This is a genomic window from Nocardia sp. CY15 (assembly GCF_009829295.1).
In the GTDB taxonomy this organism is placed as follows: domain Bacteria; phylum Actinomycetota; class Actinomycetes; order Mycobacteriales; family Mycobacteriaceae; genus Nocardia; species Nocardia sputi.
On record NZ_VUOT01000011.1, the window covers coordinates 1 to 115,343 of the forward strand.

The 115,343-nt window shown below is 68.4% G+C and carries 78 protein-coding genes and 1 pseudogene (1 of these 79 running past the window's edge); 41 read left to right on the plus strand and 38 right to left on the minus strand.

The genetic code is table 11. The features are described from left to right. The 3 genes from GVY39_RS15260 to GVY39_RS15270 form a co-directional block, all read right to left on the minus strand. A partial coding sequence (locus tag GVY39_RS15260; protein WP_159989320.1) for a non-ribosomal peptide synthase/polyketide synthase occupies window positions 1–36,357 on the minus strand: 36,357 nt, incomplete at its 3' end. Window positions 36,358–36,785: 428 nt separating this feature from the next. Beyond that, window positions 36,786–37,553, minus strand: a complete 768-nt coding sequence (gene cobM, locus GVY39_RS15265) for a precorrin-4 C(11)-methyltransferase (RefSeq protein ID WP_159924858.1) — start codon at window positions 37,551–37,553, stop codon at window positions 36,786–36,788. Window positions 37,554–37,643: 90 nt separating this feature from the next. Then, window positions 37,644–38,069, minus strand: coding sequence for a PPOX class F420-dependent oxidoreductase (locus tag GVY39_RS15270; protein ID WP_159924860.1), 426 nt, complete (start codon window positions 38,067–38,069; stop codon window positions 37,644–37,646). Between the two features lie 194 nt (window positions 38,070–38,263). On the opposite strand from GVY39_RS15270, the gene GVY39_RS15275 reads away from it, so the two are divergent. Next, on the plus strand, window positions 38,264–38,740 hold the full coding sequence (locus GVY39_RS15275; RefSeq protein WP_159924862.1) for a hypothetical protein: 477 nt from the start codon (window positions 38,264–38,266) through the stop codon (window positions 38,738–38,740). Window positions 38,741–38,749: 9 nt separating this feature from the next. Here the strand turns inward: GVY39_RS15275 and GVY39_RS15280 are convergent, their stop codons facing one another. The 6 genes from GVY39_RS15280 to GVY39_RS15305 all read right to left on the minus strand — a co-directional run bounded on the left by GVY39_RS15280 (window position 38,750) and on the right by GVY39_RS15305 (window position 43,039). After that, complete coding sequence (locus tag GVY39_RS15280; protein WP_159924864.1) at window positions 38,750–39,688, minus strand: hypothetical protein; 939 nt, start codon at window positions 39,686–39,688, stop codon at window positions 38,750–38,752. Between the two features lie 41 nt (window positions 39,689–39,729). Beyond that, window positions 39,730–40,092: a hypothetical protein gene (locus GVY39_RS15285; RefSeq protein WP_159924866.1), complete on the minus strand. Its 363-nt coding sequence runs from the start codon at window positions 40,090–40,092 to the stop codon at window positions 39,730–39,732. A 194-nt stretch (window positions 40,093–40,286) separates the two neighbouring features. Then, on the minus strand, window positions 40,287–40,559 hold the full coding sequence (locus GVY39_RS15290) for a hypothetical protein (protein WP_159924868.1): 273 nt from the start codon (window positions 40,557–40,559) through the stop codon (window positions 40,287–40,289). Window positions 40,560–40,793: 234 nt separating this feature from the next. Continuing rightward, window positions 40,794–41,984, minus strand: coding sequence for an FAD-dependent oxidoreductase (locus GVY39_RS15295; RefSeq protein WP_159925149.1), 1,191 nt, complete (start codon window positions 41,982–41,984; stop codon window positions 40,794–40,796). Window position 41,985: 1 nt separating this feature from the next. Next, window positions 41,986–42,543, minus strand: a complete 558-nt coding sequence (locus GVY39_RS15300; protein WP_159924870.1) for a TetR/AcrR family transcriptional regulator — start codon at window positions 42,541–42,543, stop codon at window positions 41,986–41,988. 139 nt (window positions 42,544–42,682) lie between these two features. Continuing rightward, the gene (locus GVY39_RS15305; RefSeq protein ID WP_159924872.1) at window positions 42,683–43,039 is read right to left on the minus strand and encodes a hypothetical protein; all 357 of its coding nucleotides are present in this window, start codon (window positions 43,037–43,039) and stop codon (window positions 42,683–42,685) included. On the opposite strand from GVY39_RS15305, the gene GVY39_RS15310 reads away from it, so the two are divergent. Then, the gene (locus GVY39_RS15310) at window positions 43,038–44,603 is read left to right on the plus strand and encodes a helix-turn-helix domain-containing protein (RefSeq protein WP_159924874.1); all 1,566 of its coding nucleotides are present in this window, start codon (window positions 43,038–43,040) and stop codon (window positions 44,601–44,603) included. The two genes, GVY39_RS15305 and GVY39_RS15310, sit on opposite strands and share 2 nt — an antisense overlap. Window positions 44,604–44,855: 252 nt before the next feature. After that, window positions 44,856–46,172: a helix-turn-helix domain-containing protein gene (locus tag GVY39_RS15315; RefSeq protein ID WP_159924876.1), complete on the plus strand. Its 1,317-nt coding sequence runs from the start codon at window positions 44,856–44,858 to the stop codon at window positions 46,170–46,172. A 41-nt stretch (window positions 46,173–46,213) separates the two neighbouring features. Here GVY39_RS15315 and GVY39_RS15320 read toward each other — a convergent pair whose 3' ends face one another. Together GVY39_RS15320 and GVY39_RS15325 are read right to left on the minus strand one after the other, a co-directional pair. Then, complete coding sequence (locus GVY39_RS15320; protein ID WP_159924878.1) at window positions 46,214–46,513, minus strand: DUF6506 family protein; 300 nt, start codon at window positions 46,511–46,513, stop codon at window positions 46,214–46,216. Between the two features lie 123 nt (window positions 46,514–46,636). After that, entirely contained in the window at window positions 46,637–47,563 is a 927-nt protein-coding gene (locus tag GVY39_RS15325) for a LysR family transcriptional regulator (protein WP_159924880.1), read from the minus strand. A 418-nt stretch (window positions 47,564–47,981) separates the two neighbouring features. Between GVY39_RS15325 and GVY39_RS15330 the strand changes: the two genes are divergently transcribed. From GVY39_RS15330 to GVY39_RS15340, 3 genes are all read left to right on the plus strand, one after another. Then, a complete protein-coding gene (locus tag GVY39_RS15330) occupies window positions 47,982–49,475 on the plus strand; it encodes a cytosine permease (protein WP_159924882.1) in 1,494 nt (497 codons plus the stop codon). A 272-nt stretch (window positions 49,476–49,747) separates the two neighbouring features. Further along, window positions 49,748–51,133: an MFS transporter gene (locus GVY39_RS15335; protein ID WP_159924884.1), complete on the plus strand. Its 1,386-nt coding sequence runs from the start codon at window positions 49,748–49,750 to the stop codon at window positions 51,131–51,133. After that, window positions 51,130–51,876, plus strand: coding sequence for a 3-hydroxybutyrate dehydrogenase (locus GVY39_RS15340; RefSeq protein ID WP_159924886.1), 747 nt, complete (start codon window positions 51,130–51,132; stop codon window positions 51,874–51,876). The genes GVY39_RS15335 and GVY39_RS15340 overlap by 4 nt, the downstream gene beginning before the upstream one ends. An 8-nt stretch (window positions 51,877–51,884) precedes the next feature. Here GVY39_RS15340 and GVY39_RS15345 read toward each other — a convergent pair whose 3' ends face one another. Beyond that, window positions 51,885–52,478: a TetR/AcrR family transcriptional regulator gene (locus GVY39_RS15345; RefSeq protein ID WP_159924888.1), complete on the minus strand. Its 594-nt coding sequence runs from the start codon at window positions 52,476–52,478 to the stop codon at window positions 51,885–51,887. Between the two features lie 93 nt (window positions 52,479–52,571). On the opposite strand from GVY39_RS15345, the gene GVY39_RS15350 reads away from it, so the two are divergent. The 6 genes from GVY39_RS15350 to GVY39_RS15375 are packed head-to-tail and all read left to right on the plus strand — an operon-like array spanning window position 52,572 to window position 60,704. Then, window positions 52,572–54,197 (plus strand): carboxyl transferase domain-containing protein, encoded by a 1,626-nt coding sequence (locus GVY39_RS15350; RefSeq protein WP_159924890.1) that lies wholly within the window; start codon window positions 52,572–52,574, stop codon window positions 54,195–54,197. 5 nt (window positions 54,198–54,202) lie between these two features. After that, complete coding sequence (locus tag GVY39_RS15355; RefSeq protein WP_159924892.1) at window positions 54,203–56,260, plus strand: biotin carboxylase N-terminal domain-containing protein; 2,058 nt, start codon at window positions 54,203–54,205, stop codon at window positions 56,258–56,260. Continuing rightward, on the plus strand, window positions 56,257–57,417 hold the full coding sequence (locus tag GVY39_RS15360) for an acyl-CoA dehydrogenase family protein (RefSeq protein ID WP_159924894.1): 1,161 nt from the start codon (window positions 56,257–56,259) through the stop codon (window positions 57,415–57,417). The genes GVY39_RS15355 and GVY39_RS15360 overlap by 4 nt, the downstream gene beginning before the upstream one ends. Beyond that, window positions 57,414–57,926 carry a MaoC family dehydratase gene (locus tag GVY39_RS15365; protein WP_159924896.1) on the plus strand — a complete coding sequence of 171 codons (513 nt, stop codon included), beginning with the start codon at window positions 57,414–57,416 and terminating at the stop codon, window positions 57,924–57,926. Before GVY39_RS15360 ends, GVY39_RS15365 begins: the two co-directional genes overlap by 4 nt. Then, window positions 57,923–58,732 carry a CoA ester lyase gene (locus tag GVY39_RS15370; RefSeq protein ID WP_159924898.1) on the plus strand — a complete coding sequence of 270 codons (810 nt, stop codon included), beginning with the start codon at window positions 57,923–57,925 and terminating at the stop codon, window positions 58,730–58,732. Before GVY39_RS15365 ends, GVY39_RS15370 begins: the two co-directional genes overlap by 4 nt. Window positions 58,733–58,763: 31 nt before the next feature. Continuing rightward, window positions 58,764–60,704 (plus strand): acetoacetate--CoA ligase, encoded by a 1,941-nt coding sequence (locus tag GVY39_RS15375; protein ID WP_159924900.1) that lies wholly within the window; start codon window positions 58,764–58,766, stop codon window positions 60,702–60,704. A gap of 22 nt (window positions 60,705–60,726) precedes the next feature. On the opposite strand, the gene GVY39_RS15380 is transcribed toward GVY39_RS15375, so the two are convergent. Genes GVY39_RS15380 through GVY39_RS15390 form a run of 3 tightly spaced genes read right to left on the minus strand, consistent with a single transcriptional unit; the run spans window position 60,727 to window position 61,594 of the window. Beyond that, entirely contained in the window at window positions 60,727–61,161 is a 435-nt protein-coding gene (locus tag GVY39_RS15380) for a PIN domain-containing protein (RefSeq protein WP_236565468.1), read from the minus strand. After that, the gene (locus GVY39_RS35260; protein WP_369412153.1) at window positions 61,158–61,367 is read right to left on the minus strand and encodes a type II toxin-antitoxin system VapB family antitoxin; all 210 of its coding nucleotides are present in this window, start codon (window positions 61,365–61,367) and stop codon (window positions 61,158–61,160) included. Before GVY39_RS35260 ends, GVY39_RS15380 begins: the two co-directional genes overlap by 4 nt. Before the next feature lie 44 nt (window positions 61,368–61,411). After that, entirely contained in the window at window positions 61,412–61,594 is a 183-nt protein-coding gene (locus tag GVY39_RS15390; protein WP_159924904.1) for a hypothetical protein, read from the minus strand. A 295-nt stretch (window positions 61,595–61,889) separates the two neighbouring features. Between GVY39_RS15390 and GVY39_RS15395 the strand changes: the two genes are divergently transcribed. From GVY39_RS15395 to GVY39_RS15415, 5 genes and pseudogenes are all read left to right on the plus strand, one after another. Further along, window positions 61,890–63,395, plus strand: coding sequence for an FAD-dependent monooxygenase (locus GVY39_RS15395; RefSeq protein ID WP_159924906.1), 1,506 nt, complete (start codon window positions 61,890–61,892; stop codon window positions 63,393–63,395). Next, window positions 63,392–64,054: a TetR/AcrR family transcriptional regulator gene (locus tag GVY39_RS15400; protein WP_159924908.1), complete on the plus strand. Its 663-nt coding sequence runs from the start codon at window positions 63,392–63,394 to the stop codon at window positions 64,052–64,054. Before GVY39_RS15395 ends, GVY39_RS15400 begins: the two co-directional genes overlap by 4 nt. 582 nt (window positions 64,055–64,636) lie before the next feature. Next, window positions 64,637–65,878, plus strand: coding sequence for a TetR/AcrR family transcriptional regulator (locus tag GVY39_RS15405; protein ID WP_159924910.1), 1,242 nt, complete (start codon window positions 64,637–64,639; stop codon window positions 65,876–65,878). A 149-nt stretch (window positions 65,879–66,027) separates the two neighbouring features. Continuing rightward, window positions 66,028–67,272 (plus strand): TetR/AcrR family transcriptional regulator, encoded by a 1,245-nt coding sequence (locus tag GVY39_RS15410; protein WP_159924912.1) that lies wholly within the window; start codon window positions 66,028–66,030, stop codon window positions 67,270–67,272. Window positions 67,273–67,523: 251 nt separating this feature from the next. Further along, a pseudogene (locus GVY39_RS15415) lies at window positions 67,524–68,397 on the plus strand (aldo/keto reductase). Between the two features lie 180 nt (window positions 68,398–68,577). Here the strand turns inward: GVY39_RS15415 and GVY39_RS15420 are convergent. Next, a complete protein-coding gene (locus GVY39_RS15420; protein ID WP_159924914.1) occupies window positions 68,578–68,817 on the minus strand; it encodes a hypothetical protein in 240 nt (79 codons plus the stop codon). Next, window positions 68,810–69,292 (minus strand): DNA-directed RNA polymerase subunit beta, encoded by a 483-nt coding sequence (locus GVY39_RS15425; RefSeq protein ID WP_159924916.1) that lies wholly within the window; start codon window positions 69,290–69,292, stop codon window positions 68,810–68,812. The genes GVY39_RS15420 and GVY39_RS15425 overlap by 8 nt, the downstream gene beginning before the upstream one ends. Window positions 69,293–69,513: 221 nt before the next feature. Here GVY39_RS15425 and GVY39_RS15430 point away from each other — a divergent pair, with 221 nt between their 5' ends. Together GVY39_RS15430 and GVY39_RS15435 are read left to right on the plus strand one after the other, a co-directional pair. After that, window positions 69,514–70,401 (plus strand): helix-turn-helix transcriptional regulator, encoded by an 888-nt coding sequence (locus GVY39_RS15430; protein WP_159924918.1) that lies wholly within the window; start codon window positions 69,514–69,516, stop codon window positions 70,399–70,401. Then, window positions 70,391–70,603 (plus strand): DUF397 domain-containing protein, encoded by a 213-nt coding sequence (locus GVY39_RS15435; protein ID WP_159924920.1) that lies wholly within the window; start codon window positions 70,391–70,393, stop codon window positions 70,601–70,603. Before GVY39_RS15430 ends, GVY39_RS15435 begins: the two co-directional genes overlap by 11 nt. 87 nt (window positions 70,604–70,690) lie before the next feature. Here the strand turns inward: GVY39_RS15435 and argS are convergent, their stop codons facing one another. Beyond that, entirely contained in the window at window positions 70,691–72,460 is a 1,770-nt protein-coding gene (gene argS, locus GVY39_RS15440; protein WP_159924922.1) for an arginine--tRNA ligase, read from the minus strand. Between the two features lie 90 nt (window positions 72,461–72,550). Next, window positions 72,551–73,342 carry an SDR family NAD(P)-dependent oxidoreductase gene (locus tag GVY39_RS15445; RefSeq protein WP_236565469.1) on the minus strand — a complete coding sequence of 264 codons (792 nt, stop codon included), beginning with the start codon at window positions 73,340–73,342 and terminating at the stop codon, window positions 72,551–72,553. A gap of 141 nt (window positions 73,343–73,483) precedes the next feature. On the opposite strand from GVY39_RS15445, the gene GVY39_RS15450 reads away from it, so the two are divergent. Next, entirely contained in the window at window positions 73,484–73,942 is a 459-nt protein-coding gene (locus GVY39_RS15450) for a helix-turn-helix domain-containing protein (RefSeq protein ID WP_159924926.1), read from the plus strand. Window positions 73,943–74,078: 136 nt separating this feature from the next. On the opposite strand, the gene GVY39_RS15455 is transcribed toward GVY39_RS15450, so the two are convergent. Then, the gene (locus tag GVY39_RS15455; RefSeq protein ID WP_159924928.1) at window positions 74,079–74,666 is read right to left on the minus strand and encodes a dihydrofolate reductase family protein; all 588 of its coding nucleotides are present in this window, start codon (window positions 74,664–74,666) and stop codon (window positions 74,079–74,081) included. A gap of 148 nt (window positions 74,667–74,814) precedes the next feature. Here GVY39_RS15455 and GVY39_RS15460 point away from each other — a divergent pair, with 148 nt between their 5' ends. Beyond that, on the plus strand, window positions 74,815–75,816 hold the full coding sequence (locus tag GVY39_RS15460; RefSeq protein WP_159925153.1) for a sigma-70 family RNA polymerase sigma factor: 1,002 nt from the start codon (window positions 74,815–74,817) through the stop codon (window positions 75,814–75,816). Window positions 75,817–76,048: 232 nt separating this feature from the next. Here the strand turns inward: GVY39_RS15460 and GVY39_RS15465 are convergent, their stop codons facing one another. After that, entirely contained in the window at window positions 76,049–76,315 is a 267-nt protein-coding gene (locus GVY39_RS15465; protein ID WP_223520499.1) for a hypothetical protein, read from the minus strand. Between the two features lie 72 nt (window positions 76,316–76,387). Between GVY39_RS15465 and GVY39_RS34380 the strand changes: the two genes are divergently transcribed. Beyond that, a complete protein-coding gene (locus tag GVY39_RS34380; RefSeq protein ID WP_159924930.1) occupies window positions 76,388–78,112 on the plus strand; it encodes a DNA-binding transcriptional regulator in 1,725 nt (574 codons plus the stop codon). 73 nt (window positions 78,113–78,185) lie between these two features. Here the strand turns inward: GVY39_RS34380 and GVY39_RS15475 are convergent, their stop codons facing one another. Both GVY39_RS15475 and GVY39_RS15480 read right to left on the minus strand, forming a co-directional pair. After that, window positions 78,186–78,404 (minus strand): MbtH family protein, encoded by a 219-nt coding sequence (locus tag GVY39_RS15475; protein WP_159924941.1) that lies wholly within the window; start codon window positions 78,402–78,404, stop codon window positions 78,186–78,188. A 310-nt stretch (window positions 78,405–78,714) separates the two neighbouring features. Continuing rightward, window positions 78,715–79,458, minus strand: coding sequence for an AMP-binding protein (locus tag GVY39_RS15480; RefSeq protein WP_236565470.1), 744 nt, complete (start codon window positions 79,456–79,458; stop codon window positions 78,715–78,717). A 1,152-nt stretch (window positions 79,459–80,610) separates the two neighbouring features. Here GVY39_RS15480 and GVY39_RS15485 point away from each other — a divergent pair. The 3 genes from GVY39_RS15485 (at window position 80,611) to GVY39_RS15495 (ending at window position 83,454) form a co-directional block, all read left to right on the plus strand. Beyond that, the gene (locus GVY39_RS15485; protein WP_201295229.1) at window positions 80,611–81,876 is read left to right on the plus strand and encodes a hypothetical protein; all 1,266 of its coding nucleotides are present in this window, start codon (window positions 80,611–80,613) and stop codon (window positions 81,874–81,876) included. Between the two features lie 61 nt (window positions 81,877–81,937). Then, the gene (locus GVY39_RS15490; RefSeq protein WP_159924943.1) at window positions 81,938–82,216 is read left to right on the plus strand and encodes a hypothetical protein; all 279 of its coding nucleotides are present in this window, start codon (window positions 81,938–81,940) and stop codon (window positions 82,214–82,216) included. A gap of 374 nt (window positions 82,217–82,590) precedes the next feature. After that, window positions 82,591–83,454, plus strand: coding sequence for an alpha/beta fold hydrolase (locus tag GVY39_RS15495; protein ID WP_236565471.1), 864 nt, complete (start codon window positions 82,591–82,593; stop codon window positions 83,452–83,454). A gap of 240 nt (window positions 83,455–83,694) precedes the next feature. Here the strand turns inward: GVY39_RS15495 and GVY39_RS15500 are convergent, their stop codons facing one another. The 6 genes from GVY39_RS15500 to mftA all read right to left on the minus strand — a co-directional run bounded on the left by GVY39_RS15500 (window position 83,695) and on the right by mftA (window position 89,755). After that, window positions 83,695–83,898 carry a hypothetical protein gene (locus GVY39_RS15500; protein WP_159924945.1) on the minus strand — a complete coding sequence of 68 codons (204 nt, stop codon included), beginning with the start codon at window positions 83,896–83,898 and terminating at the stop codon, window positions 83,695–83,697. Further along, window positions 83,895–84,893, minus strand: coding sequence for a hypothetical protein (locus GVY39_RS15505; RefSeq protein ID WP_159924947.1), 999 nt, complete (start codon window positions 84,891–84,893; stop codon window positions 83,895–83,897). The genes GVY39_RS15500 and GVY39_RS15505 overlap by 4 nt, the downstream gene beginning before the upstream one ends. Before the next feature lie 11 nt (window positions 84,894–84,904). Continuing rightward, complete coding sequence (gene mftG, locus GVY39_RS15510) at window positions 84,905–86,356, minus strand: mycofactocin system GMC family oxidoreductase MftG (RefSeq protein ID WP_159924949.1); 1,452 nt, start codon at window positions 86,354–86,356, stop codon at window positions 84,905–84,907. A gap of 100 nt (window positions 86,357–86,456) precedes the next feature. Then, window positions 86,457–87,857: a mycofactocin biosynthesis glycosyltransferase MftF gene (mftF, locus tag GVY39_RS15515; protein ID WP_159924951.1), complete on the minus strand. Its 1,401-nt coding sequence runs from the start codon at window positions 87,855–87,857 to the stop codon at window positions 86,457–86,459. A gap of 229 nt (window positions 87,858–88,086) precedes the next feature. Next, a complete protein-coding gene (gene mftC, locus GVY39_RS15520) occupies window positions 88,087–89,640 on the minus strand; it encodes a mycofactocin radical SAM maturase (protein ID WP_159924962.1) in 1,554 nt (517 codons plus the stop codon). Between the two features lie 16 nt (window positions 89,641–89,656). Next, window positions 89,657–89,755 carry a mycofactocin precursor MftA gene (mftA, locus tag GVY39_RS15525; protein WP_159925163.1) on the minus strand — a complete coding sequence of 33 codons (99 nt, stop codon included), beginning with the start codon at window positions 89,753–89,755 and terminating at the stop codon, window positions 89,657–89,659. Between the two features lie 399 nt (window positions 89,756–90,154). Between mftA and mftR2 the strand changes: the two genes are divergently transcribed. Beyond that, on the plus strand, window positions 90,155–90,793 hold the full coding sequence (gene mftR2, locus GVY39_RS15530; RefSeq protein WP_159924964.1) for a mycofactocin system transcriptional regulator MftR2: 639 nt from the start codon (window positions 90,155–90,157) through the stop codon (window positions 90,791–90,793). Between the two features lie 61 nt (window positions 90,794–90,854). Continuing rightward, window positions 90,855–91,910 (plus strand): ferredoxin--NADP reductase, encoded by a 1,056-nt coding sequence (locus tag GVY39_RS15535; RefSeq protein WP_159924966.1) that lies wholly within the window; start codon window positions 90,855–90,857, stop codon window positions 91,908–91,910. Window positions 91,911–91,972: 62 nt separating this feature from the next. Here GVY39_RS15535 and GVY39_RS15540 read toward each other — a convergent pair whose 3' ends face one another. From GVY39_RS15540 to GVY39_RS15550, 3 genes are all read right to left on the minus strand, one after another. Then, a complete protein-coding gene (locus tag GVY39_RS15540; RefSeq protein ID WP_159924968.1) occupies window positions 91,973–92,713 on the minus strand; it encodes a DNA alkylation repair protein in 741 nt (246 codons plus the stop codon). 52 nt (window positions 92,714–92,765) lie between these two features. After that, window positions 92,766–93,527 carry a glutamate racemase gene (locus GVY39_RS15545; RefSeq protein ID WP_159924970.1) on the minus strand — a complete coding sequence of 254 codons (762 nt, stop codon included), beginning with the start codon at window positions 93,525–93,527 and terminating at the stop codon, window positions 92,766–92,768. A 229-nt stretch (window positions 93,528–93,756) separates the two neighbouring features. Beyond that, window positions 93,757–94,953, minus strand: a complete 1,197-nt coding sequence (locus tag GVY39_RS15550; protein WP_159924972.1) for an NAD(P)/FAD-dependent oxidoreductase — start codon at window positions 94,951–94,953, stop codon at window positions 93,757–93,759. Between the two features lie 217 nt (window positions 94,954–95,170). Here GVY39_RS15550 and GVY39_RS15555 point away from each other — a divergent pair, with 217 nt between their 5' ends. From GVY39_RS15555 to GVY39_RS15565, 3 genes are all read left to right on the plus strand, one after another. Continuing rightward, window positions 95,171–95,527 (plus strand): SPW repeat protein, encoded by a 357-nt coding sequence (locus GVY39_RS15555; protein ID WP_159924974.1) that lies wholly within the window; start codon window positions 95,171–95,173, stop codon window positions 95,525–95,527. 5 nt (window positions 95,528–95,532) lie between these two features. Continuing rightward, on the plus strand, window positions 95,533–96,156 hold the full coding sequence (locus GVY39_RS15560) for a TetR/AcrR family transcriptional regulator (protein ID WP_370523795.1): 624 nt from the start codon (window positions 95,533–95,535) through the stop codon (window positions 96,154–96,156). Between the two features lie 92 nt (window positions 96,157–96,248). Beyond that, window positions 96,249–97,205, plus strand: a complete 957-nt coding sequence (locus tag GVY39_RS15565; protein ID WP_159924978.1) for a type IV toxin-antitoxin system AbiEi family antitoxin domain-containing protein — start codon at window positions 96,249–96,251, stop codon at window positions 97,203–97,205. A 105-nt stretch (window positions 97,206–97,310) separates the two neighbouring features. Here the strand turns inward: GVY39_RS15565 and GVY39_RS15570 are convergent, their stop codons facing one another. Beyond that, window positions 97,311–98,132, minus strand: a complete 822-nt coding sequence (locus tag GVY39_RS15570) for an alpha/beta fold hydrolase (protein WP_236565472.1) — start codon at window positions 98,130–98,132, stop codon at window positions 97,311–97,313. 177 nt (window positions 98,133–98,309) lie between these two features. Here GVY39_RS15570 and GVY39_RS15575 point away from each other — a divergent pair, with 177 nt between their 5' ends. The 3 genes from GVY39_RS15575 (at window position 98,310) to GVY39_RS15585 (ending at window position 101,625) form a co-directional block, all read left to right on the plus strand. Next, window positions 98,310–99,575 (plus strand): epoxide hydrolase family protein, encoded by a 1,266-nt coding sequence (locus tag GVY39_RS15575; protein WP_159924980.1) that lies wholly within the window; start codon window positions 98,310–98,312, stop codon window positions 99,573–99,575. A 224-nt stretch (window positions 99,576–99,799) separates the two neighbouring features. Beyond that, window positions 99,800–100,810, plus strand: a complete 1,011-nt coding sequence (locus GVY39_RS15580; RefSeq protein ID WP_159925167.1) for an adenylate/guanylate cyclase domain-containing protein — start codon at window positions 99,800–99,802, stop codon at window positions 100,808–100,810. Window positions 100,811–100,857: 47 nt separating this feature from the next. Then, on the plus strand, window positions 100,858–101,625 hold the full coding sequence (locus GVY39_RS15585; protein ID WP_159924982.1) for an RluA family pseudouridine synthase: 768 nt from the start codon (window positions 100,858–100,860) through the stop codon (window positions 101,623–101,625). 148 nt (window positions 101,626–101,773) lie between these two features. Here the strand turns inward: GVY39_RS15585 and GVY39_RS15590 are convergent, their stop codons facing one another. After that, on the minus strand, window positions 101,774–102,373 hold the full coding sequence (locus tag GVY39_RS15590; RefSeq protein ID WP_240679462.1) for a TIGR03086 family metal-binding protein: 600 nt from the start codon (window positions 102,371–102,373) through the stop codon (window positions 101,774–101,776). Window positions 102,374–102,424: 51 nt separating this feature from the next. On the opposite strand from GVY39_RS15590, the gene GVY39_RS15595 reads away from it, so the two are divergent. From GVY39_RS15595 to GVY39_RS15605, 3 genes are all read left to right on the plus strand, one after another. Further along, a complete protein-coding gene (locus GVY39_RS15595; RefSeq protein ID WP_159924984.1) occupies window positions 102,425–102,862 on the plus strand; it encodes a MarR family winged helix-turn-helix transcriptional regulator in 438 nt (145 codons plus the stop codon). A 242-nt stretch (window positions 102,863–103,104) separates the two neighbouring features. Beyond that, on the plus strand, window positions 103,105–103,890 hold the full coding sequence (locus GVY39_RS15600) for a metallophosphoesterase (protein WP_236565473.1): 786 nt from the start codon (window positions 103,105–103,107) through the stop codon (window positions 103,888–103,890). A gap of 66 nt (window positions 103,891–103,956) precedes the next feature. Continuing rightward, window positions 103,957–104,634, plus strand: a complete 678-nt coding sequence (locus GVY39_RS15605; protein WP_159924986.1) for a phosphodiesterase — start codon at window positions 103,957–103,959, stop codon at window positions 104,632–104,634. On the opposite strand, the gene GVY39_RS15610 is transcribed toward GVY39_RS15605, so the two are convergent. Next, window positions 104,631–105,692 carry an AraC family transcriptional regulator gene (locus GVY39_RS15610; protein ID WP_159924988.1) on the minus strand — a complete coding sequence of 354 codons (1,062 nt, stop codon included), beginning with the start codon at window positions 105,690–105,692 and terminating at the stop codon, window positions 104,631–104,633. The two genes, GVY39_RS15605 and GVY39_RS15610, sit on opposite strands and share 4 nt — an antisense overlap. Before the next feature lie 85 nt (window positions 105,693–105,777). Between GVY39_RS15610 and GVY39_RS15615 the strand changes: the two genes are divergently transcribed. The 4 genes from GVY39_RS15615 to GVY39_RS15630 all read left to right on the plus strand — a co-directional run bounded on the left by GVY39_RS15615 (window position 105,778) and on the right by GVY39_RS15630 (window position 111,442). Further along, the gene (locus tag GVY39_RS15615; protein ID WP_159924990.1) at window positions 105,778–107,244 is read left to right on the plus strand and encodes an NAD(P)/FAD-dependent oxidoreductase; all 1,467 of its coding nucleotides are present in this window, start codon (window positions 105,778–105,780) and stop codon (window positions 107,242–107,244) included. Between the two features lie 75 nt (window positions 107,245–107,319). Beyond that, complete coding sequence (locus tag GVY39_RS15620) at window positions 107,320–109,446, plus strand: ABC transporter ATP-binding protein (RefSeq protein WP_236565474.1); 2,127 nt, start codon at window positions 107,320–107,322, stop codon at window positions 109,444–109,446. Beyond that, window positions 109,443–110,180, plus strand: coding sequence for an energy-coupling factor transporter transmembrane protein EcfT (locus GVY39_RS15625; RefSeq protein ID WP_159924992.1), 738 nt, complete (start codon window positions 109,443–109,445; stop codon window positions 110,178–110,180). The genes GVY39_RS15620 and GVY39_RS15625 overlap by 4 nt, the downstream gene beginning before the upstream one ends. 608 nt (window positions 110,181–110,788) lie before the next feature. Continuing rightward, a complete protein-coding gene (locus tag GVY39_RS15630) occupies window positions 110,789–111,442 on the plus strand; it encodes an ammonium transporter (protein ID WP_159924994.1) in 654 nt (217 codons plus the stop codon). 162 nt (window positions 111,443–111,604) lie between these two features. Here GVY39_RS15630 and GVY39_RS15635 read toward each other — a convergent pair whose 3' ends face one another. Beyond that, a complete protein-coding gene (locus GVY39_RS15635; RefSeq protein WP_159924996.1) occupies window positions 111,605–112,801 on the minus strand; it encodes a lipase family protein in 1,197 nt (398 codons plus the stop codon). Window positions 112,802–113,121: 320 nt separating this feature from the next. On the opposite strand from GVY39_RS15635, the gene GVY39_RS15640 reads away from it, so the two are divergent. Further along, window positions 113,122–113,766: a cysteine hydrolase family protein gene (locus tag GVY39_RS15640; protein ID WP_159924998.1), complete on the plus strand. Its 645-nt coding sequence runs from the start codon at window positions 113,122–113,124 to the stop codon at window positions 113,764–113,766. A gap of 48 nt (window positions 113,767–113,814) precedes the next feature. On the opposite strand, the gene GVY39_RS15645 is transcribed toward GVY39_RS15640, so the two are convergent. Continuing rightward, window positions 113,815–113,991, minus strand: coding sequence for an antitoxin (locus GVY39_RS15645; RefSeq protein ID WP_236565475.1), 177 nt, complete (start codon window positions 113,989–113,991; stop codon window positions 113,815–113,817). Window positions 113,992–114,026: 35 nt separating this feature from the next. After that, window positions 114,027–115,343, minus strand: the 3' portion of a protein-coding gene (locus tag GVY39_RS15650; protein ID WP_159925000.1) for an ATP-dependent DNA ligase. Its footprint extends 1,005 nt past the window's final position; the window shows 1,317 of its 2,322 coding nt (coding positions 1,006–2,322); its start codon lies beyond the right edge, outside the window; its stop codon occupies window positions 114,027–114,029.

The window sequence follows — 115,343 nt, forward strand, 5'->3', positions numbered from 1 at the left end:
GATCGACACCGCCGCCTCGGTCGGACCATACAAGTTGAACAACTCAGTACGCGGGTTCTCCCGCAGGAACCGCTGCGCCACCGAACCCGGCAACGCCTCACCGATCGCCAACACCCGCCACAACGAATCCGGCAAACCAGCGCTCAGCAACGCATCCAGCATCGACGGCACCACATGCAACGTGGTGACCCACTCACGCGCCATCAACTCGTTCAAATACGCCGGATCCCGATGACCATCCGGTGAAGCGATCACCAAACGGCCACCACACACCGCCGCCGACCAGAACTCCCACACCGACAAGTCGAACGTCGCCGCCGTCTTCAACAAGATCGCATCAGCGGCGTCCAGGCCGAATTCGACGTTCTTCCACTGCAACTGGTTCGCGATCGCACCATGCGAAACAGCCACACCCTTCGGACGACCCGTCGAACCGGAAGTGAAGATCACATACGCCGTGTTCTCCGGACGCAACGACCCAACCCGATCAACATCCCTCACCGTGGAAGCGTCCACCTCGGACAAATCCAGCTCATCGATCCGCACCACCGGCGCGACATCGGTCTCGAACTCCGCCTCCGCATTCGACAACACACACACCGGAGCCGCCGTCTCCAGAATGTAACTCGTACGCTCGGCAGCCTGATCCGGATCCACCGGCACATACACACCACCGGACTTCGCCACCGCATACATCGCCACAACCAAATCCACCGAACGACGCAACGCCAACGCCACCCGCGACTCCGGACCCACACCCAACGAAACCAAATGCCGCGCAAGACGATTCACCCGAGCATCGAGCGCGCCGTAGGTGATCGACTCGCCGTCCTCGGTGACGAGCGCGACTTCCTTCGGCCCGGCCGCCACGGTCGCGTCCAGCAAGGAGACCAGCGTGGCGGAGGTGTCCACCGCCTGGTCGGTCGCGTTGCGTGCGGTGAGCAGCTGGACCCGCTCGGTGGCGTCGAGCAGTTCGAGGTCGCCGACCGGGGTGCGCGGCGCGGCGACGATCTCGCCGAGCAGGCGGGTGAACCGGTCGACGAAGCCCTGCACCGTCGCGCGATCGAACAAATCGGTCGCGTAGGTGAAGAACCCGGTGATGCCCTCCGGCACCCCTGCGTCGTCGTAGCGGTCGGTCGCGATCAGGTGCAGGTCGAACTGCGACAGCTCGGTGTCGATGTCCAGGCCGGACACGCTCAGGCCGGGCAGCTCCAGCGCGGACTGCGCCAGGTTCTGGAACGACAGACCCACCTGGAACAGCGGGTGGCGTGCGGTCGAACGCACCGGGTTGAGCATCTCGACCAGGCGCTCGAACGGCACGTCGGCGTTGGCGAACGCCTGGATGTCGATCTCGCGCTGGCGGGCCAGCAGATCGGTGAACGCCTCCCCCGTATCGACCCGGGTACGGAACACCAGGGTGTTGACGAACATGCCGATCAGGTCGTCGAGCGCGGCTTCGCCACGACCCGCCATCGGCGTGCCGATCGCGATGTCGTCGGTGCCGGACAACCGGGCCAGCAGCACCGCCAGCGCGGTGTGCACGACCATGAACAGCGTCGCGCCCTCCGCGCGCGCCAGCTCGATCAGCGCCTGATGGGTCTGCGCGTCCACGCCCAGCTCGACCTTGCCGCCCGCGAAGGACTGCACCGCCGGACGCGGCCGGTCCGAGGGCAGGTCCAGCTGGTCGGGCAGGTCGGCCAGCGCCTGCTTCCAGTAGGCGACCTGCTCGGCGGCCAGCGATTGCGGATCGTCCTCGTCACCGAGCAGTTCACGCTGCCAGATGCTGTAGTCGGCGTACTGGACCTCCAGCGGCGCCCAGTTCGGCGCCTCGCCCGCCGCCCGCGCGGCGTAGGCGATCATCAGGTCCCTGGTCAGCGGGCCGACCGAGGAGCCGTCACCGGAGATGTGGTGCACGACCATGGCCAGCACGTAGTCCACCGACCCGTCCGGCCCGCTCCGCGCGTCCTCTCCGGCGATCTGGAACAGCGCGACCTTCACCGGCACCTCGGTGGTGACGTCGAAGATCGTCGAGGTCAGCGCCACGACGGCGGACTCGATCTGCGACGGCGCGACCACCCGCACCTCCAGCCGCGGCACGGCCTGGGCGGGCGGCAGGATGACCTGCACGGGGCCCGCCTCGGTCTGCGGGTAGACGGTGCGCAGGATCTCGTGCCTGCTCACCAGGTCGGCGATGGCGGCACGCAACGCGGCCACGTCCAGCGCGCCGGACAGCCGCACCGCGATCGGCACGTTGTAGGCGGCCGACTGGGTGTCGAACCGGTTGAGGAACCACATGCGCTGCTGCGCCAGCGACAACGGGATGTGCTCCGGCCGCCGGCCCGCGGTCAGCGCGCGACGACCGCCCATGTCGGCGTGCCGCTCCACCCGTACCGCCAGCGCGGCCACCGTGGACGCCTCGAACAGCAGGCGCACCGGCACCCGGGTGTCGAGCGCCTCGCCCAGCCGGGCGGCGACCTGCGTGGCCAGCAGCGAGTTGCCGCCCCAGGCGAAGAAGTCGTCGTCCAGGCCGAGCCGCTTCGATTCGGCGCCCTCGCGATCGGACAGCCGCAGCACCTCGGCGAAGGTGTTCGCCACGATCTGCTCGATCGGAGTGACCGGCGCGCGGAACACCGCCTTCTCGAAGGTGGGCCGCGGCAGCGCCTTGCGGTCCAGCTTGCCGTTGGCGTTGAGCGGCAACGCGTCCAGCTCGATCACCATCGACGGGACCATGTACGACGGCAGCTCGGCCGCCAGCGCGGACTGCAACGCGCGCTTGTCCAGCGTGCCGGTCCGGGGCACCACATAGGCGACCAGCCGGTCACCGATGTTCGGATCGTTGTGCGCGACGACGGCCGCCGCGCTCACCGCGTCCTGCCGCAACAGCGAGGCCTCGATCTCGCCGAGCTCGATGCGGAAACCGCGGATCTTCACCTGGAAGTCGGTGCGCCCCCGGTAGTCCAGCTCGCCGTTGGCGTTCCAGGCCACCAGGTCGCCGGTGCGGTACATCCGCGCTCCGCCTTCACCCCCGGCGAACGGGTCGGCGACGAATCGTTCGGCGGTCAGCTCGGGACGGCCGAAGTAACCGCGCGCCAGCTGCGCGCCGGCCAGGTACAGCTCGCCCGAGACGCCCACCGGCACCGGCCGCAGTCGGGAATCGAGCACGTAGACCCGGCTGTTCCACTCCGGCGCGCCGATCGACACCGACGCCTCGTCGGCATCGGTGACCAGGTGGCTGGTGATCGACACCGCCGCCTCGGTCGGACCGTAGAGGTTGTGCAGTTCGGCGGCGTTGTGCCTGCGCAACCGCTGGGCGGTCGCGGCGGGCAGCGCCTCGCCGATGGCCAGCACGCGCCGCAGCGAAGCCGACAGGCTGCCACCGGATTCGGTGAGCAGCGCGTCCAGCATGGAGGGCACCACGTGCAGCGTGGTGACGCCGGTGGCGCGCATCAGCTCGTTCAGGTAGGCCGGGTCGCGGTGTCCGTCGGCGGCCGCGATCACCAGGCGGCCACCGGAAACCGCGGCCGACCAGAATTCCCAGACCGAGAGGTCGAACGTCGCCGCCGTCTTCAGCAGCACCGCGTCCTCGGCGCCCAGTTCGAAGACGGATGTCTCCCACTGCAACTGGTTGACGATCGCGGCGTGCGGGACCGCGACGCCCTTCGGCTGGCCGGTAGAGCCGGACGTGAAGATCACGTACGCGGTGTTGGCCGGGGTCAGCGCACCGGTGCGCTCGTCGGCGGTCACCGGATCGGTGGCGTACTCCGCGAGGTCGAGCGCGTCGATCGGCACGACGTCGGCCGCCGCGGTGTGGAAGCCGTCCCTGCCGGTGGTCAGCACGCACACCGGCGCGGCGGTGCCCAGGATGTAGTCGGTCCGCTCGGCGGGCTGGTCCGGATCGATCGGTACGTAGGCAGCGCCGGTCTTGGCGACCGCGTACATCGCGACCACGAGCTCGCTGCTGCGGCGGATCGCCAGCGCGACCCGGTCCTCCGGACCGACGCCGCGGCCGATCAGGTACCGGGCCAGGCGGTTGACCCGCGCGTCCAGCTCGGCGTAGGTCAGCTCCCGGCGACCGGTCGGCTCGTCGGCGACCAGAGCCACAGCCGCCGGGGTCGCGGCCACCGTGGCATCCAGCAACGACGTCAGCGTCGCGGTGCGCGTTGAGCCCGCGGAACGCGCCGCGAGCAGGGGGTCGAGATCGTATTCGGTGGCGTTCCAGGCGGTGAGGATGCGCTCGCTCTCCTCCGCCGCGAGCAGATCGATCTCGCCGACCCGCACCGTGGCGTCGGCCAGCACGGCGTCGAGCACCCGCAGGAACCGGTCGGCGAAGCCCTGCACCGTGCCTTCGTCGAACAAATCGGTGGCGTAACCGAATTCGGTGATGATCTCGGCGGGCGTGCCGTCCTCGGCGTACCGGTCGTACAACGTGACGTGCAGGTCGGTCTTGGCCAGCTGCGAGTCGAAGTCGACCGCGCTGACGGTGAGCCCGGGCAGCTCGAACGTGGTTTCGGCCAGGTTCTGGAACGACAGGCCCACCTGGAACAGCGGGTTGCGCGCGGTCGAGCGCACCGGGTTGAGCACCTCGACGAGGCGCTCGAACGGCACGTCGGCGTTGGCGAACGCCTCCAGGTCGCGTTCCTTGACGTCGCCGAGCAGATCGGCGAAGCGTTCGGCGGGCCGCACCGGGGTGCGGAACACCAGGGTGTTGACGAACATGCCGATCAGATCGTCGAGTTCGCGTTCGCCGCGACCGGCGATCGGGGTGCCGACGGCGATGTCGTCGGTGCCCGACAGCCGCGAGAGCAACACCGCGAGCGCCGCGTGCACCACCATGAACAGCGACGCGTTGTGCGCGCGCGCCAGCTCGTGCAGGCGGGCGTGCCGCCGCGGGTCGATCTCGAAGCGGATCGCTTTGCCCTGGAACGACTGCGCGGGCGGGCGCGGCCGGTCGGCGGGCAGCTCCAGCTGATCGGGCAGGTCGGCCAGCGCCTGCTTCCAGTACGCCACCTGCTGCGCGGCCAGCGATTCCGGATTGTCCTCCGACCCGAGCACCGCACGCTGCCACAGCGCGTAGTCGGCGTACTGGACCGGCAGCGGCTGCCACTGCGGCGCCTCGCCCTGCACGCGCGCCACGTAGGCGGCCATCACGTCCCGGGCCAGCGGCCCCATCGACGAGCCGTCGGCCGCGACGTGGTGCACGGTGAACGCGAGCACGTGCTCGGCTGTGTCCGATCCCGCGCTACTCCCGCCCGCGACGATACGGAACAAGGCAACCGCCAACGGCACCTCGACGGTGACGTCGAAGGTGGTCAGCGCGAAACCGATGACGGCGCCGAGCAGGTCCTCCTCGGTGATGTCGATCGGGGTGAGCGCCGCCGCGGACCGGGCCGCGGGACGGATCACCTGGTGTGGCCCCTCCGCCGAGCGCGGGTAGGTGGTGCGCAGCACCTCGTGGCGGGCGAACACGTCGCCGATGGCTTGTTCCAGCGCGGGCACGTCGAGCGTGCCGGACAGCCGGACGGCCAGCGGGATGTTGTCCACCGCCGAGGTGGCGGTGTCGAACTGGTTGAGGAACCAGTACCGCTGCTGCGCGGGCGAGAGCGGGATGCGCGCCGGGCGCTCCCCTGCCTCCAGGCGCGGCCGGTCCCGGCCGGATCCGGCGTTGTACTCCACCCGGGCCGCCAGCGCCACCACGGTGGACGCCTCGAACAGGTCGCGCACCGCCAGCTTGGTGTCCAGCGCGGCGCCCAGCCGCGCGGTCACCTGCGTGGCCAGCAGCGAGTTGCCGCCCAGCTCGAAGAAGTCGTCGTCCAAGCCGACCCGCGCGACGCCGAGCACGTCGCCGAAGGTGCCCGCCACGATCTCCTCGATCGGGGTGGACGGCGCCCGGAACACCTTGGCCTCGAACACGGGCGCGGGCAGCGCCTTGCGGTCCAGCTTGCCGGAGGCGTTCAGCGGGAACGCCTCCAGCACGACGAACGCCGAGGGCACCATGTAGGCGGGCAGCTCGCCGCCGAGTTCGGAGCGCACGCCTTCGATGTCCACCGAACGGCCCGCGGTCGCGATGACGTACGCGACCAGCTGATCGCCCAGTCGATCGTCCGAGCGCACCACGACCACGGCCTGGGCGATCGAGTCCAGCGCCGTGAGCGCCGACTCGATCTCGCCGAGCTCGATGCGCAGACCGCGCAGCTTCACCTGGAAGTCGGTGCGACCCAGGTATTCCAGCTCACCCTTGTCCGTCCAGGACACCAGGTCGCCGGTGCGGTACATCCGCTCGCCCGGCGCACCGTAGGGGTTGGCGACGAACCGATCCGAGGTCAGATCCGGGCGCGCGACGTAGCCGCGGGCCAGTTGCACACCCGCGAGGTACAGCTCACCCGCGACACCCACCGGCACCGGGTGCAGGCGCGAATCCAGCACGTACACCTGCGTGTTGAACACCGGGGCGCCGATCGGCACCGACACCGTGTCGTCCTCGGTCACCTCGTGATAGGTGACGTCGACCGCGGCCTCGGTCGGGCCGTAGAGGTTGTGCAGACGCGCGCCGGTGAGTTCCTGCATTCGCTGCGCGGTGGCGGCGGGCAGCGCCTCACCGGAGGCGAAGACGTTGCGCAGACTGGTGCATTCGTCGGCGCGTTCCTCGGCGGCCGCGTCAGGCCCGGAGGCGGTAGCTCGCGTGACCACGGAGGGCCCCGCGGCCGCCGCATCCAGCACAGCGGCCGCGTCAGGCCCGGAGGCGGTAGCTCGCGTGACCACGGAGGGCCCCGCGGCCGCCGCATCCAGCACAGCGGCCGCGTCAGGCCCGGAGGCGGTAGCTCGCGTGACCACGGAGGGCCCCGCGGCCGCCGCATCCAGCACAGCTACGAACACCGACAGCATGGACGGCACGAAGTGCGCCGTGGTGACCTGCTCGTCGGTGATGACCTGCACGAGGTAGGCCGGGTCGCGATGGCCGTCCGGCTTTGCGACCACAAGCCGCGCGCCGACCTGCAACGGCCAGAAGAACTCCCACACCGACACGTCGAACGTGGCCGGAGTCTTCTGCAACACCACGTCGGTGTCGTCCAGGCCGTACTCGTCCTGCATCCACACCAGACGGTTGACGATCGCGGCGTGCGAGACGGCCACGCCCTTCGGGCGGCCGGTCGAACCGGAGGTGAAGATGACGTACGCGGTGTTCGACGGACGCAGCGGCCCGAGGCGATCCGCGTCGGTCAGCGGCTCGTCGGAGTAGCCCGCGAGGAAAACCCGATCGATCTCGATCGCCTGGGTCGACCCCGCGTCGAACTCGTCGTGCGAAGTAGTGAGCACGCACACCGGGTGAGCGGTGTCGAGCACGTAGCGGGTGCGGTCGGCCGGGTGGTCGGGATCCAGCGGCACGTACGCGCCACCGGCGACGCTCACCGCGTACATGCCGACCACCAGATCGATCGAACGGCGCATGCCGAGCGCGACCATCGAGTCCGGGCCGACGCCCAGTGAGATCAGATGGCGTGCGAGGCGGTTGACCCTGGCGGCGAACTCGGCGTAGGACAGACTCGTCCCCTCGAACGTCACCGCGGTCGCGTCCGGTGTCCGCGCGAGCTGCGCGGCGAACATCGATACCAGCGTGGCGGCCGGGTCGACCGGATGCGCGGTGTCGTTCCACCGCTCGAGCACTTCGGTGCGCTCGACGCTGTCGAGCAGCTCGACGTCGCCGACGGCCACCGACGCGTCCGCGGCGATCGCGCTCAGCATCCGCACCAGGCGCTGGGCCACGCCCGCGATGGTGTCGGCGTCGAACATGTCGGTGGCGTAGAGGAACTCGGCGGTCATGCCGTCGGCCGCGCCCGCGGCGTCGAACCGGTCGGCGAGGTTGAGATGCAGGTCGAACTTGGCGGTCACCACGTCCAGCGGCACACCGGCCACTTCCAGGCCGGGCAGCTCGAAGGTGGCCTCACCGGTGTTCTGGAACGACAGCATCACCTGGAAGAGCGGATGCCGCGCCTGCGAACGCGCCGGGTTCAGGATCTCCACCAGCCGCTCGAACGGCAGGTCCGCGTGCGCGAACGCCGCGAGATCGCTGTCCTTGGTGCGGGCGAGCAATTCGGTGAACGGTATCGCCGGATCCACCGCGCTGCGCAGCACCAGGGTGTTGACGAACATGCCGATGGCGTCGTCGAGCAGCGCCTCACCACGGCCCGCGACCGCGGTGCCGATGGCGATGTCGTCGCTGCCGGACAGCCGCGCCAGCAGCGCGGCGAACGCCGCGTGCACGACCATGAACAGGCTGGCGCCGTTCGCGCGGGCCAGCGCGTTCAACTCGCGCAGCAGCGGCGCGTCGAGCGAGAACTCGTACACGTCACCGCGATTGGACGCCACGGCCGGGCGCGAGCGGTCCGAGGGCAGATCGAGCTGATCGGGCAGGCCGGCCAGGGTCTGCGACCAGAAGGCCACCTGCTGCGCGATCAGCGACTCCGGATCACTCTCCGAGCCGAGCGTCTCACGCTGCCACAGCGCGTAATCGGCGTACTGCACCTGCAATGGTGCCCAGGCGGGCGCCTCGCCGCGCGAACGCGCCGAGTAGGCCACCATCACGTCGCGCGCCAGCGGACGCACCGACCAGCCGTCACCGGAGATGTGGTGCACCACGAACACCAGCACGTGGGTGTCGAGCTGCGAGCCGTCCATCGAGCCCGCGATGCGGAACAGCTGGGCGCGCACCGGGACCTCGGCGGTGACGTCGAAGCCGGCCAGCACCAGTTCGCTGATCCGTTCGGAGATCTCGGCCTCGGATACCTCGATGGGGGTGAGGTCGATGTCGCTGTGCCCGGCGGGCAGCACCACCTGCACACCCTGGCCGTCGGCGGTCTCCGGGTAGACGGTGCGCAGCACCTCGTGCCGGTCGACCACGTCGGCGACGGCCTGGCGCAGCGCCTCGGTGTCCAGGGTTCCGGTGAGCCGGACCGCGAGCGGGATGTTGTTCACCGCGGTCTGGTTGTCGAAGCGGTTCAGGAACCACATCCGCTGCTGGGACAGCGACAGCGGGATCTTCGACGGACGCGGGCCCGCGACCAGCTCGCGGCGACGTCCGCTGCCCTGCTGCGTTTCGGCCCGGGCGGCCAGCGCGGCCACGGTCGGCGCCTCGAACAGCACGCGGACCGGGATCCTGGTGTCCAACGCCGCGCCGAGGCGGGCTACCACCTGGGTGGCGATCAGCGAGTTGCCGCCCAGGTCGAAGAAGTCGTCGTCCAAGCCGACGGGGCGTTCGTCCGCACCGGCCGTCAGGCCGAGTACTTCGGCGAAGACCTCGGCGACGATCTGCTCGACCGGGGTCGAGGGAGCACGGAACTCGCGTGCCTCGAATACCGGATCAGGCAACGCACGCCGATCCAACTTGCCGTTCGGGTTCAACGGCATAGCCTCGAGCACCACGATCGCCGCGGGCACCATGTAGGACGGCAGACGCGCGGCCAAGTGCGCACGCAGCGCCTCGACATCCACCGTCGCACCGCCCGCGGGAACCACGTAGCCGACCAGCTGGTCGCCCGTGCGCGCGTCGGAGCGCACCACCGCCACCGACTGCGCGACCGATTCGTGGGCGGTGAGCGCGGACTCGATCTCACCCAGCTCGATGCGCAAACCACGCAACTTCACCTGGAAATCGGTGCGGCCCAGGTATTCGATAGCACCAGTAGCGTCCCGGGCGACCAGGTCACCCGTGCGGTACATCCGCGCACCGGGCTCGCCGTACGGGTTGGCCACGAAACGATCCGCGGTCAGATCCGCGCGCCCGAAATAACCACGCGCCAGCTGATCACCCGCGAGATACAACTCACCCGCGACGTTCGCCGGCACCGGATGCAGGCGCGCGTCCAGCACGTAGGCCTGCGCATTCCACACCGGCAAACCGATCGGCACCGCACCATCCACCTGCTCGGCCACCCGGCCGTGCGTGGCATGCACAGTGAACTCCGTCGGACCGTACAAGTTGAACAGCGCGGCATCGCTCACCCGCCGGATAGCGACCACCGCATCAGCGGTCAACGCCTCACCGGCGACAAACAAAATCCGCAACGAAGCCAGCGCGTCCGCCTCCGCCGGGTCGATAGAACCCGCGAAAACCGTCAGCATCGACGGCACGAACGAGGTCATCGTCACCCGCTGCGCCGCGATCACCTCAGCCAGATACTGCGGGTCACGGTGCCCATCCGGGCTCGCCACCACGATCCGGCCCCCGGTGCTCAGCGGACCGAACAACTCCCACACCGACACATCGAAGGTGGCGGGCGTCTTGAACAACACGACGTCCTCGACACCGATGCCGTACTCGCCGGTAATCCAACGAATCTGGTTCACAACCGCCGCATGCGGCACCGCCACACCCTTCGGGCGGCCGGTAGAACCAGAAGTGAAGATCACATACGCCGGATGCTGCGGACGCAGCGGCGCGATCCGCTCGGCATCGGTGACCGGCGCGTCCGAGTAACCGGACAGGTCCAGCTCATCAATGCTCAGCGTGGCGCGGCCCGCCCCGTCGAACCCATCAGCCGCAGTGGTCAGCACGCAGACCGGGTCAGCCGAATCCAGCACATACTGCACACGGTCAGCGGGCTGATCCAGATCCAACGGCACATAACCGCCCCCCGCGACATGCACCGCATACGCCGCCACAACCAAATCCACCGACCGGCGCATACCCAAAGCCACCAACGACTCCGGGCCCACACCCGCCTCGATCAAACGACGCGCCAACCGCCGCACACGAGCAGCCAAATCCGCATACGTCAACGACACACCAGCGGCAGGATCCACCACCGCAACCACATCCGGCGTCGCCGCGGCCTGCGCAGCGAACAACTCGACCAACGTGGTCGCCGGGCCGAGATCGCGGGCGGTGTCATTCCAGCCACGCAACGCCTGCACGGTCTCGCCCTCATCCAGCAGCGCGATGTCGCCGATGGGCCGGTCCGGCTCGGCGGCGACCGCCTTCAGCAATCGGCCGAACCGCACGCCGAACTCCGCCATGGTGGCCGGGTCGAACAGGTCGGTGGCGTAGATCAGCTCGGCGGTGATGCCCGCAGCCTCGGCGGCGTCGCGTTCGGACAGCACCAGTTGCAGGTCGAACTTGGCGACGTCGATCGGCAGGTCGACACCGCTCACCGTCAGGCCGGGCAGCTCGAGGCTGTTCTGGCCGGTGTTCTGGAATGCCAGCATCACCTGGAACAGCGGGTTGCGCGCCTGCGAACGCGCCGGATTCAGGATCTCCACCAGCCGCTCGAACGGCAGATCCGCGTGTCCGAAGGCCGCGATGTCGGTCGCGCGCACCGAACGCAGCAGTTCGGTGAACGTCGCACCGCTCTGGATCGGGGTCCGCAGCACCAGGGTGTTGACGAACATGCCGATCAGGTCGTCGAGCGCGCGCTCGCCGCGTCCCGCGATCGGGGTGCCGATCGCGATGTCGTCCTCGCCGGACAGGCGCGACAGCAGCACCGCCAGCGCGGTATGCGCGACCATGAACAGCGTCGCGCCCCTGGTGCGGGCGAGTTCGGTGAGCTGGGCGTGGGTCTCGGCGTCGATCTCGAAGACGTGCGTCGCGCCGCGTCCGGAGGCGACGGCGGGTCGAGGCCGGTCGGCGGGCAGGTCCAGTTGCTCGGGCAGCCCGCGCAGCGTGTCCGACCAGAACGAGATCTGCTCGGAGATCACCGATTTCGGGTCGCCCTCGGCGCCGAGCACCTGGCGCTGCCACAGCGCGAAGTCCGCGTACTGGACCTCGAGCGGACGCCAGGCGGGCTCGCCGCCGTCGACGCGGGCGCCGTAGGCGGTCATCACGTCGCGGGTCAGCGGGCCCATGGAGAAGCCGTCGGCCGAGATGTGGTGCACCACCAGGGCGAGCACGTGCTCGGTGGGGCTGATTTCGAACAGCCGGGCGCGGAAGGGCACCTCGGCGGTGACGTCGAAGGCCGTGCCGATCAGCCGCGCGAGTTGCTCGGGCAGTTCGGTTTCGGTGACGTCGATCGGCGTCAGATCCGGGATCACGTTGGCGGTGGCCACGGTCTGCTGGTAGGCGGTGCCGTCCACCTCGGGGTAGAACGTGCGCAGTGACTCGTGCCTGGCCAGCACGTCGGCGACGGCGATCTGCAACGCCTGCCGGTCGAGCAGGCCCGACAGCCGCACCGCGGCAGGGATGTTGTCCACCGCCGAGTCTGGGTCGAATCGGTTGAGGAACCACATGCGCTGCTGGGCCAGCGACAGCGGGACCAGCTCGGGCCGCTGCTGCGGCACCAGCGCCGCTCGGCCGCCCGCGCCCGCCCTGGTCTCCGCGCGCGCCGCGAGAGCGACCACGGTGGAGGCCTCGAACAGCTCGCGCACGCCGAGGTCGGTGTCCAGCGCGGCAGACAGCCGGGCGGCGACCTGGGTGGCGGACAGTGAGTTGCCGCCGAGAGCGAAGAAGTCGTCGTCCAGACCGACCCGCTCCAAGCCGAGCACGTCGGCGAAGGTGGCGGCGACGATCTCCTCGACCGGCGTGGTCGGGGCGCGGAACACCGCGGCCTCGAACACCGGGGCGGGCAGCGCCTTGCGGTCCAGTTTGCCGGAGGCGTTCAGCGGGAACGCCTCGAGCACGAGCACGACCGAGGGCACCATGTACGCGGGCAGTTGCCGCGCCAGGTCCTCGCGGACCAGGTCGGTTTCCAGGGCAGCGTCCGGCGCGGGGATGACGTAGGCGACGAGCTGGTCGCCCGCGTGCGCGTCGGAGCGCACGACCACGACGGCTTGGGCGACTTCGTCCAGACCCGTCAGCGCCGACTCGATCTCACCCAACTCGATACGCAGACCACGCAACTTCACTTGGAAGTCGGTGCGGCCGAGGTATTCCAGCTCACCGTGCTCGGTCCACGCCACGAGATCGCCCGTGCGGTACATCCGCGCACCGGGCTCCCCGAACGGGTTGGCCACGAAACGATCGCTGGTCAGGTCCGGTCGCGCGACGTAACCACGCGCGAGCTGGATACCGGCGAGATAGAGCTCTCCCGCGACACCCACCGGCACCGGGCGCAACCGCCCATCCAGCACCAACACCTGTGTGTTGAACACCGGAGCGCCGATCGGCACCGTCTCGGTGTCGGCGTCCACGACTTCGTGGAAGGTGACGTCGACCGCGGCCTCGGTCGGACCGTAGAGATTGTGCAGGGCAGCGCCGGTCAGCTCGCGCATCCGATGCGCGGGCTTGGGCGGCAACGCCTCACCCGAAGCGAACACCAAGCGCAGCGAATCACACTGTGCCGCAGCGGCATCCGCGACGAACACAGCCAGCATCGACGGCACGAAGTGCGTGACGCTCACCCGCTCCGCGCTGATGACCTCGGCGAGGTAGGCCGGGTCGCGGTGCCCCTCGGGCTTCGCGACGACCAGGCGAGCGCCGATCTGCAACGGCCAGAAGAACTCCCACACCGACACATCGAACGTCGCGGGCGTCTTCTGCAACACCACGTCATCGGCGGTCAGCTGATAGGCGGTCTGCATCCAGACGAGGCGGTTGACGATCGCCGCGTGCGAGACGGCGACACCCTTCGGACGACCCGTCGAACCCGATGTGAAGATCACATACGCGGTGTTCGACGGACGCAGCGGAGCACGACGATCGGCGTCGGTCACCGGGGCCTCCGACAGACCCTTCAGATCGAGGAGGTCGATACGCACCTGCGCGGTGTCGATGTCCAGGTCGCTGCCGGAGGTGAGTACACACACCGGATCGGCCGTGCCGAGGATGTATTCGGTGCGCTCGGCCGGGTGATCCGGGTCCAGCGGCACATACGAGCCACCGGCCACGGCGACGGCGTACATACCGACCACCAGATCGATAGACCGCCGCATACCCAGCGCCACATACGATTCCGCGCCCACGCCGCGCGCGATCAGCCAGCGCGCCAGCTGGTTCACCCGCCAGGAGAACTCGGCGTAGGACAGACTTGTCCCCTCGAACGTGATGGCGGTCGCGTCGGGGGTGCGTTCGACCTGGTCGTAGAACATCGACACCAAGGTCGCGGGAGCCGAGCGACCCGACAACGCCGCGTCCACATCGAAATCGGTGTCGTTCCAGCCGCGCAATACGAGTTCCCGCTCGGCGCTGTCGAGCAGCTCGATGTCGCCGACCACCGCGTCGGGCGACGCGGTGATCGCGGTGAGCATCCGGATCAGGCGGTCGGCGATGCGGCGCACCGTCGTCTCGTCGAACAGGTCACGTAGGTAGCCCGCGCGCACCCGCAGCCGCGAATCCAGCTGCGCGATCAGCGTCAGCGGGTAGTGCGTGGCGTCGGCCGCGTCCAGGCCGATCACTGCCATGCCGTCGATGTCCGCGGCCTGCGCCTGCAAGCCCGCGGCGTCGACCGGGAAGGACTCGAACACCACCAGCGTGTCGAACAGTCCGCCGATGCCCGCGACCGCCTGGATGTCGGCCAGACCCACGTAGTGGTGGTCGAGCAGATCGGCCTGCTCGCCCTGGGTGCGCACCAGCAGGTCACGCACCGACTCCGACGGATCGAAGCGCACCCGCACCGGCACGGTGTTGATGAACAGGCCGACCATCGACTCCACGCCGGACAGCTGCGGGGGCCGCCCGGAGACGGTGGTGCCGAACAGCACGTCGTCGCGGCTGGTCATGCGGCCGACGAGCATGCCCCACGCGGTCTGCAGCACGGTGTTGGGGGTGACGCCGAGCGAGGCGGCCAGCGCGGTCAGACGCGCGGTGGTCGCTTCGTCCAGGTCGAAGAAGTACTCACCGGCCAGCGAGGTGATCTCGCGAGCGGCGTCCGGCCGCGCGAGCAGGGTCGGCTCGCCGACGCCGCGCAGCGCGTGCGCCCACGCCGCCAGCGACGCCGCGTGGTCCTGCTGCCGGGTCCACTCCAGGAAGTGCCGGTAGGAGCGCACCGCGGGCAGCGCGGAGGTGTCGGCGTGGGCGGCGTAGAGCACCAGCAGATCCCGCATGAGCAGCGGCATGGACCAGCCGTCGAGCAGGATGTGGTGGTTGGCCACCACGAACTGCCAGCGGTCGGGCGCGACTCGGATCAGGGTGAAGCGGATCAGCGGCGGCGCGGTCAGGTCGAACCGCTGCATGCGGTCGGCCTCGATCAGGTCATCCGCCGAACCCGACTCGGTTCGGTCGTGCTCGGCCCACGCCACCCGGACGCTGTCGAGCACGATCTGCACCGGGTTGCCGTCGATGTCGGTGACGAACGCGGTGCGCAGGTTCTCGTAGCGGCCCACCAATGCCTGTGCGGCCGCACGCAACCGGGCCGCGTCCACCCGGCCGGTGAGCGTCAGCACCGCCTGGGCGGTGTACACGTCCACCGAACTCGCGGCCAGTCGGGCGTGGAACAGCAGACCGGCTTGCAGCGCCGACAGCGGCCAGACGTCGGCCAGCGCCGGGAAGCGCCGCTCCCAGGCGTCGATGTCGCGCTGGGTGATCCCCCGCGCCACACCACCTCTGGGGCTGCGCATCAGCGCGAAGTCCGACGGGGTGTGCCCACCCGCGCCGGTCGAATTGGCGTGGCGGGCCACCGCTTCCAGCGCCGCGGTCCACAGCTCACCGAATTCGCGCACGTCGGCGGCGGACAGCAGCGTCGTCGGGTAGCCGATGTTCGCGGTCAACTTGTCGCCGACCACGATCGCGTTCACGTCCAGCGGCGCCATGGCGGGCATGTCGGCGTCGTAGGCGCCGCCCAGCGCGCCGAGTTCCGGCGCGGGGATCCAGCCGAAGCCGCGCAGCGACTCCGGCACGTCGCCTTCGGAGATGCGCCCGAGGTAGTTGAAGCTCACCTGGCCGGGCAGTTCGCGCGGCAGCTCGGCCGCGGTCTCGGCATTCAGGTAACGCAGCAGGCCGTAGCCGAGACCCTTGTCCGGCACGGAGAGCAACTGCTCCTTGACCGCCTTGACGGCCGCTCCGAGCGCGGGTCCGCCGGTGAACGCGGCGTCGATGTCGATGCCGGACAGGTCGAACCGGACCGGGTAGATCGAGGTGAACCAGCCGACGGTGCGCGACAGATCCGCACCCGGCACCACGTCTTCCTCGCGGCCGTGACCCTCCAGTCGGATCAGCAGCGAATCCTCGCCCCTGGCGGCCACCCGCCGCGCCCGCCACTTCGCGATGGCCAGCGCCAGCGCGGTGAGCAGGCCGTCGTTCACGCCGCCGTGGTACAGCGCCGGGACCGTGGTGAGCAGGGCCTTGGTGACTTCGGCGGACACCTCGACCTGAACCTTGGCGATGACGCCGGAGGTGTCGATCTCCGGATCCATCGGACGCTCGGTCAGCAGCGGATCGGCCGCGGCGACCACCGACCGCCAGTAGTCGAGCTCGGCCACCCGCTCGGGGCCGGCCGCCGCGCGCTCCAGCGCGTGCGCCCAGGCGCGCATCGAGGTGGCCGGGGCGACCAACTCGGGGGTCTGCCCCGCGATGCGCTGGCCCCAGGCCGTCACGAAGTCCGGCACCAGGATGCGCCAGGAGACGCCGTCCACCACCAGGTGGTGGGCGGCGACGATCAGGCGTCCGGCGCGCTCGGCGGAATCGGGTTCCAGCCAGACGAACCGGATGACCACGCCCGCCGCGGGATCGAGCCGGTCCAACGACTCGTCCAGTGCGGCCGAGGCGATCTCGACCAATTCGTCGGCGGTGGCGTTCGCGGCGAACTCGGTGCGGTCGATCAGCCCGTCCACATCCACCGTGCCCGGCGCGGCGGTCTCGACGATCCAATCGTCACCGTCCCGGCGCAGGCTCGCGCGCAGCATGTCGTGCCGGTCGATGACCGCCCCGACCGTCGCGGCGATGCCCTCCCGGTCGATGCCGACCGGCAGTTCCAGCGCCAGCGTCTGGTTGAAGCGGCCGAACGAGCCGCGCCGCTCGGCCATGAAGCGCACCACCGGCGTCAACGGCATGACGCCGATGCCGCCGCCCGGCGGCTCGGCCAGCGTCATGGCCGACGCCTCGGCCGCCTCGGTGGTTTCGGCGACGGCGGCCAAGCCGGCCACCGTGCGCTGCTCGAAGACGTGTCGCGGGGTGAACACCACGCCGCGCGCCTTGGCTCGCGACACCAACTGGATGGAGACGATGCTGTCGCCGCCGAGGGCGAAGAACGAGTCGTCCAAGCCGACTCGCTCCACGCCGAGTACTTCGGCGAAGACCTCGGCGACGATCTGCTCGACCGGGGTCGAGGGAGCACGGAACTCGCGTGCCTCGAATACCGGATCAGGCAACGCACGCCGATCCAACTTGCCGTTCGGGTTCAACGGCATAGCCTCGAGCACCACGATCGCCGCGGGCACCATGTAGGACGGCAGACGCGCGGCCAAGTGCGCACGCAGCGCCTCGACATCCACCGTCGCACCGCCCGCGGGAACCACGTAGCCGACCAGCTGGTCGCCCGTGCGCGCGTCGGAGCGCACCACCGCCACCGACTGCGCGACCGATTCGTGGGCGGTGAGCGCGGACTCGATCTCACCCAGCTCGATGCGCAAACCACGCAACTTCACCTGGAAATCGGTGCGGCCCAGGTATTCGATAGCACCAGTAGCGTCCCGGGCGACCAGGTCACCCGTGCGGTACATCCGCGCACCGGGCTCGCCGTACGGGTTGGCCACGAAACGATCCGCGGTCAGATCCGCGCGCCCGAAATAACCACGCGCCAGCTGATCACCCGCGAGATACAACTCACCCGCGACGTTCGCCGGCACCGGATGCAGGCGCGCGTCCAGCACGTAGGCCTGCGCATTCCACACCGGCAAACCGATCGGCACCGCACCATCCACCTGCTCGGCCACCCGGCCGTGCGTGGCATGCACAGTGAACTCCGTCGGACCGTACAAGTTGAACAGCGCGGCATCGCTCACCCGCCGGATAGCGACCACCGCATCAGCGGTCAACGCCTCACCGGCGACAAACAAAATCCGCAACGAAGCCAGCGCGTCCGCCTCCGCCGGGTCGATAGAACCCGCGAAAACCGTCAGCATCGACGGCACGAACGAGGTCATCGTCACCCGCTGCGCCGCGATCACCTCAGCCAGATACTGCGGGTCACGGTGCCCATCCGGGCTCGCCACCACGATCCGGCCCCCGGTGCTCAGCGGACCGAACAACTCCCACACCGACACATCGAAGGTGGCGGGCGTCTTGAACAACACGACGTCCTCGACACCGATGCCGTACTCGCCGGTAATCCAACGAATCTGGTTCACAACCGCCGCATGCGGCACCGCCACACCCTTCGGGCGGCCGGTAGAACCAGAAGTGAAGATCACATACGCCGGATGCTGCGGACGCAGCGGCGCGATCCGCTCGGCATCGGTGACCGGCGCGTCCGAGTAACCGGACAGGTCCAGCTCATCAATGCTCAGCGTGGCGCGGCCCGCCCCGTCGAACCCATCAGCCGCAGTGGTCAGCACGCAGACCGGGTCAGCCGAATCCAGCACATACTGCACACGGTCAGCGGGCTGATCCAGATCCAACGGCACATAACCGCCCCCCGCGACATGCACCGCATACGCCGCCACAACCAAATCCACCGACCGGCGCATACCCAAAGCCACCAACGACTCCGGGCCCACACCCGCCTCGATCAAACGACGCGCCAACCGCCGCACACGAGCAGCCAAATCCGCATACGTCAACGACACACCAGCGGCAGGATCCACCACCGCAACCACATCCGGCGTCGCCGCGGCCTGCGCAGCGAACAACTCGACCAACGTGGTCGCCGGGCCGAGATCGCGGGCGGTGTCATTCCAGCCACGCAACGCCTGCACGGTCTCGCCCTCATCCAGCAGCGCGATATCACCAACAGGACCATCCGGCTCCGCCACGACGGCCGCGAGCACGCGTTCCCAGCGGTCCACGATGCCCGCCGCGGTCGACTCGTCGAACAGGTCGGTGGCGTAGGTGAGCGTCAGAGCCATGGCGCCGGAACCTGCTTCACCACGCTCGGCGAGGGTGAACTGCAGGTCGAAGCGCGCGACGTTCTCGTCCAGGTCCAGCGCGGACACCGACAGGCCGGGCAGTTCCAGGGTGGTGCGCTCCAGGTTCTGGAATGCCAGCATCACCTGGAACAGCGGGTGGCGGGCCTGCGAGCGCTCCGGCGCGAGCAGTTCCACCAACCGCTCGAACGGCACGTCGGCGTTGCCGTAGGCGTCCAGGTCGGTGCGGCGCACCCGGTCGAGCAGATCGGCGAAGCGGTCACCAGCGTCCACTTCGGCCCGCAGCACCAGCGTGTTGACGAACATGCCGACCAGGTCGTCGAGCGCGGCCTCGCCGCGGCCCGCGATCGGGGTGCCGACCGCGACGTCGTCGCTGCCGGACAGGCGCGACAGCAGCACCGCCAGCGCGCCGTGCATCACCATGAACAGCGACGCACCGCGCTGCCGCGCGAGTTCCTCCAGTGCGGCGACCAGGTCGCCGGACAGCTCGCGATGCAGCGTCGCGCCACGGTAGGAGGCGACGGCCGGACGCGGGCGGTCGGTGGGCAGGGTCAGCTCGTCGGGAACGCCGTCGAGCGCGCGCCGCCAGTACGCGACCTGCTTCGCCAGCAGCGAGTCGGGATCGTCCTCGGAGCCGAGGATCTCGCGCTGCCACACCGCGAAGTCGGCGTACTGCACCGCCAGCGGCGCCCAGCCGGGAGCGCTGCCGGTGCTGCGCGCGGTGTAGGCGGCCATCACGTCGCGGGTCAGCGGGCTCATCGAGAAGCCGTCGGCCGCGATGTGGTGCACCACCACGACGAGCACGTGCTCCTCCGGCCCGGCCGTGTACAGCCGGGTGCGCAGCGGAACCTCTTCGGCCACATCGAATCCGGTGGTGACGAACTCGGTCACCGCCTCGACCAGCCGCGCCGGGTCCACCGCCACGGGATGCAGATCCAGGACGATGTCCTCGGCGGGCACGATCACCTGGACCGGGGTGCCGCCGTGCTCGGGGTAGCGGGTGCGCAGTGACTCGTGCCTGCGCACCACATCGGCCAGCGCCAACCGCAGCGCCTCGACGTCCAGCGCGCCGGTGAGCCGTATGGCAATCGGCACGTTGTAGGCCGCCGACGCGGTGTCGTACTTGTTCAGGAACCACATGCGCTGCTGCGCGAACGACAGCGGCACCAGCTCGTCGGCCGCGCGCTCACGCGCGACCAGGCGGGCGCGCGCCGCGCCGTCGGCGTGCGATTCCACCCGCGCGGCGAGCGCTTCCACGGTGGAGGCCTCGAACAGAGTGCGCACCGCGACGGTCGTACCGAGCGCGGCGCCGATGCGGGCGACCACCCTGGTCGCGACCAGCGAGTTGCCGCCGAGGTCGAAGAAGTCGTCGTCCACGCCGACCCGCTCCAGGCCGAGCACGTCGGCGAACACCGCTGCCACGGTTTCCTGCACGGGGGTCACCGGCGCGCGGAAGGCACGCGACTGCGCCGTCGGGGCGGGCAGCGCACGGCGGTCCAGCTTCCCGTTGACGGTCAACGGGATCCATTCCAGCCGCACCACGGCCGAAGGCACCATGTAGGCGGGCAGTTGCTCGGCGGCGCCGTCGCGGACCGCGTCGAGCGCCGGCTCGACGCCCGGCTCGGACACCACGTAGGCGACGATCCGCTGATCGCCGGGCTGGTCCTCGCGCACGATGACCGCGGCCTGGGCGATGCCGGGCTGGGCGAGGATCGCGGATTCGATCTCGCCGAGTTCGATGCGGAAGCCGCGCACCTTCACCTGGTCGTCGGCGCGGCCGAGGTATTCCAGCTCGCCGAAGCGGTTCCAGCGCGCGAGGTCACCGGAGCGATACAGGCGCCCGCCCGGCGCGTCGCCCATCGGATCGGCGACGAAGCGGGTGGCCGACAGATCGGGACGGCCGAGATAGCCACGAGCCAATTGCCGGCCCGCCACGTACATCTCCCCCGCGACGCCGACCGGCACCGGGCGCAGCCTGTTGTCGAGCACATACACCCGCAGACCGGCGATCGCGCGGCCGACCACGCTACCGGAGGCGGCGGCGATGGTCGCGGCGTCCAGGGCGCGGTAGGACACGTGCACCGTGGTCTCGGTGATGCCGTACATGTTGACCAGCAGCGGCCCGTCCCCGGACGTCGCGCCGGTGCCGTCGCCGTGGCGCGCCACCCAATCCGAGAGCCTGCGCAGCTCCAGCGCCTCACCGCCGAACACCACGTAGCGCAGCGCCAGCGGCGCGACATCGGGCGCGGCGTTCCGGTCGGCTTCGGCCAGTTGGTAGAACGCCGACGGGGTCTGGTTGAGCACCGTGACGCGTTCGGCACGCAGCAGTTCCAGGAACTGCTCCGGCGAGCGCGAGGTGTAGTAGTCGACCACGACGAGGGTGCCGCCGAACAGCAGCGGGCCCCACAGTTCCCACACCGAGAAGTCGAAGGCGTAGCTGTGGAACAACGTCCACACATCGTCGGGACCGAAACCGAAGTCGCGGTCGGTATTCGCGAACAACCGCACCACGTTGCGGTGCGCGACCGCGACGCCCTTCGGGCGGCCGGTCGAGCCGGAGGTGTAGATCACATACGCGACATTGTCCGGCGTGAGCGCGGCGTTGCGGTCGGCATCCGTAATCGGGGCGTCGTCGGCGTCCTCGACATTGCCGGCCTCCACCGCGAACCCGTCCAGCACGACAGCGGGCAGCCCAGCGGGCACCTCGACCTGCACCGTGGAGTCGAGCACCACACTCGTGGGCCGGGAATCGGCGAGCACGTAGGCGATGCGCTCAGCCGGATAGGTCGGGTCCACCGGCACATAACCCGCACCGGTCTTCACCACAGCCAGCAACGCGACGACGAGGTCCAGCGACCGCGGCAAAATCACCGCGACCAGCCTCTCCGGTCCCGCGCCGTCACTGATCAACCTGCGCGCCAGTACATTCGCGCGCCGATCCAACTCGGCATAGCTCAGCGTCTCCACGCCGAAGCGGGCCGCGACCCGGTTCGGGTGCGCGGCAACAGCCGCGTCGAACAACCCGACCAGCGTGATGTCCGGATCGGCGAACACACCCGCGACGCTCTCGGCCCCGGAGGACACCCAGCGCTGCGACACATCCAGCCGCTCGCCCTCGCCGAGCAGATCGATGTCGCCGATAGCAACCTGCGGATCGTCGACAACCTCGCACAGAACGCGCACAAAACGATCAGCGAACGCAGCCACCGTCTCCGAATCGAACAGCTCGGTCGCGTAGTTCCACGACAGCGCCAAGCCGCCCTCGGCGGACTCGCCGACGGTGAGCTGCACGTCGAACTTCGCGGTGCCCGGGTCGAATTCGACGGCGGCGACTTCGAGGCCGCCGGGCAGCGCGACCGTGCCGAGCTCGGCCGCCGAAGCGGCCTCGAAGGTCAGCGCGATCTGGAAGAGCGGGTGGTGCGCCTGCGAGCGGGCCGGGCTGAGCACATCGACCAGCCGCTCGAACGGCACGTCGGCGTTGGCGAAGGCGGCCAGATCGGTGCGGCGCACCTGGTCGAGCAGCTCACCGAAGGCGACGGCCGGATCGACTTCGCTGCGCAGCACCAGCGTGTTGACGAACATGCCGACGACATCGTCGAGCGCGCGTTCGCCACGGCCCGCGATCGGCGTGCCGATCGCGACATCGGTGCTGCCCGACAGTCGGCCCGCCCACACGGCCAGCGCTGCGTGCACGACCATGAACAGCGTCACGCCGCGGGCGCGCGCCAGCTCCGACAGCGCCTCGTGCAGTTGCGCGTCGACCGAGAAGTCGTACGTGCCACCGGCATTGGAGGCGATCTCGGGCCGGGGCCGGTCGGCGGGCAGCTCGGTCTGGTCGGGCAGGTCGCGCAGTTGCTCGGTCCAGTAGGCGATCTGCCGGGCCGCGACGGAGTCCGCGTCGTCCTCGGCGCCGAGCACGTCGCGCTGCCACAGCGCGTAGTCGGCGTACTGCACCTTCAGCGGGGCCCAGGACGGGACCTCGCCGCGTGCGCGCTCGGTGTAGGCCAGCACGACATCGCGCAGCAACGGCCGCAGTGAGAAGCCGTCGGCGCTGATGTGGTGCATGACCAGCACCGCCACGTGGTCGGTCGGCGACAGCGCGAGCAGGCTCGCCCGGAACGGGATCTCGGCGGTGACGTCGAACCCGACACCGACCAGCTCCAGGATCCGCGCGGGCAGCTCCTCGGCCGCGACGGATTCGGCGACCAGGTCGAAGGCGACCTCACCCACCGGCAGGACACGCTGGTAACCGGTGCCCTCCACCTCGGGGTAGATCGTGCGCAGCGCCTCGTGCCGCGCGAGCACGTCGCCGATGGCCGCGCCGAGCGCGGCGACGTCCAGCTCACCGGTCAGCCGCAGGGCCACCGGGATGTTGTTCACCGCGGTGCGGTTGTCGAACCGGTTGAGGAACCACATCCGTTGCTGGGCGAGCGAGAGCGGCACCAGCTCGGGACGCTCCTGCGCGACCAGGGGCGTCCGTCCGCCCTGTCCGGCGGCCGATTCCACCTTCGCCGCCAGCGCGACCACGGTGGACGCCTCGAACAGCGTGCGCACCGGGACCTGACTGTTCAGGGCCTCGCCCAGCCGTGCGGCCACCTGAGTGGCGACCAGCGAGTTACCGCCCAGCTCGAAGAAGTCGTCGTCCAGGCCGACCCGCTCCACACCGAGCACCTCGGCGAAGGTCTGGGCCACGATCTCCTGCACCGGCGTCGCGGGTGCGCGGAACACCTTGGCCTCGAAGACCGGCTCCGGCAGCGCCTTGCGGTCCAGCTTGCCGGAGGCGTTCAGCGGGAATTCGTCCAGCACCACGTAGGCGGCGGGCACCATGTACCCGGGCAGCCGCGTGCCGAGCTCGGCCTTGACCGCCTCGACGTCCACCACCCGGTCCGGGTCCGTCACCAGGTAGGCGACCAGCTGGTCCCCGGTCCGCTCGTCGGTGCGCACCACGACCACCGCCTGCGCCACCGATTCCAGCGCGGTCAGCGCCGACTCGATCTCACCCAGTTCGATGCGCAGACCGCGTACCTTGACCTGGAAGTCGGTGCGGCCCAGGTACTCCAGCTCACCGTCTTCGGTCCAGGCCACCAGGTCACCGGTGCGGTACATGCGCGCACCGTCACCGAACGGGCTGGCGACGAACCGCTCGGTGGTCAGGTCGGGCCGGGTGACATACCCGTAGGCCAGCTGCGCGCCGGCCAGATACAGCTCGCCGGGCACACCGACCGGAACCGGCCGCAGGCGCGAATCCAGCACGTACACCTGCGTGTTGAACACCGGGGCACCGATCGGCACGGTCACGGTGTCGGCGTCGTCGACCTCGTGGAAGGTCACCTCGACACCGGCCTCGGTGGGGCCGTACAGGTTGTGCAGGCGCGCGCCGGTGAGTTCGCGCATGCGCTGCGCGGTCACCGCGGGAAGGCCCTCACCGGAAGCGAAGACGTTACGCAGGCCGACACATTCGGCCGCGCGCGGTTCCACCACGAACAGCGACATCATCGACGGCACGAAGTGCGCCGTGGTGATCCGCTCCTCGATGATCAGCTGCGCCAGGTAGGCGGGGTCGCGGTGACCGTCCGGCTTGGCGATCACCAGCCGGGCGCCGACCTGCAAGGGCCAGAAGAACTCCCACACCGACACGTCGAATGTGGCCGGGGTCTTCTGCAGCACTACGTCGTCGACAGCCAGGCCGTACTGGGCATGGCCCCATACCAGGCGGTTGACGATGGCCGCGTGCGAAACCGCCACACCCTTCGGACGACCGGTCGATCCCGACGTGAAGATGACGTACGCGGTGTTGCCGGTGCGCAGCGGCCGGTGCCGGTCCGCGTCGGTGACCGGCTCGGCGGAGTATCCGGACAGATCCAGCTCATCGATGCGCACCTGGCGGGCCAGCGTGACGTCCAGGTCCGCGCCGGAGGTCAGCACGCAGACCGGTCGGGCGGTGTCCAGGATGTGCTCGATGCGCTCGGCCGGGTGATCCGGGTCGAGCGGCACGTAGGCGCCGCCCGCGACGGTCACCGCGTACATGCCGACCAGCAGGTCGAGCGAGCGGCGCATGCCCAGGGCCACATAGGATTCGGGGCCGACACCGTTCTGCTTGAGCCAGCGCGCCAGGCGGTGCACCCGACTCGCGAACTCGGCGTAGGACAGACTCGTCCCCTCGAAGGTGAGCGCGATCGCGTCCGGCGTGCGCGCCACCTGCGCCTCGAACAGCGAGACCAGCGTCGCGGCGGCGTCGCCGACCGGCGAGGTGAGTGCGGCCTCGACCGGGAATTCGGTGTCGTTCCACCGCTCGATCACCAGCGAGCGCTCGGCGTGGTCCAGCAGGTCGATGTCGCCGAGGACGACCGAAGGATCGGCGGCGACGCCGCGCAGCACACGCACGAAGCGCGCGGCGAACGCGTCCGCGAACGCGCCGTCGAACAGATCGGTGGCGTAGACGAGTTCGGCGTCCATCGCCGATGCGGCGCCGGGCACCTCGCTGAGGGTGAGTTGCAGGTCGAACTTCGCCGTCGGCTGGTCGATACCCAGTTCGGAGACGGTGAGGCCGGGCAGCTCCAGCGCGGTCCTGCCGAGGTTCTGGAACGACAGCATCACTTGGAACAGCGGATGGCGTGCCTGCGAGCGGGCCGGGTTGAGTACCTCGACCAGCCGCTCGAACGGGACGTCCGCATGCGCGAACGCCTGGAGGTCACGCTCGCGGACCTGGACGAGCAGGTCGGTGAACGACGTGGCGGTGTCCACCTGGGCACGCAGCACCAGGGTGTTGACGAACATGCCGACCAGATCATCGAGCGCCTGCTCACCGCGACCGGCGACCGGAATGCCGATGGCGATGTCGTCGGAGCCGCTCAACCGCGCCAACAGCGTGGCGAACGCGCTGTGCACCACCATGAACAGCGTGGTGCCGCTCGCGTGCGCGACCCGGTTCAGCTCGTCGATCAGCTCGCCCGGCACGCGGAAGCGGCGGGTGCCCGCCACGTAGGAGGCGACGGCGGGCCGCGGACGACCGGGCAGGCGCAGCTCGTCCGGCAGGCCGGCGAGCGCGCCGCGCCAGTAGTCGAGTTGCTCGGAGAGCAACGAGGTCGGATCGTCCTCCGAACCGAGCGTCTCCCGCTGCCACAGCGCGAAGTCCACGTACTGCACCGCCAGCGGCGGCCACCCCGGCTCGGACGCCGAGGTCCGCGCCATGTAGGCGGCCATGAGGTCACGCACCAACGGACGCATCGAGAAGCCGTCGGCCGCAATGTGGTGCACCACCACGACCAGGACGTGGTCGTCGGGAGCGAGCCGGTAGACGCGCATGCGCGTCGGCCGTTCGGTGGTCACGTCGAAGCCGCGTTCGACGAAGCCGTACAGCAACTCCAGCAACCGGCCCTCGGCCACCTCGACCACGTCCAGCTCAGGGATGGCCTTGGTCGCGGGCAGCACCCGCTGATAGGCGACACCTTCGCGTGACGGGTAGATGGTGCGCAGCGATTCGTGGCGCGCGATCACATCGGCGATCGCGCCGCGCAACGCGTCCACGTCCAAGGCGCCTTCCAACCGCACCGCGGCCGGGATGTTATAGGTCGCCGACGCCGCGCCCGGCGCGGCCGACCCGCTCCCGATGTCGAATCGGTTGAGGAACCATATGCGCTGCTGCGCCAGCGACAGCGGCGGATACTCGGGACGGACCTGTGCCGTGATCGCTTGGCGTGCACCGGTTCCCGCGTGCGACTCGACCCGCGCGGCCAACGCGCCGACGGTGGGCGCTTCGAACAGCGCGCGCACACCGATCTCGGTGTTCAGCGCAGCGCTGAGGCGGGCGGTCACCTGGGTGGCCACCAGCGAGTTGCCACCGAGCTCGAAGAAGTCGTCGTCCACGCCGACGCGCGGCACGCCGAGGAGCTCGGCGAAGACCTCCGCCACGATCTCCTCGATCGGGGTGGACGGGGCGCGGAACACTTTCGCCTCGAACACCGGCGCGGGCAGCGCCTTGCGATCGAGCTTGCCGGAGGCGTTCACCGGGAACGCGTCCAGCACGATCAGTGCGGCGGGGACCATGTAGCCCGGCAACACGGCGTCCAAGGCGGCCTTCACCTCGTCGGTGTCGACCGTCGTCTCCGGTTCCGCGACCAGGTAACCCACCAGTTGGTCACCCGCGTGCGCGTCGGAACGCAGTACCACCACCGATTGGGCGATACCCGGCTGCGCCAGCAGCGCGGCTTCGATCTCACCCAACTCGATACGCAGACCGCGCAGCTTCACCTGGAAGTCGGTGCGGCCCAAGTATTCCAGCTCGCCCTCGCCGGTCCAGGAGACGAGGTCGCCGGTGCGGTACATCCGGTCACCCGGCACGCCGTACGGATTGGCTACGAACCGATCCGCCGTCAGATCCGCACGGCCCAGATAGCCGAGCGCCAGCTGATCGCCCGCGAGATACAGCTCACCCGCGATACCCGGGGCCACCGGGTGCAGACGGCTGTCGAGCACGAAGACGCGGGTGTTCCACACCGGACGTCCGATCGGCACCGTCACCGTGTCCGCTTCCGTCGCTTCGTGATATGTCACGTCGACGGCGGCTTCGGTGGGTCCGTACAGGTTGTGCAGCCGGGCGCCGGTCAATTCACGCAGGCGTTGTGCCGTTTGCGCGGGCAGCGCCTCGCCGGAGGCGAAGACCTGCCGCAGCTGGGGCGCGGGCAGCCCGTCTCCGTTCCCGTTGCCGAGCGTCGAGACGAAGACCGAGAGCATCGACGGCACGAAATGCGCTGTGGTGATGTGCTTCTCGGTGATGATCTGGGACAGATACACCGGGTCGCGATGGCCGTCCGGGCGAGCGACGACCAGCCTGGCGCCGGTCTGCAACGGCCAGAAGAACTCCCACACCGACACGTCGAACGTGGCGGGCGTCTTCTGCAGCACCGCGTCCTGGGGACCGATGGGGTATTCGTGCTGCATCCACAGCAGCCGGTTGACGATCGCGGCGTGGCTGACCGCCACGCCCTTCGGGCGTCCGGTAGAACCGGACGTGAAGATGACGTACGCGATGTTCTCCGGCCGCAGCGGCTGGATGCGCTCCTCGTCGGTGATCGGCGCGCCGCCGGCCGCGGCGAAGCCGGGCAGCCCTTCGATGCCCTCCACGGAAAGCACCGTCACCTGCGGCTGCGGATCGAAGCCGAACCCGTCCGCGGAGCGGTACAGGATCATCCGCGGCCGCGCGGTCTCGATGATGTAGTTGACACGCTCGGCGGGCTGGTCCGGATCCAGCGGGACGTAGGCCGCGCCGGTCTGCACCACCGCGTACATCGCGACGACCAGTTCGGTCGAACGCCGGATCGCCAGCGCCACCAGCGATCCCGGGCCGACGCCCGCGCCGATCAATTGCCTTGCGATGCGGTTGGCCCGCTCGCTCAGCTCGCGGTAGGTCAGTCGCTCGTCTTCGAAGTCCAGCGCGATCGCGTCGGGGGTCGCCGCCACCTGCGCGTCGAACAGCGAGACCAGCGTCTCGGTGGGTACCGGGTGCGCGGTGTCGTTCCAGTCGATGAGCACCTGCGCCCGTTCGGTGGGCGCGATCAGGTCGATATCGCCGATCGGCAGGTTCGGATCGGCGGTCACCGCGGCGAGGACGCGATCGAGCCGCCTGGCGAACGCGGCGACGGTGGACTCGTCGAACAGATCCAGGGCGTAGGAGAACTCGGCCGACATACCCGCCGGGTCGCCCAGTTCGTCCTGGGTCTCCGAGAGGGTCAGCTGAAGGTCGAACTTGGCCAAGCCCGCGTCGTAATCGATGCCGTTGACCGAGAGACCCGGCAGCTCCAAGCTGGCCTGCCGAGTGTTCTGGAAGGTCAGCATCACCTGGAACAGCGGGTGACGCGCCTGCGAGCGGGCCGGGTTGAGCACCTCGACCAGCCGCTCGAACGGCACGTCGGCGTGCGCGAACGCGTGCAGGTCGGTCTCGCGGGCCCGGGCGAGCAGATCAGCGAAACTTGTCGCGCCGTCCACCTCGGTGCGCAACACCAGGGTGTTGACGAACATGCCGACCAGGTCGTCCAACGCTGCCTCACCGCGACCGGCAACCGGGGTACCGATCGCAATGTCGCTGATGCCGCTGGCTCGGGCCAGCAACACCGCCAGCGCGCTGTGCAGCACCATGAACAACGACGCGTTGTGCCTGCGACCCAGCTCGATCAGGGCATGCTGGGTCTCGCCGGCGATCACGAACGGGTAGGTTCCACCGCGGTAGGAGGCAACGGCGGGGCGCGGCCGGTCGGTCGGCAAGGTCAATTCGTCGGGTAGACCGGCCAGTTCGCGCGTCCAGTAGCGGATTTGCTTGGAAATCAGCGAACTCGGATCGTCTTCGGAACCTAGCACCTCGCGCTGCCACAGTGCGTAGTCAGCGTACTGCACTGGCAGCGCCGACCAGGCCGGCGCCTCCCACAATGTGCGGGCGGCGTAGGCCACCATGACGTCGCGGGCCAGTGGGCCCATCGACCAGCCGTCGGCCGAGATGTGGTGCACCACCATGCCGAGCACGTACTCGGTCTCGCTGATCTCGAACAGCCGGGCGTGCAGCGGCACTTCGCTGGTCACGTCGAACGCCATCGAGGCCAGCTCGACCAGGTGGTCGATCAGGTTGTGCTCGGTCACCGGCACCGGGGTCAGATCTGGCACGATCTGCGCGGCGTCCAGCACCACCTGAACTGGGCCGGTCTTGGTCTCCGGGAACACGGTCCGCAGCGACTCGTGCCGGTCGATCACGTCGATGACCGCGACCTGCAACGCGGCGATGTCCAGATCCCCGGACAGCCGGATCGCGATCGGAATATTGTTGACCGCCGATGAGGTGTCGAAGCGGTTGAGGAACCACATACGCTGCTGTGCCAGCGACAGCGGCACCTGCTCCGGACGCTGCCGCGCGATCAGTGCCTTCCTCGCGCCGTCACCGACATGCGACTCCACTCGCGCTGCCAGCGCCGCGACGGTGGAAGCCTCGAACAGCATCCGCACCGGCACCCTGGTGTCCAGCGCGATGCCGAGGCGGGAGGCGACCTGGGTAGCGATCAGCGAGTTGCCGCCGAGGTCGAAGAAGTCGTCGTCCACGCCCACCCGAGAGATGCTCAGCACCTCACCGAAGATCTGCGCGACGATCTCCTCGATCGGGGTGGTTGGAGCGCGGAATTCGCGCACCTCGAACACCGGGGCGGGCAGCGCTTTGCGGTCCAGCTTGCCGTGAACCGTCAGCGGGATTCGCTCTAGCGCGATCAGCACAGAGGGCACCATGTAGGCGGGCAACGAACCCGACAAGCTTTCACGCACCGCGTTGACATCCAGCAGCGTCCCGTCGGGCACGATGTACCCGACGATCCGATTGCCGAGCCGTTCGTCCGTGTACACGCTCACAACCGCGTCCGCGACCGACTTATGCGCAACCAGTGCGGCCTGGATCTCGCCGAGTTCGATGCGGAAGCCGCGCACCTTCACCTGGTCGTCGGCGCGGCCGAGGTATTCCAGCTCGCCGAAGCGGTTCCAGCGCGCGAGGTCACCGGAGCGATACAGGCGCCCGCCCGGCGCGTCGCCCATCGGATCGGCGACGAAGCGGGTGGCCGACAGATCGGGACGGCCGAGATAGCCACGAGCCAATTGCCGGCCCGCCACGTACATCTCCCCCGCGACGCCGACCGGCACCGGGCGCAGCCTGTTGTCGAGCACATACACCCGCAGACCGGCGATCGCGCGGCCGACCACGCTACCGGAGGCGGCGGCGATGGTCGCGGCGTCCAGGGCGCGGTAGGACACGTGCACCGTGGTCTCGGTGATGCCGTACATGTTGACCAGCAGCGGCCCGTCCCCGGACGTCGCGCCGGTGCCGTCGCCGTGGCGCGCCACCCAATCCGAGAGCCTGCGCAGCTCCAGCGCCTCACCGCCGAACACCACGTAGCGCAGCGCCAGCGGCGCGACATCGGGCGCGGCGTTCCGGTCGGCTTCGGCCAGTTGGTAGAACGCCGACGGGGTCTGGTTGAGCACCGTGACGCGTTCGGCACGCAGCAGTTCCAGGAACTGCTCCGGCGAGCGCGAGGTGTAGTAGTCGACCACGACGAGGGTGCCGCCGAACAGCAGCGGGCCCCACAGTTCCCACACCGAGAAGTCGAAGGCGTAGCTGTGGAACAACGTCCACACATCGTCGGGACCGAAACCGAAGTCGCGGTCGGTATTCGCGAACAACCGCACCACGTTGCGGTGCGCGACCGCGACGCCCTTCGGGCGGCCGGTCGAGCCGGAGGTGTAGATCACATACGCGACATTGTCCGGCGTGAGCGCGGCGTTGCGGTCGGCATCCGTAATCGGGGCGTCGTCGGCGTCCTCGACATTGCCGGCCTCCACCGCGAACCCGTCCAGCACGACAGCGGGCAGCCCAGCGGGCACCTCGACCTGCACCGTGGAGTCGAGCACCACACTCGTGGGCCGGGAATCGGCGAGCACGTAGGCGATGCGCTCAGCCGGATAGGTCGGGTCCACCGGCACATAACCCGCACCGGTCTTCACCACAGCCAGCAACGCGACGACGAGGTCCAGCGACCGCGGCAAAATCACCGCGACCAGCCTCTCCGGTCCCGCGCCGTCACTGATCAACCTGCGCGCCAGTACATTCGCGCGCCGATCCAACTCGGCATAGCTCAGCGTCTCCACGCCGAAGCGGGCCGCGACCCGGTTCGGGTGCGCGGCAACAGCCGCGTCGAACAACCCGACCAGCGTGATGTCCGGATCGGCGAACACACCCGCGACGCTCTCGGCCCCGGAGGACACCCAGCGCTGCGACACATCCAGCCGCTCGCCCTCGCCGAGCAGATCGATGTCGCCGATAGCAACCTGCGGATCGTCGACAACCTCGCACAGAACGCGCACAAAACGATCAGCGAACGCAGCCACCGTCTCCGAATCGAACAGCTCGGTCGCGTAGGAGACGACCGCGCCCATGCCCGCGGGCTCGCCGTTCGCGCCACGCTCCTCGGTGACCGTCCACTGCAGGTCGAACTTGGCGATGTCGACCTCGAGCTCGTCGGCGGTGACCGACAGCCCGGGCAGTTCCAGGGTCGCGTGCGACATCTCTTGGAACGACAGCATCACCTGGAACAACGGGTGACGCGCCTGCGAGCGGGTCGGATTGAGCACGTCCACCAGCCGCTCGAACGGCACGTCGGCGAACGCGAACGCGGCCAGATCGGCTTCTCTGGTGCGGTCGAGGAACTCGGCGAACGGCTCGCTGCCGTCCACCTCCGAACGCAGCACGAGAGTGTTGACGAACATGCCGATCAGGTCGTCGAGCGCCTGCTCGCCACGTCCGGCGACGGGGGTACCGATCGCGATGTCGCTGGTGCCGGACAGCCTGGCCAGCAGGACGGCCAGCGAGGCGTGCACGACCATGAACAGGCTGACGCCTCGAGCGCGGGCCAGCGCGGCCAGCCGCCGGTGCAGCTCGGCGTCGATATCGAAGCTCACCCGGCTGCCGTGGAAACTCTGCACCGGCGGGCGCGGACGGTCCGCCGGCAGGTCGAGCTGATCCGGCAGGCCGGCCAGCGCCCTGCGCCAGTAGGCGATCTCGCGCGCCGCCATGGACGCGGGATCGGCCTCCGCGCCGAGCAATTCGCGCTGCCAGACGCTGTAGTCCTGGTACTGCACCGGCAGCGGCGCCCAGCGGGGGGCCTCGCCCGCGGCGCGGGACAGGTAGGCGGCCGAGACGTCGCGCGCCAGCGGGCCGAAGGAGAAGCCGTCGGCCGCGATGTGATGCACGACGAACGCCACCGCGTAGTCGGCGACGCCGTTGCTACTCCCGCCGGTGACCGCGAACACCCGCACGCGAATCGGCAGCTCACGCGAAACATCGAAACCGCGCGAGGCGAATTCAGCGAGCGCGCCGTGCAATTCGGCCTCATCGATGGGCTGCACCGCGATGCCGAGGTCGACCTGGTCGACCGGCAGCACCTGCTGGTAGCCTCCGCCGTCGCCGGATTCGGGGAAGATCGTGCGCAGCGACTGCTGCCGCTGCACCACGTCCAGCAGCGCCGACTGCAACGCCTCCAGGTCCACCTGGCCGCGCAACCGCACCACGAACGGCAGGTTGTAGGTCGGCACGGTCGGGTCGAACTGGTTGATGAACCACATGCGCTGCTGCGCCGGCGACAACGGCACCCGTTCCGGGAGCTGCTGGGCCACCAGCGGCGGACGCGCTTCCCCGACAGGTACGGCGTTCTCCGCGCGCGCCGCGATACCGGCGACGGTCGGGGTCTCGAACAACGCGCGCACCCCGATCTTGGTGCCGAAGGCCGCGCCGATGCGTGCCACCACCTGGGTGGCGACCAACGAGTTCCCGCCCAGGTCGAAGAAGTTGTCGTCGATGCCGACGCGATCCTGACCGAGCACGTCGGCGAAGATCCCCGCCACGATCTGCTCGGCCTGGGTACGCGGCGCACGGAAGCCGCCCGCGTCGGCGGTGAACACCGGCTCGGGCAGGGCCTTGCGGTCCAGCTTGCCGCTGGTGTTGAGCGGGAAGGCGTCCAGCACCATGATCGAGGCGGGCACCATGTAGCTGGGCAGCTTCTCGGCGGCGAACCTGGTCAGCTCCACCGGGTCCACGGTGTGGCCGGGAGCCGGGACGACGTAGGCCACCAGCTGCTGACCGGTCGCCGTGTCGACGACCAGCACCACGGCTTGGCTGACCGCGGGATGGGCGAGCAGATCGGTCTCGATCTCCCCCAGCTCGATGCGCTGGCCGCGGAACTTGACCTGGAAGTCGGTGCGGCCGATGTATTCCAGCGTGCCCGCTTCGTTCCACCGCACCAGGTCGCCGGTGCGGTACATCCGCTCGCCGTCGCTCGACAGCGGGTTGGCGACGAAGCGGTCCGACGTCAGGTCGGGACGGCCTCGGTAGCCGCGGGCGAGCTGGCGTCCGCCGAGGTACAGCTCGCCGGGCGCGCCGATCGCGGCCGGACGCAGCCGCGAATCCAGCACGTAGACCTGAACGTTCCACTCCGGGATGCCGATCGGCACGGTCACCGTGTCGGCGGCCGTGGCCTCCCAGTAGGTCACCGAAACGGCGGCCTCGGTGGGGCCGTACAGGTTGTGCAGCCCGGCGTCGGTGATCGCGCGGAAGCCCGCGGCGGTCTCCGGCGGCAACGCCTCGCCGATCACGAAGACCGCGCGCAGCGTGGCGCATTGGGCCTGCGTGGCGTGCGCGACGAATACCGTGAGCATGGACGGGACGAAGTCGGTCACGGTGACCCCGTGCCGGGAGATCATCTCCGCCACGTACAGCGGGTCGCGGTGCCCGTCCGGCGACGCGATGACCAGTTTCGCGCCCACCAGCAGCGGCAGGAAGTAGCCCCACAGCGACACGTCGAACGTGGTCGCGGTCTTCTGCAGGTACACGTCCGCCGCGGTCAGCCGGTACTCGTCGAGCATCCACAGCTGCTGGTTGACGATCGCGCGGTGGGTGACCGCCACGCCCTTCGGGCGGCCGGTCGATCCCGAGGTGTAGATGACGTAGGCGGTGTTGTCCGGGCGCAGCGGCGCCAGGCGGTCGGCGTCGGTGACCGGGGCGGGCGAGTACGCCGAGGTGTCCAGGGTGTCGATCTCCACCCGGCGCACCGACTCCGGCAGCTCCAACTCGTCGGCCGACAGCGTCAGCACGCACACCGGCGCGGCGCTGTCGAGGATGTAGGCGGTGCGCTCGGCCGGGTGATCCGGATCGATCGGCACGTAGGCGCCACCGGCTTTCAGCACCGCGTGCATGCCGATCACCAGCTCCAGTGAGCGGCGCATGCCCAGCGCGACCAGCGATTCCGGGCCGACGCCGTCGGCGATCAGGAAACGGGCCAGCCGGTTGACCCGCTCGTCGAACTCCGCGTAGGTCAGCGTCGCGCCCTCGAAGTCGAGCGCGATGTTGTCCGGGGTCAGCGGCATCTGCGCGTCCAGCAGCGCCGCGAGCGTGGTATCCGGGACGTCCTGCTCGGAGTCGTTCCACTCCAGCAGCGTGCGGTCGCGTTCGTCGGCGGTGGCGACCGGCAGGTCCCACACCGTGTCGTCCACGCCTGCGGCGAGGAAGCGGTCGAAGAACTCGAGGAAGCGGCTGTGGTGGCGGCGCGCCTCGGCCTCGGTGTAGAGGTTGGGGTTGGTCTCGAAGTCGATGTGCGAGCGGGTGCCCGCGACCGACTGGTAGAAGTTGACGCCCAGGTCCTCGATGCTGCCGGTGGACAGCACACTGAGCCGGCCGACCATCGGGCCCATCACAAGCTCGTTGTGGAACAGCATGATATTGACCCACGGTCCGAAGAACTCCGTGGTCACCACACCGTCACCGGCCGCGTCACGGCGGATGTCCTCGTGCCGGTAGCGCTGGTGGCGCAGTGCGCCGGAGACCTCGACCTGCACCTGCTTGAGCAGCTCGGACACTGTCGTGCCGTGGCCCACGTGCAGCCGCAGCGGCACGATGTTCGACGAGACGCCGCCTGAGCGGCGCATGGCAGCGGTGGTGCGCGCGGTCACCGGCAGGCTGAGGATGACGTCCTCGACGCCGTTCCACTGCGCCAAGTACGCGGCGAAGCCCGCGAGCAACAGACCGGCGGGCGAGGAATCGTACCGTGCGACGGCCGCATCCAGCTGGACGTTCTGCTCGTCCGACAGGGCGGCGCTCACGACGCCGTTGATCGCGGCAGGCGGCGCGGAACGGCCCGTAAGGCTGGTGCCTCCCTCCAGCCCTTTCACACGTTGCGCCCAGTACTCCTTGTCGGTGACGAAGCGGGAGCTTTCGCGGTAGGCGATCTCCTGCTCGTAGAGCGTGCGCAGGTCGGTCGCTTTGGATGGAGCGGGTTCGGTGGCGTTGACATAGGCCGTGTACAGCTCGGCGATCCGGTTCACGTATGTCATCGAGCCGAAGCCGTCGATCGCGATGTGATGCGCCCGCGAATACCAGTACCAGCGGTCGTCGGCCAGGCGCAGCGCGGCGGTCTTGATCAGACGGTCGGCGGTCAGGTCCAGCGGATGGCTGTACTCCGCGCGCATCCATGCCAGCGCAGCCGCGTCCGGATCACCGGCGCCACGGAGGTCGACATACTCGAGCTGACGGGCCTCGGCGATGCTGCTGTCGACGAACTGCAATGGTTCACCATCGCGCTCGGTGATGCGCAAGAAGAGCGAACCCAGTTCGTGTGAGGCCTGGATGATCGCGCGTTCGAGACTATCCAGATCCAGGTCGCCGTGCAGGTCGACGTACTGCGCGATTGTGACCGGCACCTGCGGGTCGACATGCTGCGCGTACCAGATACCCCGCTGAGCGGGAGACAACGGGAAAGCGCCGGACAACCCGGGTTCTACCCCGGAACCCGCGTGTGCCCGTTCGCCACCAGTTTCGCCGTTTCCGCCGAAATCCAGCCGGTCCAACCGTAACCTCGCTTCCGGAACACCACGCAAGCGCTCCCCGACCACACCCGGAGGGGACGCGCACCTTTCCAAGCGTGGCGCCTGCGTCTCCGGGCTGAGTTCTCACATCAAATCAGGCAAAAAATGTTCATTTGAACTATCTGTCCAGCATGCCGACTTTGTTACATGGGCCCGACCGTGCCCAGAACCCACCGACCGGCTCCGCCGGGACGTTCTTTGCGAATCACCGGATCAATCTACCGTCGCCTCCGGCACCCAACCAACCATCGGTCATAGCCATCAAGCATCACCACAGGCAGTAGCGTTGCGGCGAGTTCGCCACGAGATGTTGCGGTTCTCACACACGTCACTCCTGCGCCATTGGCGACAATTTCGCGCCGAGACGGCGGCCGCCTATTGCCCCCGCCGTCGGCGAAGCCGCGCCACTGTCATTCACGCTGCGCACCTGCGGGGCCGCGAACCCGCGACGGGTCGTAGAGGTGGGATTGCGCGCACGACACCGCGGGCGTGAGCGCGCGGCCCACGAGGATCACCGCCGCCTGCCGCAGTCCGGCGGCTTCGACCCGGTCGGCGATGTCGGCCAGGGTGCCGCGCAGAACCAGTTGCTCGGGTTGGCTGGCGCGGTAGACGACGGCGACCGGGCAATCCGGGCCGTAGTCGGCGGCCAGTTCGACGGCCAGGGCGCGCACGCGAGTGATGGCCAGGTGCAGAGCGAGGGTGGCTCCGGTGGCGGCGAAGTTCGCCAGCGCTTCGGACTCGGGCATAGCGGTGGAGCGGGCCTGGGTGCGGGTCAGCACGACCGACTGCACCAACTCCGGCACCGTCAGCTCCGTGCCGAGGACCGCCGCCGCGGCGGCGTAAGCGGGCACGCCCGGCGTGACGTCCCACGGCACACCGTGCGCGTCGAGCCTGCGGGTCTGCTCGGTCAGCGCCGAGTACAGCGACGGGTCACCCGAGCACAGGCGAGCCACGTCCTTGCCTTCCGCGGTGGCGCGCACCAGATGATCGGTGATCTGTTCGAGGTCCAGGTGCTGGGTATCGATCAGCTCGGCGTCCGGCGCGCAATGGGCGAGTACGTCGCGATCCAGGTAGGTCCCGGCGTACAGGCATACCGGCGACGCGCGGAGCAACTCGACCGCGCGCACCGTCAACAGATCGGCCGCGCCCGGCCCGGCCCCGATGAAGTGCACGGTCATGCGCGCGAGTGTATTGACCGCCGAAACCGATCGGCCGACCGAGCGGCGCACGAGCCCGCCGCACGATTCGCGGTGGTGCGGACCCGGCGCTCAGGCAGTGGCGTCGAAGTGGGCGATCACCTTGTCGGGGCGGAGGCGGACCACCAGTTCGCCGGGGACGCCGTTGCGCTTGCCGAATTCCTCGGCGCGGTCCGCGCCCATATAACGCCCGCCGATCGCAGTGGCTGTGCGCAGGAGTTCGCCGGGGTCTTCCGAGAGCGTCACCGACCCCTGCAACTGGACCGACGCGTAGGGCGGTTCCTCCAGGTCGACGCAGATCGCGATGCGCCCGTCGCGGGCGAACGCCTTGCCCTTCGCGGTCGACTTGCCGGTGTTGAAGACCAGCTCGTCCCCCTTGAGAATGAACCAAACCGGACTCACCACCGGCCTGCCGTCGGCGGCGACGAACGCCACCTTGCCGGTTCGAGTGCCGTGGGTGAGGAACTCGCGGACTTCGGGATCCGAAAGAGAGGCCATCCGCTCACCCTAGGTCGCGATCGGCCACAGATCACGCGGCGAATCGCCGAGACGACGACCGGCCGGACAGCGTCGTGCTCGACCAGGGCTCCGATTCCGAACACAGCAGCGGCTCGATCCCTGCCCGGAGCACGAGGCCCACGACCATCGACAGATGGTTGCCCATTTCATATGCGTGTGCATATCATCTGCAAATGCGTATTAATTCTACAGATCGAGGATCCTCCGACCAGCCCGGCACGGCAGGCGAACAACCGTTCTCCGAGGGCACCGTGCTCATGCCCTGGCAAGCCGGGCCGCGCCACGACATCGCGGGTCCGGTATTCATCAGCGTGACCGACTTCCTCGCCGTGACCGAAGAAGACGTTCAGGAGATCTACAAGACGGGGATGCGGCTGGGCCGGAATTGGCCCGTGATGCACGGCGCGGTCGGCCTGTGGCTATGGGGTCGGCCATCGGAGTCGCGCGGCGGCTCGATTTCGGTGTGGTCGACCGAGCAGGACATGCGGCGGTTCGTGCGATGGCCGGTGCACACCGACATCATGCGGAAGTGGCGCGGCCGAGTCCGAATTGCCACCGACTCGTGGCGGGCCGCCCGGTTCGACGCTCACGAAGTGTGGACACGGGCGCGGAACACGATCGACCAGCGCCCGCACCCACAGGCCGGATGACCTGGTGGATCAAGGTGGCAGCACCCTGGCATCGGGCGGGATCATCCCGAGCTCCCGGATTTTCTCCAGCCGTGCCACCGCGCCGTTGATGGCGTTGTCATGGAGACCGGCGTCGCCGAGCGCCGATCGAAAGCGGTCCATGTCCACTCCTCGGACCCCACGCAGCACATCATCCTCGAGGCGCTGACCTTTCTGCGCCGTCACGAAGTCGGAATCGATATTGATCTCGAGCGGTCGAGTCGAGAGGGGGAACGACCGACCGTGATCTATGGCGACCACCTCGAGCTGCCCGTCGCGTTCGACGGTGCGATAGTTGCCGGGATGGCGATCGAGCGCACCGATCACGTAATCGAGTACCGCGACCTGCTGTTGCTGGGCTCTCGGGTACTCCGCCACCGTCCGCGCAGGGCCGGACTCGACGAACCGCTGGATCATGCCGGGCCCGGACGCTCTGCCGTCGGGTCCGATCACACCGTCCGTCCGGGCTGTCGTCGGCACCCTGCCGAAGCCGAGTAATTCATCGACCCGATAGGCCGCGATCTCCCGGCTCGTCAGCGCCCCGGGGGCGTGGACGAAAGGCAACCCCGGGTCGTATTCCTCACCATGGATAGGCTTGTAGATGTTCAATTCACCGTCGTCGGAACGCATCTTCCGCACCGTGGTGGAGCTTCTCGCCACGGCTTCCCGCATGTCGCCCTCGAACTCGACATCATCGATCAGGCGGCGCGCCCGCATAGCGGATTCGGCGGCACTGGCCTGGTAATTCCACGTTCGCTCCCGGGAAGCCTGCGCCGGATGCGGCTGTGTCCGGGTGCGCGCTTCTTCCAGCAGATGCGACCCGCGCTCGTCGGCATCCCGCAACGCGCGAGCGCCGCTGTCGAGCGTGCTACTGGTGCGCCGGTAGGTGCCTGCGGCCGTCCGCGTCCCGAGATCGAGGGTTTTGGTCAAGCGCCGGGTGATGTTGCGAAGAAGTGGGGTGACAGCATCTCTCACCGAGAGGGCGGCGCCGAAGCGCCATCCGAGCCCGATGCCGGGCCCGCCGACCAAGGGGTGCGGACGGCGGGCCGCTTCGGCTCGTCCGGGCTTTCATCGACGACGCGGTAATAGCTCATCGCGCGCCACTGGAGCAGCGCACGGAGGAAAGGGGCGCCTTCGTCCGGCATGATTCGCGCGGGCGGGTCGAAAACCTCGATACCGCGCTCGTACAGCCTTTCCGCCATCAGGCATCCGTCGCGATCGGTCACGGTGAGCGTCACGCTACCGCCGGGATCCAACCTGAATTCGGCCACTCGGCGCGCTTGCGAATAACCGACGTCGTAGATCACGACCGAAGTCGGCGTGCACTCAGCCATGAACCCTCACCTCACCTGCGACGAACCGCCCGGCAGCGGTCCGGCATCCGACCGGCGAAAGCTCCCGGACCAGATGTCGACGTCTCACGAGGGAACTTACTACCGAACAGTCGGTTTCTCGTGATGAGGTCGCGCAGGCTCATCCAGCCCGCTATCTCATCTATCTCATCGCACTCACCCGATGCGCCGCGTGCTCAGCGCTGCCACGGCAGGCAGCCCGCGGCACGCAGGCGGGTGGCCAAGCCGGAGCCGACGGTCGCGCTGGAACCGTTGCCCGCGGTGAGCGCGAGCAGGAGATCGAGGCCGAGGCCTGCTCCGAGGGAGCAGCCGAGCAGGTTGATGTCGACCGAGATGATCTCGTCCTTCGGCGCACCGGGCAGGGTCTCCTCGGCCTGCGCCGAACTCGCTCCGATCACGGTCGCGGCGGCCAGCGCCATGACGAGGGCTCCCGCTTGGATGGATCGCACTCAATTCCTCCTTGCACGCGTCGCCCGGCGCACTCTTATTGCCGGGCAAACGATCTGATGTGTGGTGAGCGTCGGCTTCCCGACAGCCCGCTGTCATTTGTTGACCGATCGGGCGCGGCGGAAACACCGATCGTCGGCAATCGCCCCATGCGGCGTCCCGATCGCCCATGCGGGATGCAGGGACAAGGTTGGGAGGCGGAGCCGAGCTCGTCCACCGAGAGGCCGTTTCAGAGGTCAGGGCCGGATGTGTTCCGGCCGGACGCCGAGCCCGATGAAGCGGCCCATCGCGTGGCGCAGCGCGGGCAGTCGCCGGAAAAGCCGGAAGATCGGGGGGACGTGGGTGGCTGTGTTGTCGTGCAGGTTCTTGGGATAGAGGTCGCGCAGAATGACCATCTGGAACAGCTGGGTCACTTTGACGGGCAGTTGGCGACGGGCCTGCACGCGCGGCGGATCGGCGTCGGTCAAGCTGTGTGCCAGCAGTTTCGGGCCGAGGATGTTCGCGGCCGCGACGGCATCCTGAATGGCCAGGTTGATGCCGACACCGCCCGCCGGTGACATGGCGTGCGCGGCGTCGCCGATGCAGAGCAGACCTGGTCGATACCAATTATCGAGCCGGTCCACCCGTACCGTGAGTTGATGGATGTCGTCCCAGCCCGCGAGTTCGTGAACACGGTCGCGCAACGCGGGAGCGAGTGCGCTTATTCTGTCGCGTAGCTCCCCGATGCCGAGCGCGCGCAATGCTTCGTAGGTATTCGTGGGGATGGTGTACGCCACCTGCCAGTAGTCACCGCGGTCGATGGCGACCAGCGCCCCTTTACCTCCTTGGAAGAACTCGACCCGGTCCGTCTCTCGCCGCGACAGCCGAAACCACAAGACGTCCATCGGTGGCGAGCTCACCTCGGCCCGCAGACCGGCTGCCTCGCGCATACGCGAGTGGCGGCCATCGGCGGCCACGACGAGATCGGCACGGATTTCGTAGTTCCCGGTGTCGGTGGTCGCTCGCACGCCGACGACACGGTCGTTCTCGATGAGCAGATCGGTTGCTTCGGCGCGCCGCCAGAGCTGGAAGCCCGGGAAAGCCACAGCCTTGGTCGCAAGGAAATTCAGGAACTCCCATTGCGGCAGGAACGCGATGTACGGGCTGCGGACCGGCAACTTACGGAAATCCGCGAATGTCACGGGCGTGCCGCCGACAGCGACAGTGACGCGATCCATGGTGCGGTGCGGGAGGCGGTGGAATTCGTCCAGCCAGCCGAGTTCGTGAATGAGTTCCTGAGTGGACGGATGGATGGTGTCGCCACGGAAATCTCGCAGGAAGTCCGCGTGTTTCTCCAGCACGACCACCTCGACGCCCTGCCGGGCCAGCAGCGTGCCCAGCATCATCCCGGCGGGACCGCCGCCCACTACGCAGCATCGCACCTTCATGTCATGCACCGGCGATCTTCCCTTCTTCGGATGGCGCGCGTCGAACAAGTCCGTGCAGCACGAGACCGGCCAGCTCGGCGGCATCGACCGGGATGCCGGTGCTGCGCCCGACAGCCAGCGTCGCGAACAGAGCGGTCGCGGTCGTGTGCGCGTCATGGGCACGCAGCTCCCCCGCGGCCACGCGTGAGCGCAGATACTCGGCCATCACGGCCTGACCTTCCCCCACGAACTCCGCCAGCACCGCCCGCACGTTCTCGCGCGAATGCCCGGCGGCGAAAAACAGCCTGATCAGCTTGGCATTGGCCGCCAGCACGCCGTCGAACTCACGCATGACCCGAGGCAAGACCTCGGTCGCCGGCCTGTCCTTCGCCTGTTCCAGGGATTCGCGCAACTGCCGCGAGAACCCGCGCTCCCGCAGCAACGCGGTCACCAACGCCTCTTTGCCCGCGAAATAGTGGTACAGCAGGCCCGGCGCCACCCCGGCGGAAGCCGCGATGTCCTTGACCGAAGCTCCATCGATCCCCTTGTCGGCGAATACTTCCAACGCCGCGTCGAGCAAGCGCTCGCGCCGCCACTCCGCCTGTTCTCGTCGACTTCCCACGCCTACTCCACTGATTGAACGATCATTCAACGAAGGAAACGTACCACGGTGGCCGTGGAAACGGACACTCTCCGAACACTCGTGTGCATGGATCACCTCAGGCGTCCGTTCGATCACCCGAGCGTGGTCCGAGGGGCCATGGTGCGGCGGGGCGTCCCACGCCCTGCGGTGGAATGTGCCTGGAGTCCAGGGTGATCAGCCCGCACACGGCCATGAGCGCGTCCGCGCGGTCTTCCAGATGGTGCCGGGCCGGGGTGATCACCGCGATCGCGCCCACGCGGCCGATCACGGTGAGCAGCGCCTCGAGCGACGCGGGCGCGGTGGGGCCTGCGACCAGCGTTCGTGCCAGATCGAAGCCCGACGACTTCGCCAGCACGCGGATCTCCAGTTCGTGCCGGCGCGCGCGGCGCCCGGAGATGTCGCGGCGCAGATACCCGACCACTTTCGGCTTCATGATCACCTCTCGTTCGATGGGTGCGCCCGCCGCCGGGGGCTTTCGCCACCGCTCGCGGCTCACCGCGTCCGGAGTGCCGCACCGACACGACATCACCCCGGCGGCGCGCGCACCTCGAGCCTCGAGGAACGGACGGAACATCGCGACGCTGTCAAGCGCACGGCACCGGGTGTGCGGAATCTGCGGTTGCCGCCCGCGGCCTGCGGATTCCTGCTTAAAGTTCGCGCACGACAGCGGGTTTCGGAACAGGGGGCCGAAAGTGTTCGACCACGAGATGGACGGCGTGTGGAAGTCGCCGCAATTCCGCAAGTTGCTCGCCGAGGGTCGGCCCGGTCAAGCCCTCGCCCTCGTCCGCAGAGAGATGGGCTTGTCGCAAGCCGACTTCGGCGCACTCCTGCACTGGGACCGCACTCACGCGGGCCGCGTGGAACGCGGTGAAGTGGGGACCATCTTCGACATCCGCGAACTCGTTCGCGCCGCCGACGCGCTGGGAGTGCCGCGCACGGCATTGCTTCCAATCTTGCTGGGACCGGTCGACCCGAGGACCATCGAAGGCGGGGGGAAAGGAGCCGACGACATGGACCGCAGACAATTCGGCCTGGCAGCAACAATCACCACTATGGCCGCAAGCGCACCCGCACAGTCTGCGCCGCCCCGGGTCGGGTCCGGCCATGTCGCCTACTTCCAGACACTGACGCAGCGCATGTGGAATCACGACAATCACTTCGGCGGCGGGGACATCGCCGAATTCGCGTTTCGGCAATATGGTTTGGCTCGCCGCCTGCTCGACCACGGTGGCTACGGCCGACACACCGGCCTCCGTCTGTTGGCCGAGACGAGCCGTCTTGCTCGCTGCGCCGGTTGGCTCTGCCTGGACGCTGGGCGATCCGCTGTCGCGCGGCAGTGCTACGTCGAAGCGGTGCTGATGGCCGAGCAGGCCGACAACGACGAATTACTCGCCAATGCGCTCGCCAGTTTGACGTTCTTGACCACCGACAGACCGACGAGCCGCGAACCCGTGCGGCTGGCTCAGCGCGCCAGCCACCTGGCTCGCCGAATCCCGTCGGCCCGGCTGAACGCGGTCCGATCCGCCCGTGAAGCCGTGGCACACGCGGCAATCGGGGAACGGCAGGACTTCGAACAGGCGATGACCCGAGCCTGGCGCGAGGTCGAGCGAGGACTCGACGATGTCGACGAGCCGGTCTGGCTGCACCACGTCACACCGTCCGAGATCAGGTCGATCGAGGCCCGGGGCCGCGTCTACTTGGGTCAGCACGACCGGGCCGTAAGCATCTACCGAGAAACGATCGGGGAACGCGGCACCCAGCGTCCACGAGACGAAGCCTCGTACCGCGCCTATTTCGCCGCCGCTCTCGCCGGGCTCGGCGACTCCACCGCGGCGATCACCGAAGCGCACACCGCCATGACCCTGTTGGAAGGCCCGGTCGACTCTCCGCGCCTACTGGCCGAACTGCGCCCGGTGCGAGTCGCCGCCGCACGCACGCGTGACGACGACGCGGAGCACTTCCGCCTCCGCTTCGACGCCCTCGCCCGCACGGCATAACCCGCAGTCAGGAACTCTGTACCGCCGATACTGCCAAGCCCACCACATCCTCATCCCGTAGAAGATCGAGCGCATGTAGCGGCATTCTCCAATTCAGCTGCTCGAATCGAGCGAAGAGGAAACGGAAGGGCGCACCGCGACGCTGTCAAGCGCACGGCACCGGGTGTGCGAAATCTGTGGTCGCCCCCCGCAGCCTGCAAAGTCGGGCTTAAAGTGCGCTCACAACAGGGATTTCGGGACAGGGGGCCGAAAGTGATCGACCACGAGATGGACGGCGTGTGGAAGTCGCCGCAATTCCGCAAGTTGCTCGCCGAGGGTCGGCCCGGTCAAGCCCTCGCCCTCGTCCGCAGAGAGATGGGCTTGTCGCAAGCCGACTTCGGCGCACTCCTGCACTGGGACCGCACTCACGCGGGCCGCGTGGAACGCGGTGAAGTGGGGACCATCTTCGACATCCGCGAACTCGTTCGCGCCGCCGACGCGCTGGGGATTCCCCGCTCCGCGCTGCTGCCCCTCTTGCTCGCGACACCCGATACGGGGACCATCGACTACGGGGGTGGCGAAGGAGTCGATGACGTGGACCGCAGACAATTCGGCCTGGCAGCGACAATAACGGCAGTGTCGGGTGTCTCCATACCGCCGACCAGGGCGGCTGAACCGATTCGGGTCGGCACCGGGCACGTCACTTATATTCGGGTGCTCACGCAACGGCTGTGGGAGCACGACAACCATCGTGGAGGTGGCGGCGTCTTCGACTACGCAGCGCGCCAATACGCCTCGGTACGGCGGCTGCTGGACTCCAGGTCGTACGGCCGCCACCTAGGGACCGAATTGGTGAGTGCCACCGGATGGCTGTCGAATACCGTTGCTTGGCTGGCTCGTGATAGCAATCGGCCCGGCACTGCCTGGCGGCAACTCACGGAATCGGTTCTGCTTGCCGAACAGTGCGGCGACAACGCCTTATTGGCCGCCGCCCTGGGAGACCTCGCGAATCTCGCCGCGTCCTCCCCCGCCTCTTTTGCCGAGCCCGTGCGCCTCGCACGGCGCTCGACAGAACTCGTCAGGGGCATACCGTCCGCTCGCATGAACGCGCTGAAGGCCGCCGAGGAGGCAACCGCGTACGCGGCCGTCGGTGACCAGCAGGAGTTCGATCGCGCGATGGCGCGAGTGTGGCGCGAGGCCGATCGCGGCCTCGACAATCCAGACGACCCGGCATGGTTGGAGCACGTGAACGAGGCCGAGTTGCACGCCCATGAGGCGCGAGGACTCCGGATGCTCGGGCACCACGGCCAGGCGGCCGAACTGTGCCGCCAGAGCGTGGCCCACGGGGGTTATTTCCCACGGGACGAAGCCTCGTACCGCGCCTATTTCGCCGCCGCTCTCGCCGGGCTCGGTGACTCCACCGCGGCGATCACCGAAGCGCACACCGCCCTGGCCCTCCTGGAAGGCCCCGTCAACTCTCCACGACTTCTGGCCGAATTACGCCCGGTCCGCGTAGCCGCCACCCGCACACGGGGAGACGACGCAGAACACTTCCGCCACCGATTCGACACCCTCGCCCGAACGGCCTGACTCGGAGAACAACAGACGCGATCTGCCTTTGCGGCATACGGTCAGGAGAAGATGGCGTGCACCTGGTCGACTGCTTCAGGCCCGTAGCCGACCGTGCCCACGGGCACCGCACCGTCGATCGCCTCGATGACGCGCCCGGCCCAAACGGGCCCGAACCCTCCGCACAGCTCGATCAATTGCACACCCTCGTCCACCAGGCGGCGCGCGACCTCGATGCCTTCCTCGGGCTTCTCCACCCCCACGAGGACAGTGCGGCACTTTCCGGTGTCCACGACGCTGACATCGCCGCCCGTGGCACTGCCGGCCGCTGTGTAGATGAATCCCCAGTGCATGAGCGCCATAGGTGTGTACCTCCTGAAACCGTCGAAGCCACCAGCCAAACAGATCTCGGGCGAAAACGTCCAGGAGCGCAGGTGAACCTGTGTGCTCCGCAGCTCGGACCGCCGATGTTCGCCCGGCGGAAGTCAGCCCAGGCGTCCGAGAAGGACGTCGCGCTGGTCGGCGACCATGGCGCGGATCGCGGTGACGACGGCGGCCACTTCCGGGCGGCGGAGCGTTTCGGTGCGGGCGACCAGCCAGTAGCCGAGGGTGACCGTGACCGAATCGGCCAGCACGCGAACGAGATCCGCGTGGCGATCGGCCATGAAGCAGGGCAGCAGGCCGAGGCCCGCTGCCGCGCGTGTGGCTTCCACATGCACGAAAACATTGGTGGAGGTGACGGATTCGCGCATCGCGGGCGCGAAGCTGGAGGCCAGGTCGAGGTCGTCGACTTGGAGCATGGAATCGATGAAGTACACCAGCGGGTGCTCGGCCAGGTCCTCGATCGTCGCGGGCGTGCCGTGGTCGCGCAGGTAATCGCGCGAGGCGTAGAGGCCGAGGCAATAGTCGGCCAGGTGGGTGGCGGTGGCGCGGTGCACTTGCGGCTCGCCGACGACGATCTCGAGGTCGAGTCCCGAACGTTGTTGCGACGTGCGCCGGGTGGTCGCCACGATCTCCACCGTGATCTTCGGGTGCTGCCGCTGCACTTCGGCGGCCGCTGGCGCGGCGATGTAGGCGCTGAAGCCGTCCGTCGCCGAGATGCGGACCACCCCTTCCAGCGATCGGTTCCCACCCGCGTCGCTCGCGAGGGACTTCACGGCCGATTCCACCGCCTCGGCGGCGGCGAGCGCCTCCTTGCCGAGATCGGTCAGCTCCCAGCCACCCGCCACCCGGGTGAGCACCCGGCCGCCGAGGGTGTGTTCCAGCGCGGCGATGCGGCGGGAGATCGTGGTGTGGTTGATGCCGAGTTCCTCGGCCGCGGTGACGAAGCGGCCGGACCGTCCGACCGCGAGCAGAACGAGGAGGTCGTCGGCGCTGGGACGTCGGGCAGACCCCGCGGAAGCCGGGCTCATCTCTGCATCTTCGCAGAACGGAACGGCCTGCCGCTCCGGCGACTGTTCGAAAGCGGCCGACCGCTCTGGGCCGGACCGACACCTGATCGTGGGCAGCACCGCAAGTTCTGCGTCACCAGGCCATACGCCGTTCGATAACGGGTCGTTGATCAGGTGTGAGGGAGTCCGCAGCGCATCACCCAGAGCGCGACCGAAGGAGCAATCCGCGCTCCGATAACGCCTACCTGATCGAAAACGCTTGCTTCCTCCGAGCGTCAGATCCGTTGCGCCTCAATAGTTGCTCTATCAACGATGGTTCCGCTCAGCACTAAACCGCCATACAATGAGCCATCATTCAGCGGCACAATATATAAGTATACGTAATGGTCGGGGCCCGGTGCCCGCAGCCGGTCGCGGCCCTCGGCGAATGGATCTCGGCATGGCAACAGCTCCAGCGGCTTCAGCGAAAACTTCGGAATGGTCCGTCGAGCGCAAAGGCGCCGAATGGGTCACCGATGAGGAGCGTCGAGGTAAACCGCGCGCGCAGTTCTGGCCGTGGGCGGGCACCAGTTGCAACGTGCTGCTGGTGTCGTTCGGTCCGTATGTCATGGCATTGGGCCTCGACTGGCACCTGGCGGCGCTGGCGGCGGCGGCCGGTGCGGTGCTGTCGTTCCTGCTGCTCGCTCTGGTGTCACTGGCCGGGCAGCGAGGCGGGGCGGCGACCATGGTGGCCGGCCGCGCGGCGTTCGGATTTCACGGCAACAAGGTGCCGACCTTGATCAGTTATCTGGCGTTGGTGGGGTGGGAGACCTTCTCGGCGGTCCTGGCGACCCTCGCGGCCCGCACCGTTGCCCATCGGCTCGACCCGGAGATGGATACCAGACCGCTCATGGTCGTCACCCTCTGCCTCGTCGTCCTGGCCAGCACGGTGGTCGGCATCTACGGCTGCCACGTGATCTTGCGGATCCAGAAGTGGTTCGCCCTGGTATTCACCGCGCTGTCGGTGGTCTACTGCGTGCTGACGCTGCCCGAGATCTCGTTCGCGACCCACGGCCGGGCCAGTTTCGGCGCGTTCACGGGCGGGATCATGTTGACCGCCAGTCTGCTCGGCCTGAGCTGGGTGAACTGCGCGGCCGACTACACCCGCTATCTGCCACGCGAGACCGGTAGAGGTGCGCTGGTGGGATGGATCACCTTCGGCGGCACCGCGCCCGCCGTCGTGTTGATGGGATTCGGGACGCTGCTGGCTGCCGGTGATCCGGAGGTCGCGGCCAGAGCCGCGACCGATCCGATCAGCGCCTTGTCGGCCCATCTGCCCACCTGGTTCTTGGTGCCGTATCTGATCCTGGCGTTGGTGGGTTTCGTGTCCGGCTCCATCATCGGCCTGTACTCCTCGGGCCTGGCGTTGCAGACCTTGGGCGTGCGGATGCCGAGGCACTACACCGTGCTCATCGACGCGGTGCTGATCGCGGGCGCCGGTGGCTATGTCGTCTTCGCCGCTCCGGGCTTCTTCGCCCCGTTCCAGGCATTCCTGACCACGACGGCGGTGGTGATGGCCGCCTGGTCCGGAATCTTCGTCGTCGACCTGTGGCAGCGACGCCACATCGGCTACGACCGGACGGCCCTGTTCAGCCCGGTCGGCGCTTACGGCAGGGTGAACCGTGCCGGGGTCGGCTGCCTGACCGTCGCGACCCTCGTCGGGTTCGGCTTGATCACCTCGCCCGATCCGCACATCGGCCCGCTGCTCGGATATCTGTTCACTCCAGCCGCCCGCGCCGGCGGCTTGGGCAGCAGCAATCTCGGCATATTCGTCGCGCTGGTCCTCGCGACCGCGGGCTACGCGGCCCTGCACCGAGTACGCCCATCCGCCCCGCAGAACACGACCGAAGCGATCGAGAACCGTGATACGAACCTGATCGGGGTCACCACGTAGAGCTCTTCGCCCTGAGCCGATCACCGGCTCCGCCGAGCGGATCGCGCACCGGGCCGCATCCGAAATTCGCGCCCGTTCCGGGCCCGTGAACGCCTGCCGACTTCAGCCTGAATGCTGCCGCAGCCGCAGTTATCTGCATCTTTGCAGAACCGAACTGCATTAATAGTCATTGCGGCGCGATTCGTCTGCACCAATACTCTGTGCAGCCAAGCATTGTGGGGGCCATCACACCGAGACCCGGCGTGTGGCCCCGGGCACGAAGGAGAAGTGCGATGAGGGAGCACAGCGCCGGAGCGACACCGGCGAAGGACGCGGAGGGCACGACCAGCGGCCTGCGCCGCGTGGTGGCCGCGTCGATGGCGGGCACGGTCGTGGAGTGGTACGAGTTCTTCCTCTACGGCACCGCCGCCACGCTGGTGTTCAGTAAGGTGTTCTTCGCCAAGGGCACCAGCGATCTGGACGCCATCCTCGCCGCGTTCGTGACCTACGCGGTCGGTTTCGCGGCGCGCCCGCTCGGCGGCGTGGTCTTCGGACATTTCGGCGACAAGTACGGCCGCAAGAAGCTGCTGCAATTCAGCCTGATCCTGGTGGGCAGCGCGACGTTCCTGATGGGCTGCCTGCCCACCTTCGGGCAGATCGGCTACTGGGCGCCCGCCCTGCTGGTGGCGCTGCGCTTCATCCAGGGTTTCGCGGTCGGCGGGGAATGGGGCGGCGCGGTGCTGCTGGTCGCCGAGCACAGTCCCAGTCGCAGCCGGGGGTTCTGGGCGAGCTGGCCACAAGCGGGCGTCCCTGCGGGCAACCTGCTGGCGACGGTCGTGCTGTTGGTCCTCACCTCCACGTTGTCGGACGAGTCGTTCCTCGGCTGGGGCTGGCGAGTGGCGTTCTGGTTGTCGGCGGTGGTGGTGCTGATCGGCTACTACATCCGCACCAAGATCACCGACGCGCCGATCTTCGTCGCGGCGCAGCAGGAAGCCGAGCAGATCAAGGCGACGTCGCTGAGCGTGGTCGAGGTGCTGCGCCGCTACCCGCGCGGCGTACTCACCGCGATGGGACTGCGTTTCGGCGAGAACGTCATGTACTACCTGGTGGTCACGTTCACGATCACCTATCTGAAGGTGCAGGTGCACGCCGACACCGAGGTCATCCTGTGGTGGCTGCTGGCCGCGCACGCGGTGCACTTCGTGACGATTCCGCTGGTGGGCCGGCTGTCCGACCGCTTCGGCCGCAAACCGGTCTACCTGGTCGGCGCGCTGACCGCGGGCACCTGGGGCTTCTTCGCCTTCCCCATGATGGACAGCGGCCACAACGTGGTCATCATGTCCGCCATCATCATCGGCCTGGTCTTCCACGCCTTCATGTACGCCGGGCAGCCCGCGATCATGGCCGAGATGTTCCCCACCCGGATGCGCTATTCCGGTGTGTCCCTCGGCTACCAGGTGACCTCGATCGTGGCCGGTTCGCTGGCGCCGATCATCGCCGTCCGGCTGCTGAACACCTACCACTCCGCGGTGCCGATCGCCTGGTATCTGGCGGGCGCGGCGGCGGTGAGCGCGATCGCCGTGCTCGTCGCGAAAGAGACGAAGGGGCTGTCCTTGGAGAGCATCGATCACGCCGACGCCGCGAGCCTGGGCGCGCGCACCGAGGTGACCGTGCGATGAGTGATCTGACGGGGCGCGGCGCTCTGGTCACCGGCGGCGCGAGCGGTATCGGCGCGGCGTGCGCCCGTGCGCTCGCGGCGCGGGGAGCCACGGTGACGGTGGCCGACGTCGACGAAGCCGGCGCGAAGGCGATGGCCGGGGAACTCGGCGGCAAGTCATGGGCGGTCGATCTGCTCGACGTGACGTCGCTGGAGGAGCTGGAACTCGACATCGACATCCTGGTGAACAACGCCGGGGTGCAGCACATCAGCCCGATCGAAGACTTCGCGCCGCAGCGTTTCCGAGATCTGCTCACGCTGATGGTCGAGGCGCCGTTCCTGCTGGTGCGCGCCGCTCTGCCGCACATGTACCGGCAGGGCTGGGGGCGAATCGTCAACATCTCCTCGGTGCACGGCCTGCGCGCCTCCGAATTCAAGGTCGCCTACGTCACGGCCAAACACGGGCTGGAGGGGTTGTCGAAGGTCACCGCACTGGAGGGCGGACCGCACGGGGTGACGAGCAACTGCGTCAACCCCGGCTATGTGCGAACACCGTTGGTGGACAAGCAGATCGCCGACCAGGCCAAGGCGCACGGCGTGCCCGAACAGGAGGTGGTGGAGAGGATCCTGCTCACCGAGAGCGCGATCAAACGCCTCGTCGAGCCGGAGGAGGTCGCCTCGCTGGTGAGCTGGCTCGCGTCGCCGGAGGCGGGCATGGTCACCGGCGCGGCATACACGATGGACGGGGGGTGGAGCGCGCGATGAGGGCGCGCTCACCCCAGCGCCGTCAGCGCCATCCTGCGCAGCACCGGCCTGGCCCTGGCGGCGGTCGCGTCGCTCGCGCTGTGCGGGGTGGAGTTGATCAGGCCGAAGACGGCGTGGGCCTGCACCCGCGCCGTCTCCTCGGGTAGTTCCGGATGCAGCTCGCGCAGCACGCCCACCCAGATCTCCACGTACTGGCGCTGGGTGCGGCGGATCTCGCGGCGGGCCGGGGCGGGCACATTGTCCAGGTCCCGGTCCTGGATGCGGATCAGCTCCGGTTCGCCGAGCGCGAAGTCCAAGTGGTGATCGACCAGCCCGGCAAGCGCCTGCTCGGCGGAATTCGTGCCCGCCACCACCGCCTTGCCGCCGTCGAGCAGGCGCTGACTCACCCCGACCAGCAACTCGACCAACAGCGCTTCTTTGTTCGGGAAGTGCCGGTAGACCGCCGGACCGCTGATGCCGACAGCGGCCCCCAAGTCGTCCAAGCGCATGCCGAGGAAGCCGCGATCGGCGATCAACCGCGCCCCGGCTTCCAGCAGTTGCGTCCTGCGTTGCGCCTTCAGTTGCTCACGGCGAGTGGGCGCGACGGATTCGGCACTGGTCACACGCGTTCCTTTCCACCGACCTGGACAACTCGGTTAATCAACACTAACCTGAATTCCAGTTATCGTCGACTAACTGGACGACAGGATGGCGTGATGACCGTTACCGAAGAGGCCGTCGACAATCGCGCCGCGCACGCGGCGCTGGTCGACGACCTGCGCGCCCGGCTGGCCGCCGCGTCGCTCGGCGGGCCCGCGAAGGCGCGCGATCGCCACGTCGCGCGCGGCAAGCTGCTGCCCAGGCAGCGGGTGGACCGGCTGCTGGATCCGGGCAGCCCGTTTCTCGAGCTCTCCCCGCTGGCCGCGACCGGGATGTACGGCGACGAGTCCCCCGGCGCCGGGATCATCACCGGGATCGGCCGGGTGTCCGGGCGCGAATGCGTGATCGTGGCCAACGACGCGACGGTCAAGGGCGGCACCTATTACCCCATGACGGTGAAGAAGCATCTGCGCGCGCAGGAGATCGCGTTGCAGAACCGGTTGCCGTGCGTGTATCTGGTCGACTCCGGCGGTGCGTACCTGCCTCACCAGGACGAGGTCTTCCCCGACCGGGAGCATTTCGGGCGCATCTTCTTCAATCAGGCGACCATGAGCGCCAAGGGAATTCCGCAGATCGCCGCGGTACTCGGCTCCTGCACCGCCGGAGGCGCCTACGTGCCCGCGATGAGCGACGAGGCCGTGATCGTGCGCAATCAGGGCACCATCTTCCTCGGTGGCCCGCCGCTGGTGAAGGCCGCGACCGGGGAGGTGGTCACGGCCGAGGAGCTCGGCGGCGGTGAGCTGCACTCGCGCACCTCCGGCGTCACCGACCATCTCGCCGAGGACGACCAGGACGCGCTGCGCATCGTGCGCCGCATCGTGGCCACCCTCGCACCGCGCACGCCCGTCCCGTGGGAGGTGCGGCCCACCATCGCACCCGCCGCGCCACAGTCGGAGCTCTACGACGTGGTGCCGGTCGACCTGCGCACCCCCTACGACGTGCGTGAGGTGATCCATCGCCTGGTCGACGGAACTCCCGACGGCGAGAGCGGCTTCCACGAGTTCAAGGCCGAATACGGCAAGACCCTGGTCACCGGATTCGCGCACATCCACGGGCATCCGGTGGGCATCGTCGCGAACAACGGCGTGCTGTTCAGCGAATCCGCCATGAAGGGCGCCCATTTCATCGAGCTGTGCGACAAACGCAGCATCCCGCTGCTGTTCCTGCAGAACATCACCGGCTTCATGGTCGGCCGCGACTACGAGGCGGGCGGTATCGCCAAGCACGGCGCGAAGATGGTCACCGCGGTGGCCTGCGCGCGCGTGCCGAAGCTCACCGTGGTGATCGGCGGCTCCTACGGCGCGGGCAACTATTCGATGTGCGGGCGCGCGTATTCCCCGCGGTTTCTGTGGATGTGGCCGAACGCCCGGATCTCGGTGATGGGCGGCGAGCAGGCGGCGTCGGTGCTGTCGACGGTGCGCGGCGACCAGCTCGACAGCAGCGGGCAGCCTTGGTCAGGCCCGGGCGGGAGTAGGGAGGGATCAGTCGCAGCCGAGGAGGCGTTCAAGGCCTCGATCCGGGAACAGTACGAAAGCCAGGGCAACCCCTACTACTCGACCGCCCGGTTGTGGGACGACGGCGTCATAGATCCGGCAGACACCAGAACCGTTTTGGGACTGGCTCTTTCGGTATGTGCGCAAGCCCCGCTCGAACCGGTCTCCTACGGCGTTTTCCGGATGTGATGGCGATGTTGAACAAATCCGTTCCCGTCGGATTCGACACCGTGCTCGTCGCCAACCGCGGTGAGATCGCGGTACGGGTTATCCGTACTCTGCGTGCCTTGGGCATTCGCTCGGTGGCGGTCTACAGCGACGCCGACGCCGACGCCCGCCACGTCCACGAAGCCGACACGGCGGTGCGCCTGGGCCCGGCCCCCGCCCGGGAGAGCTACCTCGCCATCGACCGCGTGGTGGCCGCCGCCGTGCGCACCGGCGCGCAAGCGGTTCACCCCGGCTACGGCTTCCTCTCGGAGAACGCCGCCTTCGCCGCCGCGCTGGCCGAGGCGGGCATCGTCTTCCTCGGCCCACCGCCTCGCGCGATCGAGGTGATGGGCGACAAGATCACCGCGAAGAACACCGTGGCCGCGTTCGGCGTCCCGGTGGTGCCCGGCATCGCCACACCCGGTCTGACCGACGACGAGCTGATCGCCGCGGCCGCCGAAGTCGGGTATCCGGTGCTGGTCAAGCCGTCCGCGGGCGGTGGAGGCAAGGGCATGCGCCGGGTGGACGATCCGGCTCGGCTGCCGGAGGCGCTGCGCAGCGCCCGACGTGAAGCCGCCGCCGCGTTCGGCGACGACACGCTGTTCCTGGAACGCTTCGTCACTCGGCCGCGGCACATCGAGGTGCAGATCCTCGCCGACCAGTTCGGCAATGTGCTGCACCTGGGCGAGCGCGAGTGCAGCTTGCAGCGCCGCCACCAGAAGGTGATCGAGGAGGCTCCCTCGCCGCTGCTCGACGCCGCCACCAGGGCCAGAATCGGAGCCGCCGCCTGCAACACCGCGCGCAGCGTGAATTACGTGGGCGCGGGCACGGTGGAGTTCATCGTCTCCGCCGACCGCCCCGACGAGTTCTTCTTCATGGAGATGAACACCCGCTTGCAGGTGGAGCACCCCGTGACCGAGCTGGTCACCGGCATCGACCTGGTGGAAAGCCAGGTACGGGTGGCGGCGGGACAGAAGCTGGCGGTGGCGCAGGACGACATCCGCATGGTCGGGCACGCGATCGAGGCCAGGGTGTACGCCGAGGATCCCGGGCGCGGATTCCTGCCTACCGGCGGCACGGTGCTCGACCTCGACGAGCCGCAGGGCCCCGGGGTGCGGGTCGATTCGGGCCTGCGGATCGGCACGCGCGTCGGCAGCGACTACGACCCGATGCTGTCGAAGGTCATCGCGCATGCCGGTGACCGCGCCGCCGCGCTCGCGAAACTCGACCGGGCGCTGGCCGACACGGTCCTGCTCGGCGTGACCAGCAATATCGAGTTCCTGCGCTTCCTGCTGGCCGACCCGGACGTGGCCGAGGGTCGGCTGGACACCGACCTGCTGGACCGGCGGGTGGCCGACTTCCATCCCGCCCCGGTCGGCGACGACGAGTTCGTCGCCGCGGCGGCCTGGCACTGGCTGCGCCGCTGGCCGGCCGCGCCGCGCGATCCCTGGGAAGTCCCGTCCGGCTGGCGGATCGGGGCCGACGCGCCCACACCGATCCGGCTCGCGGGCGGCGAGCGGGTCGAGCACGTCTACCTCTCCGGCACACCCGACAACGGCGCGGTGCGGGTCGGTGACGGCGAAAGTCTCTCGCTGACAGCCTCTTTCACCGATTCCCGCGATCCGTACGCGGGCGTGCTCACCCTCACCCGCGACGGCCTGCGCCGCACCTACCGGGTCGCAGAGCATGACGGCCTGCTGTGGGTGGCCGGACCGTCGGGCATCGCGGGGTTGCGCGAAGTGGCCGAGACGAACGTGCGCGGCGGTGACGAACACGTCGGCGACGCCGAAATCCGCTCTCCCATGCCCGGTTCGGTGATCGCGATACCGGTCGCTTCCGGCGCCGCCGTCGCCGCGGGCGATCCGGTGGTCATCGTGGAGGCGATGAAGATGGAGCACTCGCTCACCGCGCCGGTCGCCGGAACCGTCGAACTGCTGGTCGAGCCCGGCGTCCAGGTGCGCCTCGACCAAGTGCTGGCGCGCGTCGTCGCGCAGGCCGAAACGAACCACGCCGAACAGGCCGAACGAGAAGGAACCCCCACATGACCGACTTCCTGTCCACCGGCACGCTGCCGGAGGAGTACCGGGATCTCGCGCTGACCGTGCGCGACTTCGCACGGTCGGTGGTCGCGCCGGTGGCGGCCGAGCACGACGCGAACCACACCTTTCCCTACGCAGTCGTCGCGGGAATGGCCGAGATGGGTCTGTTCGGCCTGCCGTTCCCCGAGGAGTACGGCGGCATGGGCGGCGACTACTTCGCCTTGTGCCTGGCGCTCGAGGAGCTGGGCAAGGTCGACCAGAGCGTGGCGATCACGCTGGAAGCCGGTGTCTCGCTGGGCGCGATGCCGATCTACCGCTTCGGCAACGACAAGCAGAAACAAGAATGGCTGCCGCAGCTGACCAGCGGCCGCAACCTCGCCGCGTTCGGACTCACCGAACCGGGCGCGGGCAGCGACGCGGGCGGCACCAGGACCACCGCGGTCGCCGACGGCGGCGAATGGATCATCAACGGCAGCAAGCAGTTCATCACCAACTCCGGCACCGACATCACCAAGCTCGTCACGGTCACCGCGGTCACCGGGCAGACCGGCGGCAAGAAGGAGATCTCGACCATCCTGGTGCCGACCGACACACCCGGTTTCGTCGCCGAGCCCGCGTACAACAAGGTGGGCTGGAACGCCTCCGACACCCATCCGCTCAGCTTCACCGACGTGCGCGTGCCCGAGGACAACCTGCTCGGCGAGCGCGGCCGCGGCTACGCGAACTTCCTGCGCATCCTCGACGAAGGGCGCATCGCCATCGCCGCGCTCTCGGTAGGGGCCGCGCAGGGCTGCGTGGACGAGAGCGTCCGCTATGCCAAGGAGCGGGAAGCGTTCGGCCAGGCGATCGGGCGCAACCAGGCCATCGCTTTCAAGATCGCGAGGATGGAAGCGCGGGCGCATGCCGCCAGGACGGCCTACTACGACGCCGCGGCGCTGATGCTGGCGGGCAAGCCGTTCAAGAAGCAGGCGTCCATCGCGAAGCTGGTGGCCAGCGAGGCCGCCATGGACAACGCCCGCGACGCGACACAGATCTTCGGCGGCTACGGCTTCATGAACGAATACGCCGTCGCCCGGCACTATCGCGACAGCAAGATCCTGGAAATCGGCGAGGGGACGACGGAGGTTCAGCTGATGCTGATCGGACGGGAGCTGGGCCTGTGACCCGGCGCGCGGTCGTGCAACGCGGCCTGTGGTTCGAAGAGTTCGACACCGAGGTGGTCTACGAGCACCGACCGGGCCGCACCATCACCGAGGCCGACAACGTCCTGTTCACCACGCTGACCATGAACACGCAAGCGCTGCACTTGGACGCGGCGTTCAGCGAGCGGCTGCCCCCGTTCAACCAGCGGTTGGTGAACTCCATGTTCACGCTGTCCACCCTGATCGGGTTGTCGGTGGCGCAGCTGACCCAGGGCACCATCGTGGCCAACCTCGGCTTCTCGGAGGTGGCGTTCCCCAAGCCGCTGTTCCACGGCGACACCATGTACGCCGAGACCGTGGTCACCGACAAGCGCGAGTCGAACAGCCGCCCCGGAGAGGGCATCGTGACCTTCGCGCACACGGCACGCAACCAGCACGGCGACGTCGTCGCCACCGCGGTCCGCAAGACGCTGGTCCGCAAAGCTCCGCCCTCCGCGGAGACGTCCGCCCCGGAAGGGGACCTGGCATGAGCTGGCAGATGGCGGGACCGGCGTGGTTGTTCTGCCCGGCCGATCGTCCCGAACGCTTCGCGAAGGCGGCCGCGGCGGCGGACGTGGTGATCCTGGACCTGGAGGACGGCGTCGCCGCGCACGACAAGGCATCGGCGCGCAAGGCGCTGCTGGACACGCCGCTGGACCCGGAGACCACCGTGGTGCGGGTCAACGCGGCCGGCACCGACGAGCACGCGCTCGATCTCGCGGCGCTGGCCGACACCGCCTACCGACGGCTGATGCTGCCGAAATGCGAGTCGGCCGAACAGGTCTCGGCGCTGGCGGACTACGAGGTGATCGCGCTGATCGAGTCACCCCTCGGCGCGCTCACGGTCGGCGAGGCGGCGGCGAGCAACGCGATCGGCGTCATGTGGGGCGCGGAGGACCTGGTGGCCGGGCTCGGCGGCACCGCGAGCAGGCACGCCGACGGGAGCTATCGCGACGTGGCCCGGCATGTGCGCTCGACCACGTTGCTGGCCGCCAAGGCGCACGGCAAGTTCGCCCTGGACTCGGTGTATCTGAACATTCGCGATCCGGAGGGTCTGCGCGCCGAAGCCGAGGACGCGGTCGCTGTCGGTTTCGACGCCAAGGTCGCGATCCACCCGTCCCAGGTGCCGGTGCTGCGGGCCGCCTACGCGCCGTCCCAGCAGGAGCTCGCCTGGGCCATGCGAGTGCTGGAGGAGGCGCCGAAGCATCGCGGTGTCTTCGCCCTCGAGGGCAGGATGGTCGATGGCCCCGTGTTCCGGCACGCCGAGCAGATCGTGCGGCGCGCCGACCGCGACTGAGCACCGAGTTTCCACAAGCAGGAGGACCGCGATGCAACCCCAATGGGTGCCGACCGAAGAAGACATCGCCAGCGCGACCATCACCGACTTCGCGCGATTCGTCGCGGCGCGCACCGGCGTGCACGCGGCCGACTATCACGCGTTGTGGCAGTGGTCGGTCGAGGATCTCCCCGGTTTCTGGCACGCGCTGTGGGACTACTTCCAGCTCGGCGACGTCGCGGGTGAGGTCCTGGCGAGCGCCGAGATGCCGGGGGCCCAGTGGTTCCCCGGCACCCGGTTGAACTACGTGGACCAGGTGATCCGGCAGTTACGCACCGACCGGCCCGCGATCAAAGCCGTCAGCGAGGACGCCGCGGTACGAGAAGTGTCCTGGGTCGAATTGATCGACCACACAGCGGCTTTCGCGCAGACGCTGCGTGCACTGGGCGTTCGGCCCGGCGACCGGGTGGCCGGGTATCTGCCGAACATCCCGGAGGCGGTGGTCGCGTTCCTGGCCACCGCGAGCATCGGCGCCATCTGGAGCGCTTGCGGCCAGGACTACTCGCCGAAAGCCGCGCTGGACCGGCTCGGGCAGCTCGAACCCACCGTCCTGGTCACCGCCGACGGTTACCGTTTCGGCGGCAAGGCGCACGACAAGCGCGACGACATCGCCGCGTTGCGCGCGGGCCTGGAATCCTTGCGGGGCACGATCGCGGTTTCCCGGCTCGGGCTCGAGGTACCGGACGCGACCTCCTGGGACGAAGCGGTCACCGCCACGGAGGCGGTGATCACCACGGAGCCGGTGGATTTCGACCATCCGCTGTGGATCGTGTTCTCCTCCGGCACCACCGGTCTGCCCAAGGGCATCGTGCACGGCCACGGTGGCGTGGTGCTCGAACACCTGAAAGCGGTTGCCCTGCAATCGGACATCCGTCCCGAGGACACCTTCTTCTGGTACACGAGCCCGAGCTGGATGATGTGGAACTTCCAGATCGCGGGTCTGCTGGCCGGAGCGACCATCGTCACCTACGACGGCAGCCCGACCGCTCCGGCTCCGGACGCGTTGTGGCGTATCGCCGCCGAAGTCGGCGCGACCGTGCTGGGCACCAGCCCCGGCTACGTGCTGGCGTGCATCAAAGCGGGCTCCGTACCGCGCGCCGACCACGACTTGTCGGCGCTGCGCACCGTCGGGATCACCGGTTCCGCGCTGCCCACCTCCTCGACGCTGTGGCTCGGCGAGAACGTCGGCGAGCACGTACAGGTCTCCTCGATCAGCGGCGGCACCGACGTGGTGTCGGCGTTCATCGGCGGCGTGCGCACCGTGCCCGTGTGGCCCGGTGAACTGTCGGCGCCCTACCTCGGCGTCGCGCTCGACGCCTACGACCCGGCCGGGCAGCCGGTACGCGGCGAGGTGGGCGAACTCGTCGTCACCGCGCCGATGCCGTCCATGCCGGTCTCCTTCTGGCGCGACGAGGACGGAAAGCGTTACCACGACGCGTATTTCGACATGTTCCCCGGCGTCTGGCGGCACGGTGACTGGATCACCATCACCGATCACCACAGCGTGATCGTGCACGGGCGGTCGGATTCCACGCTCAACCGGCACGGCATCCGGATGGGCAGCGCCGACATCTACCAGTCCGTGGAACGGCTCCCGGAGATCGCCGAGGCGCTGGTGATCGGCGCCGAGCAGCCCGACGGCGGATACTGGATGCCGCTGTTCGTGGTCCTCGCTCCCGACGCGGAACTCACCGACGAGCTGAAAACCCGCATCGACCACACCATCCGCACCGAGGTGTCGCCCCGCCACGTCCCCGACGAGATCATCCTCGCCCCCGGCATCCCGCACACGCGCACCGGCAAGAAGCTGGAAGTGCCCATCAAGAAGCTGTTCCAGGGCGCCGAGCCGAGCCGCGTCGTCGAACGCAGCGCGGTGGACGACCCGGACCTGCTCGACTGGTACGCGGGCATTCGGCCGGCGGCGCGCAGCTGAAGCGGCGACCGCGCATGAGCGCCTAGTGGAGGCTGCCCTGTGGCACGACCCAGACATGGGGCTGCCTCGTCAACGCCGCGATATGCTCGAAGTCCGCGTCGTAGTGGACCAGTACAGCCCCATGGAATTCGGCGACGGCGGCAGTGATCAGATCCACGATCCCCGCGGCTCGATGGTGGCCTTTGCGAGCCATCAACTGCTGAACCTCTCCTGCACGCTCGGCGATCGTCTCATTGATCGGCAGGTTGACGTAGAGAGCGCGACGGCGCTGTGCGATGTTCTGCACGTCGGCGAGGTTGCGTCCGGAGTAACCGGCTTCCAGGTCTACCGTGACACAGGTCGCGGCCGCGCGATCGGCAATCAGTCCGGCGATCACAGCACGCACCGGCTCGTGCGCGAGTCGGGCGCTTGCGGAGGTGTCCACGAGATGCAAACGGAGCGGGGTGGTTTCGCTCAACGGCGAGCCGCGCGCATTATCTCGCCGTCACCGATGTCGGGGCCGACGCCGAACCCGTACGGATCGGTCAGAACCTGTTCGATCCTGCGCCTCCGGTCGGCGACGAACTGCAGTGCCGCGTTCACCGTGTCTTTCTTCGTGGTGGTGCCCAACTCCTTGGCGGCGAGGGCTAGGGCTTCGTCGTTCACATCGATCATCGTCTTCATATACATCAGCATATATCTGCGGAAACCTTCCGGGCAATACTGCGTCATCTGCGGTAGATGCGCCCTCCTATCGATGCGGTGAAGACCGCAGGCCGCGCGCCGCGGGCGGCGTTCAGGTTGCGCTTCTCCTGCGGGGTGAGCCGATAGCGCGCCGTGATCCGCCGTGCCGCGGCGACCACAGCGCCCACCACAGGTATGGGGTCCACCGGGTGCAAAGCCAACGCCATGCCGAACTCCTTACCAGAAAGACGCACCGTCACAGTCGTATTCGGACGAACGAGGACGCCGGACGGTTTTCGGTCCCGAATCGGGCCGCCCGGCCTCGACCGTCCGGCATCGACCGGAGTCCGGGTCGCTCCTGGCGCCGAAGAACCAGCCGGTCCGCGGCAGTCGGCATCGCGAGTCCGAGGGCATCCACCACGCGAGCATCCATGCCGCCCGGGCCTGCTGCGCACCGATTGACGTACAGACCCACCTCCAATTAGCATACGCAAACGTAGTCGTATGCTAATTGGAGGTGGGATGGAACACGTGGCGGTTCTGGTGGTGGGAGCGGGCCCGTCGGGTCTGGTACTGGCCTGTGGGCTGGCCGCACAGGGGATCGCGGTTCGCGTAGTCGACAAGATGAGCGGCCCGCTTTCGACATCGCGGGCGAACATCTTGCACGCGCGCGGCGTCGAGGTCTTGCAGCGGATGGGGGCGATAGGCGATATGCGGGAACGGTCGTTGGCTCCGGTCGGTATGCGGATGTATGTGCGGTCGCGTCCCATCGCGACGATGCGGTTCGCACCGGACGAGCGCGAGTCGGCGCAGGCACTGTTCGTGTCGCAGGCCCGGATCGAGGAACAGTTGCGGCAGCGGCTCGCCGAGCTGGGCGTGGACATCGAGTGGGACCGGGCGGTCACGGCCGCGACCCAGGACGCCGAGGGCGCGACTGTGGAATTCGCGAACGGGACGCGACTGCGAACGGATTGGCTGATCGGCTGCGACGGGGCGCACAGCGTGGTGCGCGGCGTCGCGGGGATCGAGTTCCCCGGGGCTTCGGTGGTCGAGCAGTTCCTGCTCGCCGATGTGCGGGCCGACTGGGATCGTGACCGCTCCACGTCGGCGGGTTTCTATCACCGCGACGGCTTGTTGCTGGCGATTCCCATGCGTGGTGACGACGATCGCGGTGACCGGTGGCGACTGATGGCGGATGTCCCGGCGGTCGATCGACATCTATCGGCAGCCGACATCGTCGCCCGCTTCGAGGAACTACTGCCCGAACGGGCCGGGGAGACCGGCGTGCGCATCCTAGGAGCGGTGTGGACCTCGGTGTTCCGAATCCACCGCAGACTCGCCGCGGACTACCGGGCCGGTCGCGTCCTGCTGGTCGGCGACGCCGCCCACATCCACAGCCCGATCGGCGGGCAGGGCATGAACACCGGGATCGGGGACGCGGAGAACCTGGCGTGGAAACTGGCCTTGGTCGTCGACGGACGCGCGGACGCGCGACTGCTCGACACCTACGCCGCCGAGCGGCGTCCACTGGCCACCGACGTGCTCCGCACCACCACCATGAACACGAGAATCCTCGTCGGCGAGGGCATTACGGCGCGTTTCGTGCGGGACCGGATCTTCATCCCGCTTCTCAATTCCCCGAAGGTGCAGCAAACGGCGACGCGCACCGCGTCCCAACTGTGGGTCACCTACCGGAAGGGACCGCTGGGCAGCCGCCGCGGCCCCGCACCGCGGCCCGGCGATCGCATACCCGACCGCGAGTGCGCGCGCCTCGACGGCAGGCCGACGCGGTTGTATGCCGAACTGCAGCCCGCATGGGTGTTGCTCAGGTCCGACGCATCCACCGATGCGCTGGCGAGCGTGGCGGCGAAGCATCTCGGCTCGGCTGTCACCGCGCTGACCGACAGGGAAGCCGGGCGCCATGCGCTGCTTATCCGTCCCGACGGGCACCTCGCCTGGCACGGCGACGATCCGAGCGCGCTGCACAGTTGGTTCACCGAGACGCTCTGCTCCAGGATTGGGGCATGAGCACCGAGACGCCGCGACGCGAAGGGCCGGGACGCCCCCGCGACCCCAACGCCGACGCCGCCATCCTGCGCGCCGCCGTCGACCTGCTCATCGAACGCGGCATCGACAACACCAGCATGGAAGCCATCGCCAAACGCGCCGGCGTCGCCAAGGTCACCGTCTACAAACGGTGGAAATCGAAAGAGGACCTGCTGGCCCAAGCCATCGAGCAGGCGCGCGAAGACATCCCCGGCGTGCCACCGACCACCGCCGCCACCGCCCTGCCCGACCTGATCGAGGCGTTCCTCCCGCAGTGGGGCGCGGCCCTCGCCGACCCCAGGTATCGCCTGCTCGCGGCGCGCCTGCTCGGAGCGGGCCCCAGCCACCCGGCGCTGCTGAACGCCTACTGGCGCCACCATGTGCTGCCCCGGCGCGAACGCTCGCGCGCCCTGCTCGAGCAAGCCCAAGCGGCGGGCGTCCTCACCCCGGCAGCCGACCTCGACATCCTGCTCGACATGCTCAACGGCGCGATCATCCACCACCTGCTGCTGGAACCCGTCCGATCCCAAGCGAGCGAAGACCCGCGACCGGCCGACCTGACCGCATACCTGCGCAGTCTGCTGCGCCAAACCGGCTTCGCCCTCCCGGCCGGCTCCGACGCCTCGCCTCTTGCGGAATAGCGATCCATCCGAGGACATCTCACCTCGCCGCGTTGCCGGTCGCCGAGATCGAACACCGTGGACTCGCCGTCGGCGCTATCGAGCCCGGCCCACCGACTCCGGCACGGTTTCGGTGTCGCGGGCGAGCCGGTGCGGGAGCGCTCCGATGAACGCAGGGACTACCGGAGAGCGCCTCCGCACCGCCGGGAACCGCCGTCCGCAAGGACCTTTCGCACCTCGGGTACGGCTGCATCGCTGCGAGATCCGCGCCATCACCACGGCGTCGCGCGGGAGGCCCGGGTTGGTCGTCAGCACGCCGACCTAGCAATATGTGAATAATGATTCTTCACAATGTGTGGGCTTGTTCTGCACATATGTTCGTGTAAGTTTATCCTTGTTCGACAATCTGCACGGCATGGCGTCGTGGTGCCCCCGCTCCGCCCAGTCGGGTTGTCGATTTCCGGGCGCACCGGCGCGGACAGCACACCTCGTCCCCCGGAGCCCGGCGAACAGGTACGGCTCCCGGGGGCCGCTCATCCCCGGGAGCCGTATCGCGTGACACGGCGGCCCCGGCCATACGACCAGGTCGTTACGATGTTCGTCATGAGTGTCGACAATCGCCGTACGGCGCGGAAGGCGAGCAGCGGCGACTCGGCACCTCGGGAGATCCGGCGCAGGCCGAAGAATCGCCGTGCCCAGATCGCGGCGGCGTCGGCGGCCGCGTTCGGCGCGCTGGGCTACCACGGCGTGAGCATGGACGACATCGCCTCCGGGCTCGGGATCAGCTCCGCGGCGCTGTACCGCCATTACCCGAGCAAGTACGCGCTGTTCCGAGAAGAACTGTTGCGCGTCGGCCGGGCGATGACCGAGTCGGTCCAGTTGCCCGAGGAGGCGGCGCAGTGGCCGGCCGAGCAGCGCCTCCGGCACGTGCTCGACGCGCTCATCGCGGTCACGATCGAGAACCGCCCGACCGTCACGCTGGTGCGCTGGGAGGGCCGGTACCTCGAGCCCGACGACCAGACCACGCTCAACGAGCAACAGGCCACGGTCCTCGGCGCACTGGGCGGCGAGCTGGCCGCGCTGCGCCCGGAACTCGCCGAGGAAGACCTGCGCGTGCTGCGCGCGGCCCTGCTCAGCACGATCACCAGCGTCGCCGACCACCACGCCGCTCTTCCCGTGAAACCGCTTGCCCGCCTGCTGCATTCGGCGTGCTGGTCGGTCGCGCACGCGAAACTGCCCGCACAGCGCGCGGTCGAGCCGGTCGCGGTGGTGGAGATACCGGACTCGTTCAAACACGAACTGCTGCTGCGCAAAGCGGTCGAGCTGTTCCATGAGCGCGGCTATCCGAACGTCAGCGTGGAGGACATCGCGACGGCCGCGGGCCTGTCGGCGGCCTCGGCGGTGTACCGGTTCTACCGGGGCAAGAGCGATATCCTCGCCGCCGCGTTCCGCCGGGCGGCCGAACGGGTTTCCGGCGCTGTCGGCCCCGCCGTGGCGGCGGCCACGGATGCCGAGGACGCGCTCACCGCGCTGATCGCGCAGTACGTTGCCGGATCGTTCGCCGAACGCGCCCTCACCTTCGTGTATTACACGGAGTTCCAGCATGTTCCGGTCGAGGAGCGCACGGTCCTGCGCAATATCCAGCGGCTCAGCGTCGAAGAGTGGGCGCGGTTGCTGCGGGAGGTGCGCTCGGAGCTCACTCCGGCCGAGGCGCGCATCCTCGTCCACGCGGCCTTCGCGGTGGTCGTCGACCTCGGTCGCGCCTTCGGCAACGAACCGCTGGCCGCCCAGGACCGGGTGCGGCTGCTGATGCAACTGGTGCTCTTCGGACGGCCCGCGCGCTAGCGCTATATGTTATCGCGAATTCTCGGATGAATGTACGGATAATGCGACTTGGGAGCTAGTTCGCAGCTTCTTTGTGATCTGCCGTTCAATTCTTCCCCCGGTGGGGAAACGCTGGGGTACCGGAGGTCTGACTGGGCTACCATCGCGGCATGGGTGCCCGGGACCGCCGCGCTGCGGACAAGGCGGCCGACGGGACATCCGCACGGGTGGTCCGGCGCCGGCCGCGCGACCGCCGCGCCCAGATCGCGGCGGCGTCGGCCGAGGCGTTCGGCGCGCTGGGCTACCACGGCGTCAGCATGGACGAGATCGCCTCGCGGCTCGACATCAGCTCGGCGGCGCTGTACCGCCACTATCCGAGCAAGTACGCGTTGTTCCGCGAGGAAGTGTTGCGGCTGGGCGCGGTCAGCCAGGAAGCCGCGCGGCTGCCGGAGGCCACCGGCCTGCCCGCCGGGCAACGTCTCGAACGAGTGCTCGACGCTCTGATCGCGGCCGCCATCGCCAACCGGCGTAGCGCCGCGTTGTTGCGGTGGCAGCGGCGCTACCTGGAGGACGCCGACGCGGCCACCCTCGCCGACCAGCTCGCCGGTGTGAACGCCGCGCTCATGTCGCTGCTCGCCGAGACCAGGCCCGCGCTGTCCAAGGCCGACCGCGCCGTGCTCGCCGCGGCGGAGCTGAGCGTGCTCAGCAGCATCGGCGATCACCACGTGTCGATCCCGGTGCGGGCGCTCACCGCGCGGCTGACCGCGGCCTGCCGCGCGGTCGCCACGTGCGAGCTGCCCCCGCCCGGCAGCGCCGAAACCGAGAACCTCGCCGCCGGCGAGATCCCGCTGACGTTCAAACACGAATTGCTGCTGACGCGCGCGGTCGAACTGTTCCACCAGCGCGGGTACCCGAACGTCAGCGTCGAGGACATCGCGACCGCCGCCGGACTGCCCGCCTCCTCGGCGGTGTACCGGTTCTATCGCGGCAAGGGCGACATCCTCACGGCCGCGTTCCGCCGGGCGGCGGATCGGGTGTCGGCCGTCATCGGCCCCGCCGTCGCCGCCGCCGAGACACCCGAGCAGGCGCTCGGCACGCTGATCGAGTTGTACGTAGCCGGCTCGTTCGCCGAGCGCGAGCTGACCTTCGTCTACTACGCCGAGATCAGCAACGTGCCGCCGGAGGAGCGCACCGTGCTGCGCAACATCCAGCGACTCAATGTCGAGGAGTGGGCCAAATTGCTGGTCGCCATGCGGCCCGAACTGTCCCCGGCCGAGGCGCGCTTGCTCGTGCACGCCGCATTCGCCTTGGTGGTCGATCTAGGTGAACGTTTCGGCTCCACCGACCCGGTCTGCTCGCCAGGGCGTGTGATCCGCTTGATGCAGGTGATCCTGTTCGGCCGACCGGCGCAGTAGAGCCGCGCACCTGCTCGACGGCGTCGAGTGCGGTGGGACCCGCACCCCCATCGAGGCGTTACCAGTGCGGCGAGCTACGCGCAGGCTCGGGCCCCGCCGAAGGACTTCGCGGAGTATTACGCCAGCGGCGAACACCTGGGAGGGAATCGACCCCGCTTCACCGCTGTTGCGGCAGGAGGAGCGCGCGTTCCGATCGACGCGACGCTCGTGGAGCATTTGCCCAGTTTCCGGCTTCGGAAGGAACCATCCCAATGAGCACAGATATCGACGCCCAGCCCGCCGCTGCCTCCGGAACCTTCGCCATCGGCGGCGATCTTCCGGTGCACCGGCTCGGGTACGGCGCGATGCGGTTGACCGGCCCCGGGGGTGTGGGGTGATCCGAAGGACCCGGACGAGGCGGTAAGGGTCCTGCGCCGCGCGGTGGAACTCGGCGTGAACTTCATCGACACGGCCGACTCCTACGGCCCGTTCGTCAGTGAGAATCTGATCCGCAAGGCGCTGCACCCCTATCGCGATGATCTCGTCATCGCCACCAAGGCGGGGCTCACGCGGCAGGGGCCCAACGAGTGGCGTCCGGTCGGCAGGCCCGAGTACCTGCGCCAGCAAGCCGAACTCAGCCTGCGCCACCTCGGTGTCGACCGGATCGACCTCTACCAGCTGCACCGCATCGACCCCCAGGTGCCGCTGGCCGACCAGCTCGGCGAACTCGTCGCGCTCCAGCAGGAGGGCAAGATCCGCCACATCGGCCTGTCTCAGGTGAGCGTCGAACAACTGCGCCAAGCGCGCGAGATCGCCACCATCGTCTCGGTGCAGAACCTGTACAACCTGGCCAACCGGGCAGACGAGGACGTACTGAACTACGCCGAACAGGAGAACATCGCGTTCATCCCGTGGTTCCCCATCGCCACCGGTGAACTCGCCGCCCCGGGCGGTCCCCTGGCGACCGCGTCCGCCGAACACGGCGCGACCCCCGCCCAGCTCGCCCTCGCCTGGCTGCTGCGCCGCTCCCCCGTCATGCTCCCGATCCCCGGAACTTCCAGCGTCGCGCACGTCGAGGAGAACATCGCCGCCGAGCGAATCACGCTCACCGACAAGGAGTTCGAAACCTTGTCGACTGCCGCCTGAGCATCGCGGACAATCATCGGCCCGGATGACCGGCGCAAACGCGTCGCTCAGCCGGGCCGCGCGCCCCCGAGTCGAGGCAGTTCGGCCCTGGGTGTGCTGCTGGGGCGTCCTCGGTGCCGTACTGCCGGAGCGGATGATGGAGGCGCAGGGCCGTTGAGCGATCGAAAGCCCCGGCGCTGGTCATCGGGCGCGGGTGCGGAAGTAGGCGAAATCGTCGCGAGAGACGATGGTTGCGGCCACGAGAGTGGAGCAGGCCGCGAAGTCGCAGTCGCGGTGCAGGATGGTTGCGGCGGCGGCGTTTCGTGGGCTCGATACCGCCCAATGCGGGTTGTCGTGGGCGTATTTCGAGCGCGGCGGCTGCCGGTCGGCGCCGATGACGGGGAATTCGTAGATAGTGGCGTTCGGCGTCGGCTCAGGCATACCGGGATGCCCTCTTGGTCTTGGGCGGTCCTGCGCAAGTGCGGATCGCCTGCACAACGAGTTGCCCGGACGGGCGGATCGGGCCATGCGGCGGCTCGACCCAGCGGCGCAGGTGGGTGGACCGATCGCGCGGGCTCGGCAGGGCGATGATGCCGCCGGTGCGCACGATCGACACGTTCAACCGGAACATTTCCGCGAAGAGGCGGTCATCGTCCTCGATATCCGGTCGTGTGAGGAAAGTCCATCGGCGGGAACGCGGGTGTGAAATCACTGGACAAGCGCCCGAATAAGTTTCGCGCATCGCGAGTCGCACCATTGCCGCCAATTCGGCTGGGACTGTCACGCCCCATACACGGCTCGCGCGCATGATGATGCGGCCCATAGACGGCGGATCGATGACCGCGGGAAGGTCACACACCTTCCGGTAGAAGTTGCAGCGGGACAGGGGGGTGTCGTCAAACGCGAACTGTTCCATAGGAATACCTCGCATCGCAGTGGTGGCCGTTGGTGCGCCGACGACGGCCGGGAAGTGGAGCCTGGCTCAGGGCGCGTAGAAAGCACACATCCCCCAAGGCGGTGACGGAGGCCAGAATCGGGAACCCAAAAGAATCATCCCGATTTTGCAGCAAGGTGTGCGAGCCGCGTGGAACGATTCTCCCGATCCGGGATTACAAGCGAACCCGAAGGGGGAAGACCATGCCATCGGCTGACAGCACGATCACTCGCCGCCAACTGGGCAGATACCTGCGAGAGGCGCGTGAAGCGGTCGGCTTGACGCTAGAAGACGCCGCCAGGCTCATGGAGTGGGGCAAGAGCAGCCTGCAACGCGTCGAAAAGGGGCAGAACCAGAAGATACGCATTCGCGACCTGGACGGGCTGATCGAGATCTATGGCATCGACGCGGACCGTGCCGTCGGCCTCAAAGGACTGGCACAGCAAGCAGCCGAGAAGTCGTGGTGGCACGAATTCGGCGACGTCATCCCGTCCAACTTCAGCGTATACATGGGATTGGAGTCCGCCGCTCACAAGCTGACCAGCTACCAACCCGACCTCATACCGGGACTGCTCCAGACCGAGAAATACGCGCGGGTGCTCGCCTGCACCGCGAATCCGGAAGACACCGAAGCTGAAGTCGACAGCCGCGTGCGCTTGAAGAAGCAGCGTCAAACCTTCGTCACGCGACGGACCAAACCCGTTCGGCTGGAAGTGGTTTTGCATGAAGGAGCGGTTCGGCGGGTGATCGGTAGCCGACGAATCATGGCCGAGCAGCTGCGCTACCTCGCCGACGCGAGCACTCGTCCCAACGTCACGGTCCGTGTCTTGCCGTTCTCGGCAGGAATGCCGACCGGCGATCAAATCGGCCCCTTCGTGATTCTCGAGTTCGGCCGGGACAGCCAAGGGAACCCGGTCGAGCCGACGATCGTGTACGCCGAGAACTACACCGGAGATATGTATTCAGAGAAGACAGATATCGTTCAGCGGTACATACAGGCATACGCCTCGATCGAGCACGCAGCGTTGGGCGAAGGTGCAAGCCGAGACAAGCTTCGGCTGGCAGCAAGGGAGCATGAGAGTGAGCGTTGACCTATCGGGAGCCCGCTGGTTCAAGAGCAGCCGCAGCGGGGGAAGTAAAGAATGCGTCGAGGTCGCGTTTCTGGATGGAGGCAGGGTCGGCGTCCGTGACTCCAAGAACGCGGCCGGGCCTGCGCTGGTCTTCACCCCCATCGAGTGGGACACCTTCACGGTGGGCGTGACCAGCGGCGTGTTCGACCGCCCAAACGCCTGACCTGCATCGGAAGCACGACTCGCAGTAGGGATATGGCTGTTGCGGCGCAACCCTGCAACAGCCATATTCCTAATTCCTACGCTCGGCTCACATGCGTTCAGGTGCTGCGATGCCCAGGAGGTCCAGTCCGTGGGCGAGGGTGCGGGCGGTGAGTGAGCACAGTGCGAGGCGATTGGTTCGCGTCGGTTCGGGGGCGGTCAGGACGGGGCAGTTGTCGTAGAAGGTGGTGAAGTCGCGGGCCAGGTCGTAGAGGTAGCCGCACAGGCGATGCGGTTCCAGGGTGGACCCCACTTCCGCGACGGCGCTGCCGTACGCGTCCAGCTCCAGAGCGAGTGCGCGTTCGGCTGGTTCGAGAGCATGCTCGGCATCCACCTCCGGGGTCGGCTCACCGGCTTTGCGGAGAATGGACCGGATGCGGGCGTGCGCGTATTGCAGGTACACCGCCGTGTTGCCGGTGAGGGCGGTCATGCGGGCGAGGTCGAAGGTGTAGTCCTTCACTCGTGAGGTGGACAGGTCGGCGTACTTCACCGCACCGATGCCGGACTGCTCCGCGATCGAATCCAGCTCTGCCGCGGTGAGTTCGGGATTCTTCTCGCGCACGACCTCGCGGGCACGGGAGACCGCGTCGTCCAGCAGGTCCAGCAGGCGCACGGTTCCGCCCGCGCGGGTCTTGAAAGGCTTGCCGTCGGGGCCGAGCACCGTGCCGTAGGCGATGTGCTCGGCCTCGACGGTTCCGGTGAGCCACCCGGCGCGGCGGGCGGTCTCGAAGATCAACTGGAAGTGCAGGGCCTGGCGCGAGTCCGTCACGTACAGCAGCCGCTGGGCACGCAAAGTGCCGATGCGGTGGCGGATGGTCGCGAGGTCGGTGGTGTCGTAGCCGTAACCGCCGTCGCGCTTGCGCACCATCAGCGGCACCGGCTGATCGTCGGGGCCGGTCACCGTTTCGGAGAACACGACGAGCGCCCCGTCGCTCTCCACCGCGATGCCCTTGGTGACCAGTTCGTCGATGGTGTCGGCGAGCATCGGGTTGTAGAACGACTCGCCCACGTTGTCCTCCGGGGTGAGCAGCACGCCGAGCCGGTCGTAGATGTCCCGGAAGGCCTTCTCCGACTCGGCGACGATCTCGCTCCAGCGGGCCAGCGTCGCCGGGTCGCCGGCCTGCAACGCGACCACCCGCGCGCGGGACCGGTCGGCGAACTCCGGGTCGGCGTCGAAGGCCGCCCGCGCGGCCCGGTAGAGGCCGTCGAGGGCCGAGACCGCCGAATTCTCGCCTCCGTCGAGGTCGTCGTGGCGCCACCGCGCGTCGGGGTGCTCGTCGAGATATTGGATGAGCATTCCGAATTGAGTTCCCCAGTCCCCCAGATGGTTCTGGCGGATCACGTGCGCGCCGAGGAAGTCCAGCACGCGGGCCAGGCTGTCACCGATGATCGTGGTGCGCAGGTGCCCGACGTGCATCTCCTTGGCGATGTTGGGGGCGGAGTAGTCGACCACGGTGCGGCGGCCGTCCTCGGTGGCCGCCACGCCGAGCCGACCGTCCCCCAGCCGGGCGGCGACCTGCTGCCACACGGCTCGGTCGGACACCGTGACGTTCAGGAATCCCGGGCCGGACAACTCGACCGACCGGATCGCCCGGTCGGGCGCGGAAGCCAAAGCCGTCGCCAGTTCGGCCGCGTAATCCGACGGCCGGATCTTCAACCGCTTCGCGAGTGCGAGCGCGGCATTGGATTGGAAGTCGGCGTGGGTGGATCGTCGGACCACAGGGTCTGCCCCCGCCGTTTCCGGCCGGGTTCGGTCGATCGCGTCGGAGACGGCGGCGGCGACCTGATCGAGCAATGGCAGTACCCCGGAGTGGGCCACGGAAAAGATCCTCCTGGTTGTAGGGATGCGTCAGTATCCCAACCAACCCGGCCTCGATCACGCGAGTTTTGCGGTACGTTCCGGGCCGGGTCAGTCGACGACCATGCCGCCGGTGAGGTTGGCGACCGCCCCGGTGATCGCGGCGGCGCGGTCGGAGGCGACGAAGGCGGCCACGTCGGCGATCTCGGCGATCGTGGGTAACTGTTTGCGCAGCGTCCGCTCCGCCATGCGGGAGCTGAATGCGTCGCGGCTGATGCCACAGGCATCGGCGTGCAGGCCATACACCTCGGAGAGCTGCGGCGATTCCGGCATTCCCGCCGCGTTCAAGCACACGACCCGGACGCCGTGCGGTCCGAGCTCGGCGGCCAGCCCCCGCGACAACGCTTCGATCGCCGCCCATGCCGGCGCCATCCCTCCCATCAGCGGGACGGCCGTTCGCGACGGAGACGCGGTGATCGTCAAGATGACGCCCGACCCCTGGCCGGTCATGCGTCGCGCGGCGGCTCTAGCGGTCAGGAAGTTGGCCTTGGGATAGGTGGACATCGGCAGGTCGAAGCCGTCGAGGGGCAGGTCGGCGATCCGAGTGCCCTGAATACCGGTCTGGGGCAAGCTGATCGCGTTGAACGAGATATCGAGGGAGCCCGCCTCGGCGACCACCGCGTCCGCGTGCTTTTCCACGGCGTCCTCGTCCAGCACGTCCACCGTGGCGACGTCGGCGACACCACCCGACGCCCTGATCTCGTCAGCGACCGTCTCCAGCGTGGAGCGGGTGCGTCCGGCGAGGAACACCCGCGCCCCTTCGCCTGCGAAAGCGCGCGCGACCACGCTTCCGACGGCTCCTCCGGCTCCGTAGACGATCGCGTTCTTCTTCTCGAGCAGCACTACTGACTCCTTGTTCGGGACCGGCCATCGATCCGGGTGGGCAGGTGCGAGCACCGCCGACCGAATCTGGTTTCGTGATGAAACCAGGTGAACATAGCAGTCGGAAGTTTCGTGATGCAACCGCTGGGATATGCTGAGACGATGCTCGGCCGGACGTACGAAACGCAGGACTGCTCCGCGGCGCGGGCGCTCGAGATCGTCGGTGAGCGCTGGAGCCTGGTGATCATTCGTCATGCGCTCTTCCGGGGTGTCACCCGCTTCGGGGACTTTCAGCGCAGCCTCGGGATCGCGCGCAACATCCTCGCCGCCCGTCTCGATTGGTTCGTCGAAATGGGGCTGATGGATCGGCGTCCCGATCCGGCCGGATCGTCGTACCACGAGTACGTGCTGACCGAGAAGGGCCGCGAACTGCAACCGGTGATCGTGGCCCTCACGCACTGGGGTGACCGATGGGCCGCGCCAGGCGAGCCGCCGGTCGTCCTCCGGCACACCGCGTGCGGCGGCGCGGTCCACCAGCAAACCGTTTGCCAGGACTGCGGTCGACCCGTGGGCATCGACGCGGTCGAAGCGCAGCCCACGGCGGGCCACCCGGTGACCTGACCTACCCGATCGAGCCCCGTTTGCGGCGGCGGTCGACCGGGGGCCGGGGCCACAGCCGCCGAGGAGCACCCCGGCTTCAACCCAGCAGGCGGGCGGGGCGACCTCGACAGCCCATCAGTGCTCATCTATACCGGGCTCACGCACGCTGAGCATGTCGGACGTGCTGATAGACGAGAAAGACGAGGCTCGAGCCGACCGTGCGCACATCGATGAGGCGCAGAGATTTCTTGTCGCCGGTCTCGCCGAACAGTCGCCGTCCGGCCCCGAGCACGACCGGATACACCGTCAGCCGCAGTTCATCGACGAGGCCGTGCTCGATCAGCGCGTGGACCAACCGGGCGCTGGCGTAGACGACGATGTCACCGTCCAGCTCCCGCTTCAGTCTCGAGACCTCGTCGACCATCTCACCCGCGAGGACTGTCGAGTTGCTCCACTCGGCCTTCCCGAGGGTCGAGGACACGACGTACTTGGGCAGGCTGTTCAATCTGTCCGCCCACGCGCCACTCCTGGACAACCAGCGCGCGGCGAACCACTCGTCGCTGCGCCGGCCGAGCAGCAGCGCCTCTGCGCCCCACGCCTCGGCGAGCTGGAGCTCGGCCCACGCTTCCCGGTCCTCGTCTCCGATCTGGAGGAACCAACCGCCACGGTCGAAGCCCTCCGCACCGGTCGGATCCTGGACGACTCCGTCGAGCGAGACGTTCTGGCTGATGATGATCTTTCCCATTCGGGTCTCCTGAGTCGGCGACAGCTACCACCCGATACAGACACCGCGACGGCGGAGAAGTGGCGCTCGCCGACCGACCCCTTTGCGCCGTGGATGGTGTCTGTACACGATGGAAGTGCCCCGACGCGCGGGAGTAGGTGATGCGAGGGTGGTAGCCGGTGACCTGATGTCCCGGGCGCGAGCCGGAGACGGCGAGGCGTTCCGGGAGCTGATCGCGCCCCACCGCCAGGAGCTCCAGGTGCATTGCTACCGGATGCTCGGATCGTTCCAGGACGCCGAGGACGCCTTGCAAGAAACGCTGCTGTCGGCCTGGCAGAGCTTCGGCGGGTTTCAGGGCCGCGCCTCGCTGCGCACCTGGCTCTACCGCATCGCCACCAACCGGTGTCTCAATGCGCGCCGGTCTGCCGGGCGACGCCGTGCCAATGAGTGGGACGTGCCCGGCGTCGAACCGCCCGAGCCGACCCGTCTCGGCGAAATCGCCTGGTTGGAGCCATTTCCGGACGCACTGGCCGAGGGTGTCATCGACGCGCCGCTCGGCCCGGAAGCCCGCTACGAGCAGACCGAAGCCATCTCCCTTGCCTTCGTGACCGCGCTGCAGACCCTGCCGCCGCGCCAAGTCGCCGTGCTCATCTTGCGCGATGTGCTCGGATTCCACGCCGAAGAGGTGGCGGGCATGCTGGACTCGACGGTCGACTCGGTCAAGAGCGCTCTCAAACGGGCGCGCGCGGGCTTGCGGTACCGACGGCCCACGAGCGTCTCCCCGCCCTCCTCCTATGCACCCGCAGAGGAGGTGATCGTGGCGAGATTCGTCCGCGCGTGGGAATCGGCCGATCTCGACGCGCTGGTGCGCCTTCTGACCGACGACGTCTTCGTGTCCATGCCACCGATTCCCTTCGAATACCAAGGCCGAGACGTCGTGGCGCGTTTCTTCGCCGGTATCTTCCGGGCGGGCCGGAGATTCGACCTCGTTCCGACGCGAGCCAATGGTCAACCGGCGCTCGGAGCCTATCTGCGCGCGCCGACCGGCATCCGCTACGGAACCGGCCTTTACGTCCTCACCCTGAGCGGAGACCGGATCAGCGCCATGACGCGCTTCGACAACAGCGTGCTCCCGTCGTTCGGGCTCCCGCGATCGCTTCCGAGCGCATAGTCGACATCCCGGCAGCGGATGAATTACTCGACGGCTCCGGAGATTCCATCTGCCGAAGGAGCGGAGCCTGTCGCGCTGCGCGAACACCGGTGGGTCCTCGTATCCCCGTCGTACGGAGACACGAGGACCCCGGCGCTGATCGGGTCCCCTCGCCATAGCCCCGATCAGCGGGTGAACACCGCCGCCGCGCGGATCACGCCGATCGGCAACGAGTTCGAGCGCCGACGTTCGGTCAACGCGAGTATCCGTCGGCCCGGCTGTCGGGCACGACTCGGCCGGACGCGACCAGGGTGCGGAAGGCCGCCTGCTTGCGCGGGCAGGCATCCGCGCGGCAGGGGCGGTGGCCCTGCATCACCCGATGCGCCTGTTCGACGGTGAACGGCTCATCGGGCGGCCGGTGCGCGTCCTCGGCGCGGCAATGCGGCAGACAGGAACCGACACCGACGATCGCTCCTACCAGCAGCGCGCACACGCTGAGCATGCTCAGCAGCGGGTTCATGGCCGTTCACGGGCCGTCGGCCTGCCGGGAGCAGAATGCCGATGCGGCTAGATACTGCCGGCAACTCGCGCCGTGCCCGGCGTGCACGGCGCAGAGAAAGCGCGCGCGATCGTAAGTAAGACCGAGTGGCTCCTGAGAGCAGTCGCGGCTTTGAATCAGCAACAGCTCACGGACATCCGAGTGCAGCACTTCCATCCTCAACCTCCATCAGCGCAGTGCACCCGGCACCGAGAGGACGCCGCCGGACCGCGCTCGACACGGATGGATCGGGCCGTGTCGGGACCGTGCGCCGGGTTCCGGACAACGGGCGCCCTCGACAGGGTTTGGGCGGACCCCCGATGCCGGGTGCGATTCAACAGTGCGCGTTGCGATTCGGTAGATAACAGACCCGAATGCGGTAATTGCGAGTACTTTCCGTTTGTAGCGGCCTGGAGGGAGGAACAGAGACCTATGGTGGAGGTCGACTGGACGGGTGAAGCTGTACATGCGCTTCGCACGGCGATGAAGCGGAGCCGTTACGAATTCGCGCGTCTAGTGGGCGTCACACCGCGCACCGTGGTCCTGTGGGAGAACGGCCGGACAACCCGGATGCACGCCGCTAGCCAGCGTCTCCTGGACAGGGTCCTGTCGGAAGTCGATTCCGTCGTCGTCGCTCGATTCGAACGGGCGATCACAGCGGGCCGGGAGCCGGCCTCCGATGGTGCGCGCGCCGATTCGGCGCCCGAGAGGCACACCAAGCTCGGTAGGGAAATCGGGCTCGACAAGGAAGTCGAGGAAGACGACGTGAGAAGGCGAGAACTGCTGGCCTGCATCGGCGCGGGCCTGGCAGGCCAGGCTGCGGACCTGGTGGCGAGTGAACCGGAGCGGATGCTGGCAACCCTGGACGCGGGGTCGATCAGCGAACGGCGACTGGCGTTCCTGGAACAGTCTGCCGAGGTCCTCGGCACGCGGGTGGTCCAGGTGCCGCCGCACGAGTTGTTGCAAACCGGGCTCGAGCAATTCCGTTTGGTCCGTGGGTGTCTCGGCGAACGACAGCCCACCCATCAGCAGGTCCGGCTGGTGCGCACCGCTGGCCGACTGGCGAACGTGGTCGGTGAGATCCTCTTCAACGAGGGGCATTTCGGCCAGGCGCGCATGTGGTACGCCACCGCGATCCATGCCGCACAGGACATCGGCGACCGCTATTCGGAAGACATAGCCTTGGCCGGTCTCGCGTATTTGCCGACCTATAGCGATAAACCAAAGGAAGTTTTGCAGTTACTCGACGGTCGCTTGCAAGAAAATCCGTCTTATGGCCCGGCGGCCGCATGGTTGTGGGGAATGGCGGCGCGCGCACACGCCAGCCTCGGTCATGCCGACGAATTCGCACGGTGTATCGCACGATCGGCTTCGGCATTGGACGACGTCGGGCCGGAAGACCTTTCGGTCGGTATCTTTTCTTTCCGCCCGGAGAAACTCGCCTTTTATCAGGCGATCGGATATTCCCGCCTCGGTCGCGCCGAGGAGACCGCCGCGGCGGCCGCCCACGCCATGGCGCTGTACGACCCGTCGGAGACCATGGAACCCGCCCTGGTCCGCTTCGAGCACGCCACGGCGCTGCTGGCCTCCGGCGAGATCGATGAAGCCTGCGCGGTGGCGACCAGCGCGATCACCAACACGCGCACCTACATCGGACTCACGGTTACCAAACGCGCCAAACAGTTCGACTCGGCGCTCGGCGGCCTGCGCACCAGAGCCGTCAGCGAATGGCGACAGCAAGCGCACGCGGTGATCGCCTCCGCGCACACCGAGGTCTGAGCCCGCGGATGTGGGCGGGGCGCGCCGGTCGGCAGGGGGACGAGGGCCGGCGCGCCCCGGCGTACTCAGGTGGTCAGTTCGCTTCGCCGGACACGGAGCCGGGGAGCGAGTCGGCGCGCATATCCACCCAGTGGGTCTGCACGTACCGCAGGCACGCATTGCGGTTGGCGGCGCCGTAGGCGATGGACCAGCCGCCGGGGACGGCGGCGAAGATCGGCCATAAGGAGTGTTCGCCCTCCTGGTTGATCAGGACGTAGAACATGGCGTCGCCGTCATCGAACGGGTTGCTCATTTCCGATTTCCTTCTTCCGCCGAACCAGGGACGGGACTCCCGGGTGAAGTCCGTCGTGCTGGGCGACAACGATCCGCGCGATACGGGTCAGGGGCGCGAAAACTCCCACGCCGAGGCCTCGAAAGTGACCGGGGTCGTGAACAGAATGCCGTCGTGCGCGTCGATATTGTATTCGTCCGAGATCCGCCTGATCCGATCGACTGCCGAATCGTACTGCATCGCAGAGTCATTGGGCCGACCGATCGAACCGGTGGTGAAGATGCCGCGGGCGCACCGGAGTCGCGTGGTACGCGTCGGACACCGGCGCCGCCTATCTGCCCGCGCGCATAGCGCGCGATGGCGGCTCATCGAAGAGATCCGCGCCGCGAATGGATTGCGCTGGAACCCCCGCCGGTACCGAACCTTCCCCGAGTCCGGCACCGGCGGAGCTCTCGGTGACCGTGAGCTGGAGCTTGGTCACTCCGGTATCCAGGGTACTGGTGGCGACCGACAGTTCGGGCAGTTCGAATGCGATTGCCCCGGCGTTGTGAAAGGCGCGCGACACCTGGCACAGCGGATGGCGTGAAAGCGGAACCAGCGGCGGCCGTGGCCGTGCCCGCAGCTGCGCGACCAAGGACGCGCCGCCGATTCCACCGGCCCGCTCGACGAGTTCGCCGGGTTCGGCCACCGTGCAGGCGGCGAACACCTCGCGAACTTCGAGCGGGCAGTTCAGGTCGGCGGAGAACCGAGCGGCGACCTGCGTGGTCACCGAACTGTTTCCGCCGAGTGTGAAAATGTCGTCGTTCCGACCGACCAGCTTGTTACGGAGCACTTCGGCGCATGCCCGCGTGACCGCTTGCTCCACGGCGGTCAGCTCCGGCCGCGCGACATAACCCCGGGCGAGCTGTACCCCCGACAGATACAGCTCACCCGGCGCCCCGACCGGTACCGGCCGAAGCCGTGCATCGAGGACGTAGAGCCCGGTGTCGAACACCGGCGTGCCGAGCGGCACCGAGAGGGTACCGGTGTCGGCGAGTTCGGGAAAGGGGAGGTGGACCGGCTTCGTATCGCGCACCAGAGCCTCCTACCCGGCGAAACAACGGCTATCCGAACCTTGGACAGCACGAACAAGCCGTGCACCCGGCTGCCCAGCCCGGGTGCACGGCGTCGACCACCGATGCGAGTCGATGATCAGGGCAAGAGATGCGAGGCGCACTCGCGCGAAAACCGGCCAATCCTCCAACGTCGTCGCCGTGGAGCGGTCGCCACGGCTGAATCAGCTACGTCGCACGGTCCCGATCCGTGCAGTGCGAACATTAGGCGCTCCGCGAATAAAAAGGAACTCTCCCCCGAAAATTCTGGACGTATGTCCAACCCGATCCTCGACGGCGGATGCGCACGGTCGGCCTCGAGCGAGTCTGCGTTCGAGGCTTGTTCGGTCCTGGCCCCTGCCTACGGGGTCGTATCCGGTTGTGGTGCGCCGCGTTCGATCGGCCGCGGTGAGCTCGAGCGGTATATTCACGCGTCAAGGCGAGCGAGCGCATCATCGAGCGGAACAGCGTTGCGCGCGGCGAACTCACGGCGAGCGCGAAATTCGGCGCGGGTCCGCGGCCGGTACTTCGGTGCCCGGCCACAGCCGCACGGTTCGAAACCCTCATAACGCAGTCCGGCGCCGACCACGGCGGCGACGACCGACCCAAGCCCGGGTGTCACGGCGAGGGGGCGCCGCGAAGTCATGCCCCGCACACGACATCGGTGTACCGCATCGCGGGCAACGGTGCGCTACAGCGGCGGTCGGCGGGTGCCGCTTGAACGACACCCGGCACGCTACGCACACATAGTGCAGTTTGTAGTGCACGAAAGCGTAGGTACACATGAAGCGACGATATCCCCACCGTTCCGGCCCGGCCATCGCTTTTCACCAGCGCTGGGATCTCCCGTTGGCCGATCTGCTGCCGGGTCGACATCGGCGTCGTGTTCAGTGGTCGGTTCGCCCCGGCGCGATGCCGTGCTCGCCATGGCTGGGAGTCGCTTCGCTACCGACTGGCGTGTCGCGCGGAAGTAGGCTCAGTGTTCGGGGAGGTGCTCCGTGTTCCATCGAAGTGACAACGACCATGGCGCCGCGAGGCGGGAGTCAGCAGAGGTATGAGGACTGTTGCTAGGAGATAGGCTGCAGCGGTTTCTCGTGGAGATGGCCGATCGTTTGCGTAATCGCCCTGTGCCACGCGTGGCGGAGCATCTCGAGGGCACCTACAGAGGCCCGACCGGCGCGGATGGTCTTCGAGCTGTCAGCCATGGGCACCGTGAGCTCGACCAGTCGAATGCCAGCTTGCTGAAACGTACCATGGATGACACCGCGTCGTCGGATGGGAGATCCGCAGGACTGGCTCCCCCGCTCGACCCTCATAACAGGGTCAACCCTCACGGTCTGCCGGAAACCCAGCGCCGCTATCTGGTGGACGACTACATCAAAATGTGGGAGCGCCACCACGGCCGACCGATGACTCCCCGCGAACTGGAAGTGCTGCGCCTCGGGTGCATCGGCGTCACAAAATTGCGTCTCGGCCAACTAGATCTCACCAAAGTACCACCGGAAAACCTCGCCTTCGCTGATCCGAGTGCACACCGGATAATCCAAAACGCCGAGAAGGTGCTCGCACCCGGCGAAGTGGCCAACGCAAAGGTGAAGACCTACCGAAATCTACTTACCCAAGCGGAGAGCACCGTAAAGCAGCACGGCATGAACTGGTCCTACACAGATACAAATGGGATCACAAGAAGTGCCCGCGACCACATTCGGCATGTCAAGGAAAGCTTGGATAAGGCTAAGGTGGAAGCGAGAGAAACCTGGTCCGAGCTCGCCAAGGAGCATATCAAAGAGATGCGGGACGCTCGGCGTGATGCACGGATCGAGGGTGATATGCGCACCTTTGAGAAAGTGCAGGATTATGCTCGAAGATTCGAGGAAATCCTGGCTACCAAACCAGTCGACGCCGAGGAGTTCATGCGCCAGGTGAAAGCCGACCCCAAGCTCGCCCAGCTGCGAGGCGTAGAGGATCACCTACCGCCCGGCAACCCCTCGGAATGGAAGCCGGTGATTTATTCGAAACACTTCTGGTCCGGTCAAGAGATGACTCGCGACAGCAGCGGAAACCTGGTTAAGAACAAAGACGGATTGATCGAGACCAGGGCTACGGAGACTCCCGATGCCACCCGATTCGCGCCGGACCCGACTACGGGACAGGTCGACATGTCAGGAGACTATAATTATCCGAAGCCTGGATACGTGAATTTCGACTACGGGCTGTACGACGAGCAGACCGGCAGCTGGTGGCATGCCAACCATGGAGATTGGCGAAGCTTTCCAAGCGGTGGCGATCCGGTACTGGATCCTATGAAGGTGTATCAGAGCACACCGGAAAAGTTCTTCTCCGGATACCCCGATTTCGACAGCTCGGTAATTTGCATCGGATTCGCAAGGGCTACTCCGTGACCAGAAGAATCGCCGGAATACCCGCACCGCCAGTAGGCCATACAGTGGTTAGGATGTGAGAATGGACCTCGCCGATTACGTCGACCAAACTGCCATACTGTTCGGGATCGCCGAGAACGCGGCCGCTGGCGCCGTTCTACGGTGCGGCGAGGCCTCGCATGTGTATATCGACGGCCTTTCCCAATGGGACGACAGCGACCAGTATGCCGCCTTCGAGGTCACCGGCACCCTCGTCGAGGAGGGCAGTGACGATCACATCCACGCCGGTGAAGGCCCTGTCATCCATGGCATTGGCAGGCACTATGTCATGAAGAACGCCACCTGGGAGCGTATCTCGTAACAGTCGGGGCAGCAGTGTGCTCCCCGGCTTCTTCGACTCCAGTGCAGGCCGAGGCTGAAGCGGTTACGGCGTGCCTCCATCTGAGGTCGAGGCTAGGCCGAGGTCATCGCCGCTGCCCCAGGCCGGCGGGCATTGCGGCCGAGTATGCGGCGGCTCTGGGCGCCGGGTCCGTTGCTTCAACGGGGGTGCCGATCACCGCCATGCTCGAAACTCCTCGAAACAACGGATCTGGCATCGACCCTGGATAGCTGGTCCGGGCACGATTGGAGCGGTGTCGCCCATGGTCGGCACCCACTCCGTTCGGCCGCACCGATGATTTTCGGGTGGATCCGTCGTCACTACCTCTGGATATACCGACAGACAGGAGTCCAGGCATGACGAGACCGTTCCGATCTGGCATGACCACGGTACGGGCGAACGGTGTGGATCTCGGCATCGAGAGCTTCGGCCGCGCGGAGGATCCGCTGGTCCTGCTAGTCGGCGGCACGACGATGTTGTCCTGGCCCGACGCGCTGTGCGAGCGGCTCGCCTCGGGCGGGCGGCGCGTGGTCCGCTACGACCTGCGTGACTCCGGCGCGTCGACCACCCTCGACCCGGAGAATCCGGCGTACGACCTGCGGGATCTCGTCGCCGACGCGGCAGCTTTGGTCGGGGCGCTCGGCACCGGGACCGCCCACCTCGGTGGGGTCGGTGTCGGGGGGATGGTCGCTCAGGTCGCCGCGCTGGATCACCCGGACGTGTTCTGCGCACTGACTCTCGTCGGCACCCGGCCGGTGGCGCCGGGCCCGGTCGACGAGGACCTGCCCGACCACGACCCCGCGGTCATGGACGCGCTGTTCTCCCGCCCACGGCCGGACTGGACCGACCGAGACGCCGTCACAACGTTCGCCGCCGAGGGCGCGGAGCCGATGGGTAACGATCCGCAGCAGGCGCTCGAGACAGCGGCCCGAATCTGGGACCGGACGCCGTCGAGTGATCCCGCGGTGCACCAGGCCAACCAGCTCGGGATGGTGTTCTCCCGGATCGACTGCGCCCCGCGATGGCGGGAGCGGCTCGGTGAACTCGACGTGCCCACGCTCGTGGTGCACGGTCGCGCCGACCCGTTCTTCCCGGTCGGCAACGGCGAGGTCCTCGCCGCCGAGATCCCCTCGGCACGACTGCTCGTCCTCGACGACATGGGTACTGCCCTTCGGCACGCCGCGGCCGAGCAGGTCGCTGCCGCCATGCTCGCCCTCTGACCGCTCCACTGGACGCGCTCGGGTCGAACGATCTGCCGTACGGCCGCACCCGCCCCGATCTGAACTGCCCTTGTCACCCAGCTGAACCCACTTCATGCGGCGAGGTGTCCGCGCGCCGTCGCCACCGCCTCCTGCAGCCGGGCGCGGCCGGGGCTCCGCGGTGAGATAGCGGTAGTCGATCAGCCTTCGGGTAGCAGGCGGGCCGCATCCCGGATTCGGTTCTCATCCGTCCACTCCGAATCAGATACCGAAGATTTCCCGGGCGCGGATCTTCCACTCCTCGACCAACATGCGTGATTGCCGATCGAACTCTTGCCGGTCGGCGTCGGGCCAGGTGTCGACGTCCATGTCCAGGCCGCGTTCGGTGACGAACCGCATGAAGTGCGCGGAGGTGGCCTTGCTGCGCTGCCGAATGAACTCGCGTTCCTCAGGGTAGATGTTCACAGTTTCTTCATCCCGAACCATATCGATCCTCGCATCAGTGTCTCACCGAGTTTCGGGTCGTCCCCCTCGAGCAGGGCCAGCTCCAGAGGGGACGGATACCCGGAAACCGGCCCGTCGAACCGCGACTTCATCTCCATGAGCCGAGCAACATCGTTGCCGGATGGAACCAATCCGTCATCGATGACCTTGTCGATGCGAATGGAAATCAGATTGACTGATCTCTGCAACTTGATGCGGTCGGGATTCCAGTCGTAGCCCGCTTTCGCCCAATGATATCCACCGTCCTCCCGGGCGGCTTCCAGCTCGATCCGGTCCACTCCTGACCGCCGGAGGTAAGCTTCGATCGCTGAAGAGAATGCGGTGGAGAAGCCTTTCCCACGGAATCCGTCTTCGAGCTTTGTGACTTCGTTGTTGACAACCAGTAGACCATCGCTGTCACGCCAGAATTCATACATCAACAGACCCGCATCCGCGCCGGAGCTATCGCGGATTTCAGCACTCATGGTAACCGTTGCCGGGTAGGTCTGCCCGAACTGCGTCGAACTCCTCTCGAAAAGAGCGTCCACGTTCCTGACATGGTAGGGCCCGTACTGACGTTCCAGCCCTTTCAATGCCGACGTCAGCTCACGCTCGCCCGCTTCTCCCCTTTTCGCGGCGTCGAAAAGATCACCGAGATGCGGCATATGCGACAGGTCGGTCACAACCCTGCCCGGCGAAGCAGCCGGCCCGGTCTCCCGAGATCCGGCACCGTCACCGTCCCAGCGACTCGCGCGACCGAGTTCGGCGTCGACACCAACTTCTTCTCTTACCCCGTCATCGAGGACCCTGCTGACGTCGCGCGACGGTTGCGAAGCAGCCTTCCCCACGCCCGGGCCCACAGCACCCACCCGCCGGACGAAGTTATGGAAGAACTCCTCCCACCTCCTGGAGAAAACCACTTCACCATTCTGGACCGCCCGACGCAGCACCGCGCAGTTGCCGGAGGCGACCCTCACCGGGACCTACTTCATCCGCCGAGGTGCGCGGCCGCCTTCTCGGCGATCATCACGGTCGTGGCCTGCGGTCCACGTCCCAGCGGCACAGGAACAACGGACAGATCCACGACGAACAATCCGGTTATGCCGTGCACCCGGCACATCTCGTCGACTACGGCCGCCACATCGTCCTCCGGTCCCATGCGGCAAGTTCCGGACATGTGTTGAGAGGTGGCGAGATTCGCGCGTAGCCAGTCCTCCGGATCCGGGGACTCCGGAATCGGATCGACGGGGCGCGCGTTCATTCTCCGCAGCAGCCCGCCCGCCGTCGCCACCGCCTCCCACAGCCGGGCGCGATCGGGCTCCGCGGTGAGATAGCGGTAGTCGATCAGCGGCGCGACTCCGGGTTCGGCCGACCGCAAGCGCAGTACGCCGGCCGATCGCGGGCGCATGAGCGTGACTCCGAGCCTGCGCACTCCGGGCGTGAACGACACCGAATAGGGCCGGATCTCGACATCATCGATCTCGAGCACGGTCTCCAGCGGGACGGTCGGCGGTTCGGCCAGATCGAGCAGATAGGAGATTCCCACTTCCGGATGGTCGCTGAGCCACGCGCCGACCGGGGCGGCGTGCACCACCGGGACGCCCAGCGCGCGCAGCTCTTGCGGGTCGCCGATTCCGGAACGCAACAGCAGTGTGGCAGACTCGATCGCACCGGCGCACAGCACGATGCGATCGGCCCACTCGACGCCGCTCTTGCCGTCGCTGACGCACTCGACGCCGACCGCTCGCCTTCCGTCGAAGCGGATCCGCGTGACGTACGTCTCCCCCACGACGGTCAAGTTCGGGCGAGCCAGCGCAGGCAGCAGATAGCCGACCCCGGGACCGATCCGCCTGCCCTCCTCGCAGTTACACGGCACCGCCCCCACACCCTCGCCACTGTCGGGCGCATTGAGATCGGGCACTTCGGCGAACCCGTCGGCCAGACACGCCTCGGCGAAGGCGGCGCTGACCGGGGACGGGTTCGCTGCGCGCAGAACCGGTATCGGGCCGCGGTCACCGTGCCAGGGCTGATCGCCGAAGTCCAGGTCTCGCTCGCTGCGGCAGTAGAACGGGAGCACGGAGTCGAACGACCAGGCGTCCGAGCCGCCGAGCACCCGGCACCAGGCGTCGAAATCCGCGGGCGCGGCCCGGACGAAGTAACTGCCGTTGACCGCCCCCGAGCCACCGATCAGCTTGCCGCGCACGATCGTCCCCGGCACCGGGGGATCCTCGGCGAGGGCGACCTCGTAGCGCCACAGCCATCCCGCCTCCGGACCGATCGGCAGCGCTGCCGCGTCCAGCAACTCGGCCGGCATCGAGTCGAGCCCGGTCCACAGCGGTCCGGCCTCGAGCAGCCGCACCGCGTGCGCCGGATCGGCGCTCAATCGCTCCGCCAGGACACACCCGGCGGTACCGCCCCCGACGATGAGTGTGTCGGCCATTCGGCCTCCCGTTCAGTATCTCGGCGCGGTGCGCGCCGCCGGACGACGACGCGGCGGTGGTGCGGGCAAGATTCGAGTCATCGCGGGTCGTTCGGCTCGGTCAGCGGGACGGGGTGGTGGGCTTGAGCGCTTCCAGGCTGCGCGCGCGGAAGGCGCCGAGCCACAGGCCGGTGCCGTAGGCGATGTCGTCGAGTCGCTTGTAGGCCACGTAACGCACGGGATCCAGACCGCCCGCGTCGCGGTGGGTGAACCAGTCGGCCAGGCCGTCGGCGACCGCCATGGTGAGCGCGATGTGCCGGATCCGCCGCGAGACGAGCATCGCCAGCAGGGTGATCGGCCAGTAGTGCCTGCACATCGCCGAGGCAAGGCGCCACAGCCCGGCGAAGAAGCCGCGCGCCAAGTAGATCGCGGCGATCCGGGTGGGGTTGTCCAGCCCCGTGAAGACGCGGCGAAGCCGGGTCAGCGCGGTGACCAGGGTGACGAGGCCGCCGAGTAGTCCCCACTTGGTCAGCGTCGCGAACAGGAACGCGGCCAGCAGCGTCCAGGACGGCACCGACAGCGGCGAGACCGTTCCCGCGTGCCGCTCGCCCAGCGGCGCGGCGCCGGTGCCGTAGAACAGCTTCCGGCCGAACCAGGCGCGGAAGCTCACCCGGTGGTCGTGCGCCACGTGCGCCGCGGGCTCGTAGCGCAGCCGCCAGCCCGCGCGCTCCAGCCGCCAGCACAGGTCGACGTCTTCGGCGACGTGCATCGACTCGTCGAATCCGCCTTGTTCCAACAGCGCCCTGCGCCGCGCCAGCAGGGCCGCGCTCGGCACGTAGGACACCAGTCCGCGCGAGTGCACGGCTGCCTCGCGCCTGCCCAGATCGAGCGAGGAGCGGGTGTGCTCGTAACGCGCAAGCGCGGTGGACTCCGGGTCCAGCGCGACGATCCGCGGGGCGACCAGCGCCACCCCCGGGTCGCTGAAGTGGCCGAGCATCACCTCGAGCCACCCGCTGCGCGGCACCACGTCGGAGTCCAGGAACGCGACGAAGTCGGTTGTCGCCGCCCTCAAGCCGGCGTTGCGTGCGGCCGCGGGGCCCTGTTTGCGGTCGTGGCGCAGCACGGTCACGCGGCAGCGGGTGCCTCGGTTGCGCGGGATCCGCACCGGCTGGTCGGACCCGTCGTCGACCACGACGACGTTGTGCCCCCGCAGCGCGGCGAGCAGCCGCGCCAGCCCCTCGGCGTTGTTGTGCAGCGGCACGATGACGGTGACGTCCTCCGGCGAAGGCAGCAGCCGGGGCCGGGGGTTGGCCACTCCGGAGTCGAGCAGTCGTCTGGCAACGACAGCGGACTTCGGGCCGGTCACCTCGAGGTACCCGTCACCGATCATCTCGGCGGCCTCCGGGGCAAGTCGCAGCAACCTGGCGGGCGAACCGCCGATCAGGACCCGCCCATCGGAGTATGCGCGTACCCGAGGATCGATCCGCACCCCGAATCCATCTGGCAGGCGATCATGGCGCATTCCTGGCATGCTAGGCGGAGTTTCGCGTGCGGGCAGCAACAGTCCGGAAAAACGGCGGAATTCCGGGAGAAAGCGGCCCACCACCGCGAGCCGACCGCGCCACGACCGATGCCGAGAGTTCGCTCGCAGGCTTGACTCAGCATCCGGCAACGCAGCGGCTATCGCCTGGTCGAGGACCCGGCGATAGCCACTCTCGCGCTTTTGGCACACTTTCAGCAAACTGTGGGCGTCATGCCAGCGGGTTCTCATCGCAGGCCCGGGACGGGCGGCGTTCCGGCGAAAATCCGGCCGGGCGCGTCGCGCTCAGCGTCAACGGAACCGGCCCGCCTTTCCGACCGCTCGCGCGCGGCGCGACCCGACGGGAGTGGTCGACCGACGAACGCGGGATCATCCGCGCGGTGTCGGCCAGCGCCGCCTCGCCGTAGCCTTGGACGCACTCCGGATCCGGTCCGTCGGCGGGAAGCCCGGTGAAGAACTTCGCCGCCATGCAGCCGCCCCGGCAGGCGTCGTAGTGGTTGCACGACGCGCACGCACCGCCGCCGCTGGGCTCGCGCAACTCGCCGAACAATTCCGAGGACCGCCATACGGCCCCGAAACCTCCGTCGGTCACCACGTTTCCGGCGCGGAACCGGTCGTGGATGGCGAAGGGGCAGGCATAGACGTCACCGACCGGGTCCACCAGGCAGACCACCCGGCCCGCGCCGCACATGTTCAGTCCCGGCAGCGCCTGGCCGAACGCGGACAGGTGGAAGAACGAGTCACCGGTGAGCACACCTTCCCCGTTGCGCAGCAGCCAGTCGTAGAGCACGCGTTGCTGATCCGGAGTCGGATGCAACTCGTCCCACACGTCCGCGCCCCGCCCCGACGGCCGCAGCCTGGTCAAACGCAAGGTGGCGCCGTACCTTTCGGCAATGGCCCGGAACTGGTCGAGCTGTGCGATGTTGTGCCTGGTCGCCACCACCGACAGCTTCGCGTCCTCGAACCCCGCCGCGGCGAGGTTCTCCAGTGCCCGGATGGCCATGTCGTAGGAGCCGGGTCCGCGCACGGCGTCGTTGACCGCGGCGTCGGCGCCGTCCAGCGACACCTGCACGTCGACATAGTCGCTGGCCGCGAGGCGGGCCGCGACCTCGGGCGTGATCCGAACCCCGTTGGTGGAGAACTTAACTCCCACATGGTGCGCGGTCGCGTAATCGACCAGCTCCCAGAAGTCCGGGCGCACCGTGGGCTCGCCGCCGCCGATGTTCACGTAGAACACCTGCATGCGCTCGAACTCGTCGATCAGCGCCTTGCACTGCTCGGTGCTCAGCTCGCGCGGATCGCGGCGGCCCGAGGACGACAGGCAGTGCACGCAGGACAGATTGCAGGCGTAGGTGAGTTCCCAGGTCAGGCAGATCGGCGCGGCGAGGCCGGATTCGAAGCGATCCACCAGGCGTACCGCCTTGTCCGACGGCGGGACCACCCCCGACGTCAGCGGCGGCGCGGCCGCGCCGGCGACGGCGGGCGCGGTGGGTGCGCCGGCAGGCGCACCCACGATCATGGCGGAATCGGCGAGCTGGGTCAGCGCCTCGGCGTATGCCCCGGCGCTTTCCTCCGGCACGCCCGCCGCGTGCAGTGCGCTGCGGGCCGACACGTGTTCCGGCAGCGACCGGACGATCTCGACGATCCGCGGACTTTTCAGGAAGGAGAGTTTGCGCGTACCGAAGTGGTAGAGCAGCGCGCCGAAGGGCTCCGGACGCAGCGCCACTCGCGGGTGCAGCTGCCAGCGGGTATCGAGATCGAGCATCGTCGTCGTCCGCCCGTCAGTAGACGCCGCACATGCCGTCGATGGACACCTCTTCGATGAGGCTCTCCTCGACCAGCGGCGCCTCTTCGGACGAGCGCGCGGCGGCGGCCTCCATCCGTCCGGTGTTGTCGGTGTCGGCGTGCCCGATGGACCCGTAGTCCGGCATGGTTACCTCCGCGAGGTCGATCCGTGTGCGGTACTGCACAGCGCAGCCCGTCCTGACACAATAACGTCATGAGCTGACAAAAGAACAGGTTTCAGTCACTGCGCCGGTGATCGAGCGGTCCGGCGGCCACACGCCCGGATGACCGGCCGATTCGACGCTGCGCCGAGTCTCACCGGCGGCGACGAGCCCGACACCCGGCGCTCTAGACTGCGGGTGGCAAGCAGCTGAACAGAATGTGACGGGCAGCACACGCTCGCACTGGTAGAGGTGGCATGGGAGTCGGACGAATGCAGGCGAACGGGGGCGGCGGCACGCCGTGGTGCGAGCATCAGGCCCGGAGGCGGAAGCTTGCGTAACCAGGGAGGGACCGCGAGCACCACCAATGGAACGCTGTCGGAGTCGGAGATCGTCGAGGCCGCGCTGCGGGTGGTACGCGAGGACGGCGTGGAGAAGTTGTCGATGCGGCGACTATCCCGCGAACTCGGCGTCTCGCCGATGGCGCCCTATTATTACGTCGCCGACAAGCGCGAACTGCTCGACCTGGTCGCCAGCGCGGCGCTGACCGGAGTACGCACGTCACCGCCCGAATCCGGGCCGTGGCAGCATCGGCTGCGCGACTTGGTCGACCAGATCGACGAGAAGCTGCGCAAGCATCCCGGACTCGGCGACATTCTCATCGAGCAGATGCTCGGCAAACAGCTGGACCTGATCGCCGCGATCATGGACCTGCTGGCCGAGGCGGGCTTCGACGACCGCAACGTGCTCGCCGCCTACGCCACCATCCACACATACCTGTTCGGCCGCAGCCGGGTGAATCCGCGCGACCGCTCCGCCCCGGCGGACGTCACGCTGCCGCCCGTGGTCGAGCGGGCCACCCGGTACATCGGCGACCTGCGCGGACGGTACTCCTACGACTTCGGCATGGAGGTGCTGATCGCCGGTCTCGAAGCCCAGCTTGTCCGCCAGGCGACCACCGACGTACGATGAAACTGAAACACGTTCTAGTTTTGGCGTCGCGGATTAGCCCTGCCAGGTTCGAGAGGACGACATGACCACTGTCGAGGTTCCACACGGCTCGCGCTCGGTCGTGCTGCGGGTGTCCGCGGTCATCACCGAGACGGCCGACACCCGCTCACTGGTCTTCGACGTCCCCGACGAGCTGGCCGAGAAGTTCCGCTACCAGCCGGGACAGTTCCTCACCTTGCGCATCCCCAGCGAACGGACCGGCTCGGTGGCGCGGTGCTACTCCCTGGCCAGCTCGCCCTACACCGACGACCGCCCGAAGGTCACCGTCAAACGGACCGACGGCGGCTACGGGTCGAACTGGGTGTGCGACAACGTGCGAGCGGGCGACCGGATCGAGGTGCTGCCGCCCTCGGGCGTCTTCACCCCGAAGGACCTGGACGACGATCTGCTGCTGTTCGGCGCGGGCAGCGGCATCACGCCGGTCATGTCGATCCTGAAGTCGGCGCTGGCCCGCGGCAACGGCCGCATCGTGCTGGTCTACGCCAACCGCGACCACGAGTCGGTGATCTTCGCCGGTGAGCTGCGCGAGTTGGCGGACAAGCATCCGCAGCGGCTCACCGTGATCCATTGGCTGGAGTACCTGCAAGGCTTGCCGACCGCCGACGCGCTCGCCACCCTCGTCGCGCCGTATCGCGGCTACGACGCGTTCATGTGCGGGCCGAAGCCGTTCATGGACCGGGTGCACGACGCGCTCGCGCAACTGGGCGTGCCGCGTTCGCGCACGCATGCCGAGGTGTTCAACTCCCTGGCCGGAGACCCGTTCGCCGACCAGGCGCCGGTCGAGGTCTCCGAGGAGGAGGCGGCAGACGCGGCGACCGTCGAGGTCGAACTCGACGGCGAAGTGCACGAGCTGAAGTGGCCGCGCAAGCAGACGCTGGTGGACATCATGCTGGCCAAGGGACTGGACGTGCCCTATTCCTGCCAGGAAGGCGAATGCGGTTCGTGCGCTTGCACGGTGCTGGAAGGCAAGGTCGAAATGGACAACGCCGAAATCCTCGACCCGGAGGACATCGAGAACGGCTACATCCTCGGCTGCCAGGCGCATCCGGTGACCGACCGCCTGAAAATCCAGTTCTGACGGGCCCGATACTTCGTTCGCCTGATCGACCGCATTCTGCCGCGAAGTTGTGCGGGCGTCCGTCAGCGCGCGCGATAGTCGGCCCGCGCTTCGGGCAGCAGGTGTTCGGTCGCGTAGCTCAACGCGGTGCGTCCCATCGCCGCGGCGTGCCGATCGAGGAAGCCGGTGAGCAGGCCCCGGTCGACGCGCTTGCCGACTTCGCGCAGCATCCAGCCCAGCGCCTTCTGGATCAGATCGTGCCGGTCGTGCAGCAGCAGCTCGCTCACCGCGAAGGTGGCCGAGGCGTCGCCCGCTTTGATGAAGGCGAAGGTGGACAGCAGCGCCACCCGCCGCTCCCAGAGCGAATCCGCCTGCGCCAGCTCGAACAGCAGGTCACGTGGTTTGTCCAGTAACCACGGACCGACGATGTTCTCCGCCGACACGTCCACGAGATCCCAGTTGTTCACCCGGCCACGGCGCACGGCCGCCAGGTACAGCTCCACCATGGCGGCGCGGGCGGAGTCGTCGAAGGAGCGCGGCTTGGACGCCTTTGCGAATCGCGCGTTCAGGATTACCAGCGCGGTGAACCGGTCCTCGTGCACGGCGCTGTCGAGCAGCCGGTCGATCTCCTCGAGAGCGAGCGCCGCGAAGCGTTTCGCGACAGCGCGGCTCGCGGGGACCCGGACGCCGAGGAACACGTCACCCTCGCCGTACTCCCCCGGCCCGGTCTTGAAGAACCGTCGCAGGTGTACCGCGTCGGCCGGGTTCGCCAGTTCCCGCAGAGCCGCCTGCACGTCGGCCGCGGTCACCGCCGACTCGGTCATCGATCCACGCTCCTGGTCCGAACTGCCCTGCGCGAGCGCGGCGGACGGCGGTTCACCCCTGCGCGCCCAGAACGCGGCCGGACTCGAACGCGGCTGCGCTGGCGGGCAGCGCACCGGGCCGGCCGCTGTTGAGCACCCGGACCTCTCCGGTGCCGGTGCTCGGGCGGTCGAGGGCATCGATACGCCGGATGGTCTGCGCGGCAACGGCTTGCGCGCTGTCGAACAGACGCACGCCATCGGGCAGCGCGGCCACGATCGCGTCGGTGACCAATGGGTAGTGCGTGCAGCCGAGTACCACGCCCTCGACATCCTGCGGCGTCCGCGCCGCGGCGTCGGCGATCGCGTCGTGGGCGGCCGCCAGATCACCTCGGTCGATCGCGTCCGCCAACCCGTGGCACGCCACGCCGACCACGTCGGCATCGCCGCCGAATTTCGCGATCAGATCGGCTTGGTAGCGGCTGGCCGTGGTCGCCGCGGTGGCCCAGACCGCCACCGACCGGCATATTGCCGCCGCGGGCTTGATCGCGGGCACGGTGCCGATCACCGGCACGCCGGGCCCGACGTCCGCGCGCACGTGCTCGAGCGCCGTCACGCTCGCGGTGTTGCACGGCAGGACGATCACCTCGGCGCCGGACCGGAGCGAGGTCCGCGCGGCCTCCACGACCCGCTCGACGACCCAGTCCTCGGGCTTCGGCCCCCACGGCGCCCCATCCGGGTCGAGTTGCAGCAGCAGATCCACATCCGGTCGCAACTTGCGCAACCAAGCGGAGGTGGGCAGCAATCCCAGACCCGAGTCGATGAGCGCGACGATCACCGCACCACCGTATACAGCCCCGCTGACAGCCACGCACACCGCTCACGGCCCTGCACGCGCTCCGCGCCGGCCGCGCCCACCTGTGCCGCGACCGCCACACCGCGCCGGGGTCCCATTTCCGGCGATCGAGAACACGTCCACGCCGTCTCGTGACACCCGGCGGCGACTTCACCCGTGCGCCGCAGTGCCCTGCTTCACCGCGCCCGCTGACGTGGCTTCGACCGAGCGTTCAGCGCGGCGCCAGGAGTTCGGTCACCGGAGCGCCCGCCGCGATCTTGGCGCGCGCCTTCATGACCTGGGCCGTCATGCCCGCGCCGACGACACCGGTGAGATTGCCGCCCTGCGCGTAGTAGGCGAGGAACTTACGGCCGTCGTCGGAGGCGATGTGCACCTCGTCGGTCGCGCCGGGGGTGCCGAGAGCCTGGATCTTGACGTCGTACTGGTCGCTCCAGAAGTACGGGACGCGGGCGGCCGTGGGCAGGTCGGCTCCCAGCAGCGCGCAGGCGACCAATTTGGCCTGTTCGCCCGCGTTGGTCCAGTGTTCGACGCGTTTGCGCGATCCGGTCTCGTGCAGCCACGCCGCCACGTCGCCGACCGCCCACACGCCTTCGGCCGAGGTCCGCCCCACCTCGTCGGCGAGCACGCCGCCACCGGCCGCCGGGTCGGCCAGCGCGATCCCGGAATCGTTCAGCCATTCGGTGACCGGCCGCGAGCCCACCCCGATCACGACGAGGCCGGCGGCGACCTCCGTACCGTCGGACAGCCGCGCCCCGCAAACCCGCCCGGCGTCGTCGCCGAAAAGAGTGTCCAGGCCGGTGCCGCAGCGCAGGTCGACGCCTTCCGCGCGGTGCATCCGCGCGACCAGTTCGCCCACTTGTTCGCCGAGCACCGAGGCCAGCGGCGTCGCCTGCGGTTCGATCAGCACGACGTGCACCCCGTGCGCACGGAAGCTTGCGGCCAGCTCGCAGCCGATGAACCCGGCGCCGACGACGAGCGCCGTCGTGGCCGCGTTCAGATCGGCGCGCAGAGCGACGGCGTCGGAATGGCCGCGCAGCACGTGCACGCCCTGGAGATCGGGCAGGCCGGAAAGGCGGCGCGGGCGCAGCCCGGTGGCCACGATCAGCTGGTCGTAATCCTGCGTCGTGCCGTCGGCGAGCCGGACGCGGCGGCCGTCGGCGTCGACGCCGACCGCTTCCGTGCTCAACCGCAGATCGATGCGCTTCTCGCTGTAGAACTCGCTCGGGCGCAATGTGGTGTCGTCGGTTTCGCCGCGCACGAATTGCTTGGACAGCGGGGGCCGGTCGTAGGGCAACCGCGACTCGTCACCGATGAGCACGAGTTCACCGGCGTAGCCCGCGCGGCGCAATTCTTCCGCGGTGCGCAGGCCGGCGAGGCCGGCTCCGACGATCACGATCGGCGCGGTCATGCGGCCATCCCTTCATTGGAACCCGGCAGCCGATTCCGCGGAACCGGCGGTGAGACGAAGCCCACCCTAACCTCTGCATGGCTCCGGCCTCTGTGAGGACGATCACGCCGAGAGGGCCGGGCAACAGCGACGCAATCGTAGCCGTTCCGATATTGACCGGGCGGTCAATCAGGACTAAACCGAGGACAGGACATAGTCACAGCCCGAGGAGGTACATATGTTCACCGAGAGCCGCGCGCAGGATTTCCTGGCTGTCGTACTCGGAGCCTTCACCGCGCTGTCCCCCCTCTGGGTGGACACCAACGACAACGCCATGTGGTCGTTGATCGTGCTCGGCGTACTCATCGCCCTCACCGGTCTCGCGCAGATGGCCCGCCCCGAAATGGCGGCGGCCGACTACGTGATGGGCCTGTGCGGCGCGCTGCTGTTCCTCTCACCGTGGGTCATGGATTTCACGGAGTACCGCAGCGCATCCTGGACCGCATGGGTGGTCGGAATAGTGACGGTGGTGGTCGCGGTAGCGGCGCTGCCCGCGGTGTCGGGACGTCTGCACGGCATGGCTCCGCATCACTGATGCAGATGCCGAAGACCCGGCGCGCCGGGCGTCGCCGCAGCGCGAAAGCCGACGGCGACGCCCGGCAGCTCATCCTCGACGCCGCGGAGAAACTCTTCGCGGCGCAGGGATTCGACGCCACCGCGACGGCGGCCATCGCCGCCGCGGCCGGTGTCCCCAAAGGACTCGTCTTCTACTACTTCCCGACCAAGGATTCGATCCTGTCCGCCTTGATGTCCGAGCGGGTGCCCGCGCAGCCGATCGACGACATCGGCACGGTGGTGACGCCTGGTGATCCGGCGGCGAGCCTGGTCAACCTCGATGCCGCGCTGAACCTGCGCGACCACCACTCGTCGGTGCTGCGGGTGATCCTGTGGCGGGAGGCCGACACCCACCCCGACGTCCGGCGGCAGCTGCGCCGCCTGCGCGATCAGATGTTAGATGTGACCGCCAAGGTGCTCCAGGCGAGCGCCCCCGGTCCGGTCCACCCGGGAACCCTGCGCGCGTGTGCCGCGGCCTGGGTCTCGGCGATGTTCGCCATCGCCCACACGGACCGGCTGCACGCCCTCGACGGTGTGCCACTGCCCACCGCCGACGAAGTGCTGAACGTGGCGCGGGTGGTGGCGGCGGGCATGACGCAGATGGGCTGATTCCGCATCGCGGTTGTCCACAGCCCGCGAGTTGTCCACATTCACCGCATCGGCGGGCGTCTCCCGGGCGGTGATCGATCACGATCGTCGGTATGGAAGCACCGCAACTGATCTCGCGTCGGCAAGCGCTGGCATCGGGTCTATCCGACAAGGCGCTGTACCGGCTGTGCCGGACCGGACAATGGCAGCGGCTGCGGGCCGGGCACTATCTGACCGCACCGCGATCCGGGCTCGGTGCGCCCGGTCGGCATCTGCTGCTGACGCTGGCGACCGCGGAGTCCACGTCCGACTCCGCCATCACGAGCCACTGCTCCGCGGCAGTGCTGCACGGGCTGCCCACTTGGGGCATTCGGCTCGACCGCGTCCATCTGACCAGGAATCGAATCAACGGCGGCCGGCTGAGCAGACGGGTCGTGGTCCACTCCGCCCGGGTGGAGCCCGACGAGATCACCCTGGTCGACAACGTACGCGTGACCACCCCGGCGCGCACCGTCCTCGATATCGCGCGCTCGGAAGGGTTCGAACAGTCGGTGGCCGTGGGCGATTCCGCACTGCGTCAGGGTCTGACGACCACCACCGAACTGCGCGAACACCTCCGCCGGGCCCGGCAGCGGCCCGGATGCCGCCGAGCTGCCCTGGTCCTGGACTTCCTGGACGGCCGCAGCGAGAGCGTCGGCGAATCCCGCAGCCGGATCCTGCTGCGCCAGGGCGGCTTCCCCGCTCCCGAGGTGCACGCGCGCGTCTTCTCCGAAAACGAGATATGCGTAGGTCGCGTCGATTTCCTGTTCCCCGACCTCGGCGTGGTCGGCGAGTTCGACGGGAAACCCGACCACCGAGCCGCGTCAGGCGGTCTCTCACCCGACGCGCAGGCAATCACCGCGCGAGAGCTGCGCGACGAGCGACTCCGAGCCCTCGGCTGGACGGTCGTCCGCTGGACGTGGGACGACCTGCCGGCTCCCGCCGAATTGACCGAACGCCTCCACACGGCCGCCCGCGCAGCCATCCGGAACCACCGCCGCGGCTACTGGACCCCCACCCCCAGGCCCTGACCACCGGTCGGACGACGCCCGAACAGGTTCCCAGTGACCACGGCCGATGCACAGCGGCCTCGGCCTGGGCGAGGAGCGACCGCGCCAGCGAAGCCGGTGACGGGGTCAGGCAGGCTGGGTGAGGAAGTCGGTGACGTCGGCGGCGAAGCGGGGATGTTTGACCGCGCCCATGTGGCCGGCGCCGCGATAGATGACGAGGCGGGAATCGGGAATCCCGTCGGCGGTGCGGCGGAAGGTGGCCAGGCTGTAGGCGGCGTCTCGTTCGCCGCCGATCACGAGGGTGGGCGCCTGGATGTCGCCGAGGCGCTCGGTGAGGTCGAACGCGTCTTCTGCGCGCAGGAAGGCGTGCGTGTCGGCAGGGTTGCGGGGGCGGGTCAGCGGGTCGATCAGCCACATGGCGGCCGCCGCGAAGCGGGCGGCGACGGGCGAGGACACGGCGCTCGCCGCCAAGTGGTGCATCGCCCGCCGCCCCCGCAAAGCGGCTTCGGCGTAACGCATCTGCCCTTCCTTGAGGGCCGGATCCAAACGGCATCCGGATGACGCGACGACAAGGCGGCGCACGACTCGCGGATGGTCGGCGGCGAGTTGCAATGCCACCGAACCACCCGAGGAGATGCCGAGCACGTCGACCGGCTCGCCGAACTCGCCGCGCAGCGCGTCCGCGTGCTCGGCGGCGATCTCGGCCATCGTGATGCCCTCGGCCATGCCGGGCGCGCGGCCCACCGCGAAGACGCGGAAGTGCCCGGCCAGCGGCCGCAGCACCTTGATCTCGGAGTCACGCATCCAACCGTGCGGATTCGCGTGGTCGGGGGTGAACCACCGGAGGAACACCAGTGGCCGACCCGAACCGATGGCGAAGTACGGCATGCCGTGCGTCAGCGCACCCTCCGTGACCTCGAGCTTCGCAGCCCCTCCGGTCTTGACCACAGCGCCCTCCGATCAGAGATCCATCCGTCGGCCCGACGTTATCGCGGTGCGCCGAGGGTTGCGATGACCTCCGTGATCAAATCCGCCTTCTCCGCACACCGGAAAAGGACACGACTGATCGGCAGCGTCGGGTGAACTGACGCCGAACACGGAGAACGCGCGGAGCATACTGGCCCGGTGAGTCATGAGCGTTCCCGTGGAGTCGAGAAGCGGCCGTTCCCGCTGGAGTCCACGCCCATTCATGTGTCCGACGAGGTGCTCACCGATCTGCGGCGACGACTCGAGCTGACGCGCTGGCCGGTCGACGCGGGTAATGAGGACTGGTCCTACGGCGTATCGCGGACCTATCTCCAGGAACTGGTCGAGTACTGGCGCACCGGTTACGACTGGCGCGCCGCCGAGGCCGCGATCAACGCCTACGAGCACTACTTCGTCGAGACCGACGGCGTGCCGGTGCATTTCATGCGAAAGCCGGGCGCCGGGCCGAACCCGACTCCGTTGCTCCTCACCCACGGGTGGCCCTGGACATTCTGGCACTGGGCGAAGGTTGTCGACCCGCTGGCCGACCCCGCGGCATTCGGCGGCGACCCTGCCGATGCGTTCGAGGTGATCGTCCCCTCGTTCCCCGGGTTCGGATTCTCCGCGCCGCTGCCGGATAACCCGGACATGAACTTCTGGAAGGTCGCCGACCTCTGGCACGTTCTCATGACCGAGACGCTCGGTCATACGAAGTACGCCGCGGCGGGCTGTGATGTCGGCGCGCTGGTCACGGGGCAGCTCGGGCACAAGTACGCCGACGAGCTGTACGGCATCCACATCGGCTCCGGCCAGAAGCTCACCCTGTTCGACGGCGACCGCGGTTGGGACATCACCGGCGGCAGACCCATTCCGGACGGCCTGCCCGCCGACGTGCGCGCCCGGATCATCGCGCTGGAACGGCGCTTCGCCGTCCACCTGGCCGCGCATGTGCTCGAACCGAGCACCCTCGCCTACGGCTTGTCCGACTCGCCCGCCGGACTGCTCGCCTGGATCCTGCAACGCTGGGTGAGCTGGAGCGACAACGGCGGCGACATCGAGTCCGTCTTCAGCAAGGACGACCTGCTCACCCACGCGATGATCTTCTGGGTCACCAACTCCATCGGCTCTTCGATCCGCACCTACGCCAACAACAATCGCTACCCGTGGCGCCCTTCGCACGACCGGCAGCCCCCCGTCGAGGCTCCCACCGGCATCACCTTCGTCGGCTACGAGAACCCGCCCGGCGTCACCACCGACCGCCGGGTGCAAAGCTTCCTCGACAGCGACCGCGGCGATTGGTACAACCACGTCAACCTCACCGCCCACCACCACGGCGGGCACTTCATCCCGTGGGAAATACCGGCCGAATGGGTCGACGACCTCCGCCGCACCTTCCGCGGGCGCACTCCGTCCACCACCATCTAGCCCTGGCGCTGCGCGATCGAATCCGTTCGCGCCCGAGCGCATACCCGCCGCCGGCGCGCGGGTGTACCGACCGAGCCCACACGGCACGGCGGGGACCGTCTCGGTGGTCACAGAGGACGCACACGCTGTCGGTGCGGGGCCGAACTCGACCTCGGGTAGACGGAGTTATGTGAACTCACCCAATGGACGCGGACTCTTCGGAGGTGGCCCGTAAGGTACCGATCATGGTGCCCACCGAGAGGTCCGAGCTGGTGCGGTCGATCGTCGAGTCCTATTTGCTCGACGGAGCGCGCCGGTACGACCGCACCGAGGTCGCGGAGCGGTCCGGGACGACGACGGCGCTGACGAAGCGATTGTGGTTGGCGCTCGGTTTCCCGTCGAGTATCGGAGACGCGGCGGTCGACTACGCCGACGCCGACGTCGCCGCGGTTCGCAACTTCGAGCAGCTGACCGTCCTGGCCGCGGCGGACACCCGGCAGCAGTCGGCGACCGCGCGCACGCTCGGCCAGGGCATGGCGCGGCTGGCCGAATGGCAGGTGGACCTGGTGCTGGCGGAGATCGAGGAGCGCATCGCGAGCATGGACCCCGCCGCCGACCCGGAGGAGGCCGTGCGCATCGCCACCGAAGGCGCCATCGCCACGCTCGAGCAGCTGAACATCTACGCGTGGCGACGGCATCTCGCCGCGGCGCTGTCGCGCTCGCTCGACCCGGGGACGAGCGCGGGTGAGTCGGTGCGCGAATTGGCCGTCGGTTTCGCCGACATGGTCGGCTACACCAGGCTGACCAGGCATTTGCACCCCGACGAGCTGTCCATGCTGCTCGAGGCGTTCGAATCCACCACCACCGCCGCCATCACCGAGAACGGCGGATGGGTGATCAAGAACGTCGGCGACGAAGTCATGTTCGCCACCGAGAGCGCCACCGAGGCCGCCCGCACCGCCCTGGCCATCCAGGAGTCGACCATGATGGTCGGCGGCACCCCGGACCTGCGTGTCGCCATCGCCTACGGCCCGGTCCTGCAACGCTTCGGAGATCTGTACGGCTCGGTGGTGAACATCGCGTCCCGGCTCACCGGCGTCGCGCGGCCGGGCACCGTCCTGATCGACGACCACGCCGCCGCCGCGTTGGAGGGCGACCCTTCGTTCACCATCAAGCACCTGCGCAGCGTCCGGGTGCGCGGCTTCAATCGCCTGCGCCCGCACCTGCTCCGCCGTAACGGCAAGAACGGCAGGTAGCCGCGACCGCGTGCCGCAGCCGACCACAGCCGCCCTAGGCTCGTCCGGTGGACACCGACTGGTCACAGCTGCGCGCGCGTTCCCTCGTCGAGGAGGACGCGGCGATTCTGGCTCTGCACAAACCCGCCGGAATCTCCGTCACCGGGGAGCGCCACGATACCGACCTCGTCGAGTTGGCGGCCGCCTCCGGTGAAACGCTCTATCCGGTGCACCGGATCGACAAGGTGACCTCCGGCCTGATCCTCTTCGCGAAGGAACTGCCCGCGCACGGTGAGCTGACCAGGCAGTTCAACAAACAGACCGCCGACAAGGCGTATCTGGCCGTCGTCGCGGCCACCGGCCTGCCCGATTCCGGCGTGATCGATCTGCCGCTCAGCGTGGGACGCAAGAACCGGGTGCGCATCGCGGCCCCGCGCGAAAGCATCCGCTGCCGGGAGGGCCGCTGGTTCGTCGAGGACACCGACCTGCTGCCCGCCAAGAACTATCCCTCGCTCACCCATTTCGTGACCGTGCTGCGCGCCCCGGCGCACACTGTCCTCGCGCTGCGCCCCGTCACCGGCCGCCGTCACCAGATTCGCGTCCATCTCGCCTGGACCGGACATCCGATCGTCGGCGACCCCTTGTTCGATCGCTCCGGCGCCCACCAACGGACCTACTTGCATTCCTGGCGCCTGGGCCTGACCGCCTCCTGGCGCACCCCGCCGGAACTGAGGTTGACCGCCGAACCCGACACCGAGTTCTGGGGCCCGCCGGGGGAATCCGCCGACCCGGCGACCCTCGCCCACGCCGCCGGCCTGCTGCCTACCCTCGGCTGACCCCGCCCGCGATCCCCTTCCGCTTACAGCCCGGTGTCGGTCACCTGGGCGTCGACTCCGTTTCCTCCACAGTCATCCCCAGGCGGGCTGTGCACATATTCGCCGCCGGTGCGAGCAGCGGAAAGCCTTGGGAGCGACGGGCGGACGGTCAGCTCGGCCAGTTCGGGGAGCGGCCGAGGAGCAAGAGGATGCGGTCGAGCGTCGAGGATTGTTCCGGGACGGACAGCGCCGGCGCGAAGACCGAACCGGGGGCGGACCGTTCGGGGCCGTCGGGGACGGCGAGGGCTATGTTCAGCGCCGCTTCGGCTACGGCCGGATCGGGAGTGACGGTTTCTCCGATCGATCGTGCGACGTCCCAGGCGTGGACGACGCTGTCCACCAGGTGGAAGCCGATCGCCTGGGTGGCGGGAACAGGGTGGCCAGGCGCTTCCGGAAACGCCAGCGAGCGCTCGAAGACGTCTTGCGCGGCGAAGGCGGCGACCACGTCGTCGGCGGAGGCGAGATAGGCGGCGACCGGATCGGCGGACGTGCGGACAGCCCAGACCCCGGGATCGTCGCCGCCCCGCGCGGCAGCGGCGAAGCCGTGATTCTGCGCGGTCATGTGTTCCAGCAGGTCACGTAGACGCCAACCAATGCAAGGGGTTTCGGCATCCAGCTGATCAGGGCGCACGCGGGCGACGACGTCCACGGTCAATCGAACCGAACGGGCGTGACGGGCGCGCATATCTTCCATAGATTCAGTAAGCATGAGCTTATAGTAAGCTTAAGCGTACGATTTGCCAAGCAGTATCGTCGATCCATGCCGAACGTCCGTCCCGATCTCGCCGCGATGCTCGTGCCGCTCGGCCGGGCGTTGATGGCCCTGGAGCTGCCCGTGCTGGAGCGCCACGAGCTGTCGATGTGGGGCTACGCCGTGCTGCTCGGCCTCGACTCCGAACCCGTCCACACCCAGGCGGCGCTGGCCAAGGCGATCGGCGCGGACAAGACCCGCATCATCGGCGTGCTCGACGAACTCCAGCGCCGGGGACTGATCACCCGCGAGCCGGACCCCGCGGACCGGCGGGTCAACCTGGTGTCGCTCACCGACGCGGGCCGCGATCTGCGCGACCGCGCCCAGCACGACATCCAGGCCGGCGAGGACCGCCTGCTCGAACGGCTTCCCGCATCGGACCGCCGCGTTTTCCTGCGCGCCCTGCGCACCCTCTCCGACGCGGTGTCCGAACCGCCCGCATCCTGACGTTTCCAAAAGCACGGGCATCGGCGCCACCTTCCATGTGCCGGGACCGCTCGATACGGAGCCCCGACCAGCACCACCACACACTTCACAATGTGACTCTCCGCACATACCGGCGGACATCATTCGCGCGGTGGCGAGCGTCATGGCGACGCGTAATACGCAGGTCAATTAGCCTGATGGCGTGCGGCGGGCGCGACGCGCGCACACTCTGACGCAGTGCAGCGAACCCCTAGCGAAAGCGAATGCCGATGATCCTGGTGGCTCAGGTCAGCGACACACATTTCGATCTCGGCACCCGCAACGCCGAACGTGTACAGCGGGTCATGGCGTTCCTCGCCGGCCTGCGCCGCAGACCCGATGCCATCCTGGTGACCGGCGACGTCACCGAATCCGGCAAACCCGAGCAGTACGCGGAGGCCAAGCTCGCGTTCCACGCCGAGACCCCGGTGTACGCCATCCCCGGCAATCACGACGACCGCGCCGGGTTCCGCACCGGCCTGCTCGGCGAGCCCACCTCCGACGCACCGATCAACCACGTGCACCGCATCGGCGATCTCACCATCGCGCTGCTGGATTCGAGCGTCCCGGGCGAGGCAGGCGGTCGACTCGCCGAGGAGACCTACCGGTGGCTGGGCGAGGTGCTCGACGCCGCGCCCGCGGGCAAGCCGATCCTGCTCGCGCTGCACCATCCCCCCGCGCACCTGTTCAGCCCGATCGTCGACGAGATCTCCCTCGCCGACCCGCAGCGGCTGGCCGACCTGGTCGCCGGTGACGACCGGATCGTCGCCGTGCTCACCGGCCACGCGCATTCGGCCGCGACCACCACGTTCGGGGGACGCCCGCTGCTGGTCGCCCCCAGCACCGCGTCGGTGCTGAGCGGCGAGTGGGAACTCGACCTGCCCGATCACGTCATGGACTACGCCCCTGACCCGGCGGTCTCGCTGCACGTCATCGATGACGACCACCGGCTCACCACCCATTTCCGGTCCGTTCCGATGAGCGGCCGGATCGGCGTGCAACCGGCCTGAGCGCGGTTTACCTGGCACGAGCCGGGGCAATCGGGAGGCACACGACGCCTACCCGGGAGGATCACCATGGTCGATCTACCAGCCGCAGTGGTGAAGAACGCGTTCGCGGCCGGAGCACGGATCCGGCATGCGCGGGTATTCCACCCGAACGGGTTGCACCTGGCCGGTCGTCTGCACGCGGAACCCGAGTTCGAGCCGCTGTTCGGCCCCGGTGATCGCGCGGTGATCGCACGGCTGTCCAAGGGTGTCGGGATGCCGGACGGACTGCCCGATGTCCTGGGCTTGGCCTTCCGGGTGCTCGGCCATGACGACCAGCCTTGGGATTTCGCGTTGGCCACCACCGGCCGGGGACCACTCGGCCGCTTCGTGATCACCCCGGCGCGCGGCTGGGCCAGCGCACGCTACGGCTGCCTGATGCCCTACCGGATCGACAACTCCGCGCCGACCTGGTTCTTCGCCGAACCGGACAGCGTTCAACCGGCCTCGGCGTCGCTCGAGTCGATGCAAGCCCACTTGAACGAAGACCTGGTGAGCTTCACCCTCACCGCGAGCCGCCTCGTCGGATCGGCCTGGCGGGTCGCCGAACTCACGTTGCGTCCCGCGGAATCCGCCGAGCACCGAACGGATTACTTCGATCCGATGCTGAACCATCCGCCCGAGGTGGAGCTGTTCCCGAAAGCCGTCGGCAAGATCCGCGAGCTGGCCTACACCGGCAGCCGGAGCGGCCGCGGCGAAGGCGCCTAACGCCGGACGGCGCGCTCCCGGCGGTAGGCCGCCGGCGTGTTACCGGTCCACCTTTTGAAGGCGAAGATGAAAGTCGAGGCTTCGGCATAGCCGAGCCGGATCGCCACATCGCTCACCGAAAGCGGTGTGGCGGTGAGCATTTCCTCTGCCAGAGCGCGCCGTACTTCGTCCAGCAACGCGCGATAGCTGGTGCCCGCCGCGTCCAGATGACGCCGCAGCGTGCGCGTGCTCATGTTGAGATCGTTCGCCACCGCGTCGATGCCGGGCGGCGCGGCGAACCCGTCCGCGCCGCCGCGCGGCACCAGCCGCTCGCGTACCTCGGCCGCGATGCCGGTGCGGGCCCTGCGGCGGTGCACCAGATCACGGCACTGCGCCAGGCACATCGCCCAGGTGTGCTCGTTGGCCTGCGGCAACGGTTGTTCCAGCAGCATCGGCTCGATCGCGAACAGGTTGCGCGGCATCCCGAAACGCGGCGCGACCACGGTGACGTCCATGATTCGGTCCGCGTGAGCGGGCGCGGGAAAACGGAATTCCGCCCTGGTCAGCGGCAAGGGGGTGCCGAGCAGATCGCTCATCACCCGATGCATCGCGGTGACGTCGCGTTCGACAAGGAATTGGCGCACGTCCGTCGGCACCGACTCGTCGTGCACCACCGCGACGAACTCGCTGTCGCCCCACTCGGCCACCGGCAGGCAGAACGTGAAGCTGAGGTCCAGATAACGCAGCGCGAAGCTGATCGCTTCACCCAGCGTCGGGCTGCTGACGCAGGCGAAGCCGAAGATGCCGAAGGTGGTGATCCGGTAGCGGCGACCGATCTCCACGCCCAGCGCGGGCCGGCCGGCGAGCTCACGGACGAGATTGCGCACGACCGCCAGCTCGGTGTCCGCATCGATCTGTGCGTCCGGATCGCGCAATTGCTGCTCGGTGAGCGCGGTGCCGCGCAGCATGGGGGCGGCGGGAACGCCGTGTTCGGCCGCGTAGCCGACCATCAGCGCCACGCTGGCCACGCCGCGCGGAAAGTTCCAATCGCGGATGTCCGGATCCTGTACCCGCTCCACGCGGACATTATGGCCGAATTTCTCTATACGACGGCACGGCGGCTCCTACAGTGGAGTCAGCTACGGTCGGAGTGAGGAGTGTCACATGACAGGGCGCCGTCGGCCATCGATCCTCGTCATCGGGGCGGGCTTCGGCGGCATCGGCATGGCGGTCGAACTGCGCCGCAACGGCTTCGACGACATCACCATTCTGGAGCGCGCCGAGGACATCGGCGGGGTGTGGCGGGAGAACACCTACCCCGGCGCGGCCTGCGACGTGCCGTCCCCGCTGTACTCGTACTCGTTCGAACCCAAGCCGGACTGGCCGCAGCGGTACTCCGGGCGTGCCGCCATCCACGAATACCTGCGCGGCGTCGCCGAACGGCACGGCGTGCTGGAGTCGGTCCGCTTCGGCACGAGCGTCACCGACGCCGAGTTCGACGACGCCACCGGTCGGTGGACCGTCCGCACCGCCGACGGGGATACCCGGATCGTGGACGTGCTGATCTCTGCGGTGGGTCAGCTGTCGCGTCCGTCCATGCCCGACATTCCCGGCATCGACACCTTCGCGGGCCCGTCGTTCCATTCGGCCGAGTGGGACCACGACGTCGACCTGAGCGGCAAACGCGTCGCCTGCGTCGGCACCGGAGCCAGCGCCGTGCAGTACATCCCGGAAATCCAGCCCACGGTCGCCCACCTCACGCTGTTCCAGCGCACTCCCGCATGGGTGATCCCGAAGTTCGACACCGATTACTCGCCGATCCAGCACAACCTGTTCGCGCGGGTACCGGGCGCGCTGCTGGCCGAGCGGTTCGGGTGGTGGTCGATCGCGGAGTTCGTCTCCCTCGGGCTGGTGGAGGTCCCTGCCATCGCACGGCTGGTGGGCCGCATCGCCTCCCGGCACCTCGCCAAACAGGTCGAGGACCCGCGATTGCGGGCCGAGCTCACGCCCGGCTATCCGATCGGATGCAAGCGCGCGCTGTTCTCCAACGACTACTACCCCGCGCTCACCCAACCGAACGTGCGGGTGGAGACCACGGCGATCAGCGCGATCACCCCGCAGGGCGTACGCACCGCCGACGGAGTCACGCACGAGGCGGACGTGATCGTCTACGGCACCGGTTTCAAGGGCACGGAGTTCCTGTGGCCGATGGACATCTACGGCCGCGGGGGCCGCAAGCTGGCCGACGCCTGGGCCGACGGCGCGCACGCGTACTACGGCATCACCGTGCCCGACTTCCCGAACCTGTTCCTGGTCTACGGCCCGAACACCAATCTCGGCGTCGGCTCGATCATCTACATGATCGAGTCGCAGACCCGCTACATCCGCCAGGCCGTGCAGTTGCTCGCCGACCACCCCGGCCACTGCGTCGACGTTCGCGCCGATCTGGAGGAGCACTACAACACCGCTCTCCAGCAACGCCTGGCCCGGACGCCGTGGAACTTCTGCTCCAGCTGGTACCGCAACGCCGCGGGCCGCATCACCAACAACTGGCCCGGCTCGCAGACCAGCTACCGCCGCCACACCCGTCGCCTCGACCCAAGCCACTACACCCTCACACCGGTCTCGTGACGGACGGCGGCGTCGAGAGCCTCACTCGAATTCGCCCTGACCCGGCCGACCTCGCCGGGCTGGCAGACTTGTGCTGTGAATGAACTGCCCCGTCCGGGCGACCCGGATGTGCGGGGGCCGCTGCGTCCGATCGAGCTGGCCACCGGCGCGGTGCTGGGCGGAGCCACCGTCGGGTTGGTGACCGTCGGATCGGTGGTCCCGTTCGCCGCCGCCCTGCAGCTGGTCGCCGCGGTCCCGATCGGGCTTATCGCGCACCGGTTCCGCCTGCGCGCCCTGGTCACCGCGACGATCGCGGCGACGTTGGTCACCTTCGTCGCGGCCGGTATGGCGTCGGCGACGGCGTTGGTCGCGGCGGCGACCATGGGCGGGATCATCGGCACGGTGAAGCGGCGCGGGGGTGGTGTCGTCGCGGTGTTCGGGCTCTCGCTGCTTGCCGGGCTGGCCTGGGCGGCGTTCGCCGTCGGATCGCTGTTGGTGCTGTCCACCGTGCGCAACCTGTTCTTCGACAACATCCGCAACCTCTCGCGCGGCTTGCAGGATCTCGCGCGTGAGGCGCAACTGGCGCCGCTGGGGCAGTTCGTGGCGGACCTGACCGACGCGGTGCTGCGCTGGTGGTGGGTCTGGATGGGCGGCGGCATCGCGCTCGGCATGGTGGCCACCGGCATGTTCTCCTGGTACGTCCTCGGCTCGGTGCTGGACCGGCTCGCCTGGCTGCCCGGCCGGGACCGGCTCGACGCACCGCTGGACGATCGGCCCATCGCGCCGTTGCCGGTCACGCTGCGCGATGCCGGTTTCCGCTACCCCGGCGCGATGCGCGAGGCGCTGCGCGAGATCGACCTGACCGTCGAGGTCGGCGAATTCGTCGCCGTGGTAGGGCACAACGGTTCGGGCAAGTCGACGCTGACCCGTCTGCTCGCCGGATTACCGCCGACCTCGGGATCGGTGCAGCGTCCCGGGTCGGCCGGACTCGGCAGGCTCGGGGGGACGGCGCTGGTATTGCAGCGACCGGAGAGCCAGACCCTCGGCGTGCTCGTCGCCGACGACGTCGTGTGGGGACTGCCCCAGCGGCTGGCCGCCGAAGTGGACGTCGACGGATTGCTCGAGGAAGTCGGTCTCGCCGGAATGGGGGCGAAGGAGACCGCCACGCTGTCCGGCGGACAGCAGCAGCGGCTGGCGGTCGCGGCGGCGCTGGCCCGGCGGCCCGCACTGCTGATCGCCGACGAAGCGACCTCGATGGTCGATCCGGACGGGCGCCGGGAACTGGTGGAACTGCTGGCCGCGCTGCCGAAACGGCATCCGATGGCCGTGGTGCTGGTGACCCACCACGAAGCCGACGCCGCGGCCGCGGACCGCATCGTGCACCTGGCGGCGGGACGGTCGGTCGAGCGGCTGCCCGCGTGGCCACGTCCGGTGCGCGACACCCGGCGCAGGCCGATGGGCGAGCCGATCCTCGAACTGCGCGATGTCCGGCACACCTACAACCGCGCGACGCCGTGGGAAGCGCCCGCCCTGCACGGCGTCGACCTCTCCGTCCGGCAGGGTGAGGCGTTGCTCATCGTCGGCGGGAACGGCTCGGGCAAGTCCACCCTCGCCTGGATCATGGCGGGCCTCATCGAACCGAGTTCCGGACGCTGCGAACTGCGCGGCAAGCCGATCAGCAAACAGATCGGCCGGGTGGAGCTGGCCTTCCAGCATTCCCGCCTGCAATTGCAGAAGCAGACCGTCGGCGCGGAGATCGCGGACTGGGGCGGCCGGGCAACGGGCTCCGGTGCGGTCGGGCGCGCGCTGGACGCGGTCGGGCTGGACCGGTCACTGGCCGCGCGCTCGATCGAGGAACTCAGCGGCGGCCAGGCCAAACGCGTGGTTCTCGCCGCGATCGTGGCCAGCCATCCTCAGGTGGTCGTGCTCGACGAACCACTGGCCGGCCTCGACCCGGAGGGCAGGGCCGACATCGTGGAGTTGCTCGCGCGCCTGCGGGATTCCGGATTGACGCTGATCGTCATCTCGCACGACGTGGCCGACATGGCAGCGGTGTGCGACCGCACGGTACACCTGCGCTCGGGACGCATTCTGAGCGCGGAGGCCGCATGGGACGCCACGCCGGCGGCGCGCAAGGCCGCGGCGCAAGCAGATCCCGGGCAAGGAGCATTGCGCGCCACGGGTGAGACAGCGTGGCGATTCGAGCACGGAGGTCGATCATGAGCACCGTCCTGCTGCGCCAAGTGCCCGTCGCCAGCCCGGTGCATCGCCTGTGGGCGGGTACCAAGATGATCGGAGTGTTCCTGATCAGCCTGGTGCTGATGTTCCTGCCGTCCTGGCCGGTGCTCGGTGTGATGACGGCGTTCCTCGTGTTCGTCGGCGTCGCCGCCCGGCTGCCGCTGGGCACACTGCCGCGTCTGCCCTGGTGGTTCTGGGCGCTGTTCGTCGTCGGAGGCCTGATCACCGTGCCGGTCGGCGGGGCGGCGGTGCTGCGCTACGCGCAGATCGCGACCTTCACCCTGATCCTGATCGCCGCCTCGTTCCTCATCGCGTGGACCACGCCGATGGGCGATATCGCCCCCGCTCTCGCCAAGCTGGGTGCGCCGCTGCGCAGACTTCGGATCCCGGTGGACGAGTGGGCCGTCGTCGTGGCGCTCACCCTCCGCGGTCTGCCGCTGCTCATGGAGGAGATTCGAGTACTGCGGGCCGCTCGTCGCCTACGCCCCAAGGACGGCAGGCTCGCCCGAGCCGCCGACAACCCGCTCATCGACATCCTCACCGCGGCCATGGCGGTGTCCACCCGCCGTGCCGGTGAACTGGGTGAGGCGATCACCGCGCGCGGCGGCACCGGGCAGCTCACCGCCCACCCCAGCGCTCCCGGCCTGCGCGACGCGCTGGCGCTCGCGCTGATCGTCGGCGTCTGCCTCGGCTCCATTGCTCTGCACTTGCTGTTCTGAACACACACCGAAAGAGCTGACAGTCCTGGCGAAGTTATGGCCCCGAGATTCGCCGAGTATTTGCAAGCCCACCCGGGTCACGTTTCGACGGAAACCAATCGGTAGTGCTGACAGGTTCGCCCCGGCGCTGGAGTGCAGAGCCGATTGTCATGTGCCCGACCAAGCGGTGGGGCGGCCCGGATCGCGCCGCTTGCTGCGCGATCCCGCGCGCCGGGTGATGTCTCCACACACCCACGCCTCCGGGGATGCGATCGAAAGCCCCTGATGTACCGCGACATTTCTTTCGTGAACCTCCGTGGGATCTACCGAGATCGACAATCCGTTCCGAGGATTTCACCGCGCCGCATTCAACGACCACGACCGAAGCGGCCGAACCTTCAACACCCTTGCCGTGGAATAGCTATCAGCTATAACACTGGATAGGTGGAAAAAAGCGGAAGATTACCCCTGAAAATAAGGTCCTAAACCCCCTCAGCCACAGTACAGTTACCACTCAGAAGTAGCTGTCTTCTTGATCACATCACGGATCTACACGCCAGTGGGGGAAGGATTTTCGGCGTGTGCCGCGTTCTCTATTGCTCGAAACCTGATGAAGATTGGAACCGAGAATGATTCTCCGGAAAGTCACCGCCGCAGTCGCGCCACTGATCGCCGCGCTCACGGTAGGAGCGGGCGTCACGCACGCGCAACCGGCCGCGGCGCCGGTGCCGGACATCGGCTACGAAGCGCAACTGGTCGGGAACAAGATCGTCACGACGCTCACCGCGGGCACGTTCGAGGCGCGCGCCGGCGCCGTGGACATCAAGGACACCGCCGGAAACGTCGCGGTCACGCTGCCGCTCGCCTTCCGGCAGGACGGGCTCGAATATCCCATGCCCCACGTTGTGCGCGACGCGGGCCGGGTGCTCGAGCTGACCGTCGTGAAGGATGCGGCGCAGGCCCGCCCGGCGGCCACACCGGTCGCGTCGCCGTTCGAGAACCAGCGGGCGCAGGACGCGTTCCTGTCGCAGTTCGGCATCGCCACCGCGGTCGGCGGATTCATCGGCACGGTCATCGGAGCGATCGTCGGGCTGACCGGCCTCATCGGCGGCCCCATCGGAATCGGCACCGTGCTCGCGGGCGCGGGCATCGGCGGCATCATCGGGACCGTCGTCGTCGGCGGACCGGCTCTGATCATCGCCGGTATCGATCTGATCAGCACCCTCGCCGCGCCGCCCGGCACCACGAAGTGGATGGACACCACCGGCCGTCCGCAGAACTGACCCGTGCCCTCGAGGCACGACGCGCACCGAATCGACTGTGATTCGGTGCGCTCTCGTGTTCGCGGAGCCGGCGCGGCCCCCAGGCGCAGCCGAGCAGGCGACCGAATCCGTCAGCGGCTGTAGCGCGCGCCTTGGCGTGACCGACGCTGCGGCGCTCACCGCTCACCGTTCACGGCAGCCGGGAGCCACCGGCAGGCCCGCGAACCGGTCTGCGAGGAAGTTCATCGCGCCGGGCGCCTCGCCGATCGCCGCCGGATTGTGGGTGGGCAGCATCGAGTGCACCGAGGTGACGCTCGCTCCCTGCGCGCAGTACCGGCCGACCAAGTCGGTGAAACCCGCCACGGGAATCACGTCGTCGGTGCGGCTGTGGTACAGGTACATCGGCGCCTCGGGCGCGCTGCCGCCGAGTTCCTGGGCATCGGTCGCGGCCCGGAAGGCCGGATGCGCGAGCAGATCCGGGACGAGGGCGAAATCCTCGACCCGCGCGCCGACGTACTTCGGCACCAGATCGGATCCGCAGGCCGCGCCGTCCTCGACCAGTGCCGCGCGCCCGCGATCGTTGAGCAACTCCAGCACGCCCGCGCCGGGATCGTTGCGGGCGATCGCGAACAAGATCAGCATCGCCAGCCCCGCCTGCACCGTACCGTCCGCGCCATCGGCTATGGCAGGCCAATCCGCTGGAACGCCACCTGAGGTAATCCCCGCGAACCGCACGTCCGGGGCGTACTGCGGCTGGATCTGCGCGGCCCACAGCGTGGCGAACGCACCACCCGAGTAGCCCCAGGCGCCGACGGGCGTCGCGGGTCCGAGTCCGGCCTGCGGGAAGTCGCGGGCCGCCCGGACACCGTCCAGCACACCACGTCCGGAGTTCACGCCGTCGAGGAACCGCGATCGCGGCCCCTCGTAGTCACTGACCACCACTGCCCACCCGCGTCGCAGCGCCTCGGCCATGAACGGCGTGTCGATCAGTGTGTTCACCGTGCCGGTGTCCCAGCCGCCGCGCAGCGCGTACGACGGCGCGCACCGGATGCCGAGACTGTCCTCGGGTACCTGGTATGACAGCAGTGGCCGGACGCCGGGGCCGAACCAGGGCAGCATCGGGACCATCACGGTGGCCACACCGGCGACGGGATCGTCGCTCGCGTCCGTGGTCCGGTACTTCACCTGCCATGCCGAAATCGGCAAAGGTAGCCCGAACAAGGCGATCGGGCGGCTATCCAGCACGGCGCCGTTGCGGTACCTACCGACATCCGCGGGAGCCGCGTAGAACGGGTCCTGGTCCGGCGGTAGTAGCTGGGCGTACGCCTCCGGTGCGGCGCTGAGGCCGGCGAACAGAACGATCAGCGCGGACAGAAGCATTCGCGGGATCGCTGCGCACACAGGCCGGTTGCCGGCTCGCGCGAGGACAAGCGCTCCGTGAACATCCTTCATCAGGGCCTCCCCAGTCCCGAGAGGCGACAGGTGTCCCGTACGGTGGGTGCCGGTTCACCCTGACCTCGAGACTTCAACGGTACTTCGAGGCCGATCGCTCCGGCAACGGTCGATCGCAGGTCACACCCACCGCCTCAGCTGTCCGCAGGGGTGGTTACAGTGTTGGCGAAAATCCCCCCAGCGCAATCGAATAGCCGTCGGGCGCGATCCGTCCGCGGCGCGAGCGCCACGAAGAGGAGTAGCCGAGCATGCGGCATGGCAACGGACTGGACATCCCCGAAGGACTCGCCGACCTGTGCGCCCCGGACCGGATGGCGGTGATCGTTTACGACATGCAGGTCGGCGTGCTCAGCCAGTTGCCGGACGGGCCGGAGATCATCGAACGCGTGGTGGGAGTGGTCGATGCGGCGCGCTCGGGTGGCTACCCGGTGATCTTCCTACGCCATTTCTTCCTGCCCGAGCGCCTCAGCGGAGCCTTCGCGCTGCGCATGGCCATGAGCTGGCAGCAGGTGGATTCGGTGGACAAGGTGCGCTTCATCCTGCAACGCGACACACCGGCCTTCGAGCTGGTTCCCGAGCTGCGGCCGAGAGCGGACGAGGTGGTGTTCGACAAGACCTCGATGTCGGCGTTCGAAGGGACTCCGCTGGCCTCGATGCTGCGCGACCTGCGCATCGGCGCCTACGCGATCGCGGGCGTAGCGCTGGAGATCGGGATCGCGCCTACGGTCACGCATTCCACCGATCTGGGTTTCGTCCCGGTGGTGATCAGCGACGCGGTCGGCGGCCGGGACAAAGAGGCCATGGCGCGGGCCTATGACGACTTCGAATTCCAGGGCCATGCGCTGGTGACCGACAGCGCCACCATCACCCCGCTGCTGGCGGCGACCAACTGACAGTTGAACGGGATCCGGCCATGGCCGTGGCCGGATCCCGTTCCGAACTCACTGCTTCCGCAAAGCCTTCTTCGCGGCGTCCTGGGCGGAGTCGACCTGCCTGGCGTACTTCTTGCCTGTCTTCTCATCGACGAGGTCACCCGCCTTGTCGATCACCGCGTCCAGCTTGTCCGCGTTCTTCTGGGCCAGGTCCATGGCCTTGCCTGCCAGGTTCTTGAAGTCCACCGTGCACTCCTCGTTTCGCGCTGGGAACAACAACCCTACCCAGCGTCGCGCACGTCCGGCGCCGCGCCGAGCCACGCCGGGTGCCACATTCGCCCCGCCTCGGTCCAGTTCATGAACCGCACGGTGCCACCTATTTCCGGCGTCACCCACACCGCCTCCTTGCGTTCTTCGGCGGTGAGGTCGTTGTCGAACGGCGAGGTCCCGCGTTCCAGTTCGCGCAGCCGCGCGGCCAGTTCCCGCATGTCCGGCTCGCTGAAACCGGTGCCGACCCGCCCGACGTAATACAGCTGCCCGTCGTGCGGAATGCCGATCAACAGGGATTTGAAGTCCCGTGCCGTGCTGCGCCGCCAGCCGCCGATCAGCACCCGCTGGGTGCGCCAGTTGCGCTGTTTCACCCAGGCATGCCCGCGCTTGCCCGGCAGATACACCGAATCCTTGCGTTTGGCGATCACCCCTTCGAGCCCGTGCTCTCGGCTGAAGCGCAGAGCCTCCGCGCCAGGGCCGTCCAGTCGCGGCGGCACCACCAGCGACGGAGCGTTCGCGGCGAGCGCCTCGAGCACCCTGCGGCGATCGGAATATCGTTTGCGCAGCAGCGAGGTGCCGTCGAGATACAGCACGTCGAACGCGACGAACACCGCCCGCGCCGCATCGGCTTGCAGCAGAGCGACATTCGCGACGCCATGGTCGTCGAAGACGACCGCCTCGCCGTCCAGCACCACTCGGTGGCCGGACAGTTCCCGCGACAACGCCACGATGCCGGGGTAGCGGTCGGTCACGACGTTACCCGCCCGGCTGCGCAAGGTGATCGCGCCGACATCGATCTCGGCGATCAGCCGGAAGCCGTCCCACTTCGTCTCGAAGCTCCACTCGCCCGCGCCGAGCTCCGCGACGTCGCCGGGAGTCGCGAGCATCGGCGACAAACCACGTGGAAGCGGCCCGGGACCGTTGGACGGCCGGATGATCCGGCCCGACGGCTGGTCCGGCTCCTCCCGCGGTACGGCTCCGCTCTGTTCCCGCATCAGATGCATCAGCCACTGGTTGCCGTTGGTCTGGATCAACGCGTACCGGCCGGTGAGCCGCTTACCGTGGAACCGCACGATGACCTCGTCGTCACGCCACTTCTCGGTTTCGTAGGTGCCGGAGTCCCAGATCGTCATCTCGCCACCGCCGTACTCGCCCTTGGGGATGGCGCCGTGGAAATCGAGATACTCCAGCGGATGGTCTTCGGTGTGCACGGCGAGGCGGTTCTGATCGGTGGAGGTCGGCGGGCCTTTCGGCACCGCCCAGGACGCCAGGACCCCGTCACGCTCCAGCCGCACATCCCAGTGCAGGCGACGCGCATGATGTTCCTG

Coding starts and splice junctions, on each gene's coding strand:
- cobM (WP_159924858.1), bottom strand. CDS start 37,553: ATGACCGTGCACTTCATCGGGGCCGGGCCGGGCGCGGCCGATCTGTTG.
- GVY39_RS15270 (WP_159924860.1), bottom strand. CDS start 38,069: ATGGCCTCTCTTTCGGATCCCGAAGTCCGCGAGTTCCTCACCCACGGC.
- GVY39_RS15275 (WP_159924862.1), top strand. CDS start 38,264: ATGCGTATTAATTCTACAGATCGAGGATCCTCCGACCAGCCCGGCACG.
- GVY39_RS15285 (WP_159924866.1), bottom strand. CDS start 40,092: ATGGCTGAGTGCACGCCGACTTCGGTCGTGATCTACGACGTCGGTTAT.
- GVY39_RS15295 (WP_159925149.1), bottom strand. CDS start 41,984: ATGAAGGTGCGATGCTGCGTAGTGGGCGGCGGTCCCGCCGGGATGATG.
- GVY39_RS15310 (WP_159924874.1), top strand. CDS start 43,038: ATGATCACCTCTCGTTCGATGGGTGCGCCCGCCGCCGGGGGCTTTCGC.
- GVY39_RS15305 (WP_159924872.1), bottom strand. CDS start 43,039: ATGAAGCCGAAAGTGGTCGGGTATCTGCGCCGCGACATCTCCGGGCGC.
- GVY39_RS15320 (WP_159924878.1), bottom strand. CDS start 46,513: ATGGCGCTCATGCACTGGGGATTCATCTACACAGCGGCCGGCAGTGCC.
- GVY39_RS15325 (WP_159924880.1), bottom strand. CDS start 47,563: ATGAGCCCGGCTTCCGCGGGGTCTGCCCGACGTCCCAGCGCCGACGAC.
- GVY39_RS15330 (WP_159924882.1), top strand. CDS start 47,982: ATGGCAACAGCTCCAGCGGCTTCAGCGAAAACTTCGGAATGGTCCGTC.
- GVY39_RS15335 (WP_159924884.1), top strand. CDS start 49,748: ATGAGGGAGCACAGCGCCGGAGCGACACCGGCGAAGGACGCGGAGGGC.
- GVY39_RS15340 (WP_159924886.1), top strand. CDS start 51,130: ATGAGTGATCTGACGGGGCGCGGCGCTCTGGTCACCGGCGGCGCGAGC.
- GVY39_RS15350 (WP_159924890.1), top strand. CDS start 52,572: ATGACCGTTACCGAAGAGGCCGTCGACAATCGCGCCGCGCACGCGGCG.
- GVY39_RS15355 (WP_159924892.1), top strand. CDS start 54,203: ATGTTGAACAAATCCGTTCCCGTCGGATTCGACACCGTGCTCGTCGCC.
- GVY39_RS15360 (WP_159924894.1), top strand. CDS start 56,257: ATGACCGACTTCCTGTCCACCGGCACGCTGCCGGAGGAGTACCGGGAT.
- GVY39_RS15370 (WP_159924898.1), top strand. CDS start 57,923: ATGAGCTGGCAGATGGCGGGACCGGCGTGGTTGTTCTGCCCGGCCGAT.
- GVY39_RS15375 (WP_159924900.1), top strand. CDS start 58,764: ATGCAACCCCAATGGGTGCCGACCGAAGAAGACATCGCCAGCGCGACC.
- GVY39_RS35260 (WP_369412153.1), bottom strand. CDS start 61,367: ATGAAGACGATGATCGATGTGAACGACGAAGCCCTAGCCCTCGCCGCC.
- GVY39_RS15390 (WP_159924904.1), bottom strand. CDS start 61,594: ATGGCGTTGGCTTTGCACCCGGTGGACCCCATACCTGTGGTGGGCGCT.
- GVY39_RS15395 (WP_159924906.1), top strand. CDS start 61,890: ATGGAACACGTGGCGGTTCTGGTGGTGGGAGCGGGCCCGTCGGGTCTG.
- GVY39_RS15400 (WP_159924908.1), top strand. CDS start 63,392: ATGAGCACCGAGACGCCGCGACGCGAAGGGCCGGGACGCCCCCGCGAC.
- GVY39_RS15405 (WP_159924910.1), top strand. CDS start 64,637: ATGAGTGTCGACAATCGCCGTACGGCGCGGAAGGCGAGCAGCGGCGAC.
- GVY39_RS15410 (WP_159924912.1), top strand. CDS start 66,028: ATGGGTGCCCGGGACCGCCGCGCTGCGGACAAGGCGGCCGACGGGACA.
- GVY39_RS15420 (WP_159924914.1), bottom strand. CDS start 68,817: ATGCCTGAGCCGACGCCGAACGCCACTATCTACGAATTCCCCGTCATC.
- GVY39_RS15425 (WP_159924916.1), bottom strand. CDS start 69,292: ATGGAACAGTTCGCGTTTGACGACACCCCCCTGTCCCGCTGCAACTTC.
- GVY39_RS15430 (WP_159924918.1), top strand. CDS start 69,514: ATGCCATCGGCTGACAGCACGATCACTCGCCGCCAACTGGGCAGATAC.
- GVY39_RS15450 (WP_159924926.1), top strand. CDS start 73,484: ATGCTCGGCCGGACGTACGAAACGCAGGACTGCTCCGCGGCGCGGGCG.
- GVY39_RS15455 (WP_159924928.1), bottom strand. CDS start 74,666: ATGGGAAAGATCATCATCAGCCAGAACGTCTCGCTCGACGGAGTCGTC.
- GVY39_RS15465 (WP_223520499.1), bottom strand. CDS start 76,315: ATGAACCCGCTGCTGAGCATGCTCAGCGTGTGCGCGCTGCTGGTAGGA.
- GVY39_RS15475 (WP_159924941.1), bottom strand. CDS start 78,404: ATGAGCAACCCGTTCGATGACGGCGACGCCATGTTCTACGTCCTGATC.
- GVY39_RS15490 (WP_159924943.1), top strand. CDS start 81,938: ATGGACCTCGCCGATTACGTCGACCAAACTGCCATACTGTTCGGGATC.
- GVY39_RS15495 (WP_236565471.1), top strand. CDS start 82,591: ATGACGAGACCGTTCCGATCTGGCATGACCACGGTACGGGCGAACGGT.
- mftG (WP_159924949.1), bottom strand. CDS start 86,356: ATGGCCGACACACTCATCGTCGGGGGCGGTACCGCCGGGTGTGTCCTG.
- mftF (WP_159924951.1), bottom strand. CDS start 87,857: ATGCGCCATGATCGCCTGCCAGATGGATTCGGGGTGCGGATCGATCCT.
- mftC (WP_159924962.1), bottom strand. CDS start 89,640: ATGCTCGATCTCGATACCCGCTGGCAGCTGCACCCGCGAGTGGCGCTG.
- mftA (WP_159925163.1), bottom strand. CDS start 89,755: ATGGAGGCCGCCGCCGCGCGCTCGTCCGAAGAGGCGCCGCTGGTCGAG.
- GVY39_RS15535 (WP_159924966.1), top strand. CDS start 90,855: ATGACCACTGTCGAGGTTCCACACGGCTCGCGCTCGGTCGTGCTGCGG.
- GVY39_RS15540 (WP_159924968.1), bottom strand. CDS start 92,713: ATGACCGAGTCGGCGGTGACCGCGGCCGACGTGCAGGCGGCTCTGCGG.
- GVY39_RS15550 (WP_159924972.1), bottom strand. CDS start 94,953: ATGACCGCGCCGATCGTGATCGTCGGAGCCGGCCTCGCCGGCCTGCGC.
- GVY39_RS15555 (WP_159924974.1), top strand. CDS start 95,171: ATGTTCACCGAGAGCCGCGCGCAGGATTTCCTGGCTGTCGTACTCGGA.
- GVY39_RS15560 (WP_370523795.1), top strand. CDS start 95,533: ATGCCGAAGACCCGGCGCGCCGGGCGTCGCCGCAGCGCGAAAGCCGAC.
- GVY39_RS15565 (WP_159924978.1), top strand. CDS start 96,249: ATGGAAGCACCGCAACTGATCTCGCGTCGGCAAGCGCTGGCATCGGGT.
- GVY39_RS15580 (WP_159925167.1), top strand. CDS start 99,800: ATGGTGCCCACCGAGAGGTCCGAGCTGGTGCGGTCGATCGTCGAGTCC.
- GVY39_RS15590 (WP_240679462.1), bottom strand. CDS start 102,373: ATGCTTACTGAATCTATGGAAGATATGCGCGCCCGTCACGCCCGTTCG.
- GVY39_RS15595 (WP_159924984.1), top strand. CDS start 102,425: ATGCCGAACGTCCGTCCCGATCTCGCCGCGATGCTCGTGCCGCTCGGC.
- GVY39_RS15600 (WP_236565473.1), top strand. CDS start 103,105: ATGCCGATGATCCTGGTGGCTCAGGTCAGCGACACACATTTCGATCTC.
- GVY39_RS15605 (WP_159924986.1), top strand. CDS start 103,957: ATGGTCGATCTACCAGCCGCAGTGGTGAAGAACGCGTTCGCGGCCGGA.
- GVY39_RS15615 (WP_159924990.1), top strand. CDS start 105,778: ATGACAGGGCGCCGTCGGCCATCGATCCTCGTCATCGGGGCGGGCTTC.
- GVY39_RS15625 (WP_159924992.1), top strand. CDS start 109,443: ATGAGCACCGTCCTGCTGCGCCAAGTGCCCGTCGCCAGCCCGGTGCAT.
- GVY39_RS15630 (WP_159924994.1), top strand. CDS start 110,789: ATGATTCTCCGGAAAGTCACCGCCGCAGTCGCGCCACTGATCGCCGCG.
- GVY39_RS15635 (WP_159924996.1), bottom strand. CDS start 112,801: ATGCTTCTGTCCGCGCTGATCGTTCTGTTCGCCGGCCTCAGCGCCGCA.
- GVY39_RS15640 (WP_159924998.1), top strand. CDS start 113,122: ATGCGGCATGGCAACGGACTGGACATCCCCGAAGGACTCGCCGACCTG.